Here is a 111,477-nt window from a genome sequence, read left to right on the forward strand (position 1 = left end):
TGGTGCGCTGGTAGTCGTCGCCGTGGCCGAATTCGTAGCCGGTGCCGACCACGTCCATGCCCAGGTCTTCGTAGGCGCCGATCACGTGGCGCGGACGCAGACCGCCCACGAACAGCATGACCTTCTTGCCCTGCAGGCGCGGCTTGAACTTGTCGATCACGGCCTGCATCAGCGGCTTGTACTTGGCGATGACCTCTTCGGCCTTGGCCTTGATGCTGTCGTCGAAGTGGCTGGCGATTTCGCGCAGGCTCTTCTCGATCATGGTCGGGCCGAAGAAGTTGTATTCGACCCATGGCATGCCGTACTTCTCTTCCATGTGGCGGCTGATGTAGTTCATCGAGCGGTAGCAGTGCAGCACGTTGAGCTTGGCCTTGGGCGTGTTCTCGATCTCGGCGATGGTGCCGTCGCCGGACCACTGGGAGATCACGCGAAGGCCCATTTCTTCGAGCAGGATGCGGCTGGACCAGGCGTCGCCACCGATGTTGTAGTCGCCGATGATGGCCACGTCGTAGGGCGTGGAGACGAACTCGGGGCGCTTGTTCGGGTCGGTGCGGTCGAACACCCAGTCGCGGATCGCGTCGTTGGCCAGGTGGTGGCCGAGCGACTGGCTCACGCCGCGGAAACCTTCGCAGCGCACGGGCACGATGGTTTTGCCTTCGTACTCTTTGCTCTTCTTCTTGGAGACGGCTTCGATGTCGTCGCCGATCAGGCCGATCGGGCACTCGGACTGGATCGAGATGCCCTTGTTCAGGGGGAACAGTTCCTGGATCTCGTCGATGATCTTGTCGAGCTTCTTGTCGCCACCGAAGACGATGTCCTTTTCCTGGAAATCGCTGGTGAACTGCATCGTCACGAAGGTGTCGATGCCGGTGGTGCCGATGTAGTAGTTGCGGCGCGCGGCCCAGGAGTACTGGCCACAACCCACGGGACCGTGGCTGATGTGGATCATGTCCTTGATGGGGCCCCACACCACGCCCTTGGAACCGGCGTAGGCACAACCACGGATGGTCATGACGCCCGGCAGGGACTTGATGTTGGACTTGACGCCGCAGTCCGGCTTGCCTTCTTCGAACGAGCCCAGGTGCTTCGCCCTGCGCTTGGCCATCTTTTCGGGATAGGCCTTCAGCACTTCATCGATCAAGGCTTTGTTCGTGGCCTTGCGGTCTTCAACTGTGGCAGTCATGGGTAACTCCAATGGATATTTGGTTTTGCGTGAGATTCAAGGCCGACCCGCCGGCACACGCCAGACGGGTCGGACTCGTGGGCCGCTTAGGCTGCGGCCAGGGCGGCGGCAGCCGCGGCTGCCTTGCCGACTTCGGACTCGTCGATCGCTTCCATGATCCCGAACTCCATCAGCATGTCTTCCAGCTGGTCCATGGTGATCGGGGTCGGGATGGTGCCGTTGCCGGCGTTGTTGTGGATCTTGGTCGCCAGGGTGCGGTACTCGGCGGCCTGCTTCGAGTCGGGGGCGTACTCGATCACCGTCATGCGGCGCAACTCGGCGTGTTGCACGATGTTGTCGCGCGGCACGAAGTGGATCAACTTGCTGCCCAGCATGCCGGCCAGCGCGTCGGCCAGCTCCAGTTCCTTGTCGGTCTGGCGCTCGTTGCACACCAGGCCGCCCAGGCGCACGCCGCCCGAGTTGGCGTACTTCAGGATGCCCTTGGAGATGTTGTTGGCCGCGTACATGGCCATCATCTCGCCCGACATCACGATGTAGATTTCCTGCGCCTTGTTTTCGCGGATGGGCATGGCGAAGCCGCCGCACACCACGTCACCCAGCACGTCGTAGGACACGTAGTCCACGCCGTCGTAGGCGCCGTTTTCTTCCAGGAAGTTGATCGAGGTGATCACGCCGCGGCCAGCGCAGCCGACGCCTGGCTCAGGGCCGCCGGACTCGACGCAGCGGATGTCCTTGTAGCCGATCTTCATCACGTCTTCGAGCTCCAGGTCCTCCACCGAACCGGCTTCAGCGGCCAGCGAGAGGATGGTGTCCTGTGCCTTGGCGTGCAGGATCAGGCGGGTCGAGTCGGCCTTGGGGTCGCAGCCGACGATCAGGATCTTCTGGCCGAGGTCGGACAGGGCCGCCAGGGTGTTCTGGGAAGTGGTCGATTTACCGATGCCGCCTTTACCGTAAAAGGCGATTTGCCGAAGTTTGGCCATTGCAGTACTCCATTCAGGAAAGTTAAAGAACCTAAGCAAGCGTTGCCGCGACTTTGGGTCAGCCTTCCGTGCCTGTTGGTCTTATTGCTCTAGGTTCACGTCGGCCGGACTGGTGTCCGCGCACCCTCCTCTCTGCAGCTTCCGTGCCATGCTGTTTCGCCCCTGTTTTGTCGCCCTTGAAACAGGAGCGCTACAGAGGGAAAACTGCCGTTTTTGAAACGCCATCCGGCGCGCGCTGGCGCTTTGTTCTGTTCCCGACAAAACGGCGAAATCCGTCGCAAACAAATCGTGTCAGCGGGTCGCCGCGGCGGCTTTGTGTCGCATTTGGTGGCCCCTGATCGGCAAATCCGCCTGGTACGGTCATTGCTGTTTAGAGAGGCATGAACCTGCCCCACGCGCTCCCCACCGCACCGCTCGCGCCGCCCTCGCACTTTGAAGCGATCGGCGGCCAGACGGCCGTGGACCGCCTGGTGGACGCCTTCTATGCGCAGATGGACAGCCGCCCCGATGCCACGGGCATCCGCGCCATGCACGAGCCCGATCTGGGCCACACGAAAGCCGTGCTGCGGCTCTACCTGGCCGAGTGGCTGGGCGGCCCCAAGGGCTACACGGCGCAGCGCGGCCACCCGCGCCTGCGCATGCGCCATGCGGCCTTCCCCATCGGCGTGTTGGAGCGCGACGCCTGGCTCGCCTGCATGGGCGCGGCCATGCAGCAGACCGGCGTTCCCCCCGACCTGCACCGTGTGTTGATGGTGGCCTTCTTCAAGACCGCCGACTTCATGCGCAACACCCCACACCCCCCGGCAACCCCTGCCAACAACCCGAAGGAAGCTTCATGACCACCCTGGCCACCAAAGAGATCGACGACACCGGGCTTGCCCGCCTGGAGAGCGAAGGCCGCCTGCTCAACCCGCTGCTCAAGGCGCCCACCAGCAAGTTCGGCCGGGTGGGCTTTCGCGGTGAACTCGCGCTGCGCTTTGCGCCCAAGCTGGCCGACGAAGCGCGCCCGCCCGAACTGATGTGCCCACAGGTCATGGCGATCGGCACCGTCGGCGAAAAGACCCTGCCCTTCTTCGCCGGCTACCTGCTGAGCTTCGAGAACCTGAAAGACGTGGCCGAGGTGCTGGGCGACTCGCTGAGCGCGGGCGGCAAGTACTTCCTGTTCTGCAACAACATCGACCTCTCGAAGAAGTACCAGGTGCCGTACAAGGGCGCGATGTTCTATGTGCTGCCGATCGACGAGTCCACGGTCTACAACGAGATGCTCGACCTGCTGTACCTCGAAAAGAACGACCTGAAGAAAAAAGACACCGCCGGCAAGCTCGACGCCGTGGCCGACGCCGCGCTGAAGTTCGACGTCACCTTCGACACCATCACCTACGCAGAGGGTTTGACGCTGATGGGACCGGTGCGCAACCCGAACGAAAACCGCCCGGTCTGAATCCGTCCACCTGAGCCGGCCGTGGCAAGCGATGAAGGCCTTGATCAGCCCCCACGCTGGACCAGCACCAACCTGGTGGGGGTGGCCTCGGCCTGGCTGGCCAGCGCGGGCTTCAATGAGCGCGCCCCCGGGCTGCACATCGCCGGCACGCGAGAGACCCAGCCGGGTCTCTTCGCGCTGCTGGACCGCTGCGACGACCTGACCGAAGCGCGCGAGGTCTTTGTGCACCACCTGTCCATCGCCTTCGGCCTGCGCCCGCCCGGGAAGCACGAACTCGGCACCCTCGGCGTGGCCGAGCAGCGGCGCTGGCGTGGCAGCTGGCGCCGCCTGCTGCAGGGCTGGGGCATGGACGCCAACGGCGCGGCCGGCGCGGTGCTCAAAGGCTGGGTCGAAAGCCGTTTCGGCCTGGTGCCCACGTTCCACAAGGCACCGCTGGCGCGCTTCCCGTCGCCGGCCTGGGTCGCCTACCTGGAAGAAAAGGCCAGCAGCCGCCATCACAGCAACAACATCCACCAGCAGCTCGACCTGCTGTACGAGTTCTGCCAGTGGGCGCTGGTCCGCTTTCCCCTGCCAGCCGACCAGATGCCCGGTCGCCACGTGCGGCTCTGGCGCGGCAGCAACCGGGTGGAAGAGCAGCTGCTGCAGGGCACCCTGCGCGAACGCCAGTGCCGCGTGCGGCTCAACAACATCGTGTCTTTCAGCCTCAGCCCCGAAGAAGCCTCGTGTTTTGGCGACTGGGTGTTCGAGCTCCTGGTGCCGCGCAGCAAGCTGCTGGTGTTCCCCGGCCTGCTGCCGGCCCAGGTGCTGCAGGGCGAGCAGGAGGTGATTGTACTCGGCGTCGACTACGACGTGGTGGCGCGTTATGACTGAGCGGTTCGACCGGGTGCTCGGCGCCTATTTGGGTCTGGCCATCGGCGACGCGCTGGGCGCGACGGTGGAATTCATGCGCCCGCGCGAGATCGCGCTGCAACACGGCGTGCACCGCGACATCGTGGGCGGCGGCTGGCTCAAGCTGGCGCGCGGCCAGGTCACCGACGACACCACCATGAGCCTGGCGCTGGGTGCGGCCCTGATGCAGGGCGGCCCCCCGGCGCTGCAAGCCCATGCCGAAGGCGACGACGCGCTGGTGCACGCCATCGGCCGGGCCTTCGTGCAGTGGTTCCAGGCCAAGCCGGTGGACATCGGCAACACCTGCCGGCGCGGCATCCTGCGTTACCTCCACGAGCACAGCCTGTCCGGCCCCTACAACCCGGGCGACGGCGGCAACGGCGCGCTGATGCGCAACCTGCCCGTGGCGCTGGCCACGCTCAGGGACGACGCGGCCTTTGAGCGCCTGTCCATCGCCCAGGCGCGGCTGACGCACCACCATCCGCTGTCCGACGCCGCCACGCTGGGCTTCGGCCACCTCGTGCGCCGGCTCATCGCTGGCGCGAGCCAGGTGGACAGCCTGCTCTGGATCGACCGCTGGATCGAACAGAACCCGGCCTTCCACTTTTCGCCCTACCGCGGCCACGCCACGGCCTATGTGGTCGACACGGTGCAGACCGTCTTGCACTTCTACACCCGGCACAGCGACTTCGAAGAGGCCATGATCGCCACCGTGAACCAGGGCGACGACGCCGACACCACGGGCGCCCTCATCGGCATGCTGGCCGGCGCGCGCTGCGGCGCGGCCGCCCTGCCCCGGCGTTGGCTGCAGCGCCTGCAGCCGCAGACCGTGATGGCCATCACCGACCAGTGCAGCGGCTTGCTGGCCCTGTCGCGCGCTGACCAGGAGGCGGCCCATGGCTGAGCGGAGCGCCCCGGCCGTGGTCCGGGCCTACCACGAGCGCAGCAAACACCGGCTGGGCGCCTACGCGGCCGGCCCCGAGACGCTGGACTGGGACGCCCAGCCCGACCCGTTCCGCCGCTTCGCCGGCGCGCCGCTCACAGCCCTGCCTTTGAACGCAGCGGCCGAGACCCTGGGCTGGAACGCGCTCTTTGACCCTGCGCGCTCAGCGCGCCCCGCGACCCTCACCCAGATCGGCCTGCTGTTCGAGCACTCGTTCGCGCTCTCGGCCTGGAAGGAACTCGGCCCCGACCGCTGGGCGCTGCGCGTCAACCCGTCCAGCGGCAACCTGCACCCGACCGAGGTGTACCTCGTGTCGCAAGGCCTGCCCGACCTGGCCGATGGGCTCTACCACTACGCGCCCAGGGAACACGCGCTGGAGCAGCGCGCCGCCTTCGCTTCGCCGGTCCACGCGCCGCGCCTGCTCGTGGGCTTCAGTTCGATCCACTGGCGCGAGGCCTGGAAATACGGCGAGCGCGCCTTCCGCTATTGCCAGCTCGACATGGGCCACGCCATCGGCGCCCTGCGCTACGCCGCCGCCCTGCTCGGCTGGCGGGTGCGCGAGCTGGGCCTGGGCCACGGCGAACAGGCCGCGCTCATGGGTCTGGACCGTGCAGGCGACTTCGTGAACGCCGAGGGCGAAGAGGCCGAAGCCGTGTTCGAGCTGGTGTGTGACGGGACGAACGCGGAACTGGTGGACCTGCCCGCCATGCTGGCCGGTGCGCGCTGGCTCGGACAGGCCAACCGCCTCGACGCCCACCCCATGTACCGCTGGCCGGTGATCGACGCGGTGGCCCAGGCCTCGAGCCGCGCCGAGGCCCGGCCACACCAGCCACTGCCGGTGATGGCCCGCCGATCGCGGCTGCCGGCCGATGAAGTCAACGCCTCCCAGTTGATCCGCCAGCGCCGCAGCGCCCAGCGCTTCGACCGCAACGCCCGCACACACACCGCCACCCTCTGGCCCCTGCTCGCCGCGCTGATGCCCGCGGGCCAGCTGCCGTGGGACATGGGCCAGGACGGCGCACAGGTGCACGCCGTCCTGTTCGCCCACCGCGTGGACGGCCTCGCGCCCGGCGCCTACCTGCTGCCCCGCAACACCACGGCCCGCGCCCGGCTGCAAAGCGCCTTGCCCCAGCTGGCCTGGCAACCGGTGAAAGGCTGCCCCGCCGAGCTGCCACTGGTGGAACTCGCCCTGAACCCCGCGCTGGCCGGCACGCTGCGCACCCTCTCCTGCCACCAGGCCATCGGCGCCGACGCGGTGTTCGTGATCGCCCTGCTGGCCGAACTGCCCTCGGGCGACAGCGAGCAGCCCTGGCGCTACCGCGAGCGCCTGCGCGAGGCCGGCCTGATCGGCCAGGTGCTCTACCTCGAAGCCGAAGCCGCCGGCCTGCGCGGCACCGGCATCGGCTGCTTCTTCGACGACCCGGTGCGCGAGCTGCTCGGCCTGGGCGCCCCGGGCACCGAGGCCTGGCAGGTGCTCTACCACTTCAGCGTCGGCCTGCCGGTGCCGGACGCGCGCATCACCAGCACACCCCCCTACCCGGAGCCCCGCCCATGAAAGGCCAACGCGTCTTCCGCCGTCTCACCGTGGCCGAGGTCGGCCCCTGGTGCGCGGCCCACCCCAACGCCCTGCTGCTCGACGCGCGCGACGCCGCCAGCCATGCGCGCGACGGCTGGCCCGGTGCAGTGCGGCTCTGCAGCGACAACCAGGACAGCCTCCTGCTGGGCACCACCCGCTCGCGCCCGGTGCTGATCTACTGCTACCACGGCAACGCCAGCCAGACCCTGGCCCAGATGTTTGCCGACTTCGGCTTCACCGAGGTCACCGACCTGATCGGTGGCCAGGCCGCCTGGGCCGCGGCGCAGAACGCGCCGGTCCCCGCCTCGCCCCCACCGGCACCGCCCGCGCCACCACGCAGACCACCCACCCCGGCGCTCGCGGACTGGCTGCGCGCCGAAGGTTTCGACGGCCCCGACGCGCGCGGCGCGCACGGCAACACGCCCCTGATGCTCGCCGCCTGGCGCGGCGACGCCGCCACCGTGAGCGCCCTGCTTCAACACGGTGTCACCCTGAACGCGGTCAACCGCGACGGCAACAACGCGCTCTGGCTGGCCTGCGTTCACGGGGATCTGTCGGGCATTGAGCGCCTGGTGCGCGCCGGCGTGCCCATCGACCAGACCAACACCACCGGCGCCACCGCGCTGATGTACGCCTCCAGCAGCGGCAAGGCCGCCGTGCTGCGCCAGCTGCTCGCGCTCGGCGCCGACGCCAGCCTGCGCACGCAAGACGACTTCAGCGCACTCGACATGGCCGCCAGCCTGGAATGCCTGCGCATGCTGCGCCCCGCCCGCCAAACCACCCCCAGCGAAAGCCCGACATGAGCCACCTCGTCTTTTTTGAGAAGCCCGGCTGCGGTGGCAACGCCCGCCAGCGCACCGCGCTCGAAGCCGCCGGCCACACGCTGGAGCGGCGCAACCTGCTGACCGCGCACTGGACACCCGAGGCCCTGCTCGCATTCCTCGCACCGCTGCCCGTGCCCGATTGGTTCAACCGCGCCGCCCCGCGCATCAAGAGCGGCGAGCTGGTGCCCGAGGCACTGAGCGCCGAGGCCGCCCTGGCCCTGCTGATCGCCGAGCCGCTGCTGATCCGCCGCCCGCTGATGTTGAACACCGCCGACAGCAGCCGCATGGTCGGCTTCGACACCGCGGCGGTCACGGCCTGGGTCGGCCTCGAGCCCTCGGCACAGCGCCCCACCTCGCTTGAAGGCTGCAGCTCGCCCACCAAGTCCTGTTCCACCCCCACCGGAGGCCAACATGCCCATGTTTGACTACCACTGCAAGGCCTGCCAGGCCGAGTTCGAGCTGCTGGTGCGCGCCAGCACCGTGCCCGCCTGTCCGCACTGCGCGAGCACCGAGCTGGAGAAGTGCGTCTCACGCATCGCCCCGGCCGGCAAGATCGAAGCGATCCGCATGGCGCACCGGCGCGTGGCCCACGCGCAGGGGCACTTCAACAACTACAGCCAGTCGGACCAAGCCCGGCTGCTGAAAGGCAAAAGGGTTTGATATGGACCTGGTCTACAAAACAACGATGCTGACCCAGGGCGGTCGCGGCGGTCAGGTGCAGAGCGAAGACGGCAGCTTCAAGCTCAAGCTCGCGGTGCCCAAAGAGATGGGCGGCAGCGGCGAGGGGCCGAACCCCGAGATGCTCTTCGCGGCCGCCTTCGCCGCCTGCTTCGAACACTCGATCCGCCACATCGCCAAGGCCGACAAACTGCCGCTGCGCGGCTGCTACGTCGAGGCCACGCTGTCGATGTATGTCAACTTCGAAGGCGCCTACCGCATGGCGCTCAGCCTCACCGCCACGCTGGCCGGCCCGCTGGACCAGGTCACGGCCGACAGCCTGATGGAACGCGCCAAGGGCATCTGCCCCTACGCCGACGCGACCAAGACGAACATGAGTCTCAACCTGAAGGCGGTGCTCGACACACCCGTGGCCGCATGACCACAGACGCAGGTTTCTTCATGGACTGGGACGGCAACGTGCGCCGCACCGACGACCCGGGCGGCGGCTACCGCTGCGATGTCGACCGCGGCGCGCGCTACGTCGGCGTGCTCTCCAAGTCCGGCGCGCTGGTGCACGAAGCCACCTTCTACAAAGACCAGGCCGCGCTCGACAAAGCCGGCATCAAGGGCACGCTGGTGCCGGGCAGCCACCCCTGGGGCAAAGAAGGCGCCGCTTAAAACAACACCCGGAGACAGAGACGATGAACGACGCTGCCGACCACGGCGCCGAAGCCTTCTTCCGCGAACAACGCGGCGCCTTTGAACACACGCTCGCCACCGCCGGCCCCGACGCCGCGCTGCTGCAGGCCTGGGACAGCTTCGACGGCAACGTGGCGATCCAGTGCGAGGGCCAGCCCCCGGTGGCCTGCGGCAAGGGCTGCGCCAGTTGCTGCACGCTGCGCGTGACCGCGCTCGCGCCCGAGGTGTTCGTGCTGGCCAACTACCTGCGCGCCACCGCGCCCACGCTGGCGAACCACGGCATTCACCTCATCACCGCCGTGCGCGAGATCGATGCCGCCACCCGGGGGCAGGACGAAGTGGCCCGCGTGGCGATGCACCAGCGTTGCGCCTTCGTGGTGAAGAGCGTGTGTTTGATCCACCGCGCACGGCCACTGGCCTGCCGGGGCACCGCCTCGCACGACCGGCGCGCCTGCGTGGACGCCGCGGCCGGCCGCGCGACCGAGGTGCCGTTTTCCGGGCCGCACCAGATGGTGCGCATGCTGCTGCAATCGGCCTTGCAAGCCGCCCTGCGCCAGCAGGGCCTGGCCTGGGGCGCCTACGAACTGAACCACGCCCTGGTGCTGGCGCTGGACGCGCCGGATGCGCAAGCCGCCTGGCTGCAGGGTGCCGACCCGCTGGCCGAGGCGGCGGTGGACTTGGATCAGCGGGAGGCCATGGCGGCGGGGTTTGACGAGGTACGGCGGTGAGTTGGCTGCGCGTGTGATGAACGGGCTGATCTGACTGGCTGCGACAGTCTTATGTAGACCGGAAGCCGTCGAGTAGCCCACCCACTAGATTGATGGCTTGAAACCGTTCGCTCAACCTTCGAGCGAACTGGATTGCAACGACAAGAAGCCGATCACGGCCACGCTATGTAGCCTGCCGAGAGAGCCTTGAATCTGGTGTCAAACAGTGCTCTGCCCGTACTCGGCAAGTTCGTAATTAAGAAATCTATGCACTCTTGGAGTCGTTGATTCACGACGCCAGCTTTCAATATGCCAAGCGCCAAACACGCCTGCTGGCGGCAAATTTCACGTTCGAGTTGAGCTTGAATTTCGTACGAAGTGAGTGCGGATAGTGCTGCGGGTGCAAACTGGTCACCCAAGAGACCAATGAGTCGGTCATAGTAAACGCGCCCCCGGGGGGAAACGCCACTGCAATACGTGAGGCCTCGCCCTATCCGACACATCAAAACCACTTTAATGAGCTTGGGTGCGAAGTTCTGGAGAATATCCTGCTGCCCGCCAATGTATGAAGAAATATTGTCTGCAACAGGCGCTTCGTGAGCAAAATTATCCCAACCGTTGTGCCTCTCAAGCAGCTGATCTATCAACCCATCAACGATGAGCGCGCGCTCTGAATTAGACCTGAATGCATTTCCTGAAACCGACTGAAAGAATTGCCCTCCAAGTTCGTACTTATCGCGATACAAATTGGTGTTGTAGCCTTCCAGAGTCAGGCCCAATCTGTACTTCATGTCATCCCCACTAGCCTTCCAAACAGCGACGGCTAGAAGCGCGATGTTCTTTCTTACCTGCGGGTCGGTATCCGCAGTCACGTAAATTCCGAACATCGTGCGTAGCACGTTGCCGCAGTGATGTGACGCAAGGGCGCCGATTTTCGCCGAAATGGATGAGAGATTGGCTGGGTCAAGAGGATGAACGTACGTCTTGAGGTTCAAAATGAAGGCTTGCACTTGCAGTGCGGCTTCGGTTGGTCTGTCGTTCAAAACATCTTGGATACAAGTCTGAAGCCAGCCAAGCAATTCAAATGCGTTAATTGTGTAGTTCGTCGGGTGCGAGATTCCGATATCGTTCCGCATGTCTAGGATGTGCTTAAGCTTCTTGTGCGTTGTGTCGCTAATAAGCTCGAGCTTTCGGCATGTGTCAAGTAAAACGGAGTCCTTTACAGATCGAAGATCTTCCTCGGTTTGATAGAACTCCCGTGCCTTCCCCCCAATCGCTGCGTCGTAGAAGATATCCAGTCCGTAAGCGATTGCTTTCTTGTGGAGGTCCAGAACAACCTCATTCCAAATCGCATTCAATGAATAGTCGAATAGACCGACACCGGCTCCTACGACAAACTTTGAAAGATAGCGCGCTCCTTGTTTAACATGTATGGGCAAGGACTCAATGTATGCAGGCAGGTTCTGTCCGATAATTGCTCGCTGATCTTGTGCAGCGATGATGTTATCGTGAGGTAATCCGATGTTTTTGAGAAAATCGACAATGATCTGTGCTTGTGGATCAACCAATTGCATTGGAGGTTTCGGAACGATGCTACTCATGTGGTTTCCCTGGTGCTTGTTTGAGAAGAAGGGCGCTGATCACCCTCGCCGATGTTTCAGGACATGGTGGCGTGTGTAGGGATGCGCAGTCCGTTGAAGATTATCCACGCGATGGCATTCTTATTATTTTTATAACTGTGATGCCACACAGCGGCTTTTGACAATGGCCACTTCTGGCTGACAGTCGAAATCGCCGTCAACAGGCAACGTCACTACCTCTGGGCGCTGCGCGTTCCACCCCATGCCCGATACAGATCAAAGCGGGGTGAATGATCAGCCGCAGCACTTCTTGAACTTCTTCCCGCTGCCGCAAGAGCAAACATCGTTGCGCTCCGGCGCAGCCGCAGCGTGTTTCACCGTCTCGACGCGCGGGCCAAGGCTCTTCCAGGTTTCGCGCAGGTTGTAGACGGCCCAGATCGCGTCGCCCACGGCCTTCATGCGCGCAGCGCTCACACTGGGCGGGCCTAGCTGGTCTTGGTAGGCGTGTTGGGTGGGCGCGCCGGTGTCGGGCAGCGTGAGCGCGCGCAGCAGCTTCAGCGCGGCCTCGCGCCACTGCTGCGCCTGGACCTCACGGGGCGCCCGTCACATCCACACCGTCGAGATCAAGAACCGGTGCCCTCGCTTCAGCCGCTGTGGACGCCACGGGTCGCCAGCGGCCGAACCGCATCGGTTCGGCCAGCCCACCACAGCGCCGCGCCCATCAGCAGCACGCCCGCCCACTGCATGCCATCCAGCGACCGGCCATAGATCGCCACGTCGAGCGTGATCGCGGCAATCGGGTAGACGAACTGCAGCAGCGCAATCCGCCCCACCTCCAGCCGCTGCATGCCGGCATAGATCAGCGCGTAGGCCAAGCCGGTGTGCAGCGCCCCCAGGCCCACCAGCCAGCCCCAGGTGGCCGCAGGCCAACCGCCCCACTGGGCGGGCAAGCCGTGCCAGGCGGGCCACCAGGCGAGCAGCAGCGTGCCGGTGGCGCACTGCCAAAACGTCAAACCCAGGGAGCTGAGCGCGCGCTGCCGCTTGGCCAGCAGCGACACCGCCGCATAGCACACCGACCCCAGCACCGCCAAAGCCAGGCCCCAGGCGAACAGCGGCTGCCCACCCGGCAGGCCGGAGTGAAGCAGCCCGGTGGCCATCGTCAACCCCGCAAAAGCACCGAACACGCCCAGCGCCCGCGCGCCACCCAGCCGCTCGCCGCACCACCACGCCCCGGCCAGCAGCAACCACAAGGGCTGCAAATGAAAAGTCACGGTCGCCAACGCGATCGAGGTCCACTGGATGGCGGCAAAGAAGCTGGCCCACATCACCACCATCAGGCTGCCCGTGAGCGCCGCCACGGCCATGCCTTGGCGTGTCGGACGCAGTTCCTTGAGCCTCCCGGTCGCCCACGCAAAGGCCAGCAATGCCGCGCCACCAAAGAGGCAGCGGAAGAACACCGCCGTCAGTGGGTGCTGACCGGCCTGCTCAAGAAACAGCCCGAGTGTTCCCATCAGCAGGCCACCGGCCACCATGAACCCGGCACCGGAAGAGCGTTGTGTGTCTGTCATGGCAGCACTGTCGGCGCATTCCTGAAATTCGCAAAGCGCGATATTCTTGTGTGATTGATTCGATAAACGAAACCATCATTGTTGCAACCCACCCGATATGACGAACCGTTCCCGTGACCTGCAGCTGGACTGGCTGCGTGCTTTTGTCGCCGCGGTCGACGGTGGTTCGCTGTCGGCGGCCTGCCGTGTGGTGCACCGCTCGCCAGCGGCACTGAGCATGCAGATCAAGAAGCTGGAGCAGGCTGCGGCGGTGCCTCTGTTGCTGCGCGATGCGCGGCGCTTTGCGCTTACACCCGCTGGCGAGCGGCTGCTACCGAAAGCACGCGAGGTGCTGTTGGCGCACGCGGCGGCGCAGTCGGCACTGGAGACCGTGCCCGTGACGGGCCATGTGCGTTTCGGGTTTCCCGAGGACTACGCCGCAGCCCACCTGGGGCCGGCGCTGCGGCGCTTTGCGCAGACGCACCCCGAGGTCGAGGTGGAGATGGTCTGCGCCCAGTCCACGGTGCTGATCCCGGCGCTGACAGCCGGCGATCTGGACGTGGCCCTGGTCACGCAGGACCGCCCTTCGCGCGGCACCCGCCTGTTCGATGAGGCGTATGTCTGGGTGGGCCTGGCCAGCAGCCCGGTGTGGCAAAGGGACCCGCTGCCGCTGGCGGTGTTCGAACCGGGTTCGATGGCACGCAAGATGCCCGAGCAAGCGTTGCGCCGTGCCGGACGCCGCTACCGCATCGCCTACCAAAGCCCCAGCACCGTGGGCCTTCTCGCCGTGGTTCAAAGCGGCTTGGCGGTGGCCGCCGTCAAGCGCAGCTCATGCCCACCCGAGCTGGTGCAGCTGGACACCCGACACGGCTTGCCGCCGCTGGCCCGGCTGCAGGTCGCGGCCGTGATCGCCTCTTCTGCCCGCAAGGATGCCGCCGCGCAGGCGCTCCACGACCACGTTGTTGAAGAACTGCGGCGAAGCTGAGGTCGCCCCGTTCCTGTCGATCACACAGGTGTTTCGCTGTCTTCTTCGGCGACTTGCGGAGCAGAGCCGCTGGGGATGAAGCCTTCGCCATGGGCGGCGAGGTAGTCGCGGATCAGACGCCGCACCACCTGTGACGGCGTCACGTCTTGGCGCGCACACAGGCCTTCAAAGGCCTTTTTTTTGGCGGGGTCGATGAGGACCGTCAGTCGGGCAGTTTTGAGCTCCATGCGCGCATTCTATGTAAATTGGATGTGCATGCGTCCTGGGCTTGTTTTCAGTAACGCCCCATCCAGCGATGCTCGAACGCTGACCCGGTGTTGGCGTCTTTCGGCGCGGGCGAAGCGACCGGCGGTGGCGCCGCGACGCGCTTTTGAACTTGCGCCGGAGCGGGCTCTTTGCCGGGTTGTTCAATCTCGAACGCATGCCCATCGAGGTCGGGATCAAGCACCAGCAGCACCTCGCCGAAGTGAGGAAAAAGCAGACCGGCGAGCGCCGTTGCACTGTGTGAAACCTCACGCAGCTCAATGAGGTTGGCGGCCTTCAGCGCATACCAGAGACGCAGGTTGACGCGGACACAGCGGGGGTGCGAGGCGCGCACGCTTCTTTCCAGGGCGGACAGTGACATGCGATCAACCTCTTTTCACACACGGTGCGGACCTGCTTGCGTGCGCCACGAGGCGCGTTGCAAGGGATACGTTAGAAAACATGATCATTACATGATAATGATATTTAAATTCAAAGCTTACTATAGTCACATACAAAGTGTGTCAAGAGCACATTGATCGTTCATCACCATGCGTGAGAACACGACCACAACAAGCAAAACGGCATGAGCTTCAATTTTGGATCGGCACTGCAAAACGCTCTCATCCATGCGGGCCTGAACGTGCGGGACGTGCGCATTCAACACAAGCGGTTTGAGCAAGCCCTCAGCTTCGGCTTGACCGATGTGCAAAGCGCGATGGACCCGCGCCAACCCGACCGCCTGGTGCTGAACTACACGCGCGTGATGATGGGGTTCCTGGTGTTTTCGCCTCAACCGCGCAACATGCTGATGATCGGGCTGGGAGGAGGATCGCTGCCCAAGTTTTGCCACCGGCACTGTCCTGGCACCGATATCACGGTGGTGGAAATCGACCCACGGGTCATCGCGCTGCGAGACCAGTTTGAGGTGCCGCCAGACCAGAATCATTTCCGGGTGCTGCAGGCCGATGGCGCGGACTTCGTCGCCGCCATGGACGATGCGAGCTACGACATCATCATGGTCGATGGGTTCGATGCCGAGAGCATGGCTCCGTCGCTGGGCACCCAGAACTTTTACGGCCTGTGCGCCCGGCTGCTCACCACCGGTGGCGTCATGGTCTGCAACCTGCACGAACTCGATCTGCACTTCGGTGCCTACCTGGAACGCATCGCCCTGAGTTTCGACGGCGAGGCCGTGGTCGTGGCGGCTCGGGAGCCTGGCAACAGCGTGGTGTTTGCCCGAAAGGATGTGGCCGTCAACGCACGCATGCCCAAACACTTGCAGCGTCCGGCGGGCATGTCAGAAGAGGCCTGGGCTGGCATTGAGAGCGAAGTACACGACGTGTTGCGGGAAGCCAGAAGTTTGCGGGCGTTCAGTTGATCACCATGCTCGAAGGGTGGGCACCAAAGCTCGCAACATCCGCCGCGTTGAAGGCGACCACGACATAGACTGCAAGGTCCATGGCATGGAGGCCATGCCACTCAAGTCCGGGCTCGTGCGCAAGGCCTGAGCCACCTGCCTCTTTCTTCCAGCAACACTCTTTCGAGGACCGCCACCATGACAACAATGATTCCTGCCACCCTGATCCCCGGCGACGGCATTGGCCCTGAGATCGTCGACGCCACGCTGGCGGCACTTGATGCGCTCAAGGCCCCTTTCGACTGGGATCGACAGATCGCCGGTCTCGAGGGTGTCAAGCAGGCCGGAGACCCCCTGCCACAGGCCACCCTGGACAGCATCCGACGCACGCGCCTGGCGCTCAAGGGCCCGCTGGAAACGCCCTCGGGCGGGGGCTATCGCTCGTCAAACGTTCGACTGCGCGAAGAATTCAAGCTGTATGCCAACCTGCGCCCCGCCCTGACCATCATTCCCGGTGGTCGCTTCGACAAGATCGATCTCGTCGTGGTGCGCGAAAACCTGGAAGGCCTGTACATCGGGCACGAGCATTTCGTGCAGATCGATGACGATCCGCATGCCGTGGCCATGGCCACCGGCATCAACACCCGCGCAGGCAGCCGCCGGCTGCTGGAGTTCGCCTTTGAACATGCCGTCGCCACCGGCCGCAAGAAGGTCACGATCGTGCACAAGGCCAACATCATGAAAGCGCTCACAGGCATCTTTCTGGAGACCGGCCTGGAACTGTACGAACGCAAGTACAAGGGCCAGTTCGAACTGGACACCGTCATCATCGATGCCTGCGCGATGAAGCTGGTGCTCAACCCTTGGCAGTTCGACATGCTGGTCACCACCAACCTCTTCGGCGACATCCTGTCTGATCTGGTGGCCGGCCTGGTGGGCGGGCTCGGCATGGCGCCGGGCGCCAACATCGGGGCCGACGCTGCCATCTTCGAAGCGGTCCACGGTTCAGCGCCCGACATCGCTGGCAAAGGAATCGCCAACCCCACAGCCCTACTCCTTGCGGCTGCGATGATGCTGGACCACGTCAAGCTCACGGAAAAGGCCACCCACCTGCGCCAGGCGCTCGATGCGACGCTGAACATCGACAAGGTGCGGACCGGTGATCTGGGCGGCAAGGCGAGCACAGCGGCATTCACCAAGGCGTTGGTCAGCCGCATCTCGAACGGCTGAACATGAGAGGGGGGTAAAAGCTCGACCACATGCCGAGCCGCCGCTTGGTGGTATGTCTTCTCTCGGCCCCCAAGACGGGCAGCGGGTTGCTACGAAAGAAGCGCGTTGTGTCCAGCCACACCGCGTCGCCCAAGCGGACCAAAGGTTGCACTCCCCGACAACGAAGCCACGCAGCGACGCAGGCACTGACTGGCCGGCTCGGCATCAACGCGAGGATGCCAAGCCTGAACCACCTGCTCAACGGGAATGGCCACGGGCAGCTTGAAGATCTCCAGCCCCAGTCCGCTGGCCACCGTGCGCGCCAAGGGCTCGGGCACGCAGGCGATCAATGATGAACGCGCAGCGGCCATCAGCGCACCGTAGGCGCTCGGCACGGTCAACACGACGCGTCTTGCACAGCCGATATCAGCGAGCAAAGCATCTACCGCTTCCTTGTTCCGCCCTCGCTGAGCGATGCTCACATGCTGCTCGGCAGAAAACCGCTTCGGCGTCACCCGGGCTGCCAACAAACGATGCCCTGCCTTCGCGACGCCCACGATGCGCTGCTCGTAAAGCGGCGCGGTCTTCACCTCGGGACCGGCGTCCCGCACGATGCCGACATCGAGATCAATGCGGCCTTCCCGCAAGGCCATCGAGTCGCTGTCGCTTTCAGGAATGAAACGCAGCGTTGCGAGCGGCATTTCTCGTTGGATTTCCGCAAGCAGTGCGGCCCCATAGACGATACCCATCCCTTCGGGTGCTCGGACGATGAATTCACGCTGCATCCGAGTCAGGTCCAGCCCTCCACCTGGCTGCATCAGCGCGACCGCTTCGCCGATCAAGCGCCGCACCGGCGCGCGCATCTCCTCCGCGCGAGGTGTCGGAATCAACTTTTGGCCTGCACGCACAAGGATGGGATCGTCCAGCGCATCGCGGATTCTGGCCAGTTTGTGGCTCATCGCCGGAGCGCTCAGGTGCATGCGTTGCGCTGCTGCGGCAACGCTGCCCGTCGTCAACAGGGCATCCAGCGCAGCAAGGAGGTTGAGATCCAACGAGTTCATTTTGTACAGGTATTCGTTCAGAACAATGCACTGTACAGAATGACCCCGTGGTTGGACACTGCGCACCCCTGAATCTCGGAGCCCGCATTGAACCCACTCGACGCCAGCCGCACAGCCCTCGCCACATCACTGATGCGCGCACTGCATTCGCGCCACGACCCCGCTCCTCTGCTTGACGACCATTGGGGTGATCGACTGGTTCCAGATACCGTTCGCACGGCGCTGTGCCAACGCGTTCTCGACGGCATGCCGCCGACCGCGCGAGCCGAAGCGGCGGCGGCCCCTGCCGAACTGCTCGCCCAGTCGTTGCGCTCGAATGCCGCCTACGCCGATGTGATCACCCGGGCTCGTTATGCGGAGGACGCGCTGAAAGCCGCTGTCGAACGGGGCGCCACGCAGTACGTGATCATCGGCGCTGGCTTCGACAGCTTTGCGTATCGGCGACCCATCTGGGCCGCCGAACTGAACGTCTACGAGATCGACCATCCCGCGACGCAAGAGATGAAGCGACAACGCTTGGCGGCATGCGGCGTCGATGCGTCGGTATCCGTTGAATTCATCGCCGCGGACCTTTCGGCCGAGACATTGGGCTCGGCCCTGGCCCGCTCTTCATTCCAACCCGGTCGATGGACGTTCTTTTCATGGCTTGGCGTGACCATGTACCTGACCCGGGAGGCGAATCTCTCTGCCCTTGCGGCGATCGCCTCATCCGCACCGGAGGGCAGCGAACTGGTGTTCAACTACGTTGACCAAGACACCCTCCATCCCGGAGCCCTCGTGGCGGAAGCGTTCAGCCAGCTGAAGTCGGCGGTGTCTTCCGCAGGTGAGGCGTTCTTGTCGGGCTTCGATCCGGCCGAGGTCAGGGAGCAGTTGCAAGCGGCGGGCTTGTTGCTCCTTGAAGACTTGAACGGCGACCAAGCCGTCGCTCGATACGATGTTTCTGGTCTGAACGGTCTGCGATCAGCGGCTGCCGCGCACATCGCACACGCCCGCGTTGCGCGCCCTTCTCCGGCGCGGATGTCTGCCTGATCCACACCCGACACGGCTTGCCGCCGCTGGCCCGCTGCAGGTCGCCGCCGTGATCACCGCTTCTGCCCGCCAGGATGCCGCCGCGCAGGCGCTCCACGACCACGTTGTTGAAGAACTGCGGCGAGGCTGAGGTCGCCCCCGCCGCTGCGCAAGCTGCTTCCCGCGGTTCTGATCTCACGCGTTGAAGCCGACCTGTCAGGCGGCTATTCGACCATCGCTTCCGACCGCCACGTCTTCAGCGCCGCCTGAGTGGCCCAGTACCCCGCTTCGATGGCTTGCATTTGCGAGGGCCTGTCGGACATGCCCGGCACATCCACCACCGGGGCGACCAACACGTCCGCCTCCGCCATCTCCGGTGCTGCAATCAGGCAGCTCTGGGACTGCATGACTTTGCCGAGCACGGCCGGCACGTTCACGGCGGTGGCCCGAGGGCTCTGGCAGTAGATGTCGACCGCGACCACCACGTCGGCGCCCATGGCCCGTGCGAACCGGACCGGCACCAGGCTGGTGATGCCGCCGTCGATCAGGTGCCCGCCGGGGTAGGCCACCGGCACCTGCATCCCCGGCACGGCTGAAGACGCCTGTATGACCCGCCCGGCCGGGCCGCTGTCCAGCAGCAGCGGCTGCGCGCTCTGCAGATCGGTGGCAACGGCGGCGAAGCGGATGGGGAAGTTCTCGATCCGGGTGCCACCGATGAGGGTGTTGGCCCAGTTCGCGAGCTTGTCGCCCCGGATGAACCCGCCGGCTTGCCAGGTGAAGTCGAGCAAAGACGACACCTTCACGCCGAGCGCGGCCTGCCGGATCTGCTCGACGCTCAGGCCGCTGGCGTAGGCCGCGCCCACCACGGAGCCGGCCGACGTGCCGACCACGATGTCGGGGCGCATGCCGGCTTCTTCGAGCGCTCGCAAGGCGCCCACATGCGCAAACCCGCGCAACCCGCCGCCGCCCAGGGCGAGCGCGACCGTGGGGCGCTGCCCACGGGCCGGCACGGTGCGTTGGACGTCGGACAGCGTGTGCGGTTGCAGCTCGGCGGGCGCCGGCTGCCCGGTGGAGGCGAAGCCCATCGTCAGCAGCAACGCCACGAGGGGAGTTGCCCATGGGGCATGGGTTTTCAGGTGGGTTTTCATGGCGACTCGCCCGGGCATCACAAGGCGATGCTGTGTTCGCGGGCTGTTCCGGCGAACAACGGGTTGCGCGCTGCCAGCGCCACCGCATCGGCGCCGGCCGGATACCGCAGCTGGGGCGAAGCATCGTTCGCGGCCAGCCAGACGGCTTCGGCCACGTCCCGTTCGCTCGTGGTGGCGGCGGGCTGGCCCAGCGTGGCGAAGACAGATTGGGCGTAGGGCACATAGGCCTCGGGGACCAGGCCTTGCATGCGCTCGGCGCCATTGGCCGTGAACCGGGTGGTGGGCGCATAGCCCGGCTGGACGAGCTTCACGCGCACGTTGAAGGCTTCCAGCTCAAAGGCCAGCGAAGCGGTGAAGCCTTCGATGGCGGTCTTGCTCGCCGTGTAGGCCGCCACCAGGGGCATGGGGGCCAGCGTGGCGCTGGAGGTCACGTTCACCACCAGGCCGGCGCGGCGGGCGCGAAACTGCGGCAGCACCGCCTGCGTCATGGCCATGGTGCCGAAGGTGTTGGTCTCGAAGATGTCGCGCACCGTCGCCATGGGCGTGGCTTCGAAGGCGCCGAAGAGGCCGAGGCCGGCGTTGTTCACCAGCACGTCGATGGGCCCTGCGGCCTCCAGCGTGCGGGCGATGCTCTCGGGCCGGGTCACGTCCAGCGGCAGCACCTGCAAGTTCGAAGACGGCGGCAGCAGGTCGGCGCGCGGGCTGCGCATGGTGGCCAACACCCTCCAGCCTTGGGCGTGGAAGTGGCGGGCGGTTTCGAGGCCGTAGCCGGAAGAGCAGCCGGTGATCAGAACGGTTTTCATGTCAGAACTCCTGGTGGTTTGGTTGAGGAATGGCGCAACGATACCGGTCAAGAACCGGATTTAATACAATCAATAGTCCATATTTCATTTGCAAGAGTCCGACCATGATCGATCCCCTCACCGAAGTCATTGCCCTGATGCGACCGCGCGCGGTGTTCTCCAAGGTGATCAGCGGGGCGGGCGCCTGGGCCGTGCGTTACGCGGCCTTCGGCCAGCCGAGCTTCTGCACGATGCTGGAGGGCGAATGCGTGCTGGCGGTGGACCAGCAGGCGCCGGTCACCTTGAAGGCGGGGGACTTCGTGTTGATGCCCGCCACGCCCGGGTTCACGCTGTCCAGCCAGGAACCCGCGGTGCCGGTGTTCCTCGACCCGAAGGACACGCAGGGATCGGCGGCCGAGCTGCGCCATGGGCGGCAGGACGGGCCGCCCGACGTGCGCATGCTCGGTGGTTATTTCGAGTTCGACTCGCCCGATGCCGCGCTGCTGGTGTCGCTGCTGCCGGTGCTGCTGCACGTGCGCGGCATCGAGCGCCTGTCGGTGCTGGTGAAGCTGGTCCGGGAAGAGTCGCTCGACGCACGGCCGGGCCGCGAGCTGGTGCTGGCCCGGCTGGTGGAGCTGCTGCTGATCGAGGCGCTGCGCTCAACCACGGGGGACAGCGCCCCACCCGGTTTGCTGCGCGGGCTGGCCGACGCGCGGGTGGCCGTGGGGCTGCGGCTGATGCATGGGGCACCCGCGCGCACCTGGACGGTGGATGCGCTGGCCCGGGAGGCCGCGCTGTCGCGCTCAACGTTCTTCGAACGGTTCTCGCGCGCCGTCGGCCTGCCGCCCATGGAGTACCTGCTGGCGTGGCGCATGGCGCTGGCCAAGGACCTGCTGAGCCGCAGCGGCGTGACCATCGCCGAGGTGGCCGAGCGGGTGGGCTACAGCTCGGCCAGCACCTTCAGCACGGCCTTCAGCCGCCACGTGGGGCAACCACCCGGCCGGTATGCCCGCCAGCCATTGGCAGCGAACTGATCGCTGATGGCTCCGCTGAACCAGTCCAGAGGTGGCGCGAGGTTTGCGTGCATCGATGCACCTGAGAGACGAAGGTGAAGATGAAGCAACAGACCCTGGCCGCAGCGCGGAATCGACCTATTCAGGCAGTCCAGCCTTCGCCAACCCCTCGTAGTAACGCTCGCGCTGGGCGCGGCAGAGGTCGTTCGCGCAGAGCCGCTCGTTGCGGAACGACGAGATCGTGTAGTCGGGCAGCCGCCGTCTGAACTCCGCCAGCGCCGCGCGCGCGGTTTCCGTCTCGCCCAGGTTCGCGGCCGCCGCGGCGACCCACGAATGAGCCACCGCGTGCTGCGGCCGTTCGAGCACCGAGCGCTGCGCCCATTCGAGCGCTTCGCGGTCGTGGCCCAGGTGCAGATGCGCCGTCGCGGTGACGATGAAGATGCCGTTGAGATTCGGATCGCGCGGGCTGAGCCGCCGCGCCTGCTCAAGGGCGGCGATCGCTTCATCGGGCCGGCCGAGCGTGCAACGGGCATAACCGAGCCAGAACCAGGCGCTCGCATCGTTGCGATTCAGCACGATCTGGCGTTCGAGCAACTCCACCGCCTGCTCGGAGCGACCGGCCAGCGCCAGCGTCGTACCGCGCACGCCGACGACCCGTGCATCGGCGGGATCCAGCTGGAAGGCCTGTGCCGAGAGCCTGTCCGCCTGTTGCAGCCACTGCTCGCGCGTCGCGCCGCGCAGGCCCAGCCAACGCTGCGACACGTCGTAGTTGTAGGTCTGCGCCAGCAGCGCGATGGCCAGCGCCGACCCCGGGTCGCGCGCGCTCACCTGCTCGAGCAGCCGGCGCGCCTCCTGCAGCGAGTCCGGCGTCGTCCGGTTGAACTGCAGCAGCCACCGCGCCTGCAGCAACAGGTCCTGTGAGTCGGCGGAAGGCCTTGCTCGCGCACGTGCGGCTTCCACCTCCTGCAACGTCAGGTCCAGCGACCTGGCCACCGTCCCCGTGACTTGGCGGTACAGCGCGGAAACGTCGGGCAGCTCGCCGTCGATGCGGTCTGCCCACAGGGTGCGCCCGCTCTCGCTGTCGACGAGTTGCAGGGTCAGGCGCGCCGTGTCGCCCAGGCGCACCAGGCCGCCCTGGAGCACGTAGCGAACGCCGAGCTCGCGGCCCACCTGACGGGCGTCGACGTTGCGGCCGCGGTAGCTTTCCGCGGTCGCCCGGGCGATGACGAAGCTCTCGGGGATGCGCGTCAGGTCGACCGTGATCTCGTCGGTGAGCACGGTGGCCAGCCGGTCCTGCGCCGGGTCGGCGCCATCACTGGCCAGGGGGAGCACGGCGATCGACAGGCGAGGCAGCGCCGGCGGCGCCGCCGGTGCGTCGCGTTGCGGCCACCACCCAACAAGCGCTGCCGCGGCGACGACGGCGGCGGCGGCGACCGCGAGGCCACGCCAGAGCGCGACGGCAGCAGCGCCTCTCGTCAACGGCGCGGTGGTCTCACCCTCCAACTGGCCCATCGCCGTCCGAGTCGACGGGGGCGGCACCGCCGCTTCGCCAGCGGGTGTGGCCAGCCCCGCATCGCCGACGCGCGAAGCCGGCGCAGGCTCGACCGGCGCCGCGAAAACATACCCCCGCCGTGGCAGTGTCTTGATGATGTCCTGCCCGTTCTCGCCGAGCACCTGCCGGATGTCGGACACACAGCGCGTCAGCGACTCCTCACCGACCACGACATCGGGCCAGACGGCGGCCAGGAGCTCATCCTTGCCCACCGGCCGGCCTGCGGCCTCGGCCAGGTAGACCAGCACATCGAAGCTGCGCGGGCGAAGGTCAAGCCTCTGACCGGCCCGGCACAGCGTGCGGCATCCGGCATCGAGGTCGAAATCTTCGAAGCGCAAACGGGTGGAGGCTGGAACCTGCATCTGATCTCCTCGGCCTATGAGAGGAATTTTCAGCCTTTTTCACCACGCGCGCAGGTTTCTTCATGACGGCGCGGGAGCGGTCGATGCGCAATGACAGCTCCGCCCTCACCCGCCATCGGAGGCCCTATGACTCACCATCGCGCTCTGTCCATCGCAGCCACCGTCACTGCCGTGCTACTGCTCTCACCCCTTGCTTCAAACCTGCGCGCGCAACCACCCGACAGCACCGACGCTGCCGCCGTCCGCGAACTGCGCAGCCTGAAAGCGGCCTACCTGCGCTGCGACCGGGCCGCGACCGAGCGCGTGCTCGACATGGGCGAGGCGGCGAACTGCTCGGTCATTTACGAAGCGCTGCTCAAGGTCGGCTTCGGCGGCGATTTCAAGCGTCTGCTCGCCTGGTGGCAGGCCGAGCGTGTCACCGAGGCGCGCGGCGAACGCATCACCACGCCTTGAGGCAGCCAGGCCGGCCTCGGGATTTGCAGAGAACGCGCCATGGCGCGGCGGCAGCGACCAGGGCCGCCGTGAAGCCTTTGCAGAACGCCCAGTCCGGCGTCTGGGAAAAACCCATGTGCCGCCGCGCCCCGGGCCAGGCCTCCAGCGCGGCGAAGTCCTCGGCACTCAAGGGCAAGCGTTCGTTCGCCACGGAGTTCATGGTGTGGTTCCCGCTTGTTCAAACAACGCCAGCAGCTGGCGCAACACCGCCGTCTCGCGCTGGCCATGGGCTTGCAGCGCGGCCCGGCAGGCGGTGCGCACGGTGGCGCTCTGGCCGGGTTTCTGCATCAGCGCAAACACCGCACGGGCCGAGCGCCCTGCGCCCATGTCCAGCGTGGGGTCGAGCACGATGCCCATGGCCAGCCCGGGCGCCACCGCGCGCGCCATGGAGCGGAACGACCACGAGCCCGCCATGACCGGGTGGTAGTAATGGTTGCGCGCGATCTGGAACAGGTCGACGAAACGCGGCAGCAGCGCCTCCAGCGCGGGTGCAAGGTCGTCAAACCACTGCGCCAGCTCGCGGATGCGGTTGCGCTCGAAGCCGGCGTTGTAGGCCAGCACCGCGCCCGTTGTGCCGAGCGCGCCCAGCAGCGACAGCGCAAACGCCCGGCGCGGGTCACCGCCCTGGGCCTCGGCCAGAAAGTGGTGTTCGCTCCAGGCGCCGTCCGCCGCCTGCACCGCGCAGCTCCACTGGAACGGCAGCGTCTGATAAGGCCGGGTGCCGGGCCAGATCGGCACGGCCAGGCCGATGGTGTCGAAGCGCAGGCAGTGGCGCGGATACGGCCAGGCTTGCGCCAACGCGGCCACCTCGGGCTCCAGCAGCGGCGCGCCCTGCTGCACCGCGCGCACGGCGCGGCGCTGGCGCGGCGGGGCGAGGTGTTCGGGGCGCAGGCTCATCACATCAAAGTGGCCGGCCGCGCGCCATTCGGCGGCGGCTTCGCGCCCCAGGATGTCGAGGCTGGCCTCGGCGTGTTCGGCCGTGGCCGGCAGCGGGCAAGCCTTGCAGGTCGCTGTGAACTCGCAGCCGCTGCCCTGGTGGCAATGCGGCCCGGGCGCGGCGGCCGGCTCCGAGCCGCGTTCGCACTGACGCATGGCGCCCAGCCAATCGGCCACCGGGCGCGAGCCGAGCACGGGGCCCAGGTCCACCTCGCGGAACAGGCCGGCGTAACAACCGTGGCCGGGATAGACGAAATCGGTGTCCACCAGCAGCAGGCCCACGCTCTGCACCGCGAAGCCGCAGCGCGCGGCCACGTGGGTCCAGAGCGCGACATCGTCCACGTCGGTGTCGTCGCCCACGGTCGCGTAGCGCAGCTTGAACAGGCGCAGGCCGTTTTCACCGGCCGTCAGCACGTCGATGCGCACCTGGGCGCGGTCTTCGCTGGTCAGGCAGGCCCCCAGGATGGCCCAGCCCTCGGGCGGCACGGCGTCGCTGTCGAGGCAATTCAGGGTGTGGCGCACGGCCTGCAACCACTGCGCGGGGCTTTGAGGCGCGGCCACCGTGTCGGCGTGCGGGAACGAGGCGCGCAGGGCCGGGTCCAGGCCGGTGCCGGGTTCTGGTTCAGCGGGCGCTGACGCTGCCGCGGACACGCCGCGTTGCAGCTGACGGCGCGACAGCCAGAAACGGCGCTCGCAGCTGCGCCAGCGGCGCAGGTCGTCGGTGTTGAGGGGCGGAGCAAAAACCATGGGCGCTACCAGACAAAGCCGACACAGAGCCGGACCGTGAACAGGACAAAGAGCACAGCGCCAGGGCGCAGCACGCCATGGCATCGGTGGACAGCTGCTGTTTAGCAAGCAACGTGCAAGCCCAGCGGCCCGATCCAGCGTGGCGCGGGTCTTGCAGACCGGCCCCGCATGACGCTCCAGTTCCACATGACCCCCGGCTCCTGCACCACCGGCATCCACATCCTGCTCGAAGAGCTGGAGCTGCCGTTCCAGGTGAGCATCGTCAACCTGCAGGCGGGCGACCACCGAAAGCCCGCCTACCTTGCGATCAACCCCAGGGGCACGATCCCGACCCTGGTGCTCGACGACGGGAGCGCCCTCACCAGCTTTCCGTCCATCGCCTGCTGGCTGGCGCGGCGCCACCCGCGCAAGCGCCTGCTGAGCGACGACCCCTTGGTGGCCGCGCGCACGCTGGAACTGCTGGATTGCGCGGTGAACACGGTGCATGGCCAGGGCTTCACGCGCATCTTCACCACCGAGAGCTACCTGCCCGAGGGTCTGGACCCGGCCGAGACGTCCCGGTGGGCGGCAGCGATCACAGCGCAAGGCCAGGCCATCGTGCGCGAAGCCTTTGTCGTGGTCGAAGCCAGTCTGCCCGAGACCGGTTACGCCATGGGCGCCGACTTCACAATCGCCGACGCGGCCCTGTTCTACGTGCTCTTCTGGGCCAGCAAGACCAACCTGCCCATGCCGCCGCGCTGCCAGGCCCTGTTCGAACGCGTCCGCGCACGCCCGGTGGTGAACCAGGTGCTGCGCGAAGAAGGCTACCGCTGAAGCCACCCACCCGACCAACAGGACACACCATGAGCAAGACCGAGCTGCTGAGCCGCAACCGCGTGATCCTCTGCCACTTTGACGACTACAGCCACGCGCTGCTGTTTCCGCGCTGGGCGCACGGCATGCTCTGGCCGCAAGCCCTGCCCGAAGGCGCCGAGCCCATGGCCACACCGGTCGCCGAGCCTGCGGGGCACGAGGCCGTAACGCTCAAACAGATCGTGGTGGAAGACACCGGTCTGAACCCCGACGAATTGACCACCACGGACGACTTTCAGGCCTGGTTCCAGACACCCGACGGCCCGCTGCGCGTGCACCTGCTGCGCTTCACCACCCCCGACGCGCCCAAGCCCGCGATCACCGCGCTCGGCGGCACGTTCAAGGCACTGAGTGAACTGCGCGGTGGCGCCATGGCCGAGCTGCTGCTGTTGCGCGAAGCGTTCCGGCTGGTCGGTGGCGGGCCGTCCTAGCCGATCAACGCCACCGCCTTGATCTGCGCCCACACGGCCTGACCGGGTTGCAGGTTCAGCGCCGCCGCCGAGCGCCGCGTCAACCGCGACAGCAGCGACGACGAAGTCCCCACCCGCAAGCGGCACAAGGCCAGCGCCGGGTGGCTGTCGTCGGCCAGTTGGTCCACCACCACCGGCAGGCTGTTGAGCAGGCTCGTGTCGGTCGCGGGCGAGAGCGCCAGGCTCACGTCGCGCGCCAGGATGCGGATGCGCACCGTGGCGCCCTTCTCTTGCCCGCCGTCGCGCACCCAGAGGCAGCCGCCCGGGAACGCCACCCGGGCCAGGCTCCAGGCCGCGTCGCGCTCCACCACCACGCCCTCCAGCACCACGCCCGCGTCTTCGCCCAGGCGGATCGGCAGGTCCACCCGCGACAGCACCTCGGCCAGCGGGCCCGAGGCCAGCGCCCTGCCCGCTTCCATGGCGACGATGTGGTCGGCCAGGCGTGCCACCTCGTCGGGCGCGTGGCTCACGTAGATCACGGGGATGTCCAGCTCGCGGTGCAGGCGCTCCAGGTAGGGCATGAACTCGTTCTTGCGCGCCAGGTCCAGCGCGGCCAGCGGCTCGTCCATCAGCAGCAGGCGCGGGCTGGTGAGCAGCGCGCGCGCGATGGCGATGCGCTGGCGTTCGCCGCCCGAGAGCCCGGCGGTGCGGCGCTCCAGCAGGTGGCCAATGCCCAGCAGCTCGATGGCCCGGTCCCACTCCACGCGCTGCTGCGCTGCCGTGGCGCGCGAAAGACCGTACTGCAGGTTGGCGCGCACGCTCAGGTGCGCAAACAGCTGCGGCTCCTGGAACACGTAACCCAGCGGCCGCCGGTGCGTGGGCAGCGCCTGAGCGCCGTCCTGCCAGACCTCGCCGTTGACCACGCAACGACCGCTGGGCGCGGCGTTGAGGCCGGCGATGCAGCGCAGCAGTGTGGATTTGCCACAACCCGAAGGACCGAACAGCGCGGTCACGCCACGGCCGGGCAGGCTCAGGTCCACGTCAAGCGTGAAGCCGGCGAAGTCCTGGCGAAAGCGGATATCGAGGCTCATGCCTTGCTTCCCCACCCGCGCCCGTTGAGCAACATCAGCACAGCGAACGAAAACACCAGCATGCCGCCGGCCAGCCAGTGGGCGTTGGTGTACTCCATCGCCTCCACGTGGTTGTAGATCGCCATCGACAGCACCTGCGTCTGGCCCGGGATGTTGCCGCCGATCATCAGCACCACGCCGAATTCGCCCACGGTGTGCGCAAAGCCCAGCACCGCGGCCGTGATGAAGCCCGGGCGCGCCAGCGGCAGCGCCACGCTGAAAAACGCGTCCAGCGGCGAGGCGCGCAAGGTGGCCGCCGCTTCCATCGGCGCGCGGCCGATGGCGGCAAAGGCCTGCTGCAGCGGCTGGATCACGAAGGGCATGGAATACAGGCATGAGGCCACCACCAGACCGGCGAAGGTGAAGGGCAACAGGCCCAGACCGAGCGCCTGCGTGAGCCGGCCCACCGGCCCCTGCGGCCCCATGAGCACCAGCAAATAGAAGCCCAGCACAGCGGGCGGTAGCACCAGCGGCAGCGTGACCACCGACCCCACCAGGCCCTTCAGCCGAGAGGGCGTGCGCGCGAGCCACCAGGCGACCGGCGTGCCCAGCGCGAGCAGCAGCACGGTGGTGAGGCCGGCCAGCCGGATGGTGAGCCAGACGGCGGTGAGATCGGCAGCGGTGGGCATGCTGCCCTCACTTCGGCAACTCGTAACCGTAGGTCCGGATCAGCGCCTGCGCCTTGGCGCCTTGCAGGTACTTCAAGAGCGCGGTGGCGCCGGGCTTGTCCTTGCCCGGGGTGAGCAACACCGCGTCTTGCCGGATGGGGGTGTAGAGGTTCGCGGGCACCACCCAGGCCGAGCCTTCGATCTGGCCGTCTTTCAGCACCTGCGACAGCGCGACAAAGCCCAGCGGGCTGTTGCCGCTGCTGATGAACTGGTGGGCCTGGATCACGGTTTCGGCGGTCACGAATTTGGGGCTCAGGCTGTCGAACACGCCCATCGCTTTCATGGTCTCCACCGCCGCAGCGCCATAGGGCGCGAGCCTGGGGTTGGTCAATGCGATGTGCTCGAACGTGCCGCGCTTGAGCACCTCACCGGCCGCGTCCACCACGCCGGGCTTGGGGGACCACAACACGAGCTTGCCGATGGCGTAGCTGAACGCGCTGCCGGCCACCGCCGCGTTTTCCTTGAGCAGCCTGGCCGGGGTTTCGTCGTCGGCCGCGAGCAGGATTTCAAACGGCGCGCCGTTCTTGATTTGTGCGTAGAACTTGCCGGTGGAGCCGAACGAAGCGACCACCTTGTGGCCGGTGTCCTTTTCGAACTCGGCGGCCAGCCGGTTGAACGGTGCAGTGAAGTTGGCGGCCACCGCCACCGGGATCTCGTTGGCGCTGACGCCCGTGGCGACCAGCAAGAGGCCAGCGAACAGGGAAGAGACAAAGGTTTGCATGCTCATGGAAACGCTCCTGGGTTGGAAGGCGGTGAAAGATTCAACGGCGGGAACGCGGCTGGGTTGGCGAGGGCATCAATCCGTGGACACGAGAAACACGCTCGACGCCTTAAAGATCGCGGTGACGGGCTGACCCACCGCGAGCCCCAGACGCTGCACACTCGGGTCGGTGACCACGGCGGTGAGCACGTGGTGGCTGCCGGGCAAGCTCAGAGTGACCTCGGCATTGACCGGGCCGTGGTGGATCTGCCGCACCTGGCCGCGAAAGCGGTTGCGGGCCGAGATGCGTGCGCCCTCCTCGTCCACCATCAACACGATGGAAGAGGCCTTGACGAAGGCGAGCAGGTCGCGACCTTCGGCCAGGCCAAGGTTCTGCGCGGACCCGTTCGTGACGGTGGCGGTGAGCGCCAGTGAAGGGCCGAGGCGCAACGTCACCTCGCTCTCCACCGCACCCACCCGCAAAGCGCTGACAGGACCGGCGAACTGGTTGCGGGCGCTGGTTTTCATGGTCAGCTTCCTCAGGATGTGCCGAAACTCGGCGATGTCGGGTTCACTCCTGTGAACAAGCCGACGGGCTCGGTAGGGATCACGACACAACGCACGGGTCTTGCCGCTGCGTTGTGTGCTTTGCTACACAACGGTCACCCCATCGTGGGTTGGTGGCCTGGTTTGCAAAACGCGGGCCAGCTTGGGGAGAGAGAGCGCTCTCTCGGAGCCTTTTGGTTGAACTCAGATCTCGTCCGTGGCACCTCGCGAGCCAAGGCGTGTGCGCTCAGGCCACAGCGCTTGAGTGAGGCGGTCGGCGCTGTGCGCCGACTTCCCTGCGATGCTCGCGGCCGTGGCCCGTCGCCAAACTCGTTGCGTTCGCTGCGCTCTCTCTGCTCAGACATGGCGACGAATCAGTTGACGAAGCGCGCTGCGCGCGCGGCCACGGCCCCTGCGCTTCTCGGCGCCTCACAAGGCGCGCTGCGGCCTGAGCGCACACGCCTTGGCAGAAGTGGTGTTGGTGCGCCAACGGTGGAACGCCCATTCACTTCTTGCTGCGGCAGGCGCTGTCCGGTGGGGGCGATTTTCCGGGGTGGCTGTGTCCGCCCGTCTGGGGCCGGACGCGCAGGTGCGCGCATCGTCAACTGACTCGCGGCCCTTGTCCGAGCGGAGAGAGCGCAGCGAACGCAGCGAGTTGGGCCGCGCCGGCGCCAGACGGGTGGGCACAGCGAAGTCGGCGCAGCCGACCACCCCGGATGAGCCCCCGCCGGGCAGCGCCTGCCGCAGCCGCGCGGTGCCCCTCAAACCACCATACGTTTTCAGGCGCTCAAGCCAAGCTCATGCGAAACAGATCGGGCTGGCTCTGCCGGTACACCCGCAACCACAGCAGCGTCGCAGGCACCAGCGACTGGCTGGCGAACCACAAGGCTTCGTCCAGGGTCTCTCCGGGTGGTCCGGCGAGTTGGACACGCATCAGCGCCCAGCCCGACCAGTCGAGCTCGGGCATGGTGGCGCGCTGCTCGGGCTCGATCTGCGCCACGCTGGCGGCCAGGGTCACGAGCTGGCGCAGCACCTCGCCGCGCGTGAGACGCGAACGCATCAGTTCCTCGCGCGGCAATTGTTCCACCAGGATCAGCACCGCTTCGCAGGCGCCCTGGATCAGGCCCAACAAGGCGCTGTGCAGCATGGGTTGGCTCATGGGTTTCAGGCACTGACCGCCACAGACTGGGCCTGCAGCAAACGGGCGTTGAGCTCGATGGCGAACTCGCGCCAGGCCGCGGCCAGGTCGAGCGTGATGGCGCGCTGGGTCTCGGCATCGGGCGTCTGGTCCTGCGCGAAGTTCGACAAAGCACACGAGCCGGCGTTGAAGGCCAGCGCGGCCTGCAGTAAGCCCTTGTTCCAGCCAGCAAACGGTGCCAACAACTGCGGCGTGAGCGCGTGCTGCCCTTGCGAGACCGCAGCATCGGCAGCGTCGATCGCAGGCAACAAGGCGTCGATCTGCGCCAGGCTCTCGCTGTAGACGCGGTCCACCGTCGCCAGCAGCGCGCGCTGCGTGAGCAGATCGTGTTGCTGGCTGGAGAGCAGGCGCGTGAGGTGGCGGCGGTACTGGTCGGGCGCGGCGGCGGCGCGCGCGGCCACGCCCTCGGCAAAGGCCCGCAGCGCTGCCTCGCGGTCGTGGGCCGCGGGCTCATGAATGACGGCAGTGGGCGCTTTCTGGCGCAGCAGCGCGTGGGCGATGCGGTCGGCCGCTTCGAGCGCGCCCTCCATGTGACCCGCGCCGTGGGCCGCCGTTTCGCTGCCGCCCAGGAACATCCGGCCGCTCCACTGCGGCTGGCGCAGCAACGGGTCGGCCAGCGGCGGCTCGGGCGGCGTGGCGCGGTCGGTGTCGCTGCAGGTCCAGGGCTCCAGCGCCCAGTCCTGCAGTTGCAGCCGGCCACCTTGCGCGGCCTGGCCGTGGAGCTGCGCGAGCTGGCTCTCCATCAGCAGCGGCAGGCCGCGCTGGAAGTGTTCGCGCTGCGCCGGGTTCAGCGCCACAAAGCCGCCCAGCGCCGCGCCCCCGGCGTCGTCGCAGGCGTCGAACACCTCGCCGAGCACGGCCTGCGGATGGCGCACGAAGGCGTTGCCCGACCGCCCGGCTTCGCGCCAGAAAGGCTGATCGAACGTGACCAGGGCCTTGGCGTGGGTCGCCATCCAGGTGGCTGTGGCTTCCAACGCGGCCCAGACCGTCGCCGGCAGCGGTGGATCCAGCAGCATGCGGTCATGCACCAGGCGCGGCGGCAAGGCCAGCACGACTTGTCGCGCGCGCAGCGGCGCACCGGTCTCCAGCATGAGCTCGATGTGAGAACCGCGGTCGCGCAGCACGCGCACGGGCTTGCCCAGTTGCAGGCAGCCCTCGGGCAAACCTGCTGCAAGTGCATCGGCCAATCGTGCCGCGCCGCCCTGGATGCGCCGCGCACCCGCGTGCACGCCGCCCTCTTCCTGCCGCCGTTCGGGTTCGCGGTTCGGGTCGGTGAGCCAGAGCGCGTCGCCCGGATCGTGTTGCGCCAGCGTGGCCAGCCCCAGCTCACCCAGCAGCGCGCTGACGCGAGGCTCGGTCTCGGGCCAGTACCAGGTGGCGCCCAGGTCGAGCGCCTGGCCGGTCTGCGCATCGCTGCGGGTCAACACCCGGCCGCCGATACGCTCTCGCGCTTCGACCAGGGTCACGTCCAGGCCGCGAGCGATCAGGGTTCGGGCCAGCGCCAGGCCACACAGGCCCGCACCGACCACCACCACGTCGGCCACTTTCTGGGTGGGCAAATGCAACAGCTCAGCCATACCGGTACCTCACGCAGTGGAGAGCACAGCGGCGTGCGACACCTCCCCACCGGGAACACCGCGGAACCGGCTTCGCCGGGCCGCAGGTGTTGCCCCCTGGGGGGTGGCGCCGCAGGCGCGCGGGGGGTGCTTCATGTGGTCATCAAGAGTTCGACGGTGATCGGGTCTTCACCGAGCACGGCCTGGCAGGCGAGGCGCGAGGCCGATCCGATGCCCACCATGCCGTCGAGCTTCTCGTTCTCCAGCGGCTGGATGCGCGACAGGCTCTTGCGGCCGCTGGTGACGAAGACGTGGCAGGCCTCGCACTTGGCGTTGCCGCCGCACTTGCTCATGACGGGCTCGCCCACGCCGAGCAGGGCTTTGAGGAGGGTGGTGCCGGCGGCAACTTCGTAGGACTTGCCGGAAGGAAGGACGGTGATCGTGGTCATGGTTGTGGCCTCGTGGCTGGTTGGGAAAGGGAAAAGGTCAAGCGAGCGCGGGTTGCAGGGCGTCGATCAACGCCGCCGAAAAATCGGCCAGCGGCATGTTGATGCGCGTGATGCCCTGCTCTTCGAGGAAGCGCGCTTCCATGCGGGTCGGCTCGTTGGGCAACACAGCCCAGTGCAGGTCACTGGAGCGTTTCATGATCTGGCGCGCAAAGCAGCGCGTGAGCTGGTCGTCAAAGCGGCAGCCGAGGACCAGGAAGCTGCGGCCGCTGCGCCAGGCCTGCACGGCCGCGGGGATGGGGGTCTGGATGTCGATCTCGGTCAGCACTTCCACATAGTCGCTGTCGGACACCAGGTAGTTGCCGGCCGGGCTGTGGCCGCCCCAGGGTTTGTAGTGCGTGGGCGCCACCGGCAGGGTGTCGAGCGCCTGGCCCTGGGCGTCGTAGGCGCCGGTCCACTGGCCAAAATGTTCGGACTGAGACAGGCCTTGCACCTGGTTCCAGCCACTGCCGCCGCGCACGCGGGTCAGCGCGTTCAGCATGGTGTCGTCGTACCAGGTGTCGACCCAGAGGCCGGCGTTGCTGCCCGCGAGCGCCAGCTGCAGGGCCGAAGGCTCGGGCGAACTCGCAAAGGCCTCGTTCATCAGGTGCACCACCGACTTGCGGTGTTTGAAGTTTTCGATGAACTGGGCCGCCTGCGTCAGGCGGTTGCGCACCTTGTGCGGCACGCTGACCTTGGCCGTCATGAAGGTCGCCAGGTCCAGCGGCGTGGCCGGCACCTTGCCGGGCTCACACAGCGACAACATGTCCGGGCCCAGGTAGGGGATGACGCTGCCGCCGTCGAGGCGGCGGGCGATGTCTTGGATCAGGTCGGTCATGGTGTTTCCTTAGAGATATATGGCGGCGCCGGCACCGACGTTGGTCGCGGTGTCTTTCAATGTGGTCACGATGTACTGCACCTGGACTGCGTCGAGCTGGGTGTGCAGCGGCAGGGCCAGGGCGCGGTCGCCGATGCGGTCGGTGTCGCGCAGCAGGCCCCGCTGCTGGCCGATGGCCGCGGCCGCGTTCATGTAATAGAACTGCTGGTGCAGCGGGTGGCTGTAGGCGGCAGTCTCGATACCGCTGGAGGCCAGGTCGTCGACCATCTGCGCGCGGGCGCTGGCGGTGAAGCGTTTGCCGAGGTGAACGACGTAGAGCATCCAGTGCACCTCGTCCACGTTCTCCGCCAGGTACGGTGGCTTCACGCCCTCGAAGCTCTGCATCTGCTCGTGGTACCAGAGCTCCACCTGCTTGCGCTCCATCAGCCGGTCGTCCAGGCTGGCGAGCTGGGCCAGGCCGAGTGCGGCGGTCATCTCGCTCATACCGGCCTGCAGTGGCACGCGCGAACCGACCGAGACCGAATGACGGTCGCTCACGCGGCGCTGGCGCAGGTAACGCAGCTCGTGCACCAGCGCGTCGTCGTCGGTGACCAGCATGCCGCCTTCGCCAGTGCACAGGGCCGAGGGCTGCGAAAAGTCGAACACCGACACATCGCCAAAGCTGCCCACGGTCTGGCCCTTGTAGCGCGAGCCCAGGGCCTCGGTGCTGTCTTCGATCAGGGGGATGCCGTGCGCTTTCGCGAGCGCACGCAATGGGTCCCAGTCGGCCGGGTGGCCGTTGGTGTTGCCGGCCAGGATGGCGCGGGACTGCGGCGTGATCTTGAGCGCGGCTTTTTCCGGGCTCAGGCAGCCGGTCCAGTAGTTGATGTCGGCGAACACCGGCGTGGCGCCCGCGAGCGTGATGGCCTGCGCCACCTGGTGCCAGGCGTGGCTGCTGCAGACCACCTCGTCGCCCGGGCCGATGCCGTAGGCGCGCAGCGCGATCCAGGTGCCCAGGGTGCCGCTGCCCACCGCGACCGCATGGCGCCGCCCGGCCCAGCCCGCGAAGGCACGCTCGAACGATTCCAGCATGGGGCCATCGCCCCAGCGGGCGGACTCCAGCACGGCGGTGACGAGCTGGATCTCGCGCTCGCCGCACTCGGGCTCGTAGAGGGAGATGGCATCGATTTCCATGTTCAAGTCCTTGAAAGCGTGCGCAGCGCAGGGCCGCCCCAAGCAAGCACAGCCCCCTCGGGGGGCAGCGCAGTACACGGAGTGACAAGCGTGGGGGTCATGTGCTCAGTCCTGGGTGAGGATCAATGCATCGGCTTCTTCGGGCTGCTCGGTCACGCTCCAGCAGTGGCCGTTGGAGGTGGCGAGGTAGACCTTGCGGGCGCCGAGCGTCAACGCCGGCTTTTCGTCGCGCATGTCCATCGCATCGACCAGCACCACCTTCATGTCGGGGTGCTGGGAGCGCCAGATCGAGGCGGCGTCGCGCAGGGTGGCGGCAGCGCCCACGAGTTCGCCGGCCGCGAGCAGGTGTTCGGTGCTGATCGACATGGCTCAGTCCTCCGAGACCGACGAGGCCAGGCGGCGCGCTTCGACGGTGATGGGCAGCGTCGTGCCTTCGGGCATGACCGGCAGTTCGAGCTGCCAGCCGTTGGCCAGCGTGACCAGCCCACCCCACATGCCGGGATTCACCATGTCGACGATGGGTTCTTCCAGGTCTTTCTTCGGCACATAGGCGCTCAACACACCTTTGGCATCGCGGCGGATCATCACTTTCATCATCGGCTCCAGTGGGTAGGCAAACAGGAATTCAGGACGCAGCGGTTTCGGCGCTGAGCAAGGGTTCGAGCAAGGCGGGCAGGCTGTTGAGCAGCAGGGCGATGTCTTCACTTTGGGTTTCATCGCCGAGCGAAAAACGGATGGCGCACAGGGCCTCGTCGCGCGGCACGCCCATGGCGGTCAACACATGCGAAGGCTCGCTGCCGCCCGAGGAACAGGCCGCGCCGCTGCTGGCGGCCACGTTCAGGCGCGAAAGGCGCTGCAGCACGACGTCGGCGTCCACCATGCCGAACCGCAGGTAGCTGGTGCCCGGCAGGCGCGGCACACCCTGGCACCACACGTGCAGGCCGGGCAGTTCGGCCAGACCGCGTTCGAGCGCGTCGCGCAGGCCGGCCACCCGTTCGGCCCGGGCCTGGAGGTCTCCCAGGCGCTCCAGCGCCGCGGCCAAACCGACGATGGCCGGCAGGTTTTCTGTGCCGCCGCGCCGGCCGCGCTCCTGGCTGCCCGGCACCGGCGGTGCAAACGCCCTGCCCTGGCGCAGCAGCAAGGCGCCCACGCCCTTGGGGCCGTGGAACTTGTGGGCCGAGAGCGAAACCGCGTCGGCCGGGTACTCGGCAAAGGCGAACGGCAGCTTGCCGATCCACTGCGTCGCGTCCACGTGCATCGCGGCGCCGGCCGCGTGGGCCAGGGCCGCGATTTCATTCACCGGCATGAGCGCACCGGTTTCGTTGTTGGCCGCCATCAGCGAGACCAGGGCCAGGTCCGGGCCCATCAGGGCTGCGGCGGCGGCCAGGTGAATGCGGCCGTCGGGCGACACGGGCATGACGTCCACGGGCACGCCCTGCTCTGCCAGCGAGCGCGCGAGGCGCAGCAGGGCCGAGTGTTCGACCGCGCCGATCAGCAGGCGCTGGCGGCCTTGCGCTTTGGCCGCGGCGAGCAGGCCGGTCAAGGCCATGTGGTTGGCCTCGGTGGCGCCGCTGGTGAAGATGAGTTCGCTGGTCTTGCAGCCCAGCGCCTTAGCAGCCATGGCCCGCGCCGCACCGAGCACGCGCTTGGCGTCCTGCCCCGGGCCGTGCTGCGACGAAGCGTTGGCCCAGGCGTTCACGGACACCGGCCCCATCGCATCCAGCACCTCGGGCGCGGGCGGTGTCGTGCCGTTGTGGTCGAGATAGATCATGGCCAGAACTGACGCTCGCTGTCGAGGCAGAGGAGATCCAGAAGGGGTTCGATCTGGTCGGCCCGCTCTTTCACCACCCAGGCTTGCTGTTGGTGGTCGCGTGCGCACAGCGTCCAGCAGGGGTGCTCGCCCACGGGCGGTTTCAGCAAGGCGATGGCGATGGTGCCGCCGCTCGGGTCCACGTTGCGCGAGCAGCAAGGGCTCTCGACCCGGTAGCCTTGCTCGTCGATCAACACGGTGGGCTGCACGAAGCGGTAGCGCACGCGTTCCTTCAGCGCCCGCTCCAGGCGGTGCAGCGTCAGGTCACGCGGTGCAACGGCGTTCATGCAGCCTCGTCTTCGGTCTCGGGCAGGAGGCCGGCCGGTGCGGGCACGAGTTCGATCTCCAGGCAGCCGACCACGCAGCCGGGGAACTGCACCAGGTAGACCGGTTCGTTGAGTTCCTGGGCGTGGCCGATGTTGACGATCTCGCCCACCGTGCCGCGCGCGGCCAGCAAGGCGTCGGGTTCGCGCTCGGGGTGGCTGCCGTCGTTGACCAGGTCGTCGAGCGCGATCACGCGCTGGCCCCAGGCGTAGACGGGTTCGCGGGGTTCAATGCCGTTCATGTGCTCTCCTGAGAAGGTTGGGCTTGACCGAGGGTGGTGATCGACGAAGCCTTGTCGCCGAGCTGCGCCAGCACCTCGGCGGGCAGGTTGTCCAGCGTGCAAAGCTCTTTGGCGCGCATGCCGACGCGGTGGCCGGAGTCGACGAAGTCGACGGCGTAGATGTAGAACTGCTGCAGGAAGGTGTTGATGTTGATGACGTAGCCGATCTCTCCCTTGTTCACCAGCACCTCGCCGATGTCCTTGCCGTTGTAGGTGCCGTCGTTGCGCACCACGGAGCGCGCGATCACGCGTTCGCCGTACTGGAAACGCGGGGGAAAGGCGAGTTCGATCTCGGCGTCGTCGCGGTTGATGTCAGCCATGCGGTGCTCCCGGCACGAGTGAAAGGGCCTGGCGCGGGTCCTGGCGTTCAAGCACGCTCTGGCGCACCAGCGGGTCGTTGTCTTCGCGCAAGGGGCCGAGCAGATCCGGGTCGGCGCGCTGCGCCACTTCCCAGCGCACGCGCCAGTCGGTGTCGGCCATCAGGCGCGGCAACAGCGGCGCGGGCAGGCGCTCGGCGACCGTGCGGCGCACCTCGGGCGATTCGTCGCTGAGCATGATCAGCAGCGCCGGCATTTCCAGGCGCTGGGCCACGATCAGGCGCACGGCGCGGTCCGGGTCGCGCGCCATGGTGGGCAGCAAGGCCAGCGGCAGGCGCCGCGCCACCCACTCGCGCACGCCGTAATCGGTGTCGTTGCGCATGGCGGCGAGTTCGGCGGTCTCCAGGCGCTGGGCCACGCGGATGCGCACCTCGCGGTGCGGGTCGTGTGCCATGCGGCCGAGCAGCTGCTGCGGCAGGCGCAGCGCGATCTGCAGGCGCACGGTTTCGTCCGGGTCGTCCATCAGCGAAGCCAGGCGGAACACGTTGGCGTGGCGCGCGGCGATGGCGCGCACCTCGAAGTACGCATGGCCGAGCTGGCGATCGCCCTGCTCCGGGTGCCAGCGGAAAAAGCGGTCGATGCGGCGCGCGTACACGTCCTGCATGCAGGCGTGGCCGGGTTCGCAGCCCTGTTCGGCCGGGCGGTCGCGCAGGGCCTGGTATTCGCAAGCGCTGCAGTCCACCGGGCCGCCCTGCCAGTGCGAGGCTTCGATGTCACCGGCCGGGGCGCGGGTGCCTTTGAACTCAAGCACCGAGGCGTCTTTGGAGTTCATAGCTTCGCCCCACTTCCGCTCCAGCCGCGCACCGGGTAGGCGCTCAGCGGGTCCACCGCATCGGGGGTGTCGGCCGCTTCGCGGCGCGCCAGCACGTGCGCGAGCAAGGCGCCACCGAGGTGGTCCTTGGGGTCGAGCTGGCGCAGCGCGGCCAGCATCAGGCGCGCTTCGTCGAAGTCGCCCATGCGCAGGCTCAAATAGGCCAGGCCCTTGAGCGTGAACAGGTAAAAGCGCACGGCCGGGTCGTGGCGCAGGGCATCGTCGTCGGGCGGCGTGTCGCCGAAGTTGGCGCCGAGCGCGGCGCGCGCAATCGCCAATGCGTCTTCACCGACCGCGCGGGCCTTGTCCAGCGCGTGGCCGTAGAAATGAAACCGGTAGAGCGCGATCAAGGGCCCGGGGTGGCTGGGTGCCAGGGCGCGGGCTTTTTCCAGCAAGGCCAGGGCTTCGTCGCTCTGGTCGCGTTTCAGGCCAGCTTCCTTGATCAACGCATCGACCTCAGGGCTGACCGCGCCGCCGATCGCACCGGCCCCGAACGAGCCGAGGGCGTCGTCGTCCAGACCCAGGTTGACGACGGCGGCGGCGTTCATGGCCCGGTTCTCAGGAGGCCAGCGTGGCGGGGCGACCGCGCCCGATGGCACCGATCTCGATCTTGGTCACCCCCACCACCGGCGCCGGGCTCTCGGCCGAGGCGCTGCTGCAGCCGCAGGCGGCCTGGTTGGGGTTGGTGAACGTGAGACCCGACTGCGTCGGCGTGTCGGCGAAGTCGACGATCACGCCTTCGAGCATCAGGCGGCTCTCGGCCCCCAGGAACAGGCGCAGACCTTCGATCTCCAGCACCTGCTCACCCGGGCCGGGCGCGGCCTCAGCGCTGAACTCCGAGCTGTAACCCGAGCAGCCGCCAGGCGACACCGCCAAGCGAAAACCCGCGCCGGCCGGCAGACCGGAGAAGCGCACGATGCGCGAGATGAACTTGACGGCGGCGGGCTTGAGGACGATGTTGGGCAGCATGGTGGTGGTCTCGATATGTGGAATGAACGCAAATAGCTCGGGAGGTCTCAAGCACAGACCGCACGCCCCAGGGCGAGCGCAGCAAAGCCCCCTCCAGAACACCGCGGAACCGGCTTTGCCGGGCCGCAGGTGTTGCCCCCTTGAGGGGGTGACGCGCCCCAAGGCGCGGCGCGGGGGTGGGTCAAATCTTTACGATGCAGCCGTCCACCGGGCACACGGCGACGCACTGCGGCTCGTCGTAGTGGCCTTCGCAGTCGGTGCACTTCTTGGGGTCGATGACGTAGGTGCCGCCTTTTTCGCGGATGGCGACGTTCGGGCACTCGGGTTCGCAGGCCGAGCAGGCGGTGCAGGTGGACGCGATGATCTTCATGGGCATGGTGGCTCTCCTTCTGGGGACGTCGTGGGGGATGGGGAATGCGTCAGGCGGCTTCGGCAAGACCGCCGGTGAACGCGCCCTGGCGGATCTGCGCGTCGCCGCGCGGCTGGTGCGTGATGGCGCCGCTGGCGATGCGGCCGCGGTAGTCGTTGAACCACTCGAGCGCGGCTTTTTCGATGAACTCGCCGACGTACTGATCGACCGGCTCGACACCGGCGGCCAGCAGCTCGTCGCGCGGGCAGGCACCGATCTTGGCGACCAGCACGGCGTGGCAGTCGTTGATGGCGTTGACCACCGATGGCAGCTGCTCGTCGTCGCCGTGGCCGCCCTGGCAATACAGGTCCACGCGGCGGTGGCCGACAAACAAGGCCTGCGCGGCCGAGACCTCAAACACCTGGAATTCGGTGACGTGGCCGAAGTGCTCGTTGACCCGGCCGCCGCCCTTGGTGGCGACCGCGACCAGCACCTTCATGTCGTCGTCCACACCCGCGGCGCTGGCCGCGGCGGCCAGGGCCTCGTGTTTGGCGGCCTGTTGCGCCTGGCGCTCGACCTCGACCTTGTCCTGGTAGCTCTTGCGCTTGTCCAGGTCGTAGACCACTTCCATCTGCTCCAGCTTGTCGAGCGTGAACTCTTCCGAGCGGTCCTCGCCCAGCAGGCCCACCGCGTCGGCGCGGCACTGGCGGCAGTGGCGCATCAGGTTGGCGCCGCCCATGCAGGCGTCCTGCACGGCCTTGAGTTCGGAGGCGGTCGGGCCGCGCTGACCGGTGAGGCCGAACACCGTGCCGTGTTCGGCTTCGGAGATCAGCGGCATGATGTTGTGCAGGAAGGCGCCACGCTTCTTGACTTCGCGGTTCACCTCGATCAGGTGCTCGTCGTTGATGCCGGGGATCAGCACCGAGTTGATCTTGGTGAGCACACCGCGCGCGGTGAGCATCTCCAGGCCGAGCATCTGGCGCTCGTGCAGGATCTTGGCGGCCTCGTAGCCGGTCACGCGCTTGTGGTTCCAGAAGATCCAGGGATAGATCTTTTCGCCCACGGCCGGGTCCACCATGTTGATGGTGATGGTGACGTGATCGACGTTGTATTTGCAGATCTCGTCCACCTGATCGGGCAACGCCAGGCCGTTGGTGGACAGGCAGAGCTTGATGTCGGGCGCCTGCTCTTGCAGCATGCGGAAGGTGTCAAAGGTCTTGGCCGGGTTGGCCAGCGCATCGCCGGGGCCGGCCACGCCGAGCACCGTCATCTGCGGAATCTCGCTGGCCACCGCCACCACTTTTTTCACCGCCTGTTCGGGCGTGAGCTTCTGCGACACCACACCCGGGCGCGACTCGTTGCTGCAGTCGTATTTGCGGTTGCAGTAGTTGCACTGGATGTTGCAGGCCGGCGCCACGGCCACGTGCATGCGGGCGTAGTGGTGGTGGGCTTCTTCGGAATAGCAGGGGTGGTTCTTGACCTTGTCCCACACCTCTTGCGGCATGTCGTCGGGGCCGTCGGAGGTGCCGCAGCTGGCTTTGCCCTCACCGCCCGAGGTGCCGCAGCCCCCGCCGGTGGACGGCAGCTCGGGCGCGGCGCCCAAGGGTTTGATCTGCCCGATGGACACATACGTCTTGGCGGGCATGGCGCCCGCCGCTGCACTGCCACCACTGCTCAATGCTGTCGACATGAAGACCCCTTTCGTGCAACCAACAACGGCCGCTTGGCAGGTCTTCAGCGAATTTCGTGCCACCGAAAAAAGCGTTTCAGATCAACGGCCTGGTGGTTTTGTCGTTTGTCGGAAAGGGGACAACGGGGGTGGTTTTGTTGGGGGCGTCGGGGTTGCGACAAAGCTTGGGGATGGCTGCGAGAAAGGGGGGGCGACTCAGGGCGGCTGATGGCATCGGCAGCATAGATGGCCGGAATGCAGCGGTGGCCCTCAGTGGACACGGCCAAGGAGGCTCACGCTGGTTGTCACGAAGCCGCCGTTCAGCTAGGCGAAGTTCGGTGGGCCAAGTGGCGGCTGTGCGGGGTACTGCGGTCATAGGACCTCCGCGACATGGCTTGGGCTGCTGGACCGACCGCAGCTGTATCACCTGGACTGGCGGTTTCGACCGAGGCTGTGTGGAAACGCATTCGGGCTGTGGCAACTCACGGCCTTTCGACACGACCGTGCTTCGAGAATCGGTTTTTGTCGATCTCGAGTCTCCTGCGCGGTCTTGCGAGGTTTCAGTGGGCTTCTGGAACCCCGTTTTTGGAAGCAAAGAGGGCTCACCCCCCTGCCAACCTCATTGCCTTGATGGTCCCCTCGAACCCCAAGATGGCGATCACCCGCCGCAGGTTGTAGGCCAGCACATGCAGGCTCATCTCCGTCCCGACGTTGGCCAACCTCTTGGTGAGGAAGTGGGTGTATCCCATCCAACTCTTGAAGGTGCCGAACACATGCTCGACCGTTCTGCGCCGGATCGTCATCGACTTGGGTGAGCGGTCCAGGCGGCGCTGTACCGCTTCCAGCACGTCGTCATGCTCCCAACGTGATATGCGTCGGTACGTGCTGGGCGTGCACTGCGACTTCATCGAACACTGCGTGCAGGCACTGCTCCAGTAGCGGCGAATCACCATGCCTTTCTCCTCGCCAGAGAACCGGTAGATGGCACGCTGCCCTGCCGGGCATTTGTATTCGTCGTCTTCCTTGATGTAGATGAAGTCTGCCCGGTCGAATCGTCCCGCGGCCTTCGCGCCGGATGTCGTTGGCTTGGGCAACACGGCAGAGATGCCCGCGTCGGCACAGGCCTTGATCTGTGGGCCGCTGAAGTACCCACGGTCAGCAATCGCGCGCAGCTTCTTCTTGCCCATGGCTTCACGCGCGCCGATGGCCATTGGACTGAGCTGCGCTCTGTCACTGCCGGCGTTGGTGACCTCGTGGGCAACGATCAGGTGGTGCTTGGCGTCCACCGCCACCTGCACGTTGTAGGCGACCATGCCGGAGCCCTTTCCACTGGTGGCCATGGAGCGCGCATCCGGGTCGGTCAAAGAGATTTGGCCCGCAGGCTCGTTCTTCAAATGCTCCTTGACCTCTTCGAGCACACGCATCTGCTGGCGCAGGTGAGCGATCTTGTCCTGCAGGCGGGTGGTCTTTGCTTCCAGCTCTGCTGGCTGGGTGCGGTCGGCTGTTTCCAGCGCGTTCAAGTAGCGCTGAATGCTCTCCTCGATCTGCTGCTGACGCTTATCGATCTTGCCGGTGGTGAAGTTGCGGTCCCGCGTGTTGACCGCCTTGAACTTGCTGCCGTCGATGGCCACCAGCGCCTGGCTGAACAGCTTGAGCTCTCGGCACAGCACCACGAAGCGGCGGCATACGTTGCGAATGCCTGCTCCGTTGTCACGCCGGAAGTCAGCGATCGTCTTGAAGTCTGGTGACAGACGACCCGTGAGCCACATCAGCTCGACATTGCGCTGGCATTCGCGCTCCAAGCGCCGGCTGGACTGGACCCGATTGAGGTATCCGCAGATATAGATTTTCAGCAGCACAGCGGGGTGGTACGAAGGTCGCCCCGTCACGGCAGGCGTTGCGCCTTCAAACCCCATCGCTGCCAGGTTCAACTCGCCGACAAAGGCATCAACCACCCGTATCGGGTTGTCCTCGGCTATGAAGTCATCCAGGCACTCCGGCAGCAGCGTGACTTGCTGTCTGTCTTGACCCTCGATGTATCTCGACATATTGACCCCCGTGTTCAATATGTCTGTGAAATCTATCGAGTTCGGCTTCGCGCAGGGAGAGGGTTTTCACACAGCCTCGACCCTTTGCGGACACCAGCAACCTTCCGGTCGCTGGTCGCAGTCAGTGGAAGCGGTCGGTGGACCAAGATGAGATTCCGCGCTCGCGACCAGACGTCTTGCAACGCAGCAATGTCTTCGCCAGAATCCCGAACAGAGATTTTGGGGGATGCTGATGCCAAGCGCAGACTATGTCATCGTGGGTGCCGGCTCCGCTGGCTGTGTCCTTGCGGCGAGGCTTTCCGAGGATGCTTCTCGTGAAGTGGCGCTGCTAGAAGCCGGCGGCGAAGATCGCTCGCACAGTGTTCGCCAACCAAGCCGGTGGCCCTTGCTGTGGGACGGCGCCGAGAACTGGGGCTACTCGACAACGCTTCAGGCCGGCTACAACCTTCGCAGCATCCCGTGTCCGCGCGGCAAGGTGCTTGGCGGTACGAGTTCGATCAACATCATGATCTACATCCGCGGCGATCCGCGAGACTTCGATCACTGGAGGGATCTGGGCAACGAAGGCTGGGGCTGGTCTGACGTGTTGCCGTATTTCATCAAGGCGGAGGACCAGGCGCGCGGTGCCTCCAGCCTTCATGGCGTGGGAGGGCCACTGGCCGTCTCGGACCAAGTCTCACCCAGCCCGCTCGCGCACGCTTTCGTTGACGCGGCGGTCGCCTGTGGCCACCGGAGAAACCCCGACTTCAACGGAGCGTATCGCGATGGAGCGGGGCTGTACCAGGTGACGATTCGCGATGGTGAGCGGTGCAGCACCGCAAAGGCGTACCTGGGCCCTTCGCGCGAACGTCCGAACCTTCGAACGATCACGCGCGCACGTGCGCTGCGTGTCGTGATGGACGGCGATCGCGCAATCGGCGTCGACTACTTTGACGGCGCCCAGGTCCGCCGGATCGAGGCCCGGCGCGAGGTCATCCTCAGCGCCGGCACCATCGATTCACCCAAGCTGCTGATGCTCTCGGGCATCGGCGATCCATTGCAGTTGGAGTCGCACGGACTCGTGGTGCGCGTTGCGCTGCCCGGCGTCGGAGCTAATCTATGCGACCACCCGGGCTCACCCCTGGTGCTCGCTCTGCGGCAGGCTGATCAGGCGCCACCGACGAGCATCCATGCCGAGGCCGGTCTCTTCATGAAAAGCGAGGCGCTGAACGATGGTTTCGCTGCGGACATCCAGTTTCTTGCGGTGCCCTTTGCACCGCCCCACGCGGCGGCGAAAGGACAGACCCGGGCCATGGCCATCAACGTGCAAGCGTGCCGGCCCAAGAGCAGAGGGCGACTCTCGCTGCGCTCGGACGACCCGCTCGATGCGCCCGTGATCGACCCCGGCTATCTGACGCATCGTGACGACATGACGATGCAGATCGAGGGGTTGCGCGCAGCAAGAAAGATCGCCGCAGCACTTCCCCTGAGGGAGCACATCGTGCGGGAACTGTCTCCAGGTCCCGGTGCCATCGACGACGCATCGATCGAGTCCGCAATCCGCGCGACGAGCAGCTGCATCTACCATCCGGTGGGCACTTGTCGAATGGGGGTTGGCGCCGATGCGGTCGTCGATGCACAGCTGCGCGTTCGAGGGACGCGTTCGCTGCGGGTGGTCGATGCCTCGGTCATGCCGCAGATCACGTCCGGCAACACCAATGCGCCCACGATCATGATTGCCGAGAAAGCGGCCGCCATGATGCGAGCGGGCCAGTAGCCGCGGCCGTAGCGCTCGCGCCCCTCGGCCGTTTGGCGGTCGGTAGTCGTTCTACCGTCTCTGACAAAGCGTCCCCAGTTCATTGACTGAAGACCTTCGATCGCGCACCCAGCAGCGCATCGGCGAGCGCACAAACGCTTGGCAGTTCGCTACCCGCTGTGGTCATGCAAACGAGCAACTCTCTGCGAGACCAAGAATCTGAAAGTGCGACGATGCGGGTGCCTGCCTTGCCAAAGCGCACGGCGGCGCTCTCGGGCATGACCGCCGCCCCCACGCCCGCAACCACAAGCTCTGCAACAGCGTCAAAGCCGCCCAGACGCACCCGATGGCGCGGGACACGGCCGCTGCGGCTGGCCTGGGCCGCCAGAAAGCGGCTGAGTCCACTGTCCCGAGCCAGGCCAACAAGGGGATGCTCCAGCAACTCGCCATACGCCATTGAGCGGCGGCGGCCCAGAGGCCAGCGCTCAGGCAACAGCGCCACCAATCGGTCATCGACCCACGGTTGCACAAGCAGCCCGGAGGTGTCGACGTAATCCGCGACGATGCCCAGGTCAGCGGTGCCATGGCGCAATGCGTCAATGACCGCCTCGCTCGGCAGCTCTTGCACGTCCACATCAAGGTCAGGGGTCTTCACCAAGAACTGTCCGATCGTGCGCGGAAGGGTCTCGGACATGGCGGCTGTGTTGCAAAGCAGTCGAACCGTACCGCGCAACCCATGGCCAAAGCTCGCCATCTCGACATGCAGCGATTCGAGTTCAGCAAGTACGCGGTTGGCGTGGCGCACCAGAGCGCGCCCCGCATCGGTCGGCACTGCGCCTGACTTGGAGCGCTCCAGCAGGCGCGAACCGGTCGCGTCTTCCAGATGCTTGAGGCGTGCACTGGCGGCGGCGAGCGACAGGTTCACCGCTGAAGCAGCGGCAGTGATGGTTCCATGCGCCATCACCGCAGCAAAGAGATGCAGATCGAATGGATCGATGCGGTAGTCGGTGGTGCGGCGCTTGGGGGTGCTCATAGCCCTCATCCTACGGAATCCGCGAAGGACACGTTCGCAGCAATCCGATGGACAGCGCCTGCGCTGCGCAGACACCATGGGGCATGGACACATTGCAGCTCTCGATGGTGGTCGTTGTCTTTGTTCTCGCGGGCGGCGTGAAAGGCGTCACCGGCATGGGACTGCCCACGGTGGCCATGAGCTTGCTGGGACTGTGGATGCCACCGGTGCAAGCGGCCGCGCTGCTGGTCATCCCTTCGCTGGCGACCAACGTGGCGCAATGCTGTGGCCCTCACCTGCGATTGCTTGCATCCCGGCTTTGGCCTGGCTGGTTGGCGATAGCCATCGTGACGGTCAGTGCGCCAGGCCTGGGGGGAGCCGTCCACATGCCATTCGCCAAGGCCTGGTTGGGCGGAATTCTCATTGCCTATGGCATCTGGGGTCTGTGGCGACCTCATCTGCCCGATCTTTCACGCTCCAGCAAATGGCTCAGCGTGCTTGCAGGCACGGCCACTGGGTTTGTCACGGCGCTCACGGCCGTCTTCGTGTTGCCCTGGGTTCCCTACTTGCAGACGCTGCGGCTGAGCAAGGATGAGATGGTGCAAGCGCTGGGCCTGTCATTCACCGTCGCCACACTGTCTCTGGCGGTGAGAGTGCAAATGTCGGCCCCTTTCGAGTCGGGGTCGGCCTACGTTGCCATTGCAGTTGGCGGGGCATTGATCGGCGCATTTGGCGGGCTCAAGCTCGGTGAGGTGCTGCGAGGCCGCCTTGCTGGCCCCGCCTTCCAGAAGGCACTTTTCGTGATCTTTGTCGCCTTGGGTGCGGCCAACCTGATCCAGGCTCATTGACGTGTCATGAAGGAAACAAAGGATTTGCTGGCTGCCGCCGCATTGTTGGAGCGCGCTTACAGACTGGCACTCGTGCTGCAAAGCGAAGGCTTGCTCGCAATCGAGAGCCGACAGTTCGTTGCAAACGAGCTTGTCGAGGTACTCGACGAGGCTCGTGTTGCGCTGCTTGCGGCAAGTGACTTGCCCACACTGACCTGAGCTGCACCGATCGGCGGTGAGTGGCCGTCGCAACTCCAGAGTGCCATGAAGGGTTACGTACAGGACAGCGCAACGGCGGCGAAACAAGGCGCCGTTCAGCAGGCCCAGCAACGGTGACCCAGGCAGGCGCTCGGGGCGATGGCTGAACCGGCGCGACGCTGGTGCGGCCGGCCGGTTCTTCCTCAACTCAACTCAACTTTTTCCAAACTTCGTTTTGGCCGCAGCAATGCAAGCGCTCTTGGCATCGCCCGCCATGGCGTCACACTCGAATCCGGGTTGGGCTGCGGCCCTCGAAGCAACGGGCACAGTGACTGCCTGATGAGCGGAGATTTCCGTTCGGCAACGAACACCACTTCCAGGGTGCTGAACCTGCGCTTCGGCCTGGCGCGTGGCCCTGGTGACCGAGCGGCGCCAGCCTGCGCGCTCAGCAAGAAGACATCAAAACTTCCGCACCTCGATGCCGTGCTTCTGCAGCGCGTAGCCCATCTGGCGCGGCGAGATCTTGAGCAATCGCGCCGCCTTGGCCTGCACCCAGCCGCTGCGCTCCATCGCCCACACCAGGCGCTCGGCCTCCCCTTCGGGCTTGCCATCCAGCACGGCCGTCGGCGCGGCGGCGGCCACAACTGGCTCAGGCGCCACAGCGCTCGGCACGGGCACGGCGGCGTCCGCCCCCGCAGGCCCCATGGGCCGCTCCTGGATCGGGATTTCCGTCAACCGGCTGGGCCGCACCGCGTCTTCGCGGTCGATGTGGTGCAGCACCTGCGTCAGGCAGCGGTTGCCCTGGCAGGGGAAGGCCAAGTCGGTGATCACGTTGCTGTGGGCCATGGTCGCGGTGCGCTCCACGCAGTTCTCCAGCTCGCGCACATTGCCCGGCCAGTAGCAGCTGGTCAGCACCCGCATCGCGCCCGGGCTGAACTCGGTGGAGCGCGCGTTTTCGCGGTTGAAGCGCTCCAGAAAATGTTTCGCCATCGCCGGGATGTCTTCGCGGCGCTCGCGCAGCGGCGGCAGCTGGATGCTCACCACGTTGATGCGGTAGTAGAGGTCGGCGCGGAACTCGCCCGCCTTCACCATGCGCTCCAGGTCGCGGTTGGTGGCGAGGATCAGGCGCACATCCACCTTCACCGGCGTGCCGCCGCCGACCCGTTCGAACTCGCGCTCCTGCAGCACGCGCAGCAGCTTGGCCTGGAACGAGGCCGAGATGTCGCCGATCTCGTCCAGGAACAGCGTGCCGCCGTGCGCCATCTCGAAGCGGCCCTTGCGCTGGCCCTGGGCACCGGTGAACGAGCCCTTTTCGTGGCCGAAGAGTTCGCTCTCCAGCAGCGACTCGGTCAGCGCCGCGCAGTTCACGCAGACGAAGGCTTCACGCTTGCGGGGCGACAGGCTGTGGATGGCGCGCGCGATCACCTCCTTGCCGGTGCCGCTCTCGCCGCGCAACAGCACCGTCGTGCGCGCCGGGGCCACCTGGTGCACCTGGTCAAACACCTCCAGCATGGGCTCGGAGGTGCCCACCACGTGCTCGATCTTGTGGCCGGGTTTGGCGCTGTGGTGGAGCGCCTTGGACATGCGGCGCACCTCGTCCTGGATGTTGTCGTGGGCCGCGCTGACGCTGCGGTGCAGCAGCAGCGCCTGGCCCATCAACGTGGACACCATCTTGAGCAGCTGCAGCTCGTCGCCGAAGTGGCTGCGCGTGTCGGGGTTCAGGTAGTCGATGGCGAGCACGCCCACCGTGCGCCGGTCGGCGCGGATCGGCACGGCCAGCATGCTCACGCAGGCGCCCGGGCTCTGGTCGGCGCCGCCGGTGCGGTTCAGGAACAGCGGCTCGGCGCGCAGGTCGGGCACCGAGTACGGCACGCCGGTGGCGTACACGCGGCCGACGATGCCCTCGCCCGGCAGGAATTTCAGGCGCTGGCTTTCGTCGGCCGTCAGACCGACGGCGCACAACCCGCGCAGCTCACCAGAACCCTGGTCGGCCAGCACGACAAACGCGCGACGCCAGTCCAGCGCCTGCAACAGATAGTTCAGGGCCTCGCGAAAGGTTTTGTGCACATCGAGCGAAGTCGCGAGCGTCTTGCTGATCTCGTAGACCACATTCAACTCGCGCCGCGCTGCTGTCACTTGGGGGTTCATCACCATGGTGCGCTCCGGGTAGGTGCAAGTCAGGACCTGTCAAAGGCTGCGTCGAACCACGCGTGGTCGGTGAGCACCAACGCTGGGATTTATGACGCAAAAACCACCTTTGTGAACAAGGTCTTGCAAGAAATGCACCAGCGACCGGGCCACTGACCGCCGCCGGTCGCCCGGCATCCGACTTTCCGACAAACCGGACAGGGCTGTCCGATCCGCCCACGACACGCGCAAACAAAACCCACAAAACGCGCTGAAAACCAGGCCGGAACGGCCACAAACGGCATGGCACCGAAATTGCGGAATGTGCTGCGACCCACCCCTTTTTCTGGAGTCCTCCATGTCGCTCAGCAGCCGTGATCCCGCCCCCAGCCGCCCTGCCGCCAGCGTCTACCTCGACTACGCCGCCACCACCCCGGTGGACCGCCGCGTGGCGAACAAGATGATTCCGTATCTGACAGAGTTGTACGGCAATCCGGCCAGCCGCTCGCACGCCTTTGGCTGGGCCGCCGACGAGGCCGTGGAGCTGGCGCGCGAACAGGTGTGCTCGCTGATCAACGCCGACCCGCGCGAAATCGTCTGGACCTCGGGCGCCACCGAATCGAACAACCTCGCGATCAAGGGTGCAGCACATTTCAACCGCGCCAAAGGCAAACACCTGATCACGGTCGCGACCGAACACAAGGCGGTGCTCGACAGCATGCGCGAACTGGAGCGCGAGGGCTACGAGGTCACGGTACTGCCGGTGCTGCCCAGCGGCCTGCTGGATTTCGCGGTCTTCGAGGCCGCGTTGCGCCCCGACACCGTGCTGGCCTCGGTGATGATGGTCAACAACGAGACCGGCATCATTCAGGACATCGCCGCGCTCGGCGCCCTGTGCCGCGCCAAGGGCGTGGTCTTCCACGTGGACGCCGCCCAGGCCGCCGGCAAGGTGGTGATCGATCTGGACGTCTTGCCGGTGGACCTGCTGTCGCTCTCGGCGCACAAGATCTACGGCCCCAAGGGCATCGGTGCGTTGTACGTGCGGCGCAAGCCGCGCGTGCGCATCGATGCGCAGATGCACGGCGGTGGCCACGAGCGCGGCATGCGCTCGGGCACGCTGGCCACGCACCAGATCGTGGGCATGGGCGAGGCCTTCTGGCTGGCGCGAGAAGCCATGGCCGCCGACAACGCCCGCATCAAGACCCTGCGCGACCGCCTCTGGGCCGGCTTCCAGAAGCTGGACTGCGTGGTGCTCAACGGCGACGACACCCAGCGGGCTGTGCAGTACCTCAACTGCAGCTTCAACTACGTCGAGGGCGAGTCCCTGCTCATGGGCATCAAGGGCGTGGCGGTGTCGTCGGGTTCGGCCTGCACCTCGGCCAGCCTTGAGCCGAGCTACGTGCTGCGCGCCATGGGCCGCAGCGACGAACTCGCGCACAGCTCGGTGCGTTTTTCCATCGGCCGCTTCACCACGGTCGAAGAGATCGATTTCACGATTGCGCAGGTCACCGAGGTCGTGAACCGCCTGCGCGCCATGAGCCCGCTGTGGGACATGGTGCAGGCCGGCATTGACCTCAGCACGATCCAGTGGTCCGAGCATTGATCACGCCCCTCTTTGTCACACACCCTCCCGGAGAAGCACCATGGCCTACAGCGAACAAGTCGTCAATCACTATGAAAACCCGCGCAACGTGGGCGCCTTCGACGCCAACGACGCCAGCGTCGGCACCGGCATGGTCGGCGCGCCGGCCTGCGGTGACGTGATGCGCCTGCAGATCCGCGTCAACGCCCAGGGCGTGATCGAAGACGCCAAATTCAAGACCTATGGTTGCGGCTCGGCGATTGCGTCGAGCTCGCTGGTCACCGAGTGGGTGCGGGGCCGCACGCTGGACGAAGCGCTGGCGATCAAGAACTCGCAGATCGCCGAAGAGCTGGCGCTGCCGCCCGTGAAGATCCACTGCTCCATCCTGGCCGAAGACGCCATCAAGGCGGCCGTGGCCGACTTCCGCTCGCGCCAGGCCACCGGCGAAGCCGCCACCCTGGTCTCGGAGCAGCCCGCCTGCGCCTCCAGCACGCGCTGAAACCCACCCCTGTCACACACCACCGGAGTCACCACCATGCCAGTCGCTGCCGCTGCCTCAACCCCCGCCGACCCCATCGCCATGCCGCCCATGCTGGAGTTCACGCCAGCGGCCGCGGCCAAGGTGGCCGAACTGATCGTCGAAGAGGGCAACCCCAACCTCAAGCTGCGCCTGTACGTGACCGGCGGTGGCTGCTCGGGCTTTTCGTACGGCTTCGCCTTTGACGACCAGGTCAACGAAGACGACACCCTGACCGTGACCGAAGGCGTGGCCCTGGTGGTGGACGCCATGAGCCAGCAATACGTGCTGGGCGCACGCGTCGATTTTGAGGACGGCCTGGAAGGCTCGCGCTTCGTGATCCACAACCCCAATGCCGCAACCACCTGCGGTTGCGGCAGCTCGTTCTCAGTCTGAACCCTCAGGAGATTTCCATGCAGGTCAGTCTCACCCCCGCCGCCGCGCGGCACGTTGAAAAATCGCTGGCCAAACGCGGCAGCGGCATCGGCCTCCGCCTCGCGGTCAAGACCAGCGGCTGCTCGGGCTTCGCCTACGCGCTGGAGTTCGTCGACGTGCTCAACCCCGACGACCAGTGCTTCGAGACCGCCGGCACCAAGCTCATCGTCGACGCCAAGAGCCTGGCCATGCTGGATGGCACCGAGCTCGACTTTGTGCGCGAAGGCCTCAACGAAGGCTTCAAGTTCAACAACCCGAACGCGAAAAACAGCTGTGGATGTGGCGAATCCTTTGCAGTGTGAAAGTCCCCCTCGCGCCGGGTTTCGTTTTTTTGTTGGTTGTCTTTCTTCTTTCGCTCTAACCAAAGATCACCATGGCACTGTTGCAAATCGCTGAACCTGGACAAAGCGCTGCGCCGCACCAGCATCGGCTCGCGGCGGGCATCGACCTGGGCACGACCAACTCCCTGATCGCCAGCGTGAAGAGCGCGGTGGCCGAGTGCCTGCCCGACGAACACGGCGCCATGTTGCTGCCGTCGGTGGTGCGTTACCTGGAACACGGCGCCACCGTGGTCGGGCGTGTGGCTCAGGAACAGCAGGCCATCGACCCGCACAACACCATCGTCTCGGTCAAACGCTTCATGGGCCGTTCGCTGGCCGACCTGAAAGACGCCGCCGCCCTGCCCTATCAGTTCAAAGACGTCCCGGGCATGGTGGGCCTGCACACGGTGGCGGGCGAACGCTCGCCGGTGCAGGTGTCGGCCGAGATTTTGAACACGCTGCGTGTGCGTGCCGAAGCTTCGCTGGGCGGCCCGCTCTCGGGTGTCGTGATCACCGTGCCCGCCTACTTCGACGACGCGCAGCGCCAGGCCACCAAAGACGCGGCGCGCATCGCCGGCCTGAACGTGCTGCGCCTGCTCAACGAACCCACGGCCGCGGCCATCGCCTATGGCCTCGACCAGCAGGTCGAAGGCACCTTTGCGGTCTACGACCTGGGCGGTGGCACCTTCGACATCTCCATCCTCAAGCTCACCCAGGGCGTGTTTGAGGTGCTGTCCACCGGCGGCGATTCGGCCCTGGGCGGTGACGATTTCGACAGCGCCATCGCGGCTTGGTTCTGTGCCGAACACGGCCTGGACGGCGTGGCCGCGTTACAGCCTTCGCAGCAGCGTTCGCTGCTGACGGCGGCACGTGCCGCCAAGGAAAAACTCTCCAGCCACGACAGCGCCGAGCTGTGCCTCACGCTGGCCGACGGCCAGTCGCTGGCGGCCATCCTCTCGCGCACCCAGTTCGCCACGCTCGGTGCACCGCTGATCGCGCGCACCCTGAGCGCCACCAAGCGCGCGCTGCGCGACGCCCAGCTGTCCACCGCCCTGATCACTGGCGTGGTGCTGGTGGGTGGATCGACGCGCATGCCCATCGCGCGCGACGCGGTGCGCGACTACTTCGGCCTGGAGCCGCTGGCCGATCTCGACCCCGACCAGGTGGTCGCCATCGGCGCGGCGCTGCAGGCCAACGTGCTCGCCGGCAATGGCAGCGGCGACCAGTGGCTGCTGCTCGACGTGTGCCCGCTCTCGCTCGGCATCGAGACCATGGGCGGCCTGGTGGAAAAAGTGATTCCACGCAACTCCACCCTGCCCACCGTGCGCGCGCAGGACTTCACCACCTTCAAGGACGGCCAGACCGCGATGTCGCTGCACGTGGTGCAGGGCGAACGCGAGTCGGTGGCCGACTGCCGCTCGCTGGCGCGCTTCGAGCTGCGCGGCCTGCCGCCTGCCGTGGCCGGCGCCCTGCACATCCGCGTGAGTTTCCAGATCGACGCCGACGGCCTGCTCTCGGTCAGCGCGCGCGAACAGAGCAGCGGCATTGAGGCGCACATCGAGGTGAAGCCGAGCTACGGCCTCGGCGACGAGCAGATCGCGTCCATGCTGCAAGACGCCATCGCAGCATCGCAATCCGACATGCGGCTGCGCGCGCTGCGCGAAGCCCAGATCGACGCGAGGCGGCTGCTGGACGCGACGGAAAGCGCGCTCGCAGAAGACGGCGCTCTGCTCAACCCCACCGAAATCGAAGCCATCCGCAAGGCCATCTACTGCGTGGCCGACAGCCTGGAGACCGATGCCGAGGTGGAAGCGCTGCGCGTGAGCACCAGCGCGCTCTCGGCCGCCACCGACGCCTTTGCGGCGCGGCGCATGAACGCGTCGATCCAGAAGGCCCTGGCGGGCCGCGCCATGGACAGTTTGATTCCCTGAACCAGGAACAGGAACCCCATGCCCAAAGTCCGCCTGCTACCGCACCCCGACCTCTGCCCCGAGGGGCGCGAGATCGAACTGCCCAAGGGTGAGTCCCTGTGCGAGGGTTTCCTGAACCACGGCATCGCCATCGAGCACGCCTGCGAGATGGTGGCCGCCTGCGCGACCTGCCATGTCTATGTGCGGGAGGGTGGCACTTCGTTGTCCAAGCCGAAGGACGACGAAGAAGACCAGCTCGACCACGCCTGGGGTCTGGAATCGCAATCGCGCCTGGCTTGTTGCGTGAAGCTGCGCGAGGCCGATCTGGTGATCGAGTTCCCGCTCCACACCCGCAACCATGCGCGGGAGCACTGACGGGGTTCCTTTCAAGGTTCTGCGCTTTGCTTTGTGGGTGAACAGTCGGTCTCGTTCGTGGCACCTCGCGTGCCAAGGCGTGTGCGCTCAGGCCGCAGCGCTTGGGTGAGGCGGTCGGCGCTGCGCACCGACTTCCCTGCGATGCTCGCGGCCGTGGCCCCGTCGCCAAACTCGCGCCGTTCGCTGCGCTCTCTCTGCTCAGACATGGCGACGAATCAGTTGACGAAGCGCGCTGCGCGCGCGGCCACGGCCCCTGCGCTTCTCGGCGCCTCACAAGGCGCGCTGCGGCCTGAGCGCACACGCCTTGGCAATCAACGTTTTGGCACGCAATCGGTGGAGAGCCAAGTCACGTCTTGCTGCGGCAGGCGCTGTCTGGTGGGGGCGATTTTCCGGGGTGGCTGTGAACGGCAGCCTGGGGCCGGGCGCGCAAGTGCGCGCATCGTTGTCTGACTCGCGGCCACTGTCTGAGCGGAGAGAGCGCAGCGAACGCAGCGAGTTTGGCCGCGCCGGTCCCAGGCTGCCGTTCACAGCGAAGTCGGCAAAGCCGACCACCCCGGATGAACCCCCGCCGGACAGCGCCTGCCGCAGCCGCGAGAAGCAACCCAAGAGAACCTGAGCGGCGCTGTCCGAAACAACACATTTCCGACAGACGCAAAGCAAGGGGGCAACGCGCCCAGCAGACCAGACCCGACAAACCGGCCCCACACGCGGCGAGAAAGCGGGTTTTGAAGCCTCCAGACAGGTGGCACGGTGCTTGCGATCAAGCCCACCAAAGGATGCCGCTCACATGCCACGCAATCTCATCATCAACGACACCACGCTGCGCGACGGCGAACAGACCGCCGGGGTGGCGTTCACGGTGTCCGAGAAATGTGCCATCGCCACGGCCCTCTCGGCCGCGGGGGTGCCCGAGATGGAGATCGGCATCCCGGCCATGGGCGACGAAGAGATCGCCTGCATCAACGCCATCGCCGCGCTCAAGCTGCCGGCCAAACTGATGGTCTGGGGCCGCCTCACCGAGACCGACCTCGCCAGTGCGCTGCGCTGCGACGCGCAGATCGTTCACCTCTCGATGCCGGTCTCCGACATCCACCTGCAATACAAGCTGCGCCAGTCGCGCGAATGGGTGCTGGAGCAGGTCACACGCCTGATCAGCAAGGCCGCGCAAAGCGGGCGCCAGGTGTCGTTCGGTGCCGAAGACGCTTCGCGCGCCGACAGCGCCTTCCTGATCGAAGTGGCCAAGCGCGCCAAGGCGGCGGGCGCCAGTCGCATCCGCTTCGCCGACACCCTCGGTGTGCTCGACCCGTTTGCCACCTTTGATGCCATCGCCCGCCTGCGCGACGCGGTGGACATCGACATTGAAATGCACGCCCACGACGACCTGGGCCTGGCCACCGCCAACACCCTGGCCGCCGCACGCGCCGGCGCGACCCACGCCAACACCACCGTCAACGGCCTCGGCGAACGTGCCGGCAACGCCGCGCTGGAAGAGGTGGTGATGGCCGCTCGCCACCTGCAACACACCGACACCGGCGTCGATACCCAGGCCCTGCTGAGCATCTCCCGTCTCGTGGCCAAAGCCTCGGGACGCTCAGTGGCCTTCAACAAGAGCATCGTCGGCGAAGCCGTGTTCACCCACGAGTCGGGCATCCACATCGACGGCTTGCAGAAGCACCCCTCGACCTACGAAGGCTTCGACCCGGGCGAACTCGGCCGCGAGCGCCGCACCGTGCTCGGCAAACACTCGGGTTCGCAGGCCGTGCGCCTGGCCTTCGGCGCCATGGGCCTGGCCATCGAAGACGACGCCCTGACCGAACGCGTGCTGGCCCGCATCCGCGAACACGCCATGCGCGTGAAGCAGGAAGCCACACCCGAAGAGCTGCGCGGCTTTTTGATGGACGCGCACAACATCGCCAACGTTTCACCTGGCTGGGGACGCGCGTGAACAGGGAAGCCACGGTCGCCGCTGCCGCCACACCCGCGGGCTGGTGGAGCCTGCTGCGCGAAGACGCGCGCTGCGTGCTCACCCGCGATCCGGCCGCGCGCAGCCTGATCGAGGTCTGGACCATCTACCCCGGCCTGCAGGCCATCGCCCTGCACCGCATGGCCCACGCGCTGTGGACCCGCGGCTGGCGCTACCTGCCGCGCTGGTTGTCGTTCGTGTCGCGCCTGGTGACGCAGATCGACATCCACCCCGGTGCGCGCATCGGTGCGCGCTTCTTCATCGACCATGGCACCGGTGTCGTGATCGGCGAGACCGCCGAAGTCGGTGACGACGTCACGCTCTACCACGGTGTCACGCTGGGCGGCACGAGCTGGCGCGCCGGCAAGCGCCACCCGACGCTGGGCCACCAGGTCGTGGTCGGCGCGGGAGCCAAGATCCTCGGCCCAATCAAGGTCGGCGACGGCGCCCGGGTCGCGGCCAACTCGGTGGTGATCGAGGCCGTGCCGGCCGGTGCCACCGTGGTCGGCATCCCGGGCCGCGTGGTCGCTCCGGCCCGCCGCACCACCCACGGCTTCGACCTCGAACACCACCTCATTCCCGACCCGGTGGGCAAGGCGATCGCCTGCCTGCTCGACCGCGTGGCCCAGCTGGAGCGCAGCCTGGCCCACAGCCAAGGATTGGCCAGTGCCGACAGCGCCTGCGGTCTTTGTGACGATCAATGTGCCGAACCAGGGTTCGCAAGCGCGAAACCCCATCTTCAACCCGCGACCGTGGAGTGATGCCCAAATGGAAAACTTCGTTCAACAGCTCAAGGCCCTGTCATCGGCCGAGGACTTTCTGCAGTACTTCGGCGTACCGTTCGAGCAGTCGGTGGTCAACGTGAGCCGGCTGCACATCCTCAAGCGCTTCTTCCAGTACATCCGCCAGCAGACCCTGCCTTCGGCGGACGACGAGCTGGCGCTCTACACGGTCTACCGCGAACAGCTGGTCAAGGCCTACGCCGACTTCGTGAAGTCCACGCCGGCGCAGGAAAAGGTGTTCAAGGTGTTCCAGGACGTCGGCGGCAAGCAGCACGTCACGCTGGACAGCCTGAAGAGTTCGGTCCCGTCCCGCATGGTCGCCTGAAGGAGTTTTGACATGCACATCGTCGTCTGCATCAAACAAGTGCCGGACTCGGCGCAGATCCGGGTCCACCCGGTCACCAACACCATCATGCGCCAGGGCGTGCCGGCCATCGTCAACCCCTACGACCTGTTCTCGCTCGAAGAGGCACTGCGCCTCAAAGACAAGTTCGGCGGCAAGGTCACCGTGTTGTGCATGGGCCCGCCGCAGGCCGAAGAGGCGCTGCGCAAGTGCATCAGCTTCGGTGCCGACGACGCCGTGCTCGTGACCGACCGCGCTTTTGCCGGCGCCGACACGCTGGCCACGTCCTACGCGCTGGCCGCGGGCATCCGCCAGATCGCCAGGGAGCAGGCGGTGGACATCGTCTTCACCGGCAAGCAGACCATCGACGGCGACACCGCCCAGGTCGGCCCGGGCATCGCCAAGCGCATGGGCCTGCAGCTGCTGACCTATGTGTCGCGCATCGTCGAGACCGATCTGGACGGCCGCACGATCACGGTCGAGCGCCGCGCCGAAGGCGGTGTGCAGGTGCTGAAGACGGCCCTGCCCTGCCTGATCACGATGCTGGAGAACACCAACGAGATGCGCTTCGCCAACCTGCCCGCCATGATCCACGCCGCCGCCTACCCGGTGCGCAAGTGGAGCAAGGAGCAGGCTTGCATCGAAGACCTCGACAAGATCGGCCTGAAGGGTTCGCCCACCGTGGTGAGCAAGGTGTTTGGTCCTTCGCCGCGCACCGAGAAGGTGGAGATGCTGGACCTGGAAACCAGCAACCTGCGCGACATCTCGCTCAACCTGCTGCAGAAGGTGTTCACACGCCACCCCACGTTGGAAGCCGACCTGTTGATGAAGGAGATGTCATGAAAACGACCACCCCCGTCGCTGCGCTCCGCCCCTCAAGGGGCAACACCAGCAGCTCGGCAAAGCCGGTTCTGCGGTGTTTCCCGCTTGGCTTCCCTTCGTTCGCTGGAGAACTGAAATGAACGCACCTGCTGCACCTGCCAAACGTCCCGCCGGGCGTGGCCGCAACCTCGAACTGTCGGACGAACTCAAGGCCTACAAGGGCGTCTGGGTGTTCGTCGAACACGACCGCGGCCATGTGCACAGCGTGTCCTGGGAACTGCTGGGCGAAGCGCGCAAGCTGGCCGACACCCTGGGCAGCCCGGTGGGCGCGGTGCTGCTGGGCGGCGCCGACGAGCACCTGGAGAAGTTCGCGGCCGAGGCCATCGGCTTCGGCGCCGACACCGTGTACATCGTGACCGACCCTGTGCTCAAGGGCTACCGCAACGAACCCTTCACCAAGGGCCTCACCGATCTGGTGAACAAGTACAAACCCGAGATCCTGCTGCTGGGCGCCACCTCACAAGGCCGCGACCTCGCAGGCTCGGTGGCCACCACCTTGTTGACAGGCCTGACCGCCGACTGCACCGAACTCAACATCGACCCGTTGTCCAAGGCCCTGGCCGCCACCCGACCGACCTTCGGCGGATCGCTCTACTGCACCATCATGACCCTGGCCTACCGGCCGCAGATGGCCACGGTGCGGCCGCGCGTGATGCTGATGCCCAAGGCCGACAGCAGCCGCACCGGCAACCTGGTGCACGACACGCTGGGCATGGTCGAGACGCAGATCGTCACCAAACTGCTGGACTTCATCGCCGACGCCCACAGCAACAAGATCAACCTGCCCTACGCGGACGTGATCGTGAGCGGCGGCAAGGGCCTGAAGAACCCCGACAACTTCAAGCTGGTGTTCGAGCTGGCGCGCGTGCTCGGCGGCGAGGTCGGCGCCACCCGCCCCTGCGTGCAGTCGGGCTGGGTCGAGGCCGACCGCCAGGTGGGCCAGACCGGCAAGACGGTGCGTCCCAAGCTCTACATCGCCGCTGGCATCAGCGGCGCGGTGCAGCACCGCGTGGGCATGGAGGGCTCGGACGTGATCGTCGCCATCAACACCGACCCGAACGCGCCCATCTTCGAATTCGCGCACTACGGCATCGTCGGCAACGCGATGCTGGTGCTGCCGGCCCTGACCAAGGCGTTCGCCGAACACCTGTCCAAGCGCAGTGCACAGGCTGCCTGATCCCATCCACCACCGGGGAACGCCATGAAAAAACCCTCTCAATTCGACGCCATCGTGGTGGGCGCGGGGCCCTCGGGCAACGCCTGCGCCTACACCCTGGCCAAGGCCGGCCTCAAGGTCCTGCAGATCGAGCGCGGCGAATACCCGGGTTCGAAGAACGTGCAGGGCGCCATCCTCTACAGCGACGCGCTGGAGAAGATCATTCCCGACTTCCGCGACGACGCGCCGCTGGAGCGGCACATCATCGAACAGCGCGTCTGGGTGCTCGACGACAACAGCTTCGTCGGCACGCACTACCGCAGCGACGACTACAACAAGCCGCCCTACAACCGCTACACCATCATCCGGGCGCAGTTCGACAAGTGGTTCAGCTCCAAGGTGCGCGAAGCGGGTGCGCTGCTGATCTGCGAGACCACGGTCAACCACCTCATCATGGACGGCGACCAGGTGGTGGGCGTGCAGTGCGACCGCGAAGCCGGCGACGTGTACGCCGACGTGGTGATCATGGCCGACGGCGTGAACAGCACGCTGGCGCGCAAGGCCGGTTTCCACGGCGAGATCAAGGACAGCAACGTCGCGCTCGCCGTGAAAGAGATCCTCTTCATGCCCGAAGACACGATCCGTCAGCGCTTCAACATCGGCGAAGAAGAAGGCGTGGTCATCGAGATGGTCGGCAAGATCACCGACGGCATGATGGGCACGGGCTTCCTCTACACCAACAAGGAGTCGCTCACCATCGGCATCGGCTGCATGCTGGGCGATTTCAAGGGCAGCGTGAACAAGACCAGCCCCTACACCCTGCTGGAAAAGCTCAAGCAGCACCCCTCCATCGCTCCGCTGATCCAGGGCGGCGAGATGAAGGAATACGCCGCCCACCTGATCCCCGAAGGCGGCTTCTACGCCATCCCCAAGGTGTATGGCAACGGCTGGATGATCGTGGGCGACTCGGGCGGCTTCGTCAACGCGGTGCACCGCGAAGGTTCGAACCTGGCGATGACCACCGGGCGCCTCGCGGCCGAGACCGTGATCGCCGCCAAGGCCGCCGGCAAGCCCATGAGCGAAGCGGTGCTCAAGACCTACAAGACCGAGCTCGACAAGAGCTTCGTGATGAAGGACCTGCACAAGTACCGCGACATGCCCGAGGTCTTCCACAAGAACAACCAGTTCTTCACGACCTACCCCGAGCTCGTGTCCAAGGCCGCGCACAAGATGTTCACCGTCGATGGCGTGGACAAGAAGACCAAGGAACGCGAGATTTTTTCCAGCTTCCGCACCTCGCGCTCGCTCACCGGCCTGGTGGGTGACGCCGTCAAACTCTGGAGGGCTTTCCGATGAGCGCCGTTGCCGTGAATGTCGAAGAGAAACTGTTTCAGAACCGCTACCGCGTGGACGCGGGCCGGCCCCACATCCAGATCAAGGACCCCGAAATCTGCGCCAACGACTGCGCCCAGAAGTCCTGCACCTACGTGTGTCCGGCCTCCTGCTACAAGGCCGAAGGCAACGGCAGCGTGACCCTGATCACCGATGGCTGCCTGGAGTGCGGCAGCTGCCGGATCATCTGCTCGGAGTTCACCAACGTGAACTGGGAGTACCCGCGGGGCGGGCACGGCATCTTGTTTAAGTTCGGCTGAACAGGTTCGACCCCGTTGCTTGCTCGCTGCGCGTAGCCGCATCCAGGGGCAATGCCTGAGGACCGGCAAAACTGTTTCCTCGGCATTTCTGGTTGAAGTCACCTCGCTCCGCTGCTGGCTGCTTTGACTCACAGTCTTTCAAAGGAATCCTTATGCCCCGTCCTGCCCGCCACGTTTTTGTCTGCACCCAGAACCGTCCGCCGCAGCACCCGCGCGGCTCGTGCGCCAGCAAGGGCGGCACCGCTGTCTTACAGGCTTTCTGGGCCGAGCAGCAGAAGCGCCAGGCCTACGACGCGTTGTCGGTGACTTACTCGGGTTGCCTCGGCCCCTGCGACCAGGGCGCCAACGTGCTGGTCTACCCGGAAGCGGTGATGTACCGCAACGTGACCGATGCCGACGTGGCCGAGATCTTCAACAGCCACCTCGAAGGCGGCGTGTCCGTGGAGCGGCTGCTGGCGCCGCAGGCGGTCTGGTGAACCTGCTGACGGGAGAGGCATCCACCAGCCTGTTCGGTGGTGAGATGTCCCCGGCCATCGAACACCTGATCGAGCGGGCGCGAGAGGCGCCGCGCGACCAGGCAGCGGCCATTCTCTGGACCGCGGCGGTGGGTGCGCCCGGGTGTCTGCCGGTCCACTACCTGCTGTACAAGCTGCACGCCAGCCTGGGCGAACTGGGCCCGGCCCTGCGCGCCGCTTCCACCGGGCTGGCCATGGCAGCGCAGGCAGCGGGCTTGCCCACGGACTGGCGGACCGTGCAACCTGGCGACGCGGACTTCAACGCCCCCGGCCCGGCGCGCTTCTGGCTCTTCACCCTCAAGGCGCTGGCGTTCATCCACCTGCGCCGGCACGAACGCGACACCGCCGCCGGGTTCATCGCGCAGATCGGTCGGCTCGACCCTGACGACCAGATCGGCGCCAGCGTGACGAGGACCTTGCTGCAGCACAGCGGCGACAGCGAGACCACCGCCACCTGACAGCGCGTCACATGTTGTCGATCATGAGGCCTCAAGCGGTTGCAGCACGCCGCAGGCTGTGGCACGGCGTGGCGCTGGCGTTGCTCCATGGAGCCAACCATGGAGCCATCGCCGGCCGCAGCTGCAACTCATTCGCTCTGCTTCGCTCCACAACGCTGCGCCCCCAACGAGTACACCAGGCACCCCACGCGTGGAGGCGCCCGCCCACGCCAAAAGCGGTTCTACGGAGCCATTACGGGCAGCGCATCCATGCTCACTCCGCTCTGAAGGCCGGTGGAGCATCATCGTTTGGCTCGACGGTGGCAAACCGAGCAGCCAACAGATCAGCCTGCTCGGCAAACTTCTTCGCATTGGTCTTCCGCAACTGAGCCAGGTTCTGCAGCTTCCATCGCACGCCCGGCAGATGTTCGAGGTGATCAATGCCCAGCCGCGCCCACTCCGGTGCACCGGCGACCATCGATAGCAGAAAAAGCCGTTCCTTCTCGTCCAGTCCTAACTGGATCTCGCGCACCAGGCGCTCACGGGCGGCGAGCAATGCCTCCAACGGCACCGGCTCCGCCGTCATGCCATGAAAGTTGTGCGTGAAGTCGTACTGGATGTCCCGCAGCGGAGGGAACAGCACCTCGTGCAACGGACGGTTGCTGCTGACCAGGTACACGACGAAGGCGCGCCGGATGCCGGGCGTGATGCCTTCGTGCGAAAAAAGCTGCATCACGTCGAACAGGTCGCGGGGATGCTGCCGATCCAGCGCCGCCACCAGCTTGCCGCCGTAAACGTCTTCCAGCGAGACCACCGGGATCTCCAGGTCGGCCATCAGCACATCACGCGCGGTCGGCGTGAGCGAGGCTTGACGCACCGGCAGCACGGTGCCCCGCATCACGAAATTCACCTCGATCTTGACCTGTACGGGACCGCGCCGCACCAGCAGCTTGGTCTCCCCCGCTGCTGCCGCCGGCGCGTGCACCTGCAAGCCTCGCTTCTTCAAGCGCTCGGCCGCTTGCCGGACGGCCTCATTGATGCGCGCCAGCGCCTCGTCACGTGGCAGTGTGTGGTCTGGGAAGACCAGATCAAGGTCAACCGACAGGCGCGGCATGTCGCGCACGAAGAGGTTGATCGCGGTTCCGCCCTTCAACGCAAACGTGTCGTCCACGAATATCAGCGGTGCAACCTGCGTCAGCAGGCGCGCGGTATCAAGATAAGTCTGATTCATGGTTTAAGCACCAGCAGGCCACCGGCTGATCGGGACACCCAGGGCCGGTCGCTGCCCGTCGGCAGCGTGGCCGGATCGAGCTTGGCTGCCCAGGGCAAAGATGCCTCGCGGCCGAGCTGCAGGCACAGCCTCACGGTTTTCACGCTCGTGCAGCACTGCAGCAGTTCGCGCAGCACGTCGGCGCGCAGGCTGTAGGCGCTTTCCACGAGCTCGCGCGCCTCCTGCAACGGCTGGCGGACGCCTACGTCGCTCAGCAACTCCAGCAGTGCGCGCTCCGGCGCCGATACCTGCGGCGCTCCGCTACGCTTCTCGAACGGCCCGGCGTGCAGCAAGGCGCCAGGCTGCTCATTGAAGAGCCGCTTGCGGTGATACTCGGCCGGAAAGCGCTCGGTGAACCATTCGGGCAGGCGCCCGGCCGCCCAACCGTAAAGCTGCAGCACCGGCTGCTGCGCCACATACTGGCGCACGCCGTACCAGTCCAGTGCCGACTTGCCGCCGACGTGCAAGCCTTTGAGGCGACGCTGCAGCAGGATCAGGCTCGGATGCAGCGCAAGGGTGTCGTTGGGTCGGCAGAAAACCCCGCGCGATAAGCGCGCGAGCCAGCCCGCGCGCACATAGTGCACGGCCAAATCCGCAGAGATGCCCAACGCCGCCAGGTCCTCCGAGGTCAGCGGCATCCCCGGCGGCAGGCGGGTATAGAGCGCATTTAGCTTGCTCGTTCCAGTCGTAGCCATACTGCGATTCAAACACTTTATTCAAACTTCAGTCAACTTGAAATGTGATTTTGAATCGCAGCCTGACTACGACAACAGATCTTTATCAAAATAACCAATCCACCCGTCGACAACCAAGCAAGAGATCCGCACCAATCCGCCCGACGCTGTGCATCCTTCGCTGGCTGCGGTTGGGCCCTTGATTGAGCGGCACCCCACATCGACCCAGTCGCGCGAAACGTAGCCTCCAGAATAGACCGTTCTCTTCCTGCCCTGCACACCGTGACAGAACGGGGTCGCCACGCTCCTGCCTGACATCCCGTTACTCCGGTTACTATTTGGATGACAAGGGGAACGAAGGAGGAGCACATCCAGTGCTGACAACAAACACGGCTGCAGAACTGTTTCGGCACCTGAGCACGGAGAAAGCCGTGCTCTACCGAAGCATCATGGACGTTTTCGCTGCGGCCAAGCGGCAGTACCGCCTCCAGTTGCGGCCTGACGAGGTGCTCGCCGAAGCCAACTGGCCCGGTTCACCACCTCGCTTCGAAGAAGTGAGCAGCGCCCTGGCCCAACTGGCCGAGTGGGGCAACCTCGAATCTCAGCCCGACACCGCACGCGTATCGTCGCTGAACGACTTCTACCGTGCCCGGTTTCTCTATCGCCTGTCCCACGGAGGCGAGGCGGTGGAAGCCGGTCTGGCGGTCTTTTTCCAGACCCTGTACCGTCGCGCCGAACTGCAGACCGTTGCCCTGGAAGACATCACCAGCCGCCTTCTGGCGTTGCGTCAACTGGTTGACGACACCACATCACCCGATGGTCCTGACGTCGCCAAGATGCATGAGGTGCTGCGCGATTTGGTACGCGTTTTTGAGGACCTGGCCGAAAACGCACAAGCCTTCATGGCCGGCGTGGCCCGCAGCCTGGAGCTGCAGCAAGCGGATGCGAATGCGGTCATCACCTACAAGCGGCGCCTGATCGACTACCTTGAACGGTTCATGGGCGATCTGGTCCGCCGTTCAGAGGCCATTGCCCAGCTCATTCAATACCTCTCCTCCCGCATCGATCACATCTTTCTGCAGATTGCCGAGCGCGAGGCCACCGATGCAGCACCGGGTGATGCCCAAGACCAGATCGACGAAAAAATGCGTCGCTGGCAGGGCTGGCGAGAGCGATGGAAAGGACTTCAAGGCTGGTTCCTGTCAACGGGTTCGGAGCCCCCTCAAGCGGAACTGCTGCGCGCCCGGGCGCGTGCCGCGATCCCCCAGTTGCTGGGCGCCATCGCGGCCATGAACGAACGACGCAGCGGGCGCAGCGACCGTTCGGCGGACTTTCGGATGCTCGCCCAGTGGTTTGCGGCTTGCGAAACCGAGAGCGAGGCGCACCGCCTTGCGCGGGCAGCTTTTGCGCTCCAGCCTGCCCGACATTTTTCGCTGAACCCGCAGTCTGAAGACGACATTCCCGCGAGCACCTCCTGGCTGGATGCGCCGCCTTTACGGATCAGCCCGCGTTTGCGTGAGTACGGGGAAGCAGCGCCCCGCGGCCCGCTGGCCCGGGTGCGTGACCGCAGCGAAGAACGGGCGCTGATGGCACAACAGCTCTCGGAAGAATCGCGCCAGGTGGAGGCGGCACGGCAACGTCTGGCCACCGGTCAACCGATCAAGCTGTCTGAACTGGGCGATCTGGACACGCACGCATTTGGCTTGTTCCTCAGCCTGCTCGGTGAAGCATTGGCCGAGCAGGCACACCCGGATCAAATTGTGGAGCGCCAGACAGGTGACGGACTCCTCCACATACGGATGGAGCCCCTGGAGTCGGACAGTCGTGCCCGCATCTCCACATCCAGCGGGGTGTTCTCTGGCCGGGATCACCTGCTCACGATCTCCCTGACCCAGGAGTCGATGTGAACATTCGCGTTGCGCCACGACAAGAAAACCAGCGCATTGGGGATCTCCAGAAGGCGCAGCAGCAAGACGAGTTCAGCAGAGGCTTGCGTGCACTGTTGATGCGCCCCTTGATGGCAGCAGGACACGAGGACTTTTCTGCAGTGCGCCGCCAGGCCGAACGGTTGAGAGACTGGTTCGCCAGGGAAACCGGCTGGCCACTGCACGTGGACCGCGAGGGAGCGCGACTGTTCAAGCGACCCGCCAACCTCAGCGATGACACGAGGGGTATACCTTCCTACGACAAGCGCCGCTATGTGTTGCTCTGTCTGGCTTGCGCCGTGCTGGAGCGCGCCGACCCTCAGATCACGCTTCAACTGCTTGGTGAACGCATGATGCAGTGGGCATCAGAAGCCACGCTGCAATCGCGAGGCTTTGAGTTCACGCTTCGCACTGCCGCAGATCGGCGTGACCTGGTCGCTGTCTGCAGAACCTTGCTGGAGTACGGCGTCTTGCAACGCGTTGCAGGCGAGGAAGAAGGCTTCATTCACGATGGCAATGGCACCCAGCACGACGCGCTCTACGACGTGCAACGGCGAATGCTTGCAGGCATGTTGGCCGCTGTGCGTGGTCCCTCGACCTGGCGCCCCGAGGATGCACCCATTGGGTTCGAGGACCGCCTGCGGTCTCTGGTTGTCGAACACCAGGTCGAGAGCGAACAAGGGCGACGTGACACCTTGCGCCATCACCTTGCTCGGCGCCTGTTGGACGACCCCGTGATCTACACCGCCTCGCTCGATCCGGATGTGCAAGCGTATTTCATCAATCAGCGGGGCACCATGGCCAGCCGCCTCTGCGAAGCGGCCGCCCTAACCGCTGAGCAACGTGCCGAAGGGCTGGCGCTGACCGACGAGTCCGGTCAGTTGACCGATGTCTCGATGCCTGCAGAAGGCACCGAAGCGCATGCCACGCTGCTGGTGGCCGAACATCTTGCCCTGCGTCTGCGTCTCGATTCCGGATCTGCAGGAACCACGGACGAAGCGGTTGCAGCTTTCTTGCGTGGCGCCGTCGAGCGGTATGGCCGCTATTGGCGAAAGTCGGTACGGGAGCCCGGCGCGGAACGAGAGCTGGCCGACATCGCGCTGGACAGGCTCTACAAGCTCCAACTGGTCCATCGCGAGGAAGGTTGGATTCATCCCCGTCCAGCCATCGCAAGATTTGCGCTCGGAGAAACCCAGGTGCGCCCGCCCACATCACGCCCCGGCCGTCCAGATACGCTTTTTGACGAATGACAGACGCCCTCTTCACTCCATCGCCGTCACATCGCCCTGCCCTGCCCGAACCTCATCGGGAGCGCTGGCAGCCGCTGAGGCTGGGTCTGGTCGAACTCTTTCACTACGACAGCGAGGAATTCTGGTTCAGGGACGGTCATCTGCTCCTGCGAGGCAACAACGGAACAGGCAAGTCCAAGGTGCTTTCGCTGACCTTGCCATTCTTGTTCGATGCCCAATTGCGGCCATCACGCATTGAGCCCGATGGCGACAACGGGAAGAAGATGGCCTGGAACCTGCTGATGAGTTCCTATCAGCGACGCATCGGCTACACCTGGATCGAATTTGGTCGCCGGACCGCAGATGGTGCTTCACACTACCTCACCCTGGGCGCAGGCCTGTCAGCTGCGGTGGGGAAAACACAGGTGGACAGCTGGTTTTTTATCCTTGAAGGCGGGGCCAACGGCGCGGATCCCCGCATTGGCCAGGATATCTGGCTCACCAATGAACAGAAAATGGTTCTTACCCGGGAGCGCTTGCGCGACGCGGTTGAAGGACAGGGTCGAGGCAAGATTTTCGAGAACGCACACAGCTACCGCCGCGCAGTCGATGAGCGCTTGTTCAAGATTGGGACCAAGCGCTATGAAGCGTTGATGGACACCCTGATCCAGCTGCGCCAGCCCCAGTTGTCAAAGAAGCCGGACGAAGCAGGGCTGTCGCATGCATTGACCGAGGCGCTACCGCCCATGCCCATTGAGCTGCTCGGAGATGTGGCTGAGGCTCTCAACCAGTTGGAGGAGGACCGTATCCAGTTGGAGGACATCCGCTCACTGGAACGTGCCATCAATCACTTCGAACAGCGCTACCGCACGTATGCAGGCACGGTGACGCGACGTCAAACCCGAGAGCTCAGGCAGGCCCAGACGGGGTTCGACAAGGCGAGCGAAGGACGCAACAAGGCCCATGTGGATTTGAAGGAGGCCCAGGACGCAGAAGTCCTGGCCCAAACCGATCACGCGGAGACCAAACAGATTTTGGCCGCTGCCAGGACCCGCCTGCAAACGCTTCAAAGCGATCCGGCCAATCAAGACGCCAACCGCCTGAGTCAGGCAGAAATCGATGCCAAGGAACGGAAAGCCGAGGCCGAAGCCGCCGAAACGCTCCGCAATCAGGCAAAGAAAAACCTGGACAGAGAGGAAGAGCGCAGCCGCCAGTTAAACCAGCGCTCAACAGCGGCCAAGAGCGAGCTCCTGACAGCAAGAGCTCATTGCGCCGAAGCAGCAGAAACGGCGGGTACGGTGTCCTCGCTCACGGACAACCTGCTGATCACCCTCGTGCCGGAAGATCTGCCCCAGCTGGCTCCTGCAGAAATCCAGCAAGCGGCAACTCTGCTGCGCAATGCCACCAGCAAACGCCGGGAGGACATTCGTCACCTGGAGTCGCGACATACGGCGGTGAATGTCAAGCAACAGGCTCTGGTCAATCTGCAGGCCTCGCAACGTGATCGCCAGGCAGAGCTGGAAGAAGCGGCTGAGCGACGGGCCGTGGCCGACCTGGACACCGAAACTGCTGGCAACGAGCTGATCGACGCTTGGCACACCCATTGTTCCAACCTGGTCCACCTTCACCTTGACCAAGTTGCACCACTGGAACAACTTGTCGATTGGGTTGCATGTCCAGAAGGTGCAAACCACATTCAAGAGGCATTGACCGAGGCGTATCGGAAATCGACCCAACGCCATGCCGCCCAGCACTCGGCGTTGACCACCCAACAGAACACCCTCCAGTCCGAACAGGAAACGCTCAGCACTGAAAGGGATCGGCTGCTCGCCGGACACGATGCGGTTCCCACGCCACCAGCCATGCGCGCCGCAGGGATCCGCGATGGACGTCCAGGGGCTCCGTTGTGGCGACTGGTGGACTTTCAGCCGGATCTCGACGCGAAACAGCGAGCGGGATTGGAGGCCGCGCTTGAAGCCTCGGGCCTGCTGGACGCCTGGCTGTCGCCCGACGGTGCATTGGTAGACGCCAATGGTGTGCAGTTGCTTGACAGCTCATGGGTGCGTCGCCCGCCGATCCCTGGCCACCACCTTGCGAGTGCGCTGCACCCCGACGTCCCTGACGACAGCGCAGTGACCGCTGAACTGGTCGCGTCCTTGCTTGCCACCGTAGCGTATGGGTCGGAAGATCACGGCGAGAGCGAGTCGTGGGTCAGCGAGCGAGGCGGTTACCGCTTAGGTGCTCTCGCCGGCGCCTGGCAGAAGCCACAGGCTGTCTACATTGGTCATACAGCCCGCGCGAACGCACGACAACGACGCCTCAACGAGATTGCCGACCGTCTGGAGGAGATCGTCTCGCTACTGGAAGAGTTGCAAGAAAATTTCCTGCGCCTCGCACAGGATGGACAAGAGGCAGAGCGTGAATGGAAGGACGCGCCTTCCGACCATTCGCTGCGCGCGGCGATTCTCGCTGCGGCCAGTGCGGAGCGGGAAGTGCTCCAGGCCCGTCAGCGTCTTGACGCCGCGGATGCCCAATGTCGAACCGCTGAAGCGGAGCTTCAGTCCGCCCGAGAGACCTTGGAGCGCGACGCCGCTGACCTTCAATTGCCTACGGTGCTTGCGGACTTGTCGCCCATCAACGAAGCATTGGACCGATTCGCCAACGCTCATCAGCAACTGACCCTGGCAACACGGGAATGGTGCAGTGCCTGGCCCGAGTACCAGACACAACAGGAGCGTGAGAAAGAGGCCATGGAGGCCTTGAGCGAACGGGCGGCGTCGCTCCTCACTGCCAGCGAGCGAGCATCTGAATCTGCGGCGCGCTATGAGGTCCTAAGAGGAATGATCGGCGCCAAGGTTGAAACACTGCGTCAACAGCTACAAGATGCGTCCGCAGAGGTCTCAATCGCTGATGAAGCGTGGGAGGCCGCCCAGTCTGCCCTGACAACGGCCAGCGAGAAGCGCGCGGTGGCAGCAAGCCAGGCAGATGCCGCCGATGCCGTGCTGGCCGAGCGAGCGACCACCCGGGCGCATGCCATAGAACGCCTGCAGCGCTTCACCGAGAGCAGCTTGCTGGCGTCCGCTCTTCCGGACTTTCCGGTTCCGGACGGGACGATCCCTTGGACCATTGACCCGGCCCTGAGCCTCGCTCGCCGGGCTGAACAGGCCCTCGCCCACATCGCAGACGACGAAGCTGCATGGGGCCGTATTCAACGGCTGGTCGCTGAAGACCTGACAGAGTTGCAGCGATCACTCAGTTCGCTGGGCCATCAGGCGACCTCGGAACCCAATGACTGGGGATTCTCTGTTCATGTCATCTACCTGAACAGGCCTGAGCGACCCGACGCACTGTCCAATCGGCTGGCCGACGAGATTGCGCAACGCAGCGAATTGCTCACAGCCAAAGAACGAGAGGTTCTGGAGAACCACTTGCAGGCGGAAATCGCTGCCGAGATTCAGCGCCTGATGCGCGCGGCCGACAAGCAGGTGGATGCCATCAATGAGGAGCTCCGCAAACGCCCAACGTCCACGGGGGTGCGCTACCGTTTGCAGTGGCTCCCTCTGACACCGGAACAGGGCGCACCCACCGGTCTTGAAGTCGCCCGCGAACGCTTGCTCAACCGAAGTGCCGACATGTGGTCGGCCGAAGACCGCAGCGTGGTGGGGGCCATGCTTCAGCAGCAAATCGCGGCGGAGCGCGCGCAAGCAGACGCCGGCACCACAGGTTCAAGCTTGGTTGAGCAGTTGGCAAAGGCTCTGGACTATCGCCGCTGGCATCGGTTCAGCGTGCAAAGGCATCAAGATGGTCAATGGCGCAAGCTCTCTGGTCCAGCCTCCAGCGGGGAACGCGCACTCGGTCTGACTGTTCCCTTGTTTGCGGCCATTTCCAGCTTCTACGGACGAGGAGGCAGCCCATATGCGCCTCGCCTGATGTTGCTCGATGAGGCATTTGCAGGCATCGACGACGCGGCCCGCGCACATTGCATGGGACTGATACGCGAGTTCGATCTGGATTTCGTGATCACCAGTGAGCGCGAATGGGCCTGTTATGCAGAACTGCCAGGCGTATCGATCTGCCAGCTCCAACGCCGCGAGGGCGTGGATGCTGTCTTCGTCTCTCGTTGGGCCTGGGATGGTCGAGCCAAGCGACAGGAAGAAGACCCGGACCGTCGCTTTCCCACACCGTGATCACATGGCGAACGATCCCACTTTCGATCCAAGGCTGATCAGAAGGCTCGGGGGCGCCGAGCTTGCTGAGTTGCGTCGGCGGATGAGGCGGCATTTCGAGCGGTATGGACGCGATCCAGAAAAATCGGGCTTCCACCTGACCAACCTGAGCGCCGTTGAATACGAGGCGTTGGCTCTGCTCATCGGTCTCCCGCCCCGCTCCACCCGATCTGTCCGAATCAACATCGCCCGGTTCGACGCAGCTTTGCAGGAGGCGGGCATAGCCAACTCGCTTCAAGAAGCCTTGGAAACGCTGGATGGCCCCATCGTGAACCGAGCAGAGGCCAAGGCCGAGCTGCAGTCACGCTGGACCAGCGTTACCGACAGTCACGGGCTTCACCCCTCGCTGCACGCGTGGTTGCAGGGATCATCAGCCGTCGGCCTGCTCAAGCGCGTGTCCAAACAAGAACCTCAAACCGCTCACCAACTGCTGCAACAAGCGCACGCGGTCATGCAACATCTGCCAGCCCAGGGTTTGACACGCGCCCAACTGGCCGCCGATGCGCTCGGCAATGCCCACTCCCTCGACAATGGACAAGCGGTGGCCACGGTTGTGCTGGCCGCATTGCAACATGGCGCCAACACCGATGAGCAGGAGCAATCCACTTCTGAGGAAGCCACAGACGAAGCAGATGGCGCTCGTCGACCCAGCGAGAGGGTGCGAGATGTCTGGGCTCGATCGGGCGTGCTCGTCAACGAGTTGGCCCGCCCTGCCCTGTTTCTGAATCTGCCAGTCCGCACTCCGTCAAATGCGCCGGCCGCAGCAGGTGAACCAGGTTACCTTTCCCTGCGCCGCCTCGTGAGAACACCCCCTGCCTGGGATGTTGCGGATCAGATCATCTACGTCTGCGAGAACCCCAACATCGTCTCAATTGCAGCGGATCGACTGGGTGCTGCATGTGCCCCCCTAGTGTGCACCGAGGGCATGCCTGCTGCCGCACAGCGTGTGCTGTTGAAACAGCTGTCAGACGCGGGAGCCAAGCTGCTGTATCACGGAGACTTTGATTGGGCTGGTATTCACATCGCCAACAACGTCATGAAGCTCTGCGATGCACGCTCATGGCGATTTGGAGCCGAGGACTATCTCCAGGCAGTCAAGTCCCTCGCGGCCAAGGAGCGGGACCTGGAGGATGTGCGCATTGCCGCATCTTGGGACGCTGCTTTGGTCGATGCGATGCGATTGAAGGGGGTAGCCATCGCTGAAGAGGCTGTTGTCTCGCAACTGGTTGATGATCTGCGGCAGTTCGGGTCGAGCTCACATTGATCACCGCATACCCTCGCGCGAGTCACACTGCGACTTTGCTCGGTGAATATCAAGTGGATTGCCTCGCGAAAGAGCAGACATCAAATTTGAATGCCCGCACTCAGCGCCTAAGGCTGCCATGCTGGAGGGCTGCAGCGCTTGCGGCCTGACCTGTGCAGAAACCGCTGGGTCAATACAGAATTTCTCTGGGAGTCTTATGCCCGTTCTGCAAACTGCGAAATCTCACTTCGATACCGACTTGACGCGTGCCAGGATGCTCATGAACAACGCTGCGCTATTGCCTGCATGCGGAGACGACATGCTCCGGTCAGCGCTGATGTTCGCGGTCGGGGCGTGTGACGCATACTTTGCTGATGCCTATGCCGATGTCATCTCCAGAGTGCTGCGTGCGAAGGAGTTGCAGCCTGCCGTCGTGTTGCCAGATCGACTGAACAATCTACGAATCCCTGTGACCGCAATTCTTCGACAGACGTCGATGCCCGGATGGCGATGGCGGATGGCTGCCAGGGAACTCGTGGAGAAGGAGAACGTCCTCTCCTTTGCTCAGATTTCAGGACTGTTCAACCAGTTCTTCCCAAAGCGGCGAGGCTTACTCAGCCGTGATCGAGTGCTGGGTTGGATCTCGGACCCGCAGGCAAAACACCGTCATTTCGGGATAAGCGCAGCCCAACTGGCTGCCGTACCAGCCCCCAACGTGGACGCTCAAAAGGATAAGGCTCTGGCTCACTTTGAAGCGAGATTCGTCGCCATCTTCCAGCGACGCCACGACTGCATCCACTGCTGTGACCGACCGAGGGTGGCCATCCAAACGATCAACCTGTTGGCGGTTCAGAAGAAGATCGAAGACGTGGAGTTTCTCGTAGACCGTTGCCACGCAGAACTTTGCGACCGATTTGCCACTTACCTAGACGACCTCGGCTTCAATCCCGGGACTCGCAACCAAGTGATGACATAAGGTACGGCTTCTGCGAAAGGAATGGCCTGCCCTCTCCCGGCACGCAACTTCGCGATAATGCTTGCATGGATTGCAAAGTCATTGCCGTGGGGAAACGCCGAGATGGCGGCACCCGATATTGGTGCCTGGAGCACCACGCAAACGCCACAGCCAAATACGGAGTAGCTGCGGACAAATGCGTGGCGGCAGACGACCCGCCGATCACATCCGAAGAAACGCTTCACCTAGACTTCGCGGACTACCCTGGCGGGATCGCCCTGTGGGGTTCGGTGCCCGCTGTCTACGACACAACGACCCAGCCCACCGACCGTGGCATCCACGTTCACGCCAGGGAGGCTCGCGGGGGGCAAAAAGACATCGACAGGACTTACCGCCGGCTACGAATCCCGCACCGCGTGGACCTACTCTCCGACGGCTGGGTTGATGTCGACGAGATCGACGCAATCAACTATATGGTGTCAAGCGTCTTCGGCTTCGAGACGATACCTGTGAAGTGCATCTACTGCGGTTTCCCACACTTGGACCGCGATTGGTTTGCCGTGCACTCGCATCGTAAGCACCAGTGCCACGGTTGCGGTCGTCAGTTCTCCGATACGGGCGTTGGTATCGGCAATCCGATTGCCGAGTTGCGCAAAATACTCGGTGCTGTGCCCACGAAGAAGCGCAAGGCTCCCGACTCAATCTCGATCAAGCAGTGTGACTACCCAGGCGGCATCCAGATCTGGGGCTCGAATCCTGCAATTCTCTGGACTTCGACGGACCCCGAGATGACGGGTATCCATTTACATGCATTCAAGACCAGCGAACAGGAAATGCCTGATGTCGACGAAACCTATGCCAAGGTTACGATTGACGGGATCAAGTTGGATCCGGAACAGGTCCGCACCTACATGGCGCAGTCGGCCATGCCGCATCTTGAAGGCAGAGTGGTGGATCTCATTTGTACACACTGCGGGGAGCCTCACTTCGAGCGAGGGGAGCTTGCTTTTACCCCACACATCGACCACGATTGCCACTCATGCGGCAGGACCTTCCAGGCGTCAGGCCAGAAGAAGAAGACCATCGGAAATCCCTTCGTTGGCATTCGACAGAGACTGGCTCAAAACGCCATCAGACCCGTACGCGAGGACAAGTTGGGGCTACGCCCAGAGACAATCTAGGGCTCAAAGTCGGCCACAGCAAGCTTGGGCAGAAAACCGCCTAGGCGCTTCATCTGCTGATAGGCCTCGTACGCTTGCTGCGCTGTGATCAGCCCAGCGACAACCGCCTCGCGAAGCAGACCCACAGTCCCTGTCATGCGAGGGATGCCAATCTCGCGCTCGATCACTTTGCGCGCGGCCCCATCATCGCAAGCGACCGAACAGCCTAAGGCCTTGGCGGCCAAGATGCACTCTGTCTCACCTGGGCCTAGTTCCCAAACGGCGAGAGCGTCCTCGAACTCCTGAGCGTCGATAGCAGTGTCGTCAACCCAGTCGATGTCGCCGCGTTCAACGGCCGCCTTGATAGCCTTTGCGACGGTGCGCGACTCGCGCAGCACCTCGGGACTGATTTGAAACGCCCTTAGCGGGAGCGAGAGAACTTCGGTGAGAACATCACCGTTGTCCAGATTGATCAATGTGGATGCGTCGAGGACAACGATCACGCGGTGATTTCCGAGTTCGCGACCACGATAGCCGAAACGGGAACATTCAGCAGTTCCGCAGCTTTGCCCAGCGACAACTTGCCTGCTCTAACTTTTGCCGCAGCAGACTGCATGAGCGCGGGAGTGGTTTCAATCACAAGTTCCTGGCGCGCCGGAACGCCAACGTCAGCAGCGAATTTTTCGGGATTTTTGAAGTCGTCTTGCAGCCGTTGGTAGAAGGCACGCGCACCGCTAACTGGCAGCAAACCAAAGGTTTCGAAGCGCCGAGCCGCCACCTCAAAGCTGACATGGAATAGATGCGCAATCCAAGCGATCTCCGCAGCCCCTAGTGGTTGATTCGAGATCCCAAGGTGTTCACGAACAACTTTTAGGGCGCTGAGCACTCCGTGCTGGGGTAACAATACAGCGGAGGCGAAGGCGTCAGCGAACTTCTCCTCGGCGCGCCGCGGACTGCGCGACCAGTCAGCCTCTTTGTCTAGGTGTGCGTAACCTTGGTCTCGGTGGCCATGATGTGCAACCAAGTGACCAAGCTCGTGGGCGACAGTAAAAAGCATCCGTGGCCTGAAGGTGCGCGGGCCAATGATCACAATTGCGTGGCCATCGACGATAGCTGAGACTCCTTCGACGGAGGGGTCGCGCGAAAACAGAAGCAGCACACCCAAGGCGGCGAGGACTCTCGCCAACTCCGGAAAGGGTTCAAGGTCGCCTATGCCTCCGAACTTCTGGCGGAACATGTCCGCGAATGCGAAAGCGTTGTCAGGAGTTGGCTCCATGCCATAGAAGATATCCAGCCAGGTCAAATCCGAGCGCAGCCCACGCGCAATGGAGAGCGCGTCGCGGACTTGTGCCGAGAGCACGTCTACATGAGAGGCGACTTCAATTGCCTCTCGCTGCTCAAGGGTCTGCCGAAACAGCATCTTGATCGGCTCGGCCGCCTCACGCTCGCGCTCCATCAAGCTGGACACCGGAACCTGCAGCGCCTTGGCGATACCTCGCATCTCCCCCAACGTCGCCCTCGCACCACCCGCGACCTGCTCGAACCTTTCGGGAGTCATGCCAGCCTTCTTGGCCGCCTTCTCCATGGTCAAGTTCCTGCTCACCACGTGGGCCGCGATGTTGGTCACGAACGCGCCTCACGCTTGATGTCGTCGAGAGCGCGCAGCAACTGATCAACTTGCACGTTGGAAAGCTTGCGTCCGCGCCCAACCACCTGCTGCATTCGGTACCCAGGAATGTCGAAGATCTTCGACAGGATGCCCACAGACCGGTCACGGCCGATTTCGACTTCTCGAGGCGTCTCAAGGATCACAGGGTCTTTGCCCAAAATGTAGTTCTTGATGCGGCTTTCGAACTTTTCGCGATCGCGCTTGTCGTGCTCGTCGAGAGGGTGCTGGGTCCCGTCCGGCAGGGCAATGATGTTTCCTGCGCGCTGATTCCCGTCAAAATGCAGCGCGTTCTCGGGACGGTGTCGAAGAGCCTCCAGCTGGTCGTCGAGCTTCTGATCAATCTGCATACCACCAATGACGTACTGGGGGATGGTTCGCCCGCGGCTACCACTGATCACGAAGATGTGGTCGCCAGGCCTCACCATGCGCCTCAGGTCTGGCCTACACGTGCCCATTGATGGTCGTTTGGAACTGAGCATCGGATCCACGAGGGCGAGCCCGGCTCCGGGGTCGGATCCGGGTGACACGAATATGTAGCTAGGCATAGTTCTCCTTTGAGGAACATCTGTATTTTTAACCAGTATTGTTTTTTTCGCAAGAATTTCGCACCACTCACCGCCTGCTCGAGGGCGACGGTCGAGTGGCTATGACTTGCATCTCGACCTTGTCAGCACGACGGCCAACGACTGCTCCCGTCGTCGAAATCGAAATTGTGGGATTGTGGGTGGCCACTCAAAGCGCAAAGGGCCGCAATTCAACGACTAAGCTGGACACCAGCACTTCGTGCGCAAATGTAGGGTCGATCACTACATCGATCGAAGCACCACACGCTCTGGAACTCTCTCGAAAAGCGAGTAGCTCGCACCAACAGTGGCGCTTTCGCTTGATACCTCGCTCGCCCTCAGTCGCGCTACAAAAGAGAAAAAAACGCCCGGCGATCACTGACCACCGGGCGACTCAACCAACGAAAGGTTGGCCCGCCTAGGGAGGAAAGACGGGGAGGCACGCTGGCCTCGGGTTCAGTTTAGCGCTTCGCGCGGCCGGCTGCTGCCACTGCTTGTCCCGCCGAACGCGACGCCTCGCGACCTACACCCCATGAAATGCGATCCCTATCGGTGGACACAGCTCATTGTGTTGGGGTGGTCGAAGAAATGCACTGCCGCACCACAAGTGCACATACGGGATCAATCCCCTTCAGCGGTGTCCCGGTCTGAATCGTCTTGGCGGGCAGAGCTGAGCGCCTTCTCCAGAGCTTTCTCCACCGCATCAATGCGGGACTGGCATACCTTGTAGGCAGCGACGGATTCCGTCACGATACTCAACAGATCATCGATGTTCGGTTCCTGCTGATCACGCAAGGCCTGCGCGTGTTGCTGCAACATGCCATAGGCTTCTTTGAACGTTTTCTGGGTCATCGGGTTCTGCCTTTCAACTCAGCGGCACGCTGGCCGTCTCTGAATTCGATGGTGATGTGGGTGTCTGGTGCGGTGGCGCTGGTGATCACCCGGCCTGTGACGTCCCTGACGAGTGCAAAACCTCTGTGGAGCGTCTTCTCGGGTCCCTGTCCAGCAATCTCCCGTATCAACGCCTGAGTGCCGGTGCGGGCATCGGACAAAGTCCTTCGCGCACGGGCACCTATGTCGTCGAAGGTTCTCGTCACGGCTTCTTGCTGTTGGCGCAGATCGGTGGACACCCGCTCGGCGACGTAGCGCCATTCTGCTGCGCTCAGCACCTCCGCAGTGCGAAGCGACTTACTGGCCTCGGCCCGAATCTCGCTCATCAAGGCCGGGACATCCCGCTGTGCCTGGTGCAGTTGCTGTTGCGCCAGGTGCTGGATGTTGGTCAACTGCCGGTGCGAGGTTTCGGCTGCAACACGCAGTTGATAGGCCGCATCCAGCTTGAGCTCGGACAACCAGGCAGAGGCTTGCTGTTTCGCATGGGCCAACTCCTGTCTGGCGCCCGTTTCCACTGCGGTGTAGATCTGCGTGGTCATGCGACGCGAGCGCTCCAGGGAATGTGTCGCCCTCTGGGTCACGAATTCGAACATGGCCTTGGCTTCGCGCGTGCGTTTGACGATGGTGTGCTCGATCCCGGCGATGACTTTGGAGGGGGTGTCGAAGCGGGCGTTGGCCACCTCATCCAGCACGGTGTTATCCCGTTCATGGCCGATGCCAGTGAGCACGGGAATACCCAGTTCGCAGACACAACGCACCAGCCCGTAGTCGTTGAGCCAGGCGAGGTCATTGACTGCGCCACCACCGCGGATGATCACAACCGCGTCGGGGTGCCAGGGGTGGTTCAGCTCAATCTGTTGCAGGGCGGAAAGCAGTGCCGTGCGGATGTCAGCGGCGGCACCATCGCCTTGAAAACGGCTGTAGGCATAGATGAAGTGGCAGATGCCGTGCGCCTCCAGCCGTGTGGCTTCCGCCTCAAAATCCCCCAGGCCGGCGCCCCCTTCGGGTGCCACCACCAGCACATGGTTGTAGTCCCATGGTCGAGGCAATAGGCGGTTCAAGTCGAAAAGCCCCTCGCGCTGAAGCCGTTCACGGATTTCCCGTTTGCGTGCCTCCAAGTCGCCGAGCGTGTAGTCCGGGTCGATCGCATCGAATTCAAGGCTGAAGCCGAACTGCGGCTTGAACACGGGACGGGCACGGACCAGCAGTTTGATGCCGGGACCCAACTGGGCGCCGGTGGCTTGCTGGAATTCAGGGAGGATGCGATTGGCCTGGCTGGCCCAGATTACAGCCGTCGCTTTGGCGGTGATGGCGCCGTTGCCGTCACGCTCCGAAACCTCCATGTAGACATGGCCATTGCGGACACGGGTATCAACCACTTCGACCAAAGTCCAGACACCCGCCTTGAAGGCTTCGCTGATGGCTTGCGTCACACCGGCCAGCAGACGGGAAAGCGCAATGCCCTTCTGGGGAACCGTCAGTTCGGTGCTTGCAGGTGTTGACGGTGTCGCGGGAGCAAGTGCCTCCCCGGCAGCAGGTGCCGCAGCACCCTCGGGCAACCAGCTTGTGAAAGGAGCCATGTCCCGCCCCGCCGGCACATACCACTGGCGACGTGCAGGATCCCAACGGGCGCCAAGGGCTTTGACCTGGTCCTTGTCAGCGTAGGCCGTAACGAGGTAAGTGCCGTTCATGCACCCTGCTCTTGGGCCATGGTGGGCACGCCGTCTCGCCAGGTTCTGACATCAGGAAAAGACCGGCCGCAGCCATCGCAGACCAGGGTCGGTGTCGAACGAAGCTCAGAGTGTTCATTGCGCGCCACCAGATGGTGGTAGCTGGTACCGCCACACACATGGCAGCGATTGACGGGCTTGGGATGTGACAGCTGCATGGGAAGAATTATCGGGCGATCAATGAGCCCACGCATGACAAGGAACCAACACCGTTCCACGGCAACCCAATCATCTAGGAACATGGTTCCATCGCTCGAACAACGGCTCAGTCAGGTGCCAAGGCAGCGCACTCAATCGGGCGCAGGACCTGTACGAAAATCTTCTGAGAACAGGTTTTTCTGCCGGCTACCGCTCGCTGCCAATATGGCACTTCTTGTACTTCAGGCCGCTCCCACACGGACAGGGATCGTTCCGACCGATCTTGGCGCGTGGCCATTTCTGGACTGGACCTTGGGTGCTCCTGCCGAACCGGTTCTGCATGGTCTGCGTCAAGAGGTCCATGTCGTCCGAAGGCTGCCAGGGATAGTCCAATGTCAGTCCGAAACGGATGCTTTCGTCGGTGTGCAGGCAAAGGCCAAACCACTTGCGCGCCTTCAGCGCGTACTTCCGTTTGTGACAGTGGGCTTCCAATCGATCCCTGGCCTGCCCCACGGGTCCAGGATTGCAATGAAGGCAGATCCCCTCCTCGGCTTCACCGATTGAAACGGTGAAGTCGTGTGGTTTCCCGTCGGCTCTCGCCCGACGCGTCAGCTCCTGAATGCCATGCGCGAGGTGGCGGCACGTGTCTTCCCCGAGGGTCAGTAGCAGGAACCCAAGGTCGAGGGTCGCAGGATCGCTTTTCTGTTCGATCTGTTGGATCAGCCGTTCAAATGCGGTTCCTGCGAAACGGGTCAGGATGCCGTCGGGTGTCCTGTCGCCCGACACACCGTCTCTGCGCACCATCATTGCGAGATCCAGATCGGCACTGATGTCATCGCCAAGGATCACCAGGTCGTGTTCTGGAGAGAGCCAAAGGTTCTCCTTCAGATGGAAGGACAGCGCCACCAGTTCGTGGGACAGTTGCAAGCGGTCGGCATGGAGCGCCCGCTGATGGATGTAGCCCAGCAACCGAAGCGGTGACTCCAGCATCTCCGTCAGGGCATCCAGCAGGAACACATCCATCACGAAGGGCGGCCGGATGCCCACGGTCGCTTCATGCTTGAGGAACTGGCTCACTTGGAAGCTGAGCGCCGGATAGTGGTCGGCGACCACGTTGAGCAGAAACACCTCCTTGGGTTTCCACTGAAGCACGACTTCGTTGCCGAGGGCATCGCGCAACACACAGTCCCCGGCGAGGATGTGCCGGGCACACACCATGCCCTGCTCATAGGCCTCGACAACGGCTTTCTGGAAATCCGCCCTGATCTGCCCGTCGTTGCCCCGTCGGGCTTCCAGCGTCAGCCGCTTGGACTTGGCTTGGACAACGATCGCGCGGTCGCCGAAAGTCACGAGGACATCGATCTCACCGGTCTTTTGCTTGCCGCAATACACATCGATGTTGCTGCGGACATTGGCCGCCCCGAACACTTTGGCAAGACAGCGAACCGCCATCGCCTCTGTGAACTCACCACGGTGCCTGGACGCCTTGTTCCTATAGCTATCGTCCTGCAGCATCCAGTAAAAAGGGGATTCATACAGGGCTTCCACGAGGCTGTAGTACTGGTACAGCAAGACACGACCATCGGGCAGCGGAATCAGCGGCGTGGCCGAGATCGCGTTGAAGGCACTGGCATCGGTAAAACCGGTGTTGTGGCCTTGATGGGTGAACGCCCGTAGGACGGCTTGGACTTCCTCCAGGGCGACGCCACTGGTCGCAACCAGCTCTTCGGCGGAAAGAAAGAAGCCCGGGAGAATGGTCCAGCTGGCCGTATCGTCCGGCCGCATGGCTTGGTGTGCCGCCATGACGTTTTCATTCTGACGTTCACCGATGGCGCGGACCACTGCGGTGGCGGCCTGGATGCTGAAACCTTTAGTGCGTTGCAGCCACTCGTCATCCTTGCCGTACTTCTCGGGCGAGAAGTCTCGGTACTGGAACGAGTAAGCCGACTCGCCACCATAGAAGATCGGTTCACGCAGAAATGCGCCTCGACCGGTAGCCGCATCAATCGCCTGGCCTGTGACCGCTGCACTCATGTTCGCGAACATCGGCGAGCCGATGGCTGCATGGAGTTCGTCCATCAAGGCGTCGGTTCGCTCGATGTACGACTGCATGAGCACCGGCTCAGGCAGCGACGGATCAATGTCCTTTTGAACCATCAGTCCGATGAGGGTGGTGATCTCGGTCCGAATCAGTCGCCCGCGCGTGAAGAGCTTCGCCATGTCCGGCGACTTCATTCTGGTGTCGTATGCAATGAAGTTGTCCCTATGGCAGATGTAGGCCAAGGCATGGACGTAGCCTGGACTGCAGCACAACTCAGCGAGATCACTGAAGACCACGGACTCTGCTCTTTTGGCTCTGTGTGGACCGGGCCTGGTGGCACTGTTGTTGGACATGGCAAAGGGGGTTCTGTTGAAACTGCACGGTTGCTCACATGACCTGCACGGAGACCGATAGTTGGGGCGATGGATCGGTCAGGATCACCCGTCGGAAAACTCAGCGGAAGCCGAATGCGTTTTTCCGACCCGGCTGCCATTGACGAACACTTCATTGCCCACAACCTCAATCAGGATCTCGCCGTAGCGACTCTTCCAGACATAGCGCAACACACCGGCGATGGCCAGGGGCAGTTCGTCGCCGGGGGAATTGATCCGCAGCAGCACCTCCTGGAACACGGGGGCGTTCATGCGCGAACCTCGTGGGGTGCTAGGCATGAGTTGTTCAGAACCAGCGCCAGACGCGGCGCAGCCATTCCGAACGGCGCTGGAAGCGAGGCTGGTACAGCTGACGAAATTCATGGTGCATGGGCTTCTCCTTTGCGGTGGCTGTAATTTTATACAGTATTTTGAACTGAAGGACGTTTTGTCGGCCCAGGGATTCGAGCGTCACGGCTCGCGCCGTCGGGCTCCCCGGGCACTGCCCCGAGCCAGGCGGAGCCCGTCTCGGCCGTTCGGCGGGAATCCCTGACGCCTCCGGCAGCCTGCGCTGCCTGCGCGCTGTGCTTGCCCTGGTACGCGCGAAGTGTGTGGGTGGGGCGTCTTGCTGTTCCCTTCACCGTAGCACGCCGTTCTCGGCGTCAAGGTCGGCGCGCCCTGCCCTGCGGTGGTGCGCTGGCGTCCTGCGGCCGTCTACGAACCCTGACCCCTGCGCTGCGCCGTGCAGGTGCCGGTCTCGGGCAATCCCGCCCGATTCACGGAGCCGGCCATGGCACACGATCTCTTCTCCTTTGATCCTTCCGTTCTTCTGGTTCGCGACACAGCGGGTGACTACCGCCCGGCGCAGACCGACGAAGTGCTGCAGGCGGCGCAACGCATCCTGCGGCAGCACCTGATCGAGCGAGTGCTGTTCGACTCACCCCAGGCGGTGCGGGAGTTCCTGAAGGTGAAGCTGGGTTTGCTGGAGCACGAGGTGTTCGCGGTGCTGATGTTGGACTCGCAGAACCGCCTGATCGAGTACCTCGAACTGTTCCGGGGCTCGGTAAGCCAGACCTCGGTCTATCCGCGGGAGGTGGTCAAGGAGTGTCTGTCGCGGAATGCCGCCGCCCTGGTTCTGGTGCACAACCACCCCTCGGGGGTGGCGGAGCCGTCCCGGGCCGACGAGCACCTGACGCAGACGCTGAAATCGGCTTTGTCGCTGGTGGACGTGCGGGTGCTGGACCACATGATCGTGGCAGGCGACCAGGTTCTTTCGATGGCCGAAAGGGGCCTTTTGTGAACCCGGGGCGCAGCCCCCCTTTTTTGGTCCACCGAAGTATCGGAGTGGAGTTGGATTTGACTTGGTTCCGTGAAAACGGAGTTCTTTGTGTTCAAGAAGTCGCCAGTTCATGCGCCGCTGGTCAAGCGTCTCTTGACGCTCTTCGCAGGCAACGGCTGGAACGCTACGATAGATTCCAACTAGACACTAGCGCCCGAGGGAGCACGAGGGCCCAAGATATGCACATCTCCAAACTTACGCTGGTCAATTACAGAAATTTCAAGAACACCAGTTTGACGTTCCAGCGCGGCGTCAACACCATCATCGGGGAGAACGGCGCAGGCAAGTCCAACATCCTCCGCGCCATCCGGCTGCTCCTGGACGACAACATGGTCCGCGCAGCTCATCGGCTGGAAGAGTCCGATTTCAGCCGCGCGCTGGATCAGTGGAAGGGCCACTGGATCATCATCAGCATGGAGTTCGAGGATCTCAGCCCCGATGAGGCGGTCCAGGCGCTGTTCCTGCACGGCACAGCCGGAATCCACGCCGGGCCGATTTCAAAGGCGACCTACAACCTCATCTTCCGCCCTAAGAAGGAAATTCGGCTGAAGCTGTCGGCCCTCAATGACTTTGACGGTGCGGAGTTGAAGGCAATCCGAGATGGCATAACCATCGACGACTACGAGAGCATTTTCACCGGTCGAAGCAACGCTGACTTTAGTGATCCGGCCACGTATCAACGGATCGTCGGAGACTTCGAGTCCTGTTCCTTTTCTAGCGAAACCGAGTTTCCTGAACTTGGGGCAAAGGTACCCGGGTTCCTGTCGGTCACCAAAGAGGTGTCACTCACCTTCATCCAGGCGCTTCGCGACGTCGTGGCCGAGTTTCACAACAACCGCACCAATCCGCTGCTTACCCTACTCAAAAGCAAGAGCGGCGAGATCGACGCGGCGGCCCTGGTCCCCATCATGGACAAGGTACGAGGTCTCAATGGCGCCATCGAAGGGCTTGAGGATGTGCAAGCGGTACGCAAGCACATTCGCCAGACGATCAAGGACACAGCCGGCGAGACCTACTCTCCGACTTCGTTGTCAATCCGGTCAGACCTGCCCGAGGACGCTGAGCAGCTTTTTCAGTCGCTTCGGCTGTTCGTCGGGGAAGCGGAGGATGAGTATGAAGGGACGATTAACGAACTCAGCCTTGGCGGCGCCAACCTGATCTACCTGACCCTCAAATTGCTGGAGTTCAAGTACCAGCGCGAGAAGATGGCGATTGCGAACTTCCTGCTCATCGAAGAGCCCGAAGCACATATCCACACCCATATCCAGAAGACGCTGTTCGATCGCATCGCATACGAGGATGCACAAGTCATCTACACGACGCACTCCACGCACATCTCCGAGGTGAGCAATGTGAGCAACGTCAACATCCTGGGTCGATGCGGCGCGTTCTGTGAGGCCTACCAGCCGGCGACCGGACTGGATCCTGCACAGGTGACGAGCATCCAGAGATACCTGGACGCGGTGAGGAGCAACCTGCTGTTTGCCAAGAGCGTGATCCTGGTGGAGGGGGACGCGGAAGAGATCTTGATCCCTGCGCTTGTGAAGCAGGTCTTGGGCCTGAGCGTGGACGAGTTGGGGCTTAGCGTCATCAACATCCGCAGCACCGGATTCAAGAACGTCGCGGTCCTGTTCCACGACATCCGGATCCGCAAGCGGTGCGCAATCGTCACGGACATGGACACGATCTTCTTCGACACTACGCCGAACCCGGCGGACGGTGACGCCTGGGCTGCCAAGAAGCGCAAGGCGATCGGCTCACAAACGGCCGGGGCGCAGCGGAAGATCGACTTAGACGCATTTGGCGCGGACAACGGCTGGGTGCGGAGTTTCTATGCCACGCATACCTTCGAGGTGGATTTTGTCGGGGCGGGCAACCACGAAGCGATCGTGCGCAGCGTCGACAAGGTCTACAAGGCGCAAGCGACAATCGCGCAGGCAACGACCGAGCTTCGGTCGGGCCTCCTTCATCAGAGTGGCTTCCGCACCCTGACGATGGCCGAGCAGGAAGGCAAGGGATGGTTCGCGATCTTGCTCGCCCAAACTCTGGATCACCAAGTCGTGGTGCCGCCCTACATCCGAGAGGCGGTGCTATTTGCGCATGGAGCGTTCTCGCGCCCGCTGATCATTCGAGTCCTTCAGCATCGGATGAGATGCCTGTGGCGCATTGATGTCGCCTCGCGTGCTCGTCTGAACGCGTTTGCCCTGGAACTGGAGCAGTTCCGTGACCGGAAGATCGATCTGACTACACTTCGCGCGGCGGCCGAAACGGCGTTGCCGGGAGACGTGGTCCATGCGTTCCTAGCCGGGATGACCTGATGTTTGCCTGGGATGCTACAGAGCTCAATCCCGAGCAAGCGGCCGCCGTCGAAGAGCCATCGAGCGTTTTCCTGGTCGCCTGCCCGGGTAGCGGAAAAACGCGCACACTGACCTACAAGATCGCGTATGAGCTGTCCCAGCGCACGGACAAGCGCATCGTCGTGGCCATCACCTACACCCACCGGGCCGCTGACGAGATTCAGGAGCGAGTCGAAGCCCTTGGAGTCGACACCTCCGCCTTGTGGATCGGAACCATTCACTCGTTCTGTCTCGAATGGATCATCAAGCCCTACGGAATCTACGTCCCGGAGCTGGCTCGCGGGTACACGGTCTTGGACCGGCACGACCGCGAAAAGATGCTCGAGCGACTGTGCGCACCGTACCGCGGCGTAACCTTGTGGGACTGCGACTATTACTTCGAAGGAGATGAGTGCCGACTGGGATGCGCCGACACGCGAAAGCACGACAGGATCCATCAGGTCCTGGCAGCCTACTTTCGAGAACTCGTGGACACGAGACGCATCGATTTCGAGTTGATCCTCTGGTACTCCCAGGTGCTGATCCGGAATCAGCCGCATATCGCAGCGCTGCTCTCGCAGGTCTTTTCCTATGTCCTCGTCGATGAGTACCAGGATACGAAGCAGATCCAGTACAACCTGGTGGGGGCCATCCTTCGGGCGGGCGCCGGCAGGACCAAGACGTTCATCGTGGGTGATCCCAACCAGGCAATCTATGGCTCGCTTGGCGGTTATGCCATTTCGGTGACGGATTTTCGCGCGCTCACGGGCATCCCCATTCGTGAGATGGAGCTTCGATTGAACTACCGTTCAAGCGCGCGGATCATCGGGCACTTCTCCAACTTCAACGTGCACGCTACCGACATCGAGGGAGCGGGCGAGATGGTCGGCTTTCCCAGCCACGTCTCCTACAACCGACTCGTTGCACATGACGACCTTCATGATGAACTCGTCAGGCTCATTCAAGAGAGCCTAGCCGAAGGGCATGCCCCCGAAGAGATCTGTGTGTTGGCGCCGTGGTGGATTTTGCTGGCGTCCACCACCCGAAAGCTGGTGGCACTGCTCCCCGACCAGCAGTTCGACGGTCCGGGATTGGTGCCGTTCAGCAATGATCCCGACAACTTTTGGTTCAAGCTCTCCAAGATCTTGCTGACGGAATCGTCGCCCCAAATGCTGGTGCGACGCATGCGATGGGCCAGGGACGTCATTGCTGACCTGCGAGATTTCGGCGTCGATACGTCCAAGATCACGCAGCGATCGTTACTGCGGGAGTCCAACTCCCTCGCCATTACCGAGACAGACGGCTTGGCGTATCTGGACCAAGCGTTCGTCGCGTTACTCGATCGCCTGGGGATCGAGCTGGGTGCTTTCCCCTCGCTGGTGGAGCATCGCGAAGCATTCTTTGCGAGTTCTCAGGCACGGCTAGAGAAGCTACAGAAGTCCGGTGCCGACTACATCACCGATCTGTCGTTCTTCAAGAAGGTGTTCCGTGAACGGACTGGGATCACGGTATCGACGATTCACGGGGTCAAGGGCGCGGAGTTTGATGTAGTCATAGCATTCGGACTTCTCCAGGGCATGGTGCCCCACTTCAGCGATTCAGACGGTGATGCCGCAGCCAGAAAGCTGCTGTACGTCCTGGCCTCGCGCGCTCGAAAGCACTTGCACCTCATCTCGGAGGCCGGTCGTTCACGCGGAAGCTACGGGAGCTATGAGCCCACCGATGTTCTGGCCCGCTGTGTGTTCGATTACGACGAGTAGTGAGTATCCGCGAAGCCGGTGGCGGAGGTGTAGCCGTGCGCCTCGCACCCGACCTGTCATTCGCCAGGGAGTTGCAACCACAAAACATCGAGCTCACGGGCTTTGGATGCGTTGCGGTCATAGGAACGACGGTCGTCGAATGTCCGGTAACGAATGTCGCAACCTATCGGGACGGGCGCTTCGAACGACTCTGTCCAGCCGAAAACGAGCGTCATCGAGGCCGGTTCTAAGGCGGCTGCAGACACGACGTTCAGCCGGGTGGCTGTCCCGCTCGCTGCTATAGATTCGAGGGCCGATGGGGCTCGCTTCGAGGTTCAGGGTGCAGCAAGTCTTGTGCTGCTCGGATCAAGGCTGGCGGCAACGCCGAGAACCCATTCACGCCAAACATCAAAGTCATCACTGGCCTTGCCGGATGCGTCTCGAAGCCCCTCCAAGTGCGCCACATAGCTCAGGAGCAGCTGTGACGACTGCCAGCTCTGTGCCTCACGCAGCAGCGCATCTCGCCGGGCCTTCTCTGCAGCATCTCTCTGCTGAGCATCTTCCCTGACCCGTTGCTCCTCAGCCCGGCGGCGAGCCGCTTCTTCTTGTTGCTCGCGCTGCCTCCCCCATCTGGCCACAGCTTCCAGAGAGCCACGGTGGCGGAATTCGGCGGCAGAAAGAATCTCGGGCCACCTGGTCTCCAAAGTCGTCGTGGACGTGTCATTCAAAGTCGTCTCTCCAAGGCCCATCTGCTCGATGCTGAGGCTAAGGCGTCCTGTCGGAGCCAACGTCTTCACGTATTCCTTTTCACGCGTGTACGAGTTGATCCTGTCAAAACGGGTACCGGCGTCAAGTTTCTCGGTCAACCTGATGCTGATGTGTGCCTCGCCTCGCTTGGCGATCAAGCGCTCCATTTGATCGGCGAACGTGAGCTGAAAGCGGGATTTTTCAAGCTCTTCGACCAGCGAGCTCATCAAACGCAGTGCCCGCTTATAGGTCATGAGCGAGACCCGGATCGCTGTCTTTCTGTGGGTCGCAGCAAGGATCTGACCGCGGTCACAGAAGTGTTTCCAGCTATAGAAGGGCGGTGCGACACCTCGATACTGTCGTCCTGGATACGCATCTTCCCAATCGTGCTTCGCTTTTCGCTGAAGTGCTTCCGCTGCCTCTTTTTCGTATTTGGGAAGCAAGGCTCGGATCAGAGGGTGAAGTGCCAACGGCTGCATCGCATCAGATCGCTCAGGTGATGGCAGCGGCATTTCACTTCGATCTGTTTCTGGATTCTGTTCAAACGATGTCTCCCTGGAACGCTTCGTGCCCTTCAGATGCCGACGCTCAACAACCTCGTTTGCAACAACGGTGGCGACGGGAGGAAGAGAAGGTTTGGGGACATTGTGGCCAGCAGCAAGCCTGGCCCAGTGGCCTCTCGCCGGTATCGGGATGCCCAGCTTTACGCACACCTGTCGAAGTCCCGGACCTGACAGGCCGTAGCGCTTGCCGAGATGAATCATGGGAACAGACCAAACCTCGGTGTAGAGCTGTTCCCGTTCAGGTATCGAACTCATCGCGCGCTCCAAGGGGTTCCATGCTTTCGCCAGCGTCGAACTTCATGATGCCATGTGCTTCCACCTGTCGAGTTTTCGCTGGGGCTCCGGGAGCTGGGCACGGCCGAACGTCAGCACCCAGCCCTGTTACGAGATCAGCCGCTCCATACATGGATTCGCAACGCTCAACGACTGTCGAGACGTGATCACGAATGACGTGCCAAATTTGGCGCTTCACGTTCGAAAAACGATTGGAGTTGAGAGGAACGGAAGTCCTGCGCGGCAGCGGTCATGGACATGAGACAACCAATGCCGGCCACTGAAGTTCCATGTGACGAAAAGCTGCGGTGGGCCGTAGCCGGCAGATGGCCTTTTGAAGGATGGGAGTGTTTGTCGCGGGCATCAACTCACCTACGCTGGAAAACGCCTGACTGGGTTGAAGACGCGATGCATCCGAACGAGGATCGAACGCTGTTCCTGTCACCCCGCTTTAACGCGGGGTTTCGGAGCGAATGCGCGTCATCAACCCATTTCCCCATCCCATGAACCACCAAGGCATCAGCGAAATCTCCTTTGAAGAAACCTACAGCGTGCCGCCCGAGCAGACGGCCCGGGCGCTGTTCTCCCGGCTCCCGCATGGAGGTGACTACGCACAGCGGCTGATCGAATGCTTGGCGACCGGGTATCTGGTCGCCGTCGTCGAATCCATCTGCATCCGCGAAATGCAGCGGCACGTGGATGCCGACTCGGAGGTCGTGGTGGGCCGGACGATCGAGTTGGAGCACAAGGGACCGATCCCGCCGGGATCAACCCTGAAGCTGAGGGGATGGGTCGAACGGCTGGGGGAGCGGAGCGCGAAATTCCGCGTGCAGGCATCAGACGACCACGAAGTGGTTTGCGACGGCTGCGTCATTCTGGTGGTGGCTCCGCGAACATCAATGGAATCGCGCATTGCTGCAAAAGTGGGCGCGCTGGGGACGAAGTCCGATGGAGACCTGGTTGAGGACGCGCGCGGCAAGTGTGCCTCGCCTGATTCGTTGAGCCGCCTGGAACCGCAGACTCCCTGAACGCACACTGCCCTTCCAGGGGATCAAGTAAGTGAGGTTTGGCTGGCTTGCTATTGCACCCAGCGTGCCACGCCGTTCTCGCCGTCAAGGTCGGCGCGCATCTGCGATGCGCTGGCGGCCTGGGCGGCCGTCTACGAACCTTGACCGCTGCGCTGCGCCGTGACCCGGAGGCTGCGGGCAATCCCGCCCGGCATTCCTTCTGGAGTTCACCATGAACGTACTCATCACCGACGAGCAGCGCGTGCTGCTGCTGGCCAACGGCCGCGAGACGCTGCGAAACCCTGACTTCGACCCGGCACCCGTGGTCAAGTTGTTCACGCCCGACGCTGGCGCGACCTGGCTGCTCACTGAGATCGACCCGGACGATCATGACCATGCTTTCGGCCTGTGCGATCTCGGCCTTGGGGCGCCCGAACTGGGCTGGATCAGTATGCGGGAGCTGGCGACGGTGCGCGGCAGGCTCGGGTTGCCGGTTGAGCGCGACCTGCACTTTCGAGCCGAGAAGCGCCTGAGCACTTACACACGGGATGCACGGCTGGCCGGACGCATCGTCGTCTGACCAGCCACCAGGGCGTAGCGAACGCCCTGGTTTTCAGGGTTTCAGCAGATCCGGCAGGCAATCGGCGAACACCGGCTGGATCTTGCTCATCGGCTGGACGATGGATTCGTCGCCAGTGAGCACGGCCATCGTCATGCCGGTCATGGTGCTCAGACCATTGGAGTTGCGCAGCACCTGCAGGGCCAGGTGCACGGGGAAACCATCGGCGCTGCGTCGCAGCGGGTGGATGCCGCCGTGCACGAAGGAGTTCATGGCGTTCCAGGACATGTCCTTGAACTGGGTCAGCATCCCGTGGGCCGCAGCGGGCACGCCCTGCCCGACCCGCTTGCCGATCTGATCGATCATTTCCTTTGCACTGGGCAGGTTCTTGGCGGCCTGTTCGGTTTCGATGGTAAGCGGCGCCGACAGCTTCTCGATGGCCGTATCGCTGGCGGCATAGATCAGCCACATGGCCCGGGTCAGTGCCTCGAACTGCAGGCGCATCAGGCTAACCGCCGAGGTCGGCAGGCCCAGGGCCATCAGGGCGCGCAGCGCTGTCGCGTGCTCCATGGCCACCACGCACATGCCCAGGGCTGCTTCGCCTCGCGGAGAACCATCGAAATCGGCGTCGTCGAGCAGCTCGGTCAGTCGCTCCATCAGCGCATCGGAGCGGGTGAGCATCTGATCCAGTGGGTCGTCGGAGTGGGCGGTGTCTTTCTCGGCCATGCCGTCATCGTAGAGCCATCGCGGTCACTGGGCGTCTCCGGCCATTGGGGGTTGGCCGGCCGCGCTGTCGTGCTGCGCATCGAGCCCACAGGCCCTGCGGTCCCGCCGTCTCGCCCCTGGCGGGCTTCCATCGTTTCCTTCCCTCCGGTCGGCTGACGCCTTCGGCCCGGCCTTGCGTCCGGGCCTGCGCACTGCGCTTGCGTGGGGTCGGCGCCACCAGCGGCCGAGGGCCATTGGCGCCCTCTTCCCTCGTCCATCACCACTTGCGCGACCGTAGCCCGCCGCCCGGTGCCGTCAAGGCGCGCCAGGCCGTGTCCTCGGCTGCGCCTGCGGGCCGCACCAGACCTGGCGCTTGCCTCCTTGACGGCACCGGGTGGCGCGCTCCTTTGGTCGCGGGCGATGAACTCAGGAAAGACGGTGGCGAAGGGGCCGGCCCAGGTCTCTGCGCCGACCCCACCGGAAGACCCGAAGAGGGCTCCGAATCTAGGAATCCGGTGGGGGTTTTCAACAGCCAGCTTCATTTGGAGAAAGATCATGCAACTTGCTTCCCGCTTTGCACCACGTTCGCCGGTGCTGCGTTCCGAAACTCCGCTGTCGGATGAACAGATCCGCGCCGTGGCGCCATCCATCTTTGCCGAGGCGCCGCACGGCAGCCGCTCCGAGCGCTACAGCTACATCCCCACCGCCACCGTGCTGCAGGAACTGCGCGGCGAGGGCTTCCAGCCTTTCATGGTGTGCCAGACCCGCGTGCGCCAGGACGACCGGCGCGAGTTCACCAAGCACCTGATCCGGCTTCGCCACGCCAGCCAGATCAACGGTCGCGAGGCCAACGAAATCATCCTGCTGAACTCGCACGACGGCACCAGCAGCTACCAGATGCTGGCCGGCATGTTCCGTTTCGTGTGCCAGAACGGTCTGGTGTGCGGCGACACCGTGGCCGACGTGCGCGTGCCGCACAAGGGCGACGTGGCCGCGCAGGTGATCGAAGGCGCCTACACGGTGCTGCAGGGCTTCGGGCAGGCGCAAGAGTCGCGCGAGGCCATGCAGGCCGTGGCGCCGGACACGGGCGAATCCGAGGTGTTCGCGCGCGCCGCGCTGGCTCTCAAGTACGACGACGCCGACAAGGCACCGCCCGTCACCGAATCGCAAATCCTGATGCCACGTCGCCACGACGACGACCGGCGCGACCTGTGGAGCGTGTTCAACCGCACCCAGGAAAACCTGATCAAAGGCGGACTGACCGGCCGAAGCGCCAACGGGCGCCGCCAGAGCACCCGCCCCGTGCAGGGCATCGACCAGAACCTGCGACTGAACCGCGCCCTGTGGCTGCTGGCCGATGGCCTGCGCCAGCTCAAGGGCTGATCCCTTTTCATCCCCCCGCGCGCGGCGCGCGGGGCTTGGCCCTACCGCCGCGCACCGTCTCGCTTTCCTCATGCACCCACAGGAGTTTCACCATGAACGCACTCACCCATCCCGAAGTCCAGGCCCTGCACGCCACCCCCGCACCGCAGGTGCCCGCCCAGCCCTCGCAGCAAATGCTGCTCGTGCCGCTGTCGCGGCTGCGCCCGTCGCGCCGCAACGTGCGCAAGACGGCGGGCCCATCCATCGAGGCGCTGGCCGCCAGCATCGAGCGCGTGGGCCTGCTGCAGAACCTCACCGTCACCCTGGCATCGGACGGAGAGCACTACGAGGTGGTGGCCGGAGGCCGCCGCTGCGCCGCCCTCAAGCTGCTGGCCAAGAAGCGCCGCATCGCCAAGGATTGGGAGGTGCCTTGCCTTCTGGTGGCCGACAGCAGCGCTCGCACCGCCAGCCTGACCGAGAACGTGCAGCGCGAGGCCATGCAGCCGGCCGACCAGTTCGAAGCCTTCGCTGCCCTGGTGGCCGAGGGGCGCCCGGTGGAAGACATCGCGGCCGACTTCGGCGTCACGCCCCTGGTGGTGCAGCGCCGCCTCAAGCTCGCCAATGTCTCGCCCCGCCTGATGGCCGACTACCGCGCCGACGCCCTCAGCCTGGAGCAGCTGATGGCGCTGGCTGTGACCGACGACCACGTCGCCCAGGAGGCCGCGTTCTATGAAGCACCCGAATGGCAGCGCAGCCCGGCAGCGCTGCGCCAGCGCCTGACTGAGCGGGAAATCGGCGCCGACCATGCCCTGGTGCACTTCGTCGGCCTGAATGCCTACACCGCCGCCGGGGGTGGCATTCGCCGCGACCTGTTCGCCGACGACGAGGACACCGGAACCACCCTGACCGATGCCGCGCTGCTGGAACGGCTGGTGCGCGAGAAGCTGGAGGCGCTGGCCGAACCTGTGCACGCCGAGGGCTGGGCCTGGGTGGAGGCGGTGCCGCACCTGAGCCCCGCCGAGCGGCAGGCGTTCCAGAACGCACCGCGCACGCGCCGCGAACCCACGGCGCGCGAGGTGCGGCGCATGGAGGTGCTGCAAGGCCGCATCACCCGCACCGATGCCGCGCTCGAAGAAGCCTACGACGCGGACGACGAGGACAAGGCCGAAACCCTGCACCAGCGCCACGAGGCCCTGGCGACCGAACTGGAAGCCGTGCAGTCCCAGTTGAGCGGCCATGCGCCCGAGGTCCGGGCCATGGCCGGGGCCATCGTCACGCTGGATCGCGAGGGGCAGCCCCTGATTCACCGGAGACTGTTGCGCGACGCCGAAGCCAAGGTGCTGCGCGCGCTGGACGCTGCGCGGCAACGCGCCGTCAGCGGCCGGACCCCTGGCGACGATGGCAGCAATTCGGACGGATCAACCACGGGCGATGCGCCGCACGGCGCAGAACACCTGTCCGACCGGCTGGCGCAGCGCCTGAGCGCCCACCGCACCGCAGCCCTGCAGATCGAGTTCGCGCGCCAGCCGCAGGCGGCGCTGGCTGCGCTGGTGCACGCTCTGGTGCAGCAGGCCCTGCAGGGCGGCTATCGCAACGCCCTACCCCTGGGCTTGCGCATGAGCCTGCGTGATCGCCTGGAAGACCTGGCACCCGACTGGCCCGAGTCGCCCGCCGCGCTCGCGCTGCGCGAACTTCGTCAGGCATGGGCCGAACGTCTGCCGCAGGAACCGGGCGAGCTGTTAGCCGTACTGCTGGACAAGTCCCAGGATGAACTGGTGCAACTGCTGGCGCTGTGCACCGCCCCAGCGGTGGACGTGGTGACGTCCCGCGCGACCGCCAGTCAGCCCGGCGCTGAACTGGCGCAGGCGCTGCGCCTAGACATGGCCGCTTGGTGGAAGCCCACGGCCGACAGCTATTTCCAGCACGTGCCCAAGGCAGCCATCCTGAACGCGGTGGCGCAGTTCGCGCCGAATGAGGTGCCCCGTCTGTCCAAGCTCAAGAAGGCCGAGATTGCGCTGGAGGCCGAGCGACTGGCCGAGGGCAGCGGCTGGATGCCGGCCGTGTTCGGTCGCGAGGTGCCAGAATCAGTGAAGCACACAGAGGCGGAAGCATCTGACGATTGACGCAGGCAGGTCCGCAAAGCCCTGCAAGGCCCCGGCGCTTGCCGCCCGGGGCCTTGTAGCTTCCGACTTGGGTGCGCGCCGCATGGGCTGAACGGGGTCTCAGAAAAACGCCACACCGCCGCCTTCGATCAGGCGGCGGCGTGGCGGCGCGCAAGTGCTTGCACGAGCACTGGTGCCCACGCGATTGGCATCAGCGCATAGAATGCCGAGACAGCCGCGTCACGCTGAACCTGCTGCCGGGTTAAACGACGTTTCTCGCTTCCCTTCTCTGATCGCAGACCGTGTCCATTCCTCCGGTCGGTGCGTAATCGGCAGTCATCGACCATGCACAAAGGAATTTGGCATGTCTGATTCGACATTCTTCGTCTCCGCTGCGGCCGTGCGCAATCTCAAGCACAGTGCCCAGCACCGCGTCAGCGGTGTCTCGTCCGCTCATCTCAGTGAAGCCCTTGCGTCGGCGCTCGGCTTCAAGACGCATGCGGCGCTACGCGCTGCTCTCGCCGGTCGAACGACCGTCGAGGTGCCCAAGCCCAGCAATGCGCGCATGGTGCGGCGACTCCAGGAGCTGGGCTACAACGCCACAGGGGATCTGCGTCTGGTCCCCGAGTTCGAGCACTCGTACTCGCCGTTCCGCAACTTCCCCCTGAGCAAAAAGCGAAGTGCACGGTGGACGGGCTGGCGCAACCTGATGGTCGCTGCCATCAATGCGGGGCTGGAGCAGCGACTGTTCGGCCTGGAGCCCAGCGACAACTGGTGGCCCGGCGGCAATCCGCACAGCCAGCTTTGCAAGCGGCACATCTACCGCTTCGACCTTGAGGGTGGCCATATGGCCGTGGCCAGTGTGGATGCCATAAGCGGCGATGAACTGTCGATCAACGTGGTGCTCGATCCGCGGCATGAGGGCATTGAGCCCGACCGATTCAATGGTTTACGCGATGGCGACGCCCATGCTCACGCGTGGGTGGAGCGCCGTCTCGGCGCCTGGATTCAGGACGGCGGTGAGGACTTTTCCTGCAAGCGAGCGGTCCAGCCCTGGCTGGCTCAACTGGAGATCGACCCTATGGGCTATTCGGACCAGGGTAGCTTCTTCATGTGACCTGGGCTGTGGTGCGTCTGGGTGGGCGTGTCGGCGCCCAGCGCCGCCAGGCTCTCGGGCTGCGCCCCGTGCCGTCATAGCCGTCACCGCCCTTCGGCTTCGATCCTTCACGCCTGCGCGCTGCGCTTGCCTGAGCGGGCCGGATGCGTTCGTGCTTCGACTCCGGCCCTGCATCACCCCGCCGTGCGAGCCGGGTACTACGCCTCAGCTCGCTGCGCTGGGTTGCCTGGTGTGCCCTCTTCCCCCACGCTGGCGGGCAGATCGGTGGGGGGTGTCGAAGACCGCAAGGTGTGGGCACTGCCCTGGTTGACCTGGCAGGCGGCGCACGGTGCGAGGCGCCGGGTGGATGCCGCAAGGGCTTCTAACGTTGTTGCGACTCTGACTGATGACGCAATGGTGGTGGCCGCTGAGGTCTCAACGCAAGCATGGTGAACGTGCTCGGCCATGAGGCCTTTCGGGAAAGGTGCGTCCCAGGCGTCCTTGTCTTGTCGTGAATCCTGGCGGGGTCACGGCTGCGCCTCGGGCTTGATGGCCGCAACCGTACGGCCCAAGAAATTTCCCCTCCGCTGCGCGGATTCCTCGCGAGGCAAATTTCCCGTGCCTGCCGGTCCTCCACGCCGTTGCGGCCCCTTCGCTTCGCTGCAGGGTGCGGCCCGCCCGTCCCCCGCCTGACGGATCACAACAAGGACGCGATGGGCGCGACCTTGGCAACCCGAAAGGAAATCATCATGGCCAACATCGGCACCTTCACCGCTCAGAACGACGGCTTCATCGGCACCGTTCGCACCCTCACGCTCAACGTCAAGGTCAAGTTCGTTCGCAACGACAAGGGCAGCGAGAACGCCCCCGACTACCGCATCCAGGCCGGCACCGGTTACGACATCGGCGCCGCCTGGAAGAAGGTCAGCCAGTCCGAACGCCCCTACCTCTCGGTGACGCTGGACGACCCCTCGTTCCCGGCGACCATCTACGCCCGCCTGATCGAAGAAGAAGACGGCACGCACAACCTGATCTGGTCGCGCAGCAAGCCCACGGCCTGACGGCAGGTTCGATCCCGTCGTCCAGGCGGGATCGATGCTGCAGGCCAAGCCTGCAGCATCAGGCCGCGGTCGAACCCAGTTGGGCTTCGGTCGCGGCCATCAGGTCGGTCGCGCCGCATTCCAGCGCTGCCGCGATCTTGAAGATCAGCGGCAGCGAGGGGATGTGCTCGCCACGCTCAATCTTGCCCATGTGCGAGCGCTCGATGCCTGCCCGGTGCGCCAGCGCCTCCTGGGCCATGCCCTGCCCCGAGCGCAGCGCACGCACCGCTGCGCCGAAGGCTTGCGCCAGTTCGGCATCGAAGGTGGTGGCGCCGGCCGGACGGCCAGCCTGAATGGGGCGCTTCTGCATGGACAGAAGCGTTCCGTTTGGAGAGAATTAAAACCACGTTATCTTTAACTCATGAGCGGTTTGCGCGGCCGATTCGGTGAATCCACTCATGGGTGCTTCCGTGCTTTTGCGTAACAATCGTGTATCCACGTAAAAACTCAAAGCCACATTGGCTCATTCGAGCATTCACGCCATGCCGACTTTCAGCCTTCGTGCAAGCGTGTTTTTCTGCAAAGGCGGCTGTGCGCCTTTACGGGCAGACACGAAAGCGGCTTCGCGACTCCGTGCTTCTGATGCAACGCGTGTTTCCGCACAGCGCCACGCACTCTGACCATGCCGGCTGAACCTCTCATCACCGACGAGCAGCGTGCGCAGTTGCTGGCCAACGGCCATGCCCGCGCCGCTGACGCGCAGGCCGACCTGTGGCCTGTGGTGCGCCTGTTCACGCCAGACGCACACGCGACCTGGCTGCTCGCCGCCCTGAATCCTGCCGACGGCGACACCGCCTGGGGTCTGTGCGACGTGGGCATCGGTATGCCCGAGCTGGGCACCATCAGGCTGTCGGACCTCGCAGCCATCGTCGGTCCCGACCAGCTACCAGTGCGACGCGACCTGCACTTTCATGCCATGCGGCCGATGTCAGAGTACCTGCGGCTGGCACAGGACAACGGCTCGATCACGGACTGAGTGCTCAGCGCCTCCACACGTCAGACCGGGACGGTCTGAATGTCGCCACCACGCTTTCGCCGTCTTCATTCAGACCCAAACGGTCATGACGAATCCGCTGCGCCACGCCATGGTCGGCCTCGCCACGATGGCATTGAGGCCACGTCGCCGTCGCCTCGTACGCGCTCACCAGGAGTCCGGCAACCTTCGGATGCCATGTCGCCGCCCTGCCCCCAACCGGATGGCTGACCGACGGCCCTGGTAGCCGCCGCCGACCGATGCGACGTTCCTGCACAAGAACAGGGGATTCGCACCATGGCAGACCATGCCGACGGCCAGCCACAGGCCGCACAACCGCCGCCCTGGCACGCCAGCGCGGCCTACCTCTACGCGCTTCATCTCGACGCAGCGGCACTGGCCTGGGAGTACCTGCGACGCCACCCCGGCTACCGGTTGGCCTGGCGCATGCAGGCAACTGACGCCGGCGCAGCGCGGCCCTGGGGCCTGCGCACGCTGGAGGACCCCACGCTGGATGCGCGTGAGGCGCTGCCCCACTGGCTCAACACCCGGGCTCACGCCATCCGCGTGGTGCCCGACGACAACGCTGGGCCTGATGACTGCCCCTTCGAGTTCTGGCGCCTGCCCGGCCGCAAGGCCTTGCAGCACGATGGCCAAGGCCTCGTGCTCGCCGCGCGCTGGCCGGGTTGCTGCGCACGCATGGTGCTGGCGCCCGACCTGCAAGACGGCATGCCGCACGCCTTTGCAGTGCGCGCCTGCCGCGCCCCAGGCTCACGCTACCGCGACATGGCAGCCGAACTTGACCAACTGACTGCCGCCTGCCAGGCTGAACCGCTGGCCACGACGCAGCCGCGCCCCTGTCCTGCTGCACTTCAAACGCTACACACCCTACAGGCCCTCGATGCCAGCCAGGACGGCGCCTCGCTGCGCGAGATCGCAGAGGGCCTGTTCGGCGCTACGGATGTCGCGGCCGACTGGCACGCCGACAGCGCCTTGCGCGCCCGCGTGCGCCGCCTGGTGCAGCGTGGCCGCGCGCTGGTGAATGGTGGCTACCGCGAGCTGGCCGGGCTCGGCCCGCTGTCCGCAACCCAGCAGGGACGAAACCGCCCCACCCCAGATCGTCCCTGAGCAGAACGCCCGCATTTCCTGAGACTGCCTCCACCCGGCTGCAACCCCGCAGCCGGCCCTTCCTGACCGATGGAGGCGCCTCTCATGCGACCCGCTCCCCTGCGGCCTGCTGCCGCACCCGCTCACCCGCCGCAAGGCACCGCACAGGCGGCTGCCAAGCCACAGCCGCCGCGCTACCTCACCAACGACGAGGCCGCCGACTACCTGCGCCTGTCTCCCCGCACCCTGGAAAAACAACGCGTCATCGGCGGCGGCCCGCGTTTCCGGAAGTTCGGCCGGCGCGTCATGTACGCCGTCACCGACCTCGACACCTGGGCCGACCAGCGCAGCTTCGAAGCGACGTCCGACCCAGAGTACGCCGAGCACCACTCGGCCGACAGCCGTGCGCGCTGAGGGGCGCTTCGCGCCCTCTTCGCCGCCTGTTGCTGATGTCCTCACCTGCGCCACAGCGCCCTGCGGAACAGCTCGACCTGTTCCGAGCGCTGCCGGGCGACATGGCACCGCGCGACAGCCAGGACCTGATGGCCTACCCCTTCTTCTCGCTGGCCAAATCGAGGCGAACCAAACCCATCGACTTTCGCAGCGGCAACGTCGCCATCCGGGTGGAAGGCACGCAGGAACATGGCCTCGCCACCATCTGGGATGCCGACATCCTCATATGGGCGGCCAGCCAGATCGTGGAGGCGCGCGATGCGGGCATCACGACCTCGCGGCTGATGCGCGCGCGGCCCTACGAGATCCTGCGCTTCATCGGACGCGGTGTGTCACTGCGCGACTACCAGCGCCTCAAGGCCGCGCTGGATCGCCTGCAGTCCACCACCGTGGCCACCTCCATCCGCGAAACGACCGGGCGGCGACTGCACCGCTTTTCCTGGATCAACGAATGGAAGGAGCTGGCCGATGCCCGCGGCACGCCGCTGGGCATCGAGCTGATCCTGCCGGACTGGTTCTATGCGGGTGTGCTGGACGCGGCCCTGGTGCTCACCATCGACCCGGCCTATTTCGACCTCACCGGCGGCATCGAGCGCTGGCTCTACCGCCTGGTGCGCAAACACGGCGGCCACCAGCCCGGTGGCTGGCAGTTCGACTTCAAGCACCTGCACCGCAAGTCCGGCAGCACCGCCAAGCCGCACGACTTTGCCTGCGACCTGCGCGCCCTGGTGGCTCGGCAGTCCATGCCCGGCTACCGCCTGGGCATCGTGCGCATGCCTGGCACGGGTGCCGAGGTGCTGACCTTCCGGCCGGTGTCATCCACGGCACGGGGATAAGCGGTTCATGGCCTGTGGACGGGCTCGTGCCATCGGGCGTGTCCCGCCTCGTGCTATCCGGCGTGCCTCCATCGTGCCATCAGGCGTGCCGATCAGCCGCCAGCCCAACGGCGGCGCGGGTTGTCGTCTGCCGTAACGTACCTAACCCAATTCATCTAACTGGTGGTGAGAGCGCGCCGTTTCGGTGGACAAGTACCGACCGGCAGGCTGTCGCCGCCACGCTTCGAGCGGAAGGGACCACGCCGTGATCCTTGCCCTGCTCAACCAGAAAGGTGGCGTGGGCAAGACCACGCTGGCCACCCACATCGCGGGCGAACTCGCTTTGCGCGGTCATCAGGTGGTGCTGCTCGATGCGGACCCGCAGGGCTCTGCCCTCGACTGGACCCAACGCCGCAGCCAGCAGGGCCTGCCCCGGCTGTTCAGCGCCGTGGGCCTGGCCCGCGAGACCCTGCACCAGGAAGCGCCCGAGCTGGCCCGGCGGGTTGATCACGTCGTCATCGACGGCCCGCCGCGCATCGCGGCGCTGGCGCGCTCCGCGTTGCTGGCGGCCGACCGTGTGGTCATCCCGGTGCAGCCCAGCCCCTACGACCTGTGGGCCAGCGCCGAGATGGTGGCGCTGATCCGCGAAGCCCAGGTGTTTCGCCCGGCGCTGCGCGCGGCGTTTGTCATCAACCGCCGCGTCAGCACCACCGTCATCGGCCGCGAAGCGCGCCAGGCGCTGGCCGATCAGCCACTGCCAGCACTGCGCTCGGAGATTCACCAACGCATCGTATTCGCCGACAGCGTGGCCGCTGGCCGGCTGGCCTGCGAAACCGCACCCGACAGCGCTGCCGCACGCGAGGTAGCCGCCCTGGTCGATGAACTGCTGAGGTGGCCGTCATGACGGAAGAACGCGCGCCGCGCGGCAAACGCATCGCCATCGGCGTGCGCCCGCCCGCCAACCCGCAGGCCGAGGCCTGGGTTCGCCAGGGTGATGTCGAAACCCTGCAGAAAAGCGATCTGTTCACCGCCCGCCTGACGCTGGACATCACACCCGCCATGCGCGCGCGCATCAAGGTCTCGGCGTTCACCCAGGGCACCACCGTGGCCGATCTGCTGCGCGCCCTGCTGGAGCGCGAATTCCCGGAATCCCGTTCGGAGACATCCCCATGAACATGCACACCACGCCCGATGGCACGGTTTCGCCCAGCGCAGCGCATTCGCCGCTGCCGCGCCCTCTTGCGCTGCAACACAGCCCGGCTGGAACTCCGCCGCTGACACGTGTCTCGCTGGCCTATGTCCACCAGCGGTTCAACCTCTTTCTGCGCTTTGGGCAGCCCGAACGCACCTTGCAACTCGACCACTGGCGTCGCTGCGCAATCTTCAATCCGTCTGCCATCTTCTGCCGCGTGCGCTGGCAGGCCAACGACCACGGCACAACGCTGTGGCAGTTGATGGTGCTTCAGGCCGGCACCCCACTGGAAACCTTGCAGCGCCTGCCCGGCGTTCGCCCCGGGGCGCGCCTATTGCTGAACGTTGAAGGCGAACTCAAGGTACGCGCCGTGTTGCAACAGATAGACGTCATCGAGGCACAAGGCGTCGATGTCTGCACCGTCGCCACCGCGTACTGGGGCACGCTTGGCAACCGTCTTGCGGCCTGGACCTCTGGCCCTTCGGTCGCTCCACTTCAACTGCCCGCATACAGCGCCGACCGCCATGCCGCCACGCGGGCCGCGAGGGACTTGCCATGAGCAGCTCGCGAGCTTCCGTCCTTGTCCTCGGCAGCGCAGCGACCGTCGCATTGGCTGCCCTAGCCTGGGCCTCGTTCGCCAAGCCCTTGCCACGCCTGGTCTACAACCCGTCGGACAGCGTGCCGGTAGGCTGGTACCGCGTCGATCTGACGGTGCAACAGCCAACGTCGGGCACCACACCTGAGCCAGCACCGCTGCAGATCGGCAGCATCGTGCTTGTGCGCCTACCTGCCCACACCGCTGCGCTGGCCGCGCAGCGCGGCTACCTGCCGCTGAAGTTGCCGCTGCTCAAACGCGTGGGCGCCGTGGCACCACAGCGCGTGTGCATCATTGGTCAGACCTTGCGCATCGACGGCAACTTCGTGACCACCACGTTGCGCGCGGACCGCCTGGGTCGCCCTCTGCACGGCTGGCCGCAGTGCCGCCGCTTGCGGTCTGGCGAAGTGTTCCTGCTCAGCGCAACAAATCCGGCGTCGTTCGACAGTCGCTATTTCGGGCCGGTGCTCAGCACCGATGTCATCGGCACTGCGCACCCGCTGTGGCTGGAGTCCCAGCCATGACGGCTGCGCGACGGCTGTCGCCGCAGCCGCCGGTGCATCGCCTCACCGTGCCCGCCGGCCCGGTGGACGGCACAGGTGCACTGAGAAAGATGCAGGGCAAGATAAAAGGTCGCGGCACCCGGCCGCTTGAAAACCCTGTCTGCACGTGGGGTTGGCGCGGCACGCGCCTGGGAGCGGGAGCGTGCCGCGACAGCGCGCAATGCCGCGGCGGCATTGGCGAAGACGCGTGCTTCGTTCGCCCGGCTGCGCTGCTCTTGGATGGAGACACAGCATGAGCAATCCAGACGATGTCCGCTTCAGAGTGCGGCCCGGTGCTCCGAAACAGCGAGGCGCAGCCTTCATCAACAAGGTGCTGCGCGAGACCAACAAGGCCGGCGCAAAGCTCGGCAAGACGATTGGGAAAGCCAGCCAGCGGCCCGGCTCCAGGTTGGGGCGCGGCCACGTCGCAGCCCGTTTTGCCGGAGCTTCGCTCATGCCCAATGCCCGGCGCGTGACGATCAAGGCTCGGCTGGTCAATCTGTCCAAGGCTGGGCTGCGGTCGACCGCCGCGCACCTGCGCTACATCGAACGCGAAGGGGTGGATCGCCAAGGCGGTCCGGGCCACGCCTATGGTACGACCACCGACGCGGCGGATACCGCTGCTTTCGAGGAGCGCGGGCGCGAGGATCGGCACCAATTTCGCTTCATCGTTTCACCGGAAGATGCCGAACAACTCGACGATCTGCGCACCTATACCCGGCACCTGATGGCGCGCATTGAGTCCGACATGGGCACCCGGTTGGAATGGGTGGCAGTAGATCACTGGAACACCGACAACCCACACACGCACGTCGTCCTGCGCGGCAAGGACGACACTGGCAAAGACCTCATCATTTCCCGCGACTACATCGCCGAGGGGATGCGCCGTCGGGCCGCTGAACTGGCAACCGAGTGGCTGGGGCCGCGCACCGAGCTGGAAATCCAGCGTGCTATGCAGTGTGAAGTCGACCAGGAGCGATGGACGGGGTTGGACCGCACCTTGCAGCGCGAGGTCAAGGACGGCCTGGTGCTGCCGGAGACACTGGCCGCACCCCGGCTGCTACGCCAGCGACAGATGCTGATCGGCCGCCTGCAGCACTTGCAGCGCATGGGCCTGGCGACCGAAAAGCAGCCCGGCATGTGGGCCATTCACGCCGTCGCCGAGTCCACGTTGCGAGCCATGGGCGAGCGTGGCGACATCATCCGCACTATGCAGCGTGCCATGAGCGGCCGGCAGCGCGAGCTGGCCGTGTTCCAACCCGGCGAGGATGGCCGCGCCATCGTCGGCCGCGTCGTCGGTAAGGGACTGGCCGACGAGCTGCATGACAAGGGCTACCTGATCGTCGACGGGATCGACGGCAAGGCGCACTACGTCGCGCTGCCGTCGCTCTCGGAGCTGGAGCAATATCCAACCGGCGCCGTGGTGGAGGTGAAAGGCTCGGTCGACGTGCGAGTCGCCGACCGGAACATCACAGCGCTGGCCGTTGATGGCGTGTACCGCACCGATCACCATCTGGCCGTCGCGCAAGGTCAGGCCACGCCCAACCGTGATCCGCGTGAGGTGGTGGCGGCGCATGTGCGCCGGCTCGAAGCCCTGCGCCGTGCCGGCATCGTGGAGCGCGAGGCTGAAGGCGTCTGGCGCGTGCCGGGCGACCTTGCTGAGCGAGGCCGTCAGTACGACGCGCAACGTCTTGGCGGTGGTGTGGCGGTGGATCTGAAATCACACCTTACGATTGAGCGGCAGGCCCGAGTGATCGGCTCCACCTGGCTTGATCAGCGGTTGATCAGCAGTGGCAGGGGGCTGGGTGACCTGGGCTTTGGTGCCGAGGTCAAGGCTGCGCTGCAGCAACGGGTTGATTTTCTGGCCGAACAGGGGCTGGCTGAGCAACGCGGGCAGCGGGTGATTTTGGCTCCCAATCTGTTGGCGACGTTACGCGGACGCGAGTTGGCAAAGGCTGCACAGGACATTGCAGCAAAGACCGGCTTGGAGCATCGCCCGGTATCCGACGGTCGGCACGTGGCTGGCATCTATCGCCGCAGCGTCGTGCTGGTCAGCGGTCGCTTTGCGGTGCTCGATGACAGCATAGGGTTCAGCCTGGTGCCTTGGAAAGGGGCAATCGAGCCTTGGCTAGGACACCATCTCGCAGCGACTGTGCGCGGCAACCAAGTCTCCTGGGAATTGGGCAGACAGTTGGGGACGGCAGTATAGATAGAGGATGTTCGCTTGGACAAGCCAAACTGCAGGCTGGGTTTGTCAACTCAGACGTGAGCGCACCCAGTTCTGACTACGAAGCATGGCCGGCAGCAATTGCTCAATCATTTCACTGGCGGTCATGCGGTCTGCGCGGCTTGAAAGGCTCAGCGCACCCACCACAGAGCCCCCGAAGTTATAGAGTGGCACAGCAATAGACCGAACACCTACTTCAATCTCTTCGTTGCTCAACGCATAGCCGTTATCAGCGCAGGACACCAAGAGCTTACGAAGGCGCACAGGATCCGTGAGAGTGTGCGGCGTCAGCCGACACAGCGGCATGGCATTGAAAAGTGATTCAAAGTCGGCACCCGACTTTGAACTCAATAGCACACGTCCAGTCGCTGAGCAGTGCAGCGGCAATCGTGAGCCAACGCCCAGACCCACCGTCAAACTCTTGCGTGCGGTAGAGCGAGCCGCAACCATTGCTTCCATTCCATGGAGCACGACCACCGAAGCCGATTCTCGGGTTCGCTCGCTCAAGGCATCCAGCGTGGGCTGCAACAAGCGAGGCAATCGGGTCGAAGTCGAATACGCATAGGCCAAGCGCAGAACCCCGTGATCAAGCCAGAAGCGTTTGCCATCGGTCCGCGCGTAACCCCCTTGACACAGTGTCAGCAGACAACGTCGCGCGGCCGCCGGGCTAATACCGACCCGACGAGCTGCCTCAGACGAGGTCAGCCGCGCATGCTCATCGTCGAAAGCTTCGATCAGGCTCAGCCCCTTGGCGAGGCCGGCGATCAAGTCTTTCTCATGGTTTGGCGGGGGGAAAGAAATCGCATTCATGGGACCGGCATCACTTTGACAAGCGTCAAAGATATTTTGACGTTTTTGCGATATGCGCAATTTTGACTATATCAACCTCGGGCGACAAACGCACACTACGCCCCGTTTTGACGACATGTCTGGCTTGGCCGGACTTCCACCACCCGAGGAGAAAACTTTTGAAAAAAATCACGATCTGGATCTGCTCGCTAGCCGCCTCTCTCACCTGGACCTGCGCGCAAGCCAACGAATTCCCCAGCAAGTTGCTACGTCTAGTTGTTCCGTTCCCGGCAGGTGGCACGGCCGATGTTCTACCGCGCATCCTGAGTGAAAAGCTGCGCACCCGTTTCCCGGCTGGCGTGATCGTGGAGAACAAACCTGGTGCAGGCGGAAACATTGGTGCCGAGTTTGTGGCCCGCTCCGAGCCAGATGGGCACACATTGCTGGTGTCCCCACCGGGACCCATCGCCATTAATCGCAGCCTGTACGCAAAGCTGACCTACGATGCGAGCCAGTGGGTTCCTGTCACGGTACTGGCAGCCGTGCCCAACGTCTTGGCGGTCAGCAACCGGCTACCGGTCAAAAATGTGGCCGAGCTCATCACCTACCTCAAGGCCAATCCCGGCACTGTTTCTTATGCATCGCAGGGCAATGGCTCAACCTCGCACCTGACTGCCAACTTGTTCCAGTCCCTGACCGGAACACAGATGGTCCATGTTCCCTACAAAGGCACGGCACCCGCACTGACCGATCTCGCTGGTGGCCAGGTGGATGTCTTCTTTGACAACCTCGGCTCCGCAAGCACGCTGTACAAAGCCGGCAAGATTCGCATCCTGGCCGTCGCGGACAGCAAGCGCGCATCTATCGTCAAAGAAGTACCAACCTTTGCTGAAGTCGGCGTCACCGGCATGCAAGCCGTGACTTGGTTCGCCGTTGTCGCACCACCCGGCACCCCAGCTGTCGTCGTCACGAAACTCAACAGCGCACTGGTCGACATTCTCAAGCAGCCTGAAGTGCAGCAACGCTTTGCCGAGCAAGGCGCCGAAGCCGTGGGCAACACCTCAGAACAGATGAGCCAATTCGTTCGCGGAGAAGCTGCACGCTGGGCCAAGGTTATCAAGGATTCCAACGTCACGGTTGACTGACCGGCGACACATCAACCAGCAAACTCAAGGAAGCGACCATGAAACAGACTCACCCCATCACATGGGAGCGGGGGCTACAAACCCGCGTACCGTATGCCGTCTACCAACGCCAAGACATTCTTGAACAGGAACAGAAACGCGTCTACGAAGGTCCTGCCTGGAACTACCTCTGCCTGGAAGCTGAGATTCCCGAGCCAGGCAGCTATCGCACGACATTTGTCGGCCAAACACCCGTTGTTGTGGCACGCGACATAGACGGCGACATCTACGCCTTCGAAAACCGTTGCTCCCACCGCGGCGCGTTGATCTGTCTAGAGAAATCCGGTACGGCCAAGGACTTCCAGTGCGTCTATCACGCTTGGACCTACAACCTGCAGGGCACACTCAAGGGTGTGGCCTTTGAAGCGGGTCTCGACGGTGCCGGCGGCATGCCGCCCTCCTTCTGCAAGGACAAGCACTCCCCGCGCAAACTGCGTATCGCTGTTTTCTGCGGCCTCGTGTTCGGCAGCTTCAGCGACGAGGTGGACAGCATTGAGGACTACCTAGGCCCAGAAATCTGCTCGCGCATTGAACGTGTGCTGAACAAGCCGGTGGAGGTTATCGGTCGCTTCACGCAGGCGCTGCCGAACAACTGGAAGCTCTACTTTGAGAACGTCAAGGACAGCTACCACGCCAGCCTGCTGCATCTTTTCTTCACCACCTTTCGCCTCAACCGCCTGTCGCAACGCGGCGCGGTGATCGTGAGCGAATCGGGTGGCCATCACGTGAGCTATTCGATGGTGGACGCGCCGCAGGCCGAAGCAGGCAAGCAATACCAGGAGCAGGGTCTGCGCTCCGACCAAGAGGGTTACAAGCTCGCCGACCCGACCTTGCTGGCCGGCTTCAAGGAATTCGAGGATGGCATCACGCTTCAGATCCTCTCGGTTTTCCCAGGCTTTGTGCTGCAGCAGATCCAGAACTGCCTTGCCATCCGCCAGGTGCTCCCGCGCGGGGTGGAAGAAACCGACCTGAACTGGACCTACCTCGGTTATGCCGACGACACGCCCGCTCAGCGTGAAGTGCGCCTCAAGCAGGCCAATCTGATCGGGCCAGCCGGTTTTGTCTCAATGGAAGACGGTGCCGTCGGTGGCTTTGTTCAACGCGGCATAGCGACCGCTGGCGACGACGAAGCAGTTATCGAGATGGGCGGTGACAGCACCTCTTCGAGCCCGTCGCGGGTGACCGAGGCCTCGGTGCGCGGTTTTTGGAAGCTGTATCGCCGCCTCATGGATATCTAGGAGCATCTGACATGAACAACACTCTTTCACTGCGCGAGCGGATCGCGGCATTTCAGGCGGCCTACATCCGCTGCATCGACACCAACCAACTGGAAAGCTGGCCAGAGTTCTTTCTGCCTCAATGCCAATACACCGTGACCACGGCCGACAACCAGCGCGACGGCTTGGCCGCCGGCCTGATCTGGGCCAACAACCGCGCCATGTTGCAGGACAGAATTTCGGCACTGCGCAACGCCAACGTCTACGAACGGCACAGCTACCGCCACCTCGTCGGCCTGCCCTTCATCACTGGCGAGCAGCCTGCAACAGCCAGTTGCGAAACGCCCTTCATGGTGGCCCGCATCATGCACGATGGGCACACCGACCTCTACTTCACCGGCGTCTATCACGACGAGTTCGACGCTTCGGGCGATGCCCTGCTCCTGCGCAGCCGTGTTGTGGTGTGCGACAGCAGCCGCGTCGATACCCTGCTGGCCGTCCCGCTGTGATCTCACAGGCTGTTCGAATTGCATTGCCGCTGGGTGACCCCAACGGCATCGGACCGGAAATTGCGCTCAAGACAGCCGCAGCCTATGCGGGACGTCCCGACGTTTTCCTGACGCTGTTCGGGCCACAGGTTGTACTTCAGCAGACGGCGCAGTGCCTTGGGCTGACTGACCTGTTGGCCGCCACGCCAGTGGTATTCACAGCGGCCATGCCGACCGGGACCTTCCAGCCTGGACGGGTGTGCGCAGAGGCTGGATCGGCCATGATCTCGGCTGCCAGCTCTGCCATCACCGCCACCCGGCGTGGCGATTTCGATGCGGTGGTGGCCGGCCCGCACCACGAAACCGCCGTGCATCTGGCAGGCATCCCTTTTTCGGGCTACCCCTCGCTGGTGGCAAGTGTCTGCGGCCAGCCCGAGGACAGCGTATTTTTGTTACTGGTGGGCGGCGGCCTGCATATCGTGCATGCGACGCTGCACGAGAGCGTGCAGCACGCTCTCGACCGCCTGACGTCTGAACTGGTCGTGCAGGCTGCTCTGGCCGGCATGCGCGCCATGCAGCGCCTGGGCATGAACGCGCCGACCATCGGTCTGTTCGGCATCAATCCGCATGCAGGTGAAAACGGCCTGTTCGGAGATGCGGACGAGCGCATCACCAAGCCGGCCGCCGAACGCCTGCGCGCCGTCGGCCTACAGGTAGATGGCCCTATTGGGGCAGACACTCTGCTGGCGGAGCGCCGCCACGACTTGTATGTCGCCATGCTGCATGACCAGGGCCATATCCCGATCAAGCTGTTGAGTCCCAAACAGGCCAGCGCCTTGTCAATCGGTGCCGACGTGATTCTGTCCAGCGTGGGTCACGGCAGCGCTATGGATATCGCTGGCCAGTGCATTGCCGATGCCAGGGCCATGATCAATACCGTCGCTCGGCTTGCTGCCGTGCCGGTCCCAACCTGAACCATTCAATGACGAATCAGATCAAGATCGAAGGCAGCGAAGTCGCCTTCTCCTGCGAGCACGGCGAGACTGTTCTCGATGCCGCCACACGAAACGGTATTGAACTGCCTTATTCGTGTCGCAAGGGCGTATGCGGCAATTGCCGCGGTCTGGTGCTCGAAGGCCAACTGGTGCCAAGCACCGCAGGCGGAAGTGCCGAGGCCGGCATTCACGCGCCCAACGAGCATCTGTTCTGCCATGCACAGGCTGCCAGCGACTTGCTGATCCGGCCGCGTAGTTGGCAGCGCATCGACCCGGATGCGCGCAAGACCCTGCAAGCCAAGGTATTCCGCGTGACGCAGGCGGCCAGCGACGTGACCGTGCTGCAACTGCGCTTTGCCGCCGGCATGCGTGCGAAGTTCCTGGCCGGTCAGTACCTGCAGGTAGTCCTGCCCGATGGCCAGCGCCGCTCTTACTCCATGGCCAATGCGCCGCATGAGAGTGATGGCGTGCAGTTGCATATCCGTCATGTGCCCGGTGGCCACTTCAGCATGGACGTCTTGCCCGGCCTCAAACCTGGCGACTTCTTGCAGCTCGAATTGCCACATGGCGATTTCTGGCTGCGCGAGGACAGCGAGCGCCCCTTGGTCATGGTGGCGGGCGGTACCGGATTTGCCCCGCTCAAATCGATCATTGACCACATGGTGCGCCGCAAGATCTGGCGCCCACTGACGCTGTACTGGGGGTCGCGCCTGCCCGAAGGCCTCTATGCCCAAGAGACTATCGCCCGGTGGCAGCAGGGCCAGCTACGCGATCTGCGCTACGTACCGGTCGTCAGCGAAGTCGGCAATGACGTATTGTGGCGAGGCCGTACCGGCCTTGTTCACGAAGCTGTACTCTCGGATGAGGCCGACCTGAGCGGTCATGACGTTTACGCCTGCGGTGCTCCGGCCATGGTGGCAGCACTACGGCGCGCCTGTATCGAGCAGCGGGGCTTGCCGGAACAACGATTTTTCAGTGACGCCTTCGTAAGCCAGGCACT

Annotated in this window: 116 protein-coding genes and 1 pseudogene (2 of these 117 only partly in view); 67 read left to right on the forward strand and 50 right to left on the reverse strand. The window is 64.7% G+C overall.

What is annotated here, in order from left to right; genetic code table 11:
* Together nifD and nifH are read right to left on the reverse strand one after the other, a co-directional pair.
* Positions 1 to 1,183 carry the 5' portion of a nitrogenase molybdenum-iron protein alpha chain gene (gene nifD, locus IV088_RS00950; protein WP_291096712.1) on the reverse strand. The gene continues 281 nt to the left of window position 1, outside the view, so only the first 1,183 of its 1,464 coding nucleotides appear in the window; it begins with the start codon at positions 1,181 to 1,183; its stop codon lies beyond the left edge, outside the window.
* Positions 1,184 to 1,269: 86 nt separating this feature from the next.
* Entirely contained in the window at positions 1,270 to 2,163 is an 894-nt protein-coding gene (gene nifH / locus IV088_RS00955) for a nitrogenase iron protein (RefSeq protein ID WP_291096714.1), read from the reverse strand.
* A 380-nt stretch (positions 2,164 to 2,543) separates the two neighbouring features.
* Here nifH and IV088_RS00960 point away from each other — a divergent pair, with 380 nt between their 5' ends.
* Genes IV088_RS00960 through IV088_RS01010 form a run of 11 tightly spaced genes read left to right on the forward strand, consistent with a single transcriptional unit; the run spans position 2,544 to position 9,922 of the window.
* Positions 2,544 to 3,002: a group II truncated hemoglobin gene (locus IV088_RS00960; RefSeq protein ID WP_291096716.1), complete on the forward strand. Its 459-nt coding sequence runs from the start codon at positions 2,544 to 2,546 to the stop codon at positions 3,000 to 3,002.
* Entirely contained in the window at positions 2,999 to 3,604 is a 606-nt protein-coding gene (locus tag IV088_RS00965) for a hypothetical protein (protein ID WP_077332915.1), read from the forward strand. Before IV088_RS00960 ends, IV088_RS00965 begins: the two co-directional genes overlap by 4 nt.
* A 21-nt stretch (positions 3,605 to 3,625) precedes the next feature.
* Positions 3,626 to 4,474, forward strand: coding sequence for an NAD(+)--dinitrogen-reductase ADP-D-ribosyltransferase (locus tag IV088_RS00970; protein ID WP_291096719.1), 849 nt, complete (start codon positions 3,626 to 3,628; stop codon positions 4,472 to 4,474).
* Entirely contained in the window at positions 4,467 to 5,396 is a 930-nt protein-coding gene (draG, locus tag IV088_RS00975) for an ADP-ribosyl-[dinitrogen reductase] hydrolase (protein WP_291096720.1), read from the forward strand. Before IV088_RS00970 ends, draG begins: the two co-directional genes overlap by 8 nt.
* Positions 5,389 to 6,990 (forward strand): nitroreductase family protein, encoded by a 1,602-nt coding sequence (locus IV088_RS00980; protein ID WP_291096722.1) that lies wholly within the window; start codon positions 5,389 to 5,391, stop codon positions 6,988 to 6,990. Before draG ends, IV088_RS00980 begins: the two co-directional genes overlap by 8 nt.
* Positions 6,987 to 7,814: an ankyrin repeat domain-containing protein gene (locus IV088_RS00985; protein WP_291096723.1), complete on the forward strand. Its 828-nt coding sequence runs from the start codon at positions 6,987 to 6,989 to the stop codon at positions 7,812 to 7,814. Before IV088_RS00980 ends, IV088_RS00985 begins: the two co-directional genes overlap by 4 nt.
* Positions 7,811 to 8,260: an ArsC/Spx/MgsR family protein gene (locus IV088_RS00990; RefSeq protein ID WP_291096725.1), complete on the forward strand. Its 450-nt coding sequence runs from the start codon at positions 7,811 to 7,813 to the stop codon at positions 8,258 to 8,260. The genes IV088_RS00985 and IV088_RS00990 overlap by 4 nt, the downstream gene beginning before the upstream one ends.
* A complete protein-coding gene (locus IV088_RS00995) occupies positions 8,247 to 8,495 on the forward strand; it encodes a zinc ribbon domain-containing protein (protein ID WP_291096727.1) in 249 nt (82 codons plus the stop codon). Before IV088_RS00990 ends, IV088_RS00995 begins: the two co-directional genes overlap by 14 nt.
* Position 8,496: 1 nt before the next feature.
* On the forward strand, positions 8,497 to 8,934 hold the full coding sequence (locus tag IV088_RS01000) for an Ohr family peroxiredoxin (protein ID WP_291096729.1): 438 nt from the start codon (positions 8,497 to 8,499) through the stop codon (positions 8,932 to 8,934).
* Positions 8,931 to 9,173, forward strand: a complete 243-nt coding sequence (locus tag IV088_RS01005) for a hypothetical protein (protein WP_177138471.1) — start codon at positions 8,931 to 8,933, stop codon at positions 9,171 to 9,173. Before IV088_RS01000 ends, IV088_RS01005 begins: the two co-directional genes overlap by 4 nt.
* Positions 9,174 to 9,196: 23 nt before the next feature.
* A complete protein-coding gene (locus IV088_RS01010; protein ID WP_291096731.1) occupies positions 9,197 to 9,922 on the forward strand; it encodes a YkgJ family cysteine cluster protein in 726 nt (241 codons plus the stop codon).
* Positions 9,923 to 10,074: 152 nt separating this feature from the next.
* Here the strand turns inward: IV088_RS01010 and IV088_RS01015 are convergent, their stop codons facing one another.
* From IV088_RS01015 to IV088_RS01025, 3 genes are all read right to left on the reverse strand, one after another.
* Entirely contained in the window at positions 10,075 to 11,502 is a 1,428-nt protein-coding gene (locus IV088_RS01015) for a hypothetical protein (RefSeq protein ID WP_291096733.1), read from the reverse strand.
* 273 nt (positions 11,503 to 11,775) lie between these two features.
* Positions 11,776 to 11,940 (reverse strand): SEC-C metal-binding domain-containing protein, encoded by a 165-nt coding sequence (locus tag IV088_RS01020; RefSeq protein ID WP_291096735.1) that lies wholly within the window; start codon positions 11,938 to 11,940, stop codon positions 11,776 to 11,778.
* A 185-nt stretch (positions 11,941 to 12,125) separates the two neighbouring features.
* Positions 12,126 to 13,049 (reverse strand): DMT family transporter, encoded by a 924-nt coding sequence (locus IV088_RS01025; protein WP_291096737.1) that lies wholly within the window; start codon positions 13,047 to 13,049, stop codon positions 12,126 to 12,128.
* A 97-nt stretch (positions 13,050 to 13,146) separates the two neighbouring features.
* On the opposite strand from IV088_RS01025, the gene IV088_RS01030 reads away from it, so the two are divergent.
* Positions 13,147 to 14,013 carry a LysR family transcriptional regulator gene (locus IV088_RS01030; RefSeq protein WP_291096739.1) on the forward strand — a complete coding sequence of 289 codons (867 nt, stop codon included), beginning with the start codon at positions 13,147 to 13,149 and terminating at the stop codon, positions 14,011 to 14,013.
* Positions 14,014 to 14,033: 20 nt separating this feature from the next.
* Here IV088_RS01030 and IV088_RS01035 read toward each other — a convergent pair whose 3' ends face one another.
* The gene (locus tag IV088_RS01035; RefSeq protein WP_291096741.1) at positions 14,034 to 14,240 is read right to left on the reverse strand and encodes a CopG family transcriptional regulator; all 207 of its coding nucleotides are present in this window, start codon (positions 14,238 to 14,240) and stop codon (positions 14,034 to 14,036) included.
* Between the two features lie 47 nt (positions 14,241 to 14,287).
* Positions 14,288 to 14,638, reverse strand: a complete 351-nt coding sequence (locus IV088_RS01040; RefSeq protein WP_291096743.1) for a hypothetical protein — start codon at positions 14,636 to 14,638, stop codon at positions 14,288 to 14,290.
* 204 nt (positions 14,639 to 14,842) lie between these two features.
* On the opposite strand from IV088_RS01040, the gene IV088_RS01045 reads away from it, so the two are divergent.
* The 3 genes and pseudogenes from IV088_RS01045 to IV088_RS01055 all read left to right on the forward strand — a co-directional run bounded on the left by IV088_RS01045 (position 14,843) and on the right by IV088_RS01055 (position 16,846).
* Positions 14,843 to 15,637: a fused MFS/spermidine synthase gene (locus tag IV088_RS01045; RefSeq protein WP_291096745.1), complete on the forward strand. Its 795-nt coding sequence runs from the start codon at positions 14,843 to 14,845 to the stop codon at positions 15,635 to 15,637.
* 13 nt (positions 15,638 to 15,650) lie between these two features.
* A pseudogene (locus tag IV088_RS01050) lies at positions 15,651 to 15,767 on the forward strand (PhnA domain-containing protein); the annotation flags it as partial.
* Positions 15,768 to 15,814: 47 nt separating this feature from the next.
* The gene (locus IV088_RS01055) at positions 15,815 to 16,846 is read left to right on the forward strand and encodes an isocitrate/isopropylmalate family dehydrogenase (RefSeq protein WP_291096747.1); all 1,032 of its coding nucleotides are present in this window, start codon (positions 15,815 to 15,817) and stop codon (positions 16,844 to 16,846) included.
* A gap of 89 nt (positions 16,847 to 16,935) precedes the next feature.
* On the opposite strand, the gene IV088_RS01060 is transcribed toward IV088_RS01055, so the two are convergent.
* Entirely contained in the window at positions 16,936 to 17,877 is a 942-nt protein-coding gene (locus IV088_RS01060; RefSeq protein WP_291096749.1) for a LysR family transcriptional regulator, read from the reverse strand.
* Positions 17,878 to 17,973: 96 nt separating this feature from the next.
* On the opposite strand from IV088_RS01060, the gene IV088_RS01065 reads away from it, so the two are divergent.
* Positions 17,974 to 18,915 carry a class I SAM-dependent methyltransferase gene (locus tag IV088_RS01065; RefSeq protein WP_291096751.1) on the forward strand — a complete coding sequence of 314 codons (942 nt, stop codon included), beginning with the start codon at positions 17,974 to 17,976 and terminating at the stop codon, positions 18,913 to 18,915.
* Between the two features lie 203 nt (positions 18,916 to 19,118).
* Here IV088_RS01065 and IV088_RS01070 read toward each other — a convergent pair whose 3' ends face one another.
* On the reverse strand, positions 19,119 to 20,042 hold the full coding sequence (locus tag IV088_RS01070) for a patatin-like phospholipase family protein (RefSeq protein WP_291096753.1): 924 nt from the start codon (positions 20,040 to 20,042) through the stop codon (positions 19,119 to 19,121).
* A gap of 17 nt (positions 20,043 to 20,059) precedes the next feature.
* Positions 20,060 to 20,845, reverse strand: coding sequence for an SDR family oxidoreductase (locus IV088_RS01075; RefSeq protein WP_291096755.1), 786 nt, complete (start codon positions 20,843 to 20,845; stop codon positions 20,060 to 20,062).
* Between the two features lie 104 nt (positions 20,846 to 20,949).
* Between IV088_RS01075 and IV088_RS01080 the strand changes: the two genes are divergently transcribed.
* Entirely contained in the window at positions 20,950 to 21,858 is a 909-nt protein-coding gene (locus IV088_RS01080; protein ID WP_291096757.1) for an AraC family transcriptional regulator, read from the forward strand.
* 117 nt (positions 21,859 to 21,975) lie between these two features.
* Here IV088_RS01080 and IV088_RS01085 read toward each other — a convergent pair whose 3' ends face one another.
* Positions 21,976 to 23,751: a winged helix-turn-helix domain-containing protein gene (locus tag IV088_RS01085; protein ID WP_291096759.1), complete on the reverse strand. Its 1,776-nt coding sequence runs from the start codon at positions 23,749 to 23,751 to the stop codon at positions 21,976 to 21,978.
* A gap of 126 nt (positions 23,752 to 23,877) precedes the next feature.
* Here IV088_RS01085 and IV088_RS01090 point away from each other — a divergent pair, with 126 nt between their 5' ends.
* Entirely contained in the window at positions 23,878 to 24,204 is a 327-nt protein-coding gene (locus tag IV088_RS01090) for a hypothetical protein (protein ID WP_291096761.1), read from the forward strand.
* Here the strand turns inward: IV088_RS01090 and IV088_RS01095 are convergent.
* Positions 24,191 to 24,403: a hypothetical protein gene (locus IV088_RS01095; protein ID WP_291096763.1), complete on the reverse strand. Its 213-nt coding sequence runs from the start codon at positions 24,401 to 24,403 to the stop codon at positions 24,191 to 24,193. The genes IV088_RS01090 and IV088_RS01095 overlap by 14 nt on opposite strands.
* On the reverse strand, positions 24,400 to 25,926 hold the full coding sequence (locus tag IV088_RS01100; protein ID WP_291096765.1) for a DUF2779 domain-containing protein: 1,527 nt from the start codon (positions 25,924 to 25,926) through the stop codon (positions 24,400 to 24,402). Before IV088_RS01100 ends, IV088_RS01095 begins: the two co-directional genes overlap by 4 nt.
* Positions 25,927 to 26,094: 168 nt before the next feature.
* On the opposite strand from IV088_RS01100, the gene IV088_RS01105 reads away from it, so the two are divergent.
* Positions 26,095 to 26,739: a glutathione S-transferase N-terminal domain-containing protein gene (locus tag IV088_RS01105; protein ID WP_291096767.1), complete on the forward strand. Its 645-nt coding sequence runs from the start codon at positions 26,095 to 26,097 to the stop codon at positions 26,737 to 26,739.
* Positions 26,740 to 26,768: 29 nt separating this feature from the next.
* Positions 26,769 to 27,209 (forward strand): hypothetical protein, encoded by a 441-nt coding sequence (locus tag IV088_RS01110; protein WP_291096769.1) that lies wholly within the window; start codon positions 26,769 to 26,771, stop codon positions 27,207 to 27,209.
* Here IV088_RS01110 and modC read toward each other — a convergent pair.
* The 21 genes from modC to IV088_RS01215 form a co-directional block, all read right to left on the reverse strand.
* Positions 27,206 to 28,279, reverse strand: a complete 1,074-nt coding sequence (gene modC, locus IV088_RS01115; RefSeq protein WP_291096770.1) for a molybdenum ABC transporter ATP-binding protein — start codon at positions 28,277 to 28,279, stop codon at positions 27,206 to 27,208. The two genes, IV088_RS01110 and modC, sit on opposite strands and share 4 nt — an antisense overlap.
* A complete protein-coding gene (gene modB, locus IV088_RS01120) occupies positions 28,276 to 28,947 on the reverse strand; it encodes a molybdate ABC transporter permease subunit (protein ID WP_291096771.1) in 672 nt (223 codons plus the stop codon). The genes modC and modB overlap by 4 nt, the downstream gene beginning before the upstream one ends.
* A gap of 7 nt (positions 28,948 to 28,954) precedes the next feature.
* Positions 28,955 to 29,707: a molybdate ABC transporter substrate-binding protein gene (modA, locus tag IV088_RS01125; RefSeq protein WP_291097068.1), complete on the reverse strand. Its 753-nt coding sequence runs from the start codon at positions 29,705 to 29,707 to the stop codon at positions 28,955 to 28,957.
* 75 nt (positions 29,708 to 29,782) lie between these two features.
* Complete coding sequence (locus tag IV088_RS01130) at positions 29,783 to 30,214, reverse strand: TOBE domain-containing protein (protein WP_291096772.1); 432 nt, start codon at positions 30,212 to 30,214, stop codon at positions 29,783 to 29,785.
* A gap of 805 nt (positions 30,215 to 31,019) precedes the next feature.
* Positions 31,020 to 31,391 (reverse strand): hypothetical protein, encoded by a 372-nt coding sequence (locus IV088_RS01135; RefSeq protein WP_291096773.1) that lies wholly within the window; start codon positions 31,389 to 31,391, stop codon positions 31,020 to 31,022.
* Positions 31,392 to 31,396: 5 nt separating this feature from the next.
* The gene (locus IV088_RS01140; RefSeq protein WP_291096774.1) at positions 31,397 to 33,007 is read right to left on the reverse strand and encodes an FAD-dependent oxidoreductase; all 1,611 of its coding nucleotides are present in this window, start codon (positions 33,005 to 33,007) and stop codon (positions 31,397 to 31,399) included.
* Positions 33,008 to 33,138: 131 nt separating this feature from the next.
* Positions 33,139 to 33,435, reverse strand: coding sequence for a 2Fe-2S iron-sulfur cluster-binding protein (locus IV088_RS01145; RefSeq protein ID WP_291096776.1), 297 nt, complete (start codon positions 33,433 to 33,435; stop codon positions 33,139 to 33,141).
* Between the two features lie 37 nt (positions 33,436 to 33,472).
* Complete coding sequence (locus IV088_RS01150) at positions 33,473 to 34,309, reverse strand: SIR2 family protein (protein WP_291096777.1); 837 nt, start codon at positions 34,307 to 34,309, stop codon at positions 33,473 to 33,475.
* Positions 34,310 to 34,318: 9 nt separating this feature from the next.
* On the reverse strand, positions 34,319 to 35,482 hold the full coding sequence (locus tag IV088_RS01155; protein WP_291096778.1) for a DegT/DnrJ/EryC1/StrS aminotransferase family protein: 1,164 nt from the start codon (positions 35,480 to 35,482) through the stop codon (positions 34,319 to 34,321).
* Between the two features lie 105 nt (positions 35,483 to 35,587).
* A complete protein-coding gene (locus tag IV088_RS01160; RefSeq protein WP_291096780.1) occupies positions 35,588 to 35,848 on the reverse strand; it encodes a hypothetical protein in 261 nt (86 codons plus the stop codon).
* A gap of 3 nt (positions 35,849 to 35,851) precedes the next feature.
* Complete coding sequence (nifT, locus tag IV088_RS01165) at positions 35,852 to 36,076, reverse strand: putative nitrogen fixation protein NifT (protein ID WP_291096782.1); 225 nt, start codon at positions 36,074 to 36,076, stop codon at positions 35,852 to 35,854.
* Positions 36,077 to 36,107: 31 nt separating this feature from the next.
* Positions 36,108 to 37,253, reverse strand: a complete 1,146-nt coding sequence (locus tag IV088_RS01170; RefSeq protein ID WP_291096784.1) for a cysteine desulfurase family protein — start codon at positions 37,251 to 37,253, stop codon at positions 36,108 to 36,110.
* The gene (locus IV088_RS01175) at positions 37,250 to 37,579 is read right to left on the reverse strand and encodes a hypothetical protein (protein ID WP_291096786.1); all 330 of its coding nucleotides are present in this window, start codon (positions 37,577 to 37,579) and stop codon (positions 37,250 to 37,252) included. The genes IV088_RS01170 and IV088_RS01175 overlap by 4 nt, the downstream gene beginning before the upstream one ends.
* Positions 37,576 to 37,857 (reverse strand): nitrogen fixation protein NifZ, encoded by a 282-nt coding sequence (locus tag IV088_RS01180; RefSeq protein WP_291096788.1) that lies wholly within the window; start codon positions 37,855 to 37,857, stop codon positions 37,576 to 37,578. The genes IV088_RS01175 and IV088_RS01180 overlap by 4 nt, the downstream gene beginning before the upstream one ends.
* On the reverse strand, positions 37,854 to 38,216 hold the full coding sequence (locus IV088_RS01185; RefSeq protein WP_291096790.1) for a nitrogen fixation protein NifZ: 363 nt from the start codon (positions 38,214 to 38,216) through the stop codon (positions 37,854 to 37,856). Before IV088_RS01185 ends, IV088_RS01180 begins: the two co-directional genes overlap by 4 nt.
* Positions 38,209 to 39,045 (reverse strand): 4Fe4S-binding leucine-rich repeat protein, encoded by an 837-nt coding sequence (locus IV088_RS01190; RefSeq protein ID WP_291096792.1) that lies wholly within the window; start codon positions 39,043 to 39,045, stop codon positions 38,209 to 38,211. The genes IV088_RS01185 and IV088_RS01190 overlap by 8 nt, the downstream gene beginning before the upstream one ends.
* Positions 39,042 to 39,632, reverse strand: coding sequence for a hypothetical protein (locus IV088_RS01195; RefSeq protein WP_291096794.1), 591 nt, complete (start codon positions 39,630 to 39,632; stop codon positions 39,042 to 39,044). Before IV088_RS01195 ends, IV088_RS01190 begins: the two co-directional genes overlap by 4 nt.
* Before the next feature lie 10 nt (positions 39,633 to 39,642).
* Positions 39,643 to 40,053, reverse strand: coding sequence for an iron-sulfur cluster assembly accessory protein (locus tag IV088_RS01200; protein WP_291096796.1), 411 nt, complete (start codon positions 40,051 to 40,053; stop codon positions 39,643 to 39,645).
* A 181-nt stretch (positions 40,054 to 40,234) separates the two neighbouring features.
* Positions 40,235 to 40,429 carry a 4Fe-4S binding protein gene (locus IV088_RS01205; RefSeq protein ID WP_177138544.1) on the reverse strand — a complete coding sequence of 65 codons (195 nt, stop codon included), beginning with the start codon at positions 40,427 to 40,429 and terminating at the stop codon, positions 40,235 to 40,237.
* A gap of 43 nt (positions 40,430 to 40,472) precedes the next feature.
* On the reverse strand, positions 40,473 to 42,092 hold the full coding sequence (gene nifB / locus IV088_RS01210) for a nitrogenase cofactor biosynthesis protein NifB (RefSeq protein WP_291096798.1): 1,620 nt from the start codon (positions 42,090 to 42,092) through the stop codon (positions 40,473 to 40,475).
* 581 nt (positions 42,093 to 42,673) lie between these two features.
* Positions 42,674 to 44,119 (reverse strand): IS1182 family transposase, encoded by a 1,446-nt coding sequence (locus IV088_RS01215; RefSeq protein WP_291096800.1) that lies wholly within the window; start codon positions 44,117 to 44,119, stop codon positions 42,674 to 42,676.
* A 226-nt stretch (positions 44,120 to 44,345) separates the two neighbouring features.
* On the opposite strand from IV088_RS01215, the gene IV088_RS01220 reads away from it, so the two are divergent.
* Positions 44,346 to 45,875 (forward strand): GMC family oxidoreductase, encoded by a 1,530-nt coding sequence (locus tag IV088_RS01220; RefSeq protein ID WP_367171553.1) that lies wholly within the window; start codon positions 44,346 to 44,348, stop codon positions 45,873 to 45,875.
* A 79-nt stretch (positions 45,876 to 45,954) separates the two neighbouring features.
* On the opposite strand, the gene IV088_RS01225 is transcribed toward IV088_RS01220, so the two are convergent.
* On the reverse strand, positions 45,955 to 46,887 hold the full coding sequence (locus IV088_RS01225; RefSeq protein ID WP_291096802.1) for a LysR family transcriptional regulator: 933 nt from the start codon (positions 46,885 to 46,887) through the stop codon (positions 45,955 to 45,957).
* A gap of 83 nt (positions 46,888 to 46,970) precedes the next feature.
* Between IV088_RS01225 and IV088_RS01230 the strand changes: the two genes are divergently transcribed.
* Complete coding sequence (locus IV088_RS01230) at positions 46,971 to 47,714, forward strand: sulfite exporter TauE/SafE family protein (RefSeq protein ID WP_291096804.1); 744 nt, start codon at positions 46,971 to 46,973, stop codon at positions 47,712 to 47,714.
* 6 nt (positions 47,715 to 47,720) lie between these two features.
* Entirely contained in the window at positions 47,721 to 47,912 is a 192-nt protein-coding gene (locus IV088_RS01235; RefSeq protein ID WP_291096806.1) for a hypothetical protein, read from the forward strand.
* Positions 47,913 to 48,350: 438 nt separating this feature from the next.
* Here IV088_RS01235 and nifA read toward each other — a convergent pair whose 3' ends face one another.
* Positions 48,351 to 50,045, reverse strand: coding sequence for a nif-specific transcriptional activator NifA (nifA, locus tag IV088_RS01240; RefSeq protein WP_291096808.1), 1,695 nt, complete (start codon positions 50,043 to 50,045; stop codon positions 48,351 to 48,353).
* A gap of 331 nt (positions 50,046 to 50,376) precedes the next feature.
* Here nifA and IV088_RS01245 point away from each other — a divergent pair, with 331 nt between their 5' ends.
* The 15 genes from IV088_RS01245 (at position 50,377) to IV088_RS01315 (ending at position 62,908) form a co-directional block, all read left to right on the forward strand.
* Positions 50,377 to 51,621, forward strand: coding sequence for an IscS subfamily cysteine desulfurase (locus IV088_RS01245; protein ID WP_291096810.1), 1,245 nt, complete (start codon positions 50,377 to 50,379; stop codon positions 51,619 to 51,621).
* A gap of 40 nt (positions 51,622 to 51,661) precedes the next feature.
* Positions 51,662 to 52,099 carry a Fe-S cluster assembly scaffold IscU gene (iscU, locus tag IV088_RS01250; protein ID WP_291096811.1) on the forward strand — a complete coding sequence of 146 codons (438 nt, stop codon included), beginning with the start codon at positions 51,662 to 51,664 and terminating at the stop codon, positions 52,097 to 52,099.
* Positions 52,100 to 52,135: 36 nt separating this feature from the next.
* Positions 52,136 to 52,513: an iron-sulfur cluster insertion protein ErpA gene (gene erpA, locus IV088_RS01255; protein WP_291096812.1), complete on the forward strand. Its 378-nt coding sequence runs from the start codon at positions 52,136 to 52,138 to the stop codon at positions 52,511 to 52,513.
* Positions 52,514 to 52,530: 17 nt separating this feature from the next.
* Positions 52,531 to 52,854 (forward strand): iron-sulfur cluster assembly protein IscA, encoded by a 324-nt coding sequence (gene iscA / locus IV088_RS01260; RefSeq protein WP_226465500.1) that lies wholly within the window; start codon positions 52,531 to 52,533, stop codon positions 52,852 to 52,854.
* A gap of 71 nt (positions 52,855 to 52,925) precedes the next feature.
* Positions 52,926 to 54,803: a Fe-S protein assembly chaperone HscA gene (gene hscA, locus IV088_RS01265; protein ID WP_291096814.1), complete on the forward strand. Its 1,878-nt coding sequence runs from the start codon at positions 52,926 to 52,928 to the stop codon at positions 54,801 to 54,803.
* An 18-nt stretch (positions 54,804 to 54,821) separates the two neighbouring features.
* Positions 54,822 to 55,157 carry an ISC system 2Fe-2S type ferredoxin gene (gene fdx / locus IV088_RS01270; protein WP_291096816.1) on the forward strand — a complete coding sequence of 112 codons (336 nt, stop codon included), beginning with the start codon at positions 54,822 to 54,824 and terminating at the stop codon, positions 55,155 to 55,157.
* Positions 55,158 to 55,944: 787 nt separating this feature from the next.
* Positions 55,945 to 57,102, forward strand: a complete 1,158-nt coding sequence (nifV, locus tag IV088_RS01275; RefSeq protein WP_291096818.1) for a homocitrate synthase — start codon at positions 55,945 to 55,947, stop codon at positions 57,100 to 57,102.
* Positions 57,099 to 57,881: a serine O-acetyltransferase gene (gene cysE, locus IV088_RS01280; protein ID WP_291096820.1), complete on the forward strand. Its 783-nt coding sequence runs from the start codon at positions 57,099 to 57,101 to the stop codon at positions 57,879 to 57,881. Before nifV ends, cysE begins: the two co-directional genes overlap by 4 nt.
* Before the next feature lie 7 nt (positions 57,882 to 57,888).
* Positions 57,889 to 58,227 (forward strand): nitrogenase stabilizing/protective protein NifW, encoded by a 339-nt coding sequence (nifW, locus tag IV088_RS01285; protein ID WP_291096821.1) that lies wholly within the window; start codon positions 57,889 to 57,891, stop codon positions 58,225 to 58,227.
* Positions 58,228 to 58,239: 12 nt separating this feature from the next.
* Positions 58,240 to 59,088, forward strand: coding sequence for an electron transfer flavoprotein subunit beta/FixA family protein (locus tag IV088_RS01290; RefSeq protein ID WP_291096823.1), 849 nt, complete (start codon positions 58,240 to 58,242; stop codon positions 59,086 to 59,088).
* 115 nt (positions 59,089 to 59,203) lie between these two features.
* The gene (locus IV088_RS01295; RefSeq protein ID WP_291096825.1) at positions 59,204 to 60,304 is read left to right on the forward strand and encodes an electron transfer flavoprotein subunit alpha/FixB family protein; all 1,101 of its coding nucleotides are present in this window, start codon (positions 59,204 to 59,206) and stop codon (positions 60,302 to 60,304) included.
* A 24-nt stretch (positions 60,305 to 60,328) separates the two neighbouring features.
* Complete coding sequence (locus tag IV088_RS01300; RefSeq protein ID WP_291096826.1) at positions 60,329 to 61,639, forward strand: FAD-dependent monooxygenase; 1,311 nt, start codon at positions 60,329 to 60,331, stop codon at positions 61,637 to 61,639.
* Positions 61,636 to 61,935: a ferredoxin family protein gene (locus IV088_RS01305; protein ID WP_177138575.1), complete on the forward strand. Its 300-nt coding sequence runs from the start codon at positions 61,636 to 61,638 to the stop codon at positions 61,933 to 61,935. Before IV088_RS01300 ends, IV088_RS01305 begins: the two co-directional genes overlap by 4 nt.
* A 152-nt stretch (positions 61,936 to 62,087) precedes the next feature.
* On the forward strand, positions 62,088 to 62,411 hold the full coding sequence (locus IV088_RS01310; protein WP_291096829.1) for a (2Fe-2S) ferredoxin domain-containing protein: 324 nt from the start codon (positions 62,088 to 62,090) through the stop codon (positions 62,409 to 62,411).
* On the forward strand, positions 62,408 to 62,908 hold the full coding sequence (locus IV088_RS01315) for a hypothetical protein (protein ID WP_291096830.1): 501 nt from the start codon (positions 62,408 to 62,410) through the stop codon (positions 62,906 to 62,908). The genes IV088_RS01310 and IV088_RS01315 overlap by 4 nt, the downstream gene beginning before the upstream one ends.
* 253 nt (positions 62,909 to 63,161) lie before the next feature.
* On the opposite strand, the gene IV088_RS01320 is transcribed toward IV088_RS01315, so the two are convergent.
* Both IV088_RS01320 and IV088_RS01325 read right to left on the reverse strand, forming a co-directional pair.
* Positions 63,162 to 64,118 (reverse strand): nucleotidyl transferase AbiEii/AbiGii toxin family protein, encoded by a 957-nt coding sequence (locus tag IV088_RS01320; protein WP_291096832.1) that lies wholly within the window; start codon positions 64,116 to 64,118, stop codon positions 63,162 to 63,164.
* Positions 64,115 to 64,852 carry a type IV toxin-antitoxin system AbiEi family antitoxin gene (locus tag IV088_RS01325; protein WP_291096834.1) on the reverse strand — a complete coding sequence of 246 codons (738 nt, stop codon included), beginning with the start codon at positions 64,850 to 64,852 and terminating at the stop codon, positions 64,115 to 64,117. Before IV088_RS01325 ends, IV088_RS01320 begins: the two co-directional genes overlap by 4 nt.
* A 353-nt stretch (positions 64,853 to 65,205) precedes the next feature.
* On the opposite strand from IV088_RS01325, the gene IV088_RS01330 reads away from it, so the two are divergent.
* From IV088_RS01330 to IV088_RS01355, 6 genes are all read left to right on the forward strand, one after another.
* Positions 65,206 to 66,738: a TIGR02677 family protein gene (locus IV088_RS01330; RefSeq protein WP_291096836.1), complete on the forward strand. Its 1,533-nt coding sequence runs from the start codon at positions 65,206 to 65,208 to the stop codon at positions 66,736 to 66,738.
* Positions 66,735 to 68,006: a TIGR02678 family protein gene (locus tag IV088_RS01335; RefSeq protein ID WP_291096839.1), complete on the forward strand. Its 1,272-nt coding sequence runs from the start codon at positions 66,735 to 66,737 to the stop codon at positions 68,004 to 68,006. Before IV088_RS01330 ends, IV088_RS01335 begins: the two co-directional genes overlap by 4 nt.
* On the forward strand, positions 68,003 to 72,172 hold the full coding sequence (locus IV088_RS01340) for a TIGR02680 family protein (protein WP_291096841.1): 4,170 nt from the start codon (positions 68,003 to 68,005) through the stop codon (positions 72,170 to 72,172). The genes IV088_RS01335 and IV088_RS01340 overlap by 4 nt, the downstream gene beginning before the upstream one ends.
* Positions 72,173 to 72,176: 4 nt before the next feature.
* Positions 72,177 to 73,475: a TIGR02679 family protein gene (locus tag IV088_RS01345; protein ID WP_291096842.1), complete on the forward strand. Its 1,299-nt coding sequence runs from the start codon at positions 72,177 to 72,179 to the stop codon at positions 73,473 to 73,475.
* A gap of 259 nt (positions 73,476 to 73,734) precedes the next feature.
* Positions 73,735 to 74,430: a hypothetical protein gene (locus tag IV088_RS01350; RefSeq protein WP_291096843.1), complete on the forward strand. Its 696-nt coding sequence runs from the start codon at positions 73,735 to 73,737 to the stop codon at positions 74,428 to 74,430.
* A 65-nt stretch (positions 74,431 to 74,495) separates the two neighbouring features.
* Positions 74,496 to 75,590, forward strand: a complete 1,095-nt coding sequence (locus IV088_RS01355; RefSeq protein WP_291096844.1) for a hypothetical protein — start codon at positions 74,496 to 74,498, stop codon at positions 75,588 to 75,590.
* Here the strand turns inward: IV088_RS01355 and IV088_RS01360 are convergent.
* The 8 genes from IV088_RS01360 to IV088_RS01395 form a co-directional block, all read right to left on the reverse strand.
* Positions 75,587 to 76,072, reverse strand: a complete 486-nt coding sequence (locus IV088_RS01360; protein WP_291096845.1) for a hypothetical protein — start codon at positions 76,070 to 76,072, stop codon at positions 75,587 to 75,589. The genes IV088_RS01355 and IV088_RS01360 overlap by 4 nt on opposite strands.
* Positions 76,069 to 77,196 (reverse strand): ImmA/IrrE family metallo-endopeptidase, encoded by a 1,128-nt coding sequence (locus IV088_RS01365; RefSeq protein WP_291096847.1) that lies wholly within the window; start codon positions 77,194 to 77,196, stop codon positions 76,069 to 76,071. Before IV088_RS01365 ends, IV088_RS01360 begins: the two co-directional genes overlap by 4 nt.
* The gene (locus IV088_RS01370) at positions 77,193 to 77,585 is read right to left on the reverse strand and encodes a hypothetical protein (protein WP_291096849.1); all 393 of its coding nucleotides are present in this window, start codon (positions 77,583 to 77,585) and stop codon (positions 77,193 to 77,195) included. The genes IV088_RS01365 and IV088_RS01370 overlap by 4 nt, the downstream gene beginning before the upstream one ends.
* A gap of 837 nt (positions 77,586 to 78,422) precedes the next feature.
* Entirely contained in the window at positions 78,423 to 78,653 is a 231-nt protein-coding gene (gene xseB / locus IV088_RS01375; protein ID WP_291096851.1) for an exodeoxyribonuclease VII small subunit, read from the reverse strand.
* Positions 78,650 to 80,383, reverse strand: a complete 1,734-nt coding sequence (gene xseA, locus IV088_RS01380; protein WP_291096853.1) for an exodeoxyribonuclease VII large subunit — start codon at positions 80,381 to 80,383, stop codon at positions 78,650 to 78,652. The genes xseB and xseA overlap by 4 nt, the downstream gene beginning before the upstream one ends.
* A gap of 384 nt (positions 80,384 to 80,767) precedes the next feature.
* Positions 80,768 to 82,780, reverse strand: a complete 2,013-nt coding sequence (locus tag IV088_RS01385) for an SEC-C metal-binding domain-containing protein (RefSeq protein ID WP_291096856.1) — start codon at positions 82,778 to 82,780, stop codon at positions 80,768 to 80,770.
* A 258-nt stretch (positions 82,781 to 83,038) separates the two neighbouring features.
* The gene (locus IV088_RS01390) at positions 83,039 to 83,245 is read right to left on the reverse strand and encodes a hypothetical protein (protein WP_291096859.1); all 207 of its coding nucleotides are present in this window, start codon (positions 83,243 to 83,245) and stop codon (positions 83,039 to 83,041) included.
* A gap of 34 nt (positions 83,246 to 83,279) precedes the next feature.
* Positions 83,280 to 83,447, reverse strand: a complete 168-nt coding sequence (locus IV088_RS01395) for a hypothetical protein (protein WP_291096862.1) — start codon at positions 83,445 to 83,447, stop codon at positions 83,280 to 83,282.
* Between the two features lie 315 nt (positions 83,448 to 83,762).
* Between IV088_RS01395 and radC the strand changes: the two genes are divergently transcribed.
* From radC to IV088_RS01410, 3 genes are all read left to right on the forward strand, one after another.
* Entirely contained in the window at positions 83,763 to 84,272 is a 510-nt protein-coding gene (gene radC / locus IV088_RS01400) for a DNA repair protein RadC (protein ID WP_291096865.1), read from the forward strand.
* A 218-nt stretch (positions 84,273 to 84,490) separates the two neighbouring features.
* On the forward strand, positions 84,491 to 86,629 hold the full coding sequence (locus IV088_RS01405; RefSeq protein ID WP_291096867.1) for an AAA family ATPase: 2,139 nt from the start codon (positions 84,491 to 84,493) through the stop codon (positions 86,627 to 86,629).
* A complete protein-coding gene (locus IV088_RS01410; RefSeq protein ID WP_291096870.1) occupies positions 86,629 to 88,407 on the forward strand; it encodes an ATP-dependent helicase in 1,779 nt (592 codons plus the stop codon). The genes IV088_RS01405 and IV088_RS01410 overlap by 1 nt, the downstream gene beginning before the upstream one ends.
* A gap of 314 nt (positions 88,408 to 88,721) precedes the next feature.
* On the opposite strand, the gene IV088_RS01415 is transcribed toward IV088_RS01410, so the two are convergent.
* Positions 88,722 to 89,951, reverse strand: coding sequence for a hypothetical protein (locus IV088_RS01415; protein WP_291096873.1), 1,230 nt, complete (start codon positions 89,949 to 89,951; stop codon positions 88,722 to 88,724).
* Positions 89,952 to 90,472: 521 nt separating this feature from the next.
* Between IV088_RS01415 and IV088_RS01420 the strand changes: the two genes are divergently transcribed.
* Both IV088_RS01420 and IV088_RS01425 read left to right on the forward strand, forming a co-directional pair.
* Positions 90,473 to 90,997 carry a hotdog domain-containing protein gene (locus IV088_RS01420; RefSeq protein ID WP_291096875.1) on the forward strand — a complete coding sequence of 175 codons (525 nt, stop codon included), beginning with the start codon at positions 90,473 to 90,475 and terminating at the stop codon, positions 90,995 to 90,997.
* Between the two features lie 211 nt (positions 90,998 to 91,208).
* Entirely contained in the window at positions 91,209 to 91,556 is a 348-nt protein-coding gene (locus tag IV088_RS01425) for a DUF2958 domain-containing protein (RefSeq protein WP_291096877.1), read from the forward strand.
* A 33-nt stretch (positions 91,557 to 91,589) separates the two neighbouring features.
* On the opposite strand, the gene IV088_RS01430 is transcribed toward IV088_RS01425, so the two are convergent.
* Positions 91,590 to 92,261: a hypothetical protein gene (locus tag IV088_RS01430; RefSeq protein WP_291096879.1), complete on the reverse strand. Its 672-nt coding sequence runs from the start codon at positions 92,259 to 92,261 to the stop codon at positions 91,590 to 91,592.
* 534 nt (positions 92,262 to 92,795) lie between these two features.
* Between IV088_RS01430 and IV088_RS01435 the strand changes: the two genes are divergently transcribed.
* The 4 genes from IV088_RS01435 to IV088_RS01450 all read left to right on the forward strand — a co-directional run bounded on the left by IV088_RS01435 (position 92,796) and on the right by IV088_RS01450 (position 97,861).
* Entirely contained in the window at positions 92,796 to 93,623 is an 828-nt protein-coding gene (locus tag IV088_RS01435) for a DUF932 domain-containing protein (RefSeq protein WP_291096881.1), read from the forward strand.
* Between the two features lie 92 nt (positions 93,624 to 93,715).
* Entirely contained in the window at positions 93,716 to 95,725 is a 2,010-nt protein-coding gene (locus IV088_RS01440; RefSeq protein ID WP_291096883.1) for a ParB N-terminal domain-containing protein, read from the forward strand.
* 343 nt (positions 95,726 to 96,068) lie between these two features.
* Entirely contained in the window at positions 96,069 to 96,821 is a 753-nt protein-coding gene (locus IV088_RS01445) for a hypothetical protein (protein ID WP_291096885.1), read from the forward strand.
* A 728-nt stretch (positions 96,822 to 97,549) separates the two neighbouring features.
* Positions 97,550 to 97,861 (forward strand): DUF736 domain-containing protein, encoded by a 312-nt coding sequence (locus IV088_RS01450; protein WP_086920778.1) that lies wholly within the window; start codon positions 97,550 to 97,552, stop codon positions 97,859 to 97,861.
* A 58-nt stretch (positions 97,862 to 97,919) separates the two neighbouring features.
* Here the strand turns inward: IV088_RS01450 and IV088_RS01455 are convergent, their stop codons facing one another.
* Positions 97,920 to 98,210: a helix-turn-helix transcriptional regulator gene (locus IV088_RS01455; protein ID WP_291096890.1), complete on the reverse strand. Its 291-nt coding sequence runs from the start codon at positions 98,208 to 98,210 to the stop codon at positions 97,920 to 97,922.
* Between the two features lie 312 nt (positions 98,211 to 98,522).
* On the opposite strand from IV088_RS01455, the gene IV088_RS01460 reads away from it, so the two are divergent.
* The 9 genes from IV088_RS01460 (at position 98,523) to IV088_RS01500 (ending at position 105,786) form a co-directional block, all read left to right on the forward strand.
* On the forward strand, positions 98,523 to 98,876 hold the full coding sequence (locus IV088_RS01460) for a DUF2958 domain-containing protein (RefSeq protein WP_291096892.1): 354 nt from the start codon (positions 98,523 to 98,525) through the stop codon (positions 98,874 to 98,876).
* A 294-nt stretch (positions 98,877 to 99,170) separates the two neighbouring features.
* Positions 99,171 to 100,001, forward strand: coding sequence for a DUF2285 domain-containing protein (locus IV088_RS01465; RefSeq protein WP_291096895.1), 831 nt, complete (start codon positions 99,171 to 99,173; stop codon positions 99,999 to 100,001).
* An 84-nt stretch (positions 100,002 to 100,085) separates the two neighbouring features.
* Complete coding sequence (locus IV088_RS01470) at positions 100,086 to 100,394, forward strand: helix-turn-helix domain-containing protein (RefSeq protein WP_291096896.1); 309 nt, start codon at positions 100,086 to 100,088, stop codon at positions 100,392 to 100,394.
* Between the two features lie 35 nt (positions 100,395 to 100,429).
* A complete protein-coding gene (locus tag IV088_RS01475) occupies positions 100,430 to 101,269 on the forward strand; it encodes a replication initiator protein A (RefSeq protein ID WP_291096898.1) in 840 nt (279 codons plus the stop codon).
* Between the two features lie 244 nt (positions 101,270 to 101,513).
* The gene (parA, locus tag IV088_RS01480) at positions 101,514 to 102,152 is read left to right on the forward strand and encodes a ParA family partition ATPase (protein WP_291096900.1); all 639 of its coding nucleotides are present in this window, start codon (positions 101,514 to 101,516) and stop codon (positions 102,150 to 102,152) included.
* Positions 102,149 to 102,421, forward strand: a complete 273-nt coding sequence (locus tag IV088_RS01485; protein WP_291096902.1) for a chromosome partitioning protein ParB — start codon at positions 102,149 to 102,151, stop codon at positions 102,419 to 102,421. Before parA ends, IV088_RS01485 begins: the two co-directional genes overlap by 4 nt.
* Positions 102,418 to 102,999, forward strand: a complete 582-nt coding sequence (locus tag IV088_RS01490) for a DUF2840 domain-containing protein (RefSeq protein ID WP_291096904.1) — start codon at positions 102,418 to 102,420, stop codon at positions 102,997 to 102,999. Before IV088_RS01485 ends, IV088_RS01490 begins: the two co-directional genes overlap by 4 nt.
* Entirely contained in the window at positions 102,996 to 103,559 is a 564-nt protein-coding gene (locus IV088_RS01495; protein ID WP_291096906.1) for a S26 family signal peptidase, read from the forward strand. Before IV088_RS01490 ends, IV088_RS01495 begins: the two co-directional genes overlap by 4 nt.
* A 271-nt stretch (positions 103,560 to 103,830) precedes the next feature.
* The gene (locus tag IV088_RS01500) at positions 103,831 to 105,786 is read left to right on the forward strand and encodes a relaxase/mobilization nuclease and DUF3363 domain-containing protein (RefSeq protein ID WP_291096908.1); all 1,956 of its coding nucleotides are present in this window, start codon (positions 103,831 to 103,833) and stop codon (positions 105,784 to 105,786) included.
* Between the two features lie 45 nt (positions 105,787 to 105,831).
* Here IV088_RS01500 and IV088_RS01505 read toward each other — a convergent pair whose 3' ends face one another.
* Positions 105,832 to 106,614 carry an IclR family transcriptional regulator C-terminal domain-containing protein gene (locus tag IV088_RS01505; RefSeq protein WP_291096910.1) on the reverse strand — a complete coding sequence of 261 codons (783 nt, stop codon included), beginning with the start codon at positions 106,612 to 106,614 and terminating at the stop codon, positions 105,832 to 105,834.
* A 158-nt stretch (positions 106,615 to 106,772) separates the two neighbouring features.
* On the opposite strand from IV088_RS01505, the gene IV088_RS01510 reads away from it, so the two are divergent.
* The 5 genes in view from IV088_RS01510 to IV088_RS01530 are tightly spaced (at most 38 nt apart) and all read left to right on the forward strand, a layout consistent with a single transcriptional unit that may run on beyond the window.
* Positions 106,773 to 107,738 (forward strand): tripartite tricarboxylate transporter substrate binding protein, encoded by a 966-nt coding sequence (locus IV088_RS01510; RefSeq protein WP_291096912.1) that lies wholly within the window; start codon positions 106,773 to 106,775, stop codon positions 107,736 to 107,738.
* 38 nt (positions 107,739 to 107,776) lie between these two features.
* A complete protein-coding gene (locus IV088_RS01515) occupies positions 107,777 to 109,015 on the forward strand; it encodes an aromatic ring-hydroxylating dioxygenase subunit alpha (RefSeq protein ID WP_291096914.1) in 1,239 nt (412 codons plus the stop codon).
* Between the two features lie 11 nt (positions 109,016 to 109,026).
* Entirely contained in the window at positions 109,027 to 109,503 is a 477-nt protein-coding gene (locus IV088_RS01520; protein ID WP_291096917.1) for an aromatic-ring-hydroxylating dioxygenase subunit beta, read from the forward strand.
* Positions 109,500 to 110,456 (forward strand): 4-hydroxythreonine-4-phosphate dehydrogenase PdxA, encoded by a 957-nt coding sequence (locus tag IV088_RS01525; protein ID WP_291096919.1) that lies wholly within the window; start codon positions 109,500 to 109,502, stop codon positions 110,454 to 110,456. The genes IV088_RS01520 and IV088_RS01525 overlap by 4 nt, the downstream gene beginning before the upstream one ends.
* An 8-nt stretch (positions 110,457 to 110,464) precedes the next feature.
* On the forward strand, positions 110,465 to 111,477 hold the 5' portion of the coding sequence (locus IV088_RS01530; RefSeq protein ID WP_291096921.1) for a 2Fe-2S iron-sulfur cluster-binding protein. It continues 16 nt past the right edge of the window; the window shows 1,013 of its 1,029 coding nt (coding positions 1-1,013); the start codon lies at positions 110,465 to 110,467; its stop codon lies beyond the right edge, outside the window.

Source organism: Hydrogenophaga sp., from assembly GCF_018780075.1.
GTDB lineage: Bacteria > Pseudomonadota > Gammaproteobacteria > Burkholderiales > Burkholderiaceae_C > Hydrogenophaga.

Coding starts and splice junctions, on each gene's coding strand:
- nifH (WP_291096714.1), bottom strand. CDS start 2,163: ATGGCCAAACTTCGGCAAATCGCCTTTTACGGTAAAGGCGGCATCGGT.
- IV088_RS00960 (WP_291096716.1), top strand. CDS start 2,544: ATGAACCTGCCCCACGCGCTCCCCACCGCACCGCTCGCGCCGCCCTCG.
- IV088_RS00965 (WP_077332915.1), top strand. CDS start 2,999: ATGACCACCCTGGCCACCAAAGAGATCGACGACACCGGGCTTGCCCGC.
- draG (WP_291096720.1), top strand. CDS start 4,467: ATGACTGAGCGGTTCGACCGGGTGCTCGGCGCCTATTTGGGTCTGGCC.
- IV088_RS00980 (WP_291096722.1), top strand. CDS start 5,389: ATGGCTGAGCGGAGCGCCCCGGCCGTGGTCCGGGCCTACCACGAGCGC.
- IV088_RS00985 (WP_291096723.1), top strand. CDS start 6,987: ATGAAAGGCCAACGCGTCTTCCGCCGTCTCACCGTGGCCGAGGTCGGC.
- IV088_RS00990 (WP_291096725.1), top strand. CDS start 7,811: ATGAGCCACCTCGTCTTTTTTGAGAAGCCCGGCTGCGGTGGCAACGCC.
- IV088_RS00995 (WP_291096727.1), top strand. CDS start 8,247: ATGCCCATGTTTGACTACCACTGCAAGGCCTGCCAGGCCGAGTTCGAG.
- IV088_RS01000 (WP_291096729.1), top strand. CDS start 8,497: ATGGACCTGGTCTACAAAACAACGATGCTGACCCAGGGCGGTCGCGGC.
- IV088_RS01005 (WP_177138471.1), top strand. CDS start 8,931: ATGACCACAGACGCAGGTTTCTTCATGGACTGGGACGGCAACGTGCGC.
- IV088_RS01010 (WP_291096731.1), top strand. CDS start 9,197: ATGAACGACGCTGCCGACCACGGCGCCGAAGCCTTCTTCCGCGAACAA.
- IV088_RS01015 (WP_291096733.1), bottom strand. CDS start 11,502: ATGAGTAGCATCGTTCCGAAACCTCCAATGCAATTGGTTGATCCACAA.
- IV088_RS01020 (WP_291096735.1), bottom strand. CDS start 11,940: ATGAAGGCCGTGGGCGACGCGATCTGGGCCGTCTACAACCTGCGCGAA.
- IV088_RS01025 (WP_291096737.1), bottom strand. CDS start 13,049: ATGACAGACACACAACGCTCTTCCGGTGCCGGGTTCATGGTGGCCGGT.
- IV088_RS01030 (WP_291096739.1), top strand. CDS start 13,147: ATGACGAACCGTTCCCGTGACCTGCAGCTGGACTGGCTGCGTGCTTTT.
- IV088_RS01035 (WP_291096741.1), bottom strand. CDS start 14,240: ATGGAGCTCAAAACTGCCCGACTGACGGTCCTCATCGACCCCGCCAAA.
- IV088_RS01040 (WP_291096743.1), bottom strand. CDS start 14,638: ATGTCACTGTCCGCCCTGGAAAGAAGCGTGCGCGCCTCGCACCCCCGC.
- IV088_RS01045 (WP_291096745.1), top strand. CDS start 14,843: ATGAGCTTCAATTTTGGATCGGCACTGCAAAACGCTCTCATCCATGCG.
- IV088_RS01055 (WP_291096747.1), top strand. CDS start 15,815: ATGACAACAATGATTCCTGCCACCCTGATCCCCGGCGACGGCATTGGC.
- IV088_RS01070 (WP_291096753.1), bottom strand. CDS start 20,042: ATGAAAACCCACCTGAAAACCCATGCCCCATGGGCAACTCCCCTCGTG.
- IV088_RS01075 (WP_291096755.1), bottom strand. CDS start 20,845: ATGAAAACCGTTCTGATCACCGGCTGCTCTTCCGGCTACGGCCTCGAA.
- IV088_RS01080 (WP_291096757.1), top strand. CDS start 20,950: ATGATCGATCCCCTCACCGAAGTCATTGCCCTGATGCGACCGCGCGCG.
- IV088_RS01085 (WP_291096759.1), bottom strand. CDS start 23,751: ATGCAGGTTCCAGCCTCCACCCGTTTGCGCTTCGAAGATTTCGACCTC.
- IV088_RS01090 (WP_291096761.1), top strand. CDS start 23,878: ATGACTCACCATCGCGCTCTGTCCATCGCAGCCACCGTCACTGCCGTG.
- IV088_RS01095 (WP_291096763.1), bottom strand. CDS start 24,403: ATGAACTCCGTGGCGAACGAACGCTTGCCCTTGAGTGCCGAGGACTTC.
- IV088_RS01100 (WP_291096765.1), bottom strand. CDS start 25,926: ATGGTTTTTGCTCCGCCCCTCAACACCGACGACCTGCGCCGCTGGCGC.
- IV088_RS01105 (WP_291096767.1), top strand. CDS start 26,095: ATGACGCTCCAGTTCCACATGACCCCCGGCTCCTGCACCACCGGCATC.
- IV088_RS01110 (WP_291096769.1), top strand. CDS start 26,769: ATGAGCAAGACCGAGCTGCTGAGCCGCAACCGCGTGATCCTCTGCCAC.
- modC (WP_291096770.1), bottom strand. CDS start 28,279: ATGAGCCTCGATATCCGCTTTCGCCAGGACTTCGCCGGCTTCACGCTT.
- modB (WP_291096771.1), bottom strand. CDS start 28,947: ATGCCCACCGCTGCCGATCTCACCGCCGTCTGGCTCACCATCCGGCTG.
- modA (WP_291097068.1), bottom strand. CDS start 29,707: ATGCAAACCTTTGTCTCTTCCCTGTTCGCTGGCCTCTTGCTGGTCGCC.
- IV088_RS01130 (WP_291096772.1), bottom strand. CDS start 30,214: ATGAAAACCAGCGCCCGCAACCAGTTCGCCGGTCCTGTCAGCGCTTTG.
- IV088_RS01135 (WP_291096773.1), bottom strand. CDS start 31,391: ATGAGCCAACCCATGCTGCACAGCGCCTTGTTGGGCCTGATCCAGGGC.
- IV088_RS01140 (WP_291096774.1), bottom strand. CDS start 33,007: ATGGCTGAGCTGTTGCATTTGCCCACCCAGAAAGTGGCCGACGTGGTG.
- IV088_RS01145 (WP_291096776.1), bottom strand. CDS start 33,435: ATGACCACGATCACCGTCCTTCCTTCCGGCAAGTCCTACGAAGTTGCC.
- IV088_RS01150 (WP_291096777.1), bottom strand. CDS start 34,309: ATGACCGACCTGATCCAAGACATCGCCCGCCGCCTCGACGGCGGCAGC.
- IV088_RS01155 (WP_291096778.1), bottom strand. CDS start 35,482: ATGGAAATCGATGCCATCTCCCTCTACGAGCCCGAGTGCGGCGAGCGC.
- IV088_RS01160 (WP_291096780.1), bottom strand. CDS start 35,848: ATGTCGATCAGCACCGAACACCTGCTCGCGGCCGGCGAACTCGTGGGC.
- nifT (WP_291096782.1), bottom strand. CDS start 36,076: ATGAAAGTGATGATCCGCCGCGATGCCAAAGGTGTGTTGAGCGCCTAT.
- IV088_RS01170 (WP_291096784.1), bottom strand. CDS start 37,253: ATGATCTATCTCGACCACAACGGCACGACACCGCCCGCGCCCGAGGTG.
- IV088_RS01175 (WP_291096786.1), bottom strand. CDS start 37,579: ATGAACGCCGTTGCACCGCGTGACCTGACGCTGCACCGCCTGGAGCGG.
- IV088_RS01180 (WP_291096788.1), bottom strand. CDS start 37,857: ATGAACGGCATTGAACCCCGCGAACCCGTCTACGCCTGGGGCCAGCGC.
- IV088_RS01185 (WP_291096790.1), bottom strand. CDS start 38,216: ATGGCTGACATCAACCGCGACGACGCCGAGATCGAACTCGCCTTTCCC.
- IV088_RS01190 (WP_291096792.1), bottom strand. CDS start 39,045: ATGAACTCCAAAGACGCCTCGGTGCTTGAGTTCAAAGGCACCCGCGCC.
- IV088_RS01195 (WP_291096794.1), bottom strand. CDS start 39,632: ATGAACGCCGCCGCCGTCGTCAACCTGGGTCTGGACGACGACGCCCTC.
- IV088_RS01200 (WP_291096796.1), bottom strand. CDS start 40,053: ATGCTGCCCAACATCGTCCTCAAGCCCGCCGCCGTCAAGTTCATCTCG.
- IV088_RS01205 (WP_177138544.1), bottom strand. CDS start 40,429: ATGCCCATGAAGATCATCGCGTCCACCTGCACCGCCTGCTCGGCCTGC.
- nifB (WP_291096798.1), bottom strand. CDS start 42,092: ATGTCGACAGCATTGAGCAGTGGTGGCAGTGCAGCGGCGGGCGCCATG.
- IV088_RS01215 (WP_291096800.1), bottom strand. CDS start 44,119: ATGTCGAGATACATCGAGGGTCAAGACAGACAGCAAGTCACGCTGCTG.
- IV088_RS01220 (WP_367171553.1), top strand. CDS start 44,346: ATGCTGATGCCAAGCGCAGACTATGTCATCGTGGGTGCCGGCTCCGCT.
- IV088_RS01225 (WP_291096802.1), bottom strand. CDS start 46,887: ATGAGCACCCCCAAGCGCCGCACCACCGACTACCGCATCGATCCATTC.
- IV088_RS01230 (WP_291096804.1), top strand. CDS start 46,971: ATGGACACATTGCAGCTCTCGATGGTGGTCGTTGTCTTTGTTCTCGCG.
- IV088_RS01235 (WP_291096806.1), top strand. CDS start 47,721: ATGAAGGAAACAAAGGATTTGCTGGCTGCCGCCGCATTGTTGGAGCGC.
- nifA (WP_291096808.1), bottom strand. CDS start 50,045: ATGGTGATGAACCCCCAAGTGACAGCAGCGCGGCGCGAGTTGAATGTG.
- IV088_RS01245 (WP_291096810.1), top strand. CDS start 50,377: ATGTCGCTCAGCAGCCGTGATCCCGCCCCCAGCCGCCCTGCCGCCAGC.
- iscU (WP_291096811.1), top strand. CDS start 51,662: ATGGCCTACAGCGAACAAGTCGTCAATCACTATGAAAACCCGCGCAAC.
- erpA (WP_291096812.1), top strand. CDS start 52,136: ATGCCAGTCGCTGCCGCTGCCTCAACCCCCGCCGACCCCATCGCCATG.
- iscA (WP_226465500.1), top strand. CDS start 52,531: ATGCAGGTCAGTCTCACCCCCGCCGCCGCGCGGCACGTTGAAAAATCG.
- hscA (WP_291096814.1), top strand. CDS start 52,926: ATGGCACTGTTGCAAATCGCTGAACCTGGACAAAGCGCTGCGCCGCAC.
- fdx (WP_291096816.1), top strand. CDS start 54,822: ATGCCCAAAGTCCGCCTGCTACCGCACCCCGACCTCTGCCCCGAGGGG.
- nifV (WP_291096818.1), top strand. CDS start 55,945: ATGCCACGCAATCTCATCATCAACGACACCACGCTGCGCGACGGCGAA.
- nifW (WP_291096821.1), top strand. CDS start 57,889: ATGGAAAACTTCGTTCAACAGCTCAAGGCCCTGTCATCGGCCGAGGAC.
- IV088_RS01290 (WP_291096823.1), top strand. CDS start 58,240: ATGCACATCGTCGTCTGCATCAAACAAGTGCCGGACTCGGCGCAGATC.
- IV088_RS01295 (WP_291096825.1), top strand. CDS start 59,204: ATGAACGCACCTGCTGCACCTGCCAAACGTCCCGCCGGGCGTGGCCGC.
- IV088_RS01300 (WP_291096826.1), top strand. CDS start 60,329: ATGAAAAAACCCTCTCAATTCGACGCCATCGTGGTGGGCGCGGGGCCC.
- IV088_RS01305 (WP_177138575.1), top strand. CDS start 61,636: ATGAGCGCCGTTGCCGTGAATGTCGAAGAGAAACTGTTTCAGAACCGC.
- IV088_RS01310 (WP_291096829.1), top strand. CDS start 62,088: ATGCCCCGTCCTGCCCGCCACGTTTTTGTCTGCACCCAGAACCGTCCG.
- IV088_RS01320 (WP_291096832.1), bottom strand. CDS start 64,118: ATGAATCAGACTTATCTTGATACCGCGCGCCTGCTGACGCAGGTTGCA.
- IV088_RS01325 (WP_291096834.1), bottom strand. CDS start 64,852: ATGGCTACGACTGGAACGAGCAAGCTAAATGCGCTCTATACCCGCCTG.
- IV088_RS01340 (WP_291096841.1), top strand. CDS start 68,003: ATGACAGACGCCCTCTTCACTCCATCGCCGTCACATCGCCCTGCCCTG.
- IV088_RS01345 (WP_291096842.1), top strand. CDS start 72,177: ATGGCGAACGATCCCACTTTCGATCCAAGGCTGATCAGAAGGCTCGGG.
- IV088_RS01350 (WP_291096843.1), top strand. CDS start 73,735: ATGAACAACGCTGCGCTATTGCCTGCATGCGGAGACGACATGCTCCGG.
- IV088_RS01355 (WP_291096844.1), top strand. CDS start 74,496: ATGGATTGCAAAGTCATTGCCGTGGGGAAACGCCGAGATGGCGGCACC.
- IV088_RS01370 (WP_291096849.1), bottom strand. CDS start 77,585: ATGCAGATTGATCAGAAGCTCGACGACCAGCTGGAGGCTCTTCGACAC.
- xseB (WP_291096851.1), bottom strand. CDS start 78,653: ATGACCCAGAAAACGTTCAAAGAAGCCTATGGCATGTTGCAGCAACAC.
- xseA (WP_291096853.1), bottom strand. CDS start 80,383: ATGAACGGCACTTACCTCGTTACGGCCTACGCTGACAAGGACCAGGTC.
- IV088_RS01385 (WP_291096856.1), bottom strand. CDS start 82,780: ATGGCGAAGCTCTTCACGCGCGGGCGACTGATTCGGACCGAGATCACC.
- IV088_RS01390 (WP_291096859.1), bottom strand. CDS start 83,245: ATGAACGCCCCCGTGTTCCAGGAGGTGCTGCTGCGGATCAATTCCCCC.
- radC (WP_291096865.1), top strand. CDS start 83,763: ATGGCACACGATCTCTTCTCCTTTGATCCTTCCGTTCTTCTGGTTCGC.
- IV088_RS01405 (WP_291096867.1), top strand. CDS start 84,491: ATGCACATCTCCAAACTTACGCTGGTCAATTACAGAAATTTCAAGAAC.
- IV088_RS01410 (WP_291096870.1), top strand. CDS start 86,629: ATGTTTGCCTGGGATGCTACAGAGCTCAATCCCGAGCAAGCGGCCGCC.
- IV088_RS01415 (WP_291096873.1), bottom strand. CDS start 89,951: ATGAGTTCGATACCTGAACGGGAACAGCTCTACACCGAGGTTTGGTCT.
- IV088_RS01420 (WP_291096875.1), top strand. CDS start 90,473: ATGAACCACCAAGGCATCAGCGAAATCTCCTTTGAAGAAACCTACAGC.
- IV088_RS01425 (WP_291096877.1), top strand. CDS start 91,209: ATGAACGTACTCATCACCGACGAGCAGCGCGTGCTGCTGCTGGCCAAC.
- IV088_RS01430 (WP_291096879.1), bottom strand. CDS start 92,261: ATGGCCGAGAAAGACACCGCCCACTCCGACGACCCACTGGATCAGATG.
- IV088_RS01435 (WP_291096881.1), top strand. CDS start 92,796: ATGCAACTTGCTTCCCGCTTTGCACCACGTTCGCCGGTGCTGCGTTCC.
- IV088_RS01440 (WP_291096883.1), top strand. CDS start 93,716: ATGAACGCACTCACCCATCCCGAAGTCCAGGCCCTGCACGCCACCCCC.
- IV088_RS01445 (WP_291096885.1), top strand. CDS start 96,069: ATGTCTGATTCGACATTCTTCGTCTCCGCTGCGGCCGTGCGCAATCTC.
- IV088_RS01450 (WP_086920778.1), top strand. CDS start 97,550: ATGGCCAACATCGGCACCTTCACCGCTCAGAACGACGGCTTCATCGGC.
- IV088_RS01455 (WP_291096890.1), bottom strand. CDS start 98,210: ATGCAGAAGCGCCCCATTCAGGCTGGCCGTCCGGCCGGCGCCACCACC.
- IV088_RS01460 (WP_291096892.1), top strand. CDS start 98,523: ATGCCGGCTGAACCTCTCATCACCGACGAGCAGCGTGCGCAGTTGCTG.
- IV088_RS01465 (WP_291096895.1), top strand. CDS start 99,171: ATGGCAGACCATGCCGACGGCCAGCCACAGGCCGCACAACCGCCGCCC.
- IV088_RS01470 (WP_291096896.1), top strand. CDS start 100,086: ATGCGACCCGCTCCCCTGCGGCCTGCTGCCGCACCCGCTCACCCGCCG.
- IV088_RS01475 (WP_291096898.1), top strand. CDS start 100,430: ATGTCCTCACCTGCGCCACAGCGCCCTGCGGAACAGCTCGACCTGTTC.
- IV088_RS01485 (WP_291096902.1), top strand. CDS start 102,149: ATGACGGAAGAACGCGCGCCGCGCGGCAAACGCATCGCCATCGGCGTG.
- IV088_RS01490 (WP_291096904.1), top strand. CDS start 102,418: ATGAACATGCACACCACGCCCGATGGCACGGTTTCGCCCAGCGCAGCG.
- IV088_RS01495 (WP_291096906.1), top strand. CDS start 102,996: ATGAGCAGCTCGCGAGCTTCCGTCCTTGTCCTCGGCAGCGCAGCGACC.
- IV088_RS01500 (WP_291096908.1), top strand. CDS start 103,831: ATGAGCAATCCAGACGATGTCCGCTTCAGAGTGCGGCCCGGTGCTCCG.
- IV088_RS01505 (WP_291096910.1), bottom strand. CDS start 106,614: ATGAATGCGATTTCTTTCCCCCCGCCAAACCATGAGAAAGACTTGATC.
- IV088_RS01515 (WP_291096914.1), top strand. CDS start 107,777: ATGAAACAGACTCACCCCATCACATGGGAGCGGGGGCTACAAACCCGC.
- IV088_RS01520 (WP_291096917.1), top strand. CDS start 109,027: ATGAACAACACTCTTTCACTGCGCGAGCGGATCGCGGCATTTCAGGCG.